Source organism: Knoellia sp. Soil729 (genome assembly GCF_001427985.1).
Classification (GTDB): domain Bacteria; phylum Actinomycetota; class Actinomycetes; order Actinomycetales; family Dermatophilaceae; genus Knoellia.
Map to the genome: position 1 here is coordinate 793,073 of NZ_LMSA01000002.1, position 113,289 is coordinate 906,361.

At 69.7% G+C, this 113,289-nt stretch carries 105 protein-coding genes and 4 tRNA genes (2 of these 109 only partly in view); 55 read left to right on the plus strand and 54 right to left on the minus strand.

All coding sequences use genetic code 11. From position 1 onward, the window contains the following. The 3 genes in view from ASG74_RS08780 to ASG74_RS08790 are tightly spaced (at most 27 nt apart) and all read left to right on the plus strand, a layout consistent with a single transcriptional unit that may run on beyond the window. Positions 1-443 carry the 3' portion of a CDP-alcohol phosphatidyltransferase family protein gene (locus ASG74_RS08780; protein WP_056141612.1) on the plus strand. The gene continues 214 nt to the left of window position 1, outside the view, so only the last 443 of its 657 coding nucleotides appear in the window; the start codon falls outside the window, past its left edge; the stop codon is at positions 441-443. Then, the gene (locus tag ASG74_RS08785) at positions 433-897 is read left to right on the plus strand and encodes a VTT domain-containing protein (RefSeq protein ID WP_056141615.1); all 465 of its coding nucleotides are present in this window, start codon (positions 433-435) and stop codon (positions 895-897) included. The genes ASG74_RS08780 and ASG74_RS08785 overlap by 11 nt, the downstream gene beginning before the upstream one ends. A 27-nt stretch (positions 898-924) precedes the next feature. Beyond that, entirely contained in the window at positions 925-1,320 is a 396-nt protein-coding gene (locus tag ASG74_RS08790) for a hypothetical protein (RefSeq protein ID WP_056141618.1), read from the plus strand. 9 nt (positions 1,321-1,329) lie between these two features. On the opposite strand, the gene ASG74_RS08795 is transcribed toward ASG74_RS08790, so the two are convergent. Together ASG74_RS08795 and ASG74_RS08800 are read right to left on the minus strand one after the other, a co-directional pair. After that, positions 1,330-3,003, minus strand: a complete 1,674-nt coding sequence (locus ASG74_RS08795) for a helicase HerA-like domain-containing protein (RefSeq protein ID WP_082569606.1) — start codon at positions 3,001-3,003, stop codon at positions 1,330-1,332. Positions 3,004-3,038: 35 nt separating this feature from the next. Next, on the minus strand, positions 3,039-4,094 hold the full coding sequence (locus tag ASG74_RS08800) for an SIS domain-containing protein (protein ID WP_056141621.1): 1,056 nt from the start codon (positions 4,092-4,094) through the stop codon (positions 3,039-3,041). Positions 4,095-4,304: 210 nt separating this feature from the next. Between ASG74_RS08800 and ASG74_RS08805 the strand changes: the two genes are divergently transcribed. The 6 genes from ASG74_RS08805 (at position 4,305) to ASG74_RS08830 (ending at position 8,118) form a co-directional block, all read left to right on the plus strand. Further along, positions 4,305-4,598, plus strand: a complete 294-nt coding sequence (locus ASG74_RS08805) for a type II toxin-antitoxin system VapB family antitoxin (protein ID WP_056143393.1) — start codon at positions 4,305-4,307, stop codon at positions 4,596-4,598. Positions 4,599-4,611: 13 nt separating this feature from the next. Beyond that, positions 4,612-5,205, plus strand: coding sequence for a LytR C-terminal domain-containing protein (locus ASG74_RS08810; RefSeq protein WP_056141625.1), 594 nt, complete (start codon positions 4,612-4,614; stop codon positions 5,203-5,205). Further along, positions 5,124-6,338, plus strand: coding sequence for a mannosyltransferase family protein (locus tag ASG74_RS08815; RefSeq protein WP_056141627.1), 1,215 nt, complete (start codon positions 5,124-5,126; stop codon positions 6,336-6,338). The genes ASG74_RS08810 and ASG74_RS08815 overlap by 82 nt, the downstream gene beginning before the upstream one ends. Before the next feature lie 147 nt (positions 6,339-6,485). Further along, positions 6,486-7,151: a DUF3105 domain-containing protein gene (locus tag ASG74_RS08820; protein ID WP_056143396.1), complete on the plus strand. Its 666-nt coding sequence runs from the start codon at positions 6,486-6,488 to the stop codon at positions 7,149-7,151. A 10-nt stretch (positions 7,152-7,161) separates the two neighbouring features. Continuing rightward, a complete protein-coding gene (locus ASG74_RS08825) occupies positions 7,162-7,833 on the plus strand; it encodes a DUF305 domain-containing protein (RefSeq protein WP_235498868.1) in 672 nt (223 codons plus the stop codon). 195 nt (positions 7,834-8,028) lie between these two features. Further along, positions 8,029-8,118: transfer RNA gene (locus ASG74_RS08830), tRNA-Ser, on the plus strand. 65 nt (positions 8,119-8,183) lie between these two features. On the opposite strand, the gene ASG74_RS08835 is transcribed toward ASG74_RS08830, so the two are convergent. After that, positions 8,184-8,789 carry a CueP family metal-binding protein gene (locus tag ASG74_RS08835; RefSeq protein WP_082569610.1) on the minus strand — a complete coding sequence of 202 codons (606 nt, stop codon included), beginning with the start codon at positions 8,787-8,789 and terminating at the stop codon, positions 8,184-8,186. A 343-nt stretch (positions 8,790-9,132) separates the two neighbouring features. Then, entirely contained in the window at positions 9,133-10,038 is a 906-nt protein-coding gene (locus ASG74_RS08840; protein WP_056141629.1) for a cation diffusion facilitator family transporter, read from the minus strand. A 171-nt stretch (positions 10,039-10,209) separates the two neighbouring features. Between ASG74_RS08840 and ASG74_RS08845 the strand changes: the two genes are divergently transcribed. Further along, positions 10,210-11,919 carry an alpha-amylase family protein gene (locus ASG74_RS08845; RefSeq protein ID WP_056141632.1) on the plus strand — a complete coding sequence of 570 codons (1,710 nt, stop codon included), beginning with the start codon at positions 10,210-10,212 and terminating at the stop codon, positions 11,917-11,919. 34 nt (positions 11,920-11,953) lie between these two features. Here ASG74_RS08845 and ASG74_RS08850 read toward each other — a convergent pair whose 3' ends face one another. Genes ASG74_RS08850 through tadA form a run of 3 tightly spaced genes read right to left on the minus strand, consistent with a single transcriptional unit; the run spans position 11,954 to position 13,491 of the window. Further along, positions 11,954-12,397: a hypothetical protein gene (locus ASG74_RS08850; RefSeq protein ID WP_156465336.1), complete on the minus strand. Its 444-nt coding sequence runs from the start codon at positions 12,395-12,397 to the stop codon at positions 11,954-11,956. A gap of 12 nt (positions 12,398-12,409) precedes the next feature. Then, complete coding sequence (locus ASG74_RS08855) at positions 12,410-13,063, minus strand: DedA family protein (RefSeq protein ID WP_056141634.1); 654 nt, start codon at positions 13,061-13,063, stop codon at positions 12,410-12,412. Next, positions 13,060-13,491, minus strand: coding sequence for a tRNA adenosine(34) deaminase TadA (gene tadA, locus ASG74_RS08860; RefSeq protein WP_056143404.1), 432 nt, complete (start codon positions 13,489-13,491; stop codon positions 13,060-13,062). The genes ASG74_RS08855 and tadA overlap by 4 nt, the downstream gene beginning before the upstream one ends. Before the next feature lie 97 nt (positions 13,492-13,588). Between tadA and upp the strand changes: the two genes are divergently transcribed. The 4 genes from upp to ASG74_RS08875 all read left to right on the plus strand — a co-directional run bounded on the left by upp (position 13,589) and on the right by ASG74_RS08875 (position 16,981). After that, positions 13,589-14,227 carry a uracil phosphoribosyltransferase gene (gene upp, locus ASG74_RS08865; RefSeq protein ID WP_056141637.1) on the plus strand — a complete coding sequence of 213 codons (639 nt, stop codon included), beginning with the start codon at positions 13,589-13,591 and terminating at the stop codon, positions 14,225-14,227. 122 nt (positions 14,228-14,349) lie between these two features. Continuing rightward, positions 14,350-14,526, plus strand: a complete 177-nt coding sequence (locus tag ASG74_RS17430) for a hypothetical protein (protein ID WP_200942555.1) — start codon at positions 14,350-14,352, stop codon at positions 14,524-14,526. A gap of 2 nt (positions 14,527-14,528) precedes the next feature. Next, positions 14,529-15,467: a PH domain-containing protein gene (locus ASG74_RS08870; protein WP_056141640.1), complete on the plus strand. Its 939-nt coding sequence runs from the start codon at positions 14,529-14,531 to the stop codon at positions 15,465-15,467. Next, positions 15,464-16,981 (plus strand): APC family permease, encoded by a 1,518-nt coding sequence (locus ASG74_RS08875; RefSeq protein ID WP_056141643.1) that lies wholly within the window; start codon positions 15,464-15,466, stop codon positions 16,979-16,981. Before ASG74_RS08870 ends, ASG74_RS08875 begins: the two co-directional genes overlap by 4 nt. 109 nt (positions 16,982-17,090) lie before the next feature. Here ASG74_RS08875 and ASG74_RS08880 read toward each other — a convergent pair whose 3' ends face one another. The 3 genes from ASG74_RS08880 to ASG74_RS08890 all read right to left on the minus strand — a co-directional run bounded on the left by ASG74_RS08880 (position 17,091) and on the right by ASG74_RS08890 (position 21,134). Continuing rightward, positions 17,091-18,011: a type IV toxin-antitoxin system AbiEi family antitoxin domain-containing protein gene (locus tag ASG74_RS08880; protein WP_056141651.1), complete on the minus strand. Its 921-nt coding sequence runs from the start codon at positions 18,009-18,011 to the stop codon at positions 17,091-17,093. 185 nt (positions 18,012-18,196) lie between these two features. Further along, positions 18,197-19,576 (minus strand): Re/Si-specific NAD(P)(+) transhydrogenase subunit beta, encoded by a 1,380-nt coding sequence (gene pntB / locus ASG74_RS08885; protein WP_056141654.1) that lies wholly within the window; start codon positions 19,574-19,576, stop codon positions 18,197-18,199. Positions 19,577-19,583: 7 nt separating this feature from the next. Beyond that, entirely contained in the window at positions 19,584-21,134 is a 1,551-nt protein-coding gene (locus ASG74_RS08890; protein ID WP_056141657.1) for a Re/Si-specific NAD(P)(+) transhydrogenase subunit alpha, read from the minus strand. Positions 21,135-21,284: 150 nt separating this feature from the next. Between ASG74_RS08890 and ASG74_RS08895 the strand changes: the two genes are divergently transcribed. Next, positions 21,285-21,719 carry a hypothetical protein gene (locus ASG74_RS08895; RefSeq protein ID WP_056141660.1) on the plus strand — a complete coding sequence of 145 codons (435 nt, stop codon included), beginning with the start codon at positions 21,285-21,287 and terminating at the stop codon, positions 21,717-21,719. Positions 21,720-21,742: 23 nt separating this feature from the next. On the opposite strand, the gene ASG74_RS08900 is transcribed toward ASG74_RS08895, so the two are convergent. Both ASG74_RS08900 and ASG74_RS08905 read right to left on the minus strand, forming a co-directional pair. After that, positions 21,743-23,806 (minus strand): sunset domain-containing protein, encoded by a 2,064-nt coding sequence (locus ASG74_RS08900; RefSeq protein WP_056141663.1) that lies wholly within the window; start codon positions 23,804-23,806, stop codon positions 21,743-21,745. 118 nt (positions 23,807-23,924) lie between these two features. Next, positions 23,925-25,565, minus strand: a complete 1,641-nt coding sequence (locus tag ASG74_RS08905; RefSeq protein ID WP_056141666.1) for an AMP-binding protein — start codon at positions 25,563-25,565, stop codon at positions 23,925-23,927. A gap of 76 nt (positions 25,566-25,641) precedes the next feature. Between ASG74_RS08905 and ASG74_RS08910 the strand changes: the two genes are divergently transcribed. The 6 genes from ASG74_RS08910 (at position 25,642) to ASG74_RS08935 (ending at position 30,867) form a co-directional block, all read left to right on the plus strand. Continuing rightward, a complete protein-coding gene (locus tag ASG74_RS08910) occupies positions 25,642-26,556 on the plus strand; it encodes a universal stress protein (RefSeq protein ID WP_235498869.1) in 915 nt (304 codons plus the stop codon). Between the two features lie 7 nt (positions 26,557-26,563). Continuing rightward, entirely contained in the window at positions 26,564-27,193 is a 630-nt protein-coding gene (locus ASG74_RS08915; protein WP_056141671.1) for a hypothetical protein, read from the plus strand. A gap of 58 nt (positions 27,194-27,251) precedes the next feature. Beyond that, on the plus strand, positions 27,252-28,751 hold the full coding sequence (locus ASG74_RS08920; RefSeq protein WP_056143406.1) for a glycoside hydrolase family 3 protein: 1,500 nt from the start codon (positions 27,252-27,254) through the stop codon (positions 28,749-28,751). Positions 28,752-28,895: 144 nt separating this feature from the next. Then, entirely contained in the window at positions 28,896-30,125 is a 1,230-nt protein-coding gene (locus ASG74_RS08925) for a pyridoxal phosphate-dependent aminotransferase (protein ID WP_056141674.1), read from the plus strand. Between the two features lie 2 nt (positions 30,126-30,127). Continuing rightward, on the plus strand, positions 30,128-30,520 hold the full coding sequence (locus ASG74_RS08930; protein WP_200942556.1) for a fluoride efflux transporter FluC: 393 nt from the start codon (positions 30,128-30,130) through the stop codon (positions 30,518-30,520). Further along, complete coding sequence (locus ASG74_RS08935) at positions 30,517-30,867, plus strand: fluoride efflux transporter FluC (RefSeq protein WP_056141678.1); 351 nt, start codon at positions 30,517-30,519, stop codon at positions 30,865-30,867. Before ASG74_RS08930 ends, ASG74_RS08935 begins: the two co-directional genes overlap by 4 nt. 11 nt (positions 30,868-30,878) lie before the next feature. Here the strand turns inward: ASG74_RS08935 and ASG74_RS08940 are convergent, their stop codons facing one another. The 3 genes from ASG74_RS08940 to ASG74_RS08950 form a co-directional block, all read right to left on the minus strand. Next, positions 30,879-31,229: a hypothetical protein gene (locus tag ASG74_RS08940; RefSeq protein ID WP_056141681.1), complete on the minus strand. Its 351-nt coding sequence runs from the start codon at positions 31,227-31,229 to the stop codon at positions 30,879-30,881. A gap of 74 nt (positions 31,230-31,303) precedes the next feature. Continuing rightward, positions 31,304-31,678: an MmcQ/YjbR family DNA-binding protein gene (locus tag ASG74_RS08945; protein ID WP_056141685.1), complete on the minus strand. Its 375-nt coding sequence runs from the start codon at positions 31,676-31,678 to the stop codon at positions 31,304-31,306. A gap of 33 nt (positions 31,679-31,711) precedes the next feature. Beyond that, a complete protein-coding gene (locus ASG74_RS08950) occupies positions 31,712-33,424 on the minus strand; it encodes a hypothetical protein (RefSeq protein WP_156465337.1) in 1,713 nt (570 codons plus the stop codon). Between the two features lie 110 nt (positions 33,425-33,534). Here ASG74_RS08950 and ASG74_RS08955 point away from each other — a divergent pair, with 110 nt between their 5' ends. Then, on the plus strand, positions 33,535-33,885 hold the full coding sequence (locus ASG74_RS08955) for a hypothetical protein (RefSeq protein ID WP_156465338.1): 351 nt from the start codon (positions 33,535-33,537) through the stop codon (positions 33,883-33,885). Between the two features lie 108 nt (positions 33,886-33,993). Here the strand turns inward: ASG74_RS08955 and ASG74_RS08960 are convergent, their stop codons facing one another. The 3 genes from ASG74_RS08960 to ASG74_RS08970 form a co-directional block, all read right to left on the minus strand. After that, positions 33,994-35,250, minus strand: coding sequence for an acyl-CoA dehydrogenase family protein (locus ASG74_RS08960; protein ID WP_056141695.1), 1,257 nt, complete (start codon positions 35,248-35,250; stop codon positions 33,994-33,996). A 24-nt stretch (positions 35,251-35,274) separates the two neighbouring features. Further along, positions 35,275-36,600 carry an acyl-CoA dehydrogenase family protein gene (locus tag ASG74_RS08965; RefSeq protein ID WP_056141697.1) on the minus strand — a complete coding sequence of 442 codons (1,326 nt, stop codon included), beginning with the start codon at positions 36,598-36,600 and terminating at the stop codon, positions 35,275-35,277. 142 nt (positions 36,601-36,742) lie between these two features. Beyond that, the gene (locus ASG74_RS08970) at positions 36,743-37,399 is read right to left on the minus strand and encodes a hypothetical protein (RefSeq protein ID WP_056143413.1); all 657 of its coding nucleotides are present in this window, start codon (positions 37,397-37,399) and stop codon (positions 36,743-36,745) included. 40 nt (positions 37,400-37,439) lie between these two features. Here ASG74_RS08970 and ASG74_RS17435 point away from each other — a divergent pair, with 40 nt between their 5' ends. Further along, entirely contained in the window at positions 37,440-37,601 is a 162-nt protein-coding gene (locus ASG74_RS17435) for a hypothetical protein (protein WP_200942557.1), read from the plus strand. Positions 37,602-37,620: 19 nt separating this feature from the next. On the opposite strand, the gene ASG74_RS08975 is transcribed toward ASG74_RS17435, so the two are convergent. The 10 genes from ASG74_RS08975 to uxaC all read right to left on the minus strand — a co-directional run bounded on the left by ASG74_RS08975 (position 37,621) and on the right by uxaC (position 48,541). Further along, entirely contained in the window at positions 37,621-38,490 is an 870-nt protein-coding gene (locus ASG74_RS08975) for a dimethylarginine dimethylaminohydrolase family protein (RefSeq protein ID WP_056141700.1), read from the minus strand. 72 nt (positions 38,491-38,562) lie between these two features. Continuing rightward, the gene (gene larB, locus ASG74_RS08980) at positions 38,563-39,249 is read right to left on the minus strand and encodes a nickel pincer cofactor biosynthesis protein LarB (RefSeq protein WP_056141703.1); all 687 of its coding nucleotides are present in this window, start codon (positions 39,247-39,249) and stop codon (positions 38,563-38,565) included. Then, complete coding sequence (gene larE / locus ASG74_RS08985) at positions 39,242-40,099, minus strand: ATP-dependent sacrificial sulfur transferase LarE (protein ID WP_082569613.1); 858 nt, start codon at positions 40,097-40,099, stop codon at positions 39,242-39,244. The genes larB and larE overlap by 8 nt, the downstream gene beginning before the upstream one ends. Positions 40,100-40,148: 49 nt before the next feature. Next, on the minus strand, positions 40,149-41,618 hold the full coding sequence (locus ASG74_RS08990; RefSeq protein WP_056141713.1) for a glycoside-pentoside-hexuronide (GPH):cation symporter: 1,470 nt from the start codon (positions 41,616-41,618) through the stop codon (positions 40,149-40,151). 162 nt (positions 41,619-41,780) lie between these two features. Further along, complete coding sequence (locus ASG74_RS08995) at positions 41,781-42,749, minus strand: Gfo/Idh/MocA family protein (protein WP_327034989.1); 969 nt, start codon at positions 42,747-42,749, stop codon at positions 41,781-41,783. Between the two features lie 35 nt (positions 42,750-42,784). Then, positions 42,785-43,630: a sugar phosphate isomerase/epimerase family protein gene (locus tag ASG74_RS09000; RefSeq protein WP_056143418.1), complete on the minus strand. Its 846-nt coding sequence runs from the start codon at positions 43,628-43,630 to the stop codon at positions 42,785-42,787. An 8-nt stretch (positions 43,631-43,638) separates the two neighbouring features. Continuing rightward, positions 43,639-44,805, minus strand: a complete 1,167-nt coding sequence (locus ASG74_RS09005; protein ID WP_056141715.1) for a Gfo/Idh/MocA family protein — start codon at positions 44,803-44,805, stop codon at positions 43,639-43,641. Between the two features lie 57 nt (positions 44,806-44,862). Further along, complete coding sequence (locus tag ASG74_RS09010; RefSeq protein WP_235498871.1) at positions 44,863-45,720, minus strand: sugar phosphate isomerase/epimerase family protein; 858 nt, start codon at positions 45,718-45,720, stop codon at positions 44,863-44,865. Next, positions 45,717-47,132, minus strand: coding sequence for a mannitol dehydrogenase family protein (locus tag ASG74_RS09015; protein WP_156465340.1), 1,416 nt, complete (start codon positions 47,130-47,132; stop codon positions 45,717-45,719). The genes ASG74_RS09010 and ASG74_RS09015 overlap by 4 nt, the downstream gene beginning before the upstream one ends. Next, positions 47,129-48,541, minus strand: coding sequence for a glucuronate isomerase (uxaC, locus tag ASG74_RS09020; RefSeq protein ID WP_056141719.1), 1,413 nt, complete (start codon positions 48,539-48,541; stop codon positions 47,129-47,131). The genes ASG74_RS09015 and uxaC overlap by 4 nt, the downstream gene beginning before the upstream one ends. Positions 48,542-48,631: 90 nt before the next feature. Between uxaC and ASG74_RS09025 the strand changes: the two genes are divergently transcribed. After that, entirely contained in the window at positions 48,632-49,924 is a 1,293-nt protein-coding gene (locus ASG74_RS09025; RefSeq protein ID WP_056141722.1) for a lactate racemase domain-containing protein, read from the plus strand. On the opposite strand, the gene ASG74_RS09030 is transcribed toward ASG74_RS09025, so the two are convergent. Further along, positions 49,828-50,901 carry a LacI family DNA-binding transcriptional regulator gene (locus ASG74_RS09030; protein ID WP_056141725.1) on the minus strand — a complete coding sequence of 358 codons (1,074 nt, stop codon included), beginning with the start codon at positions 50,899-50,901 and terminating at the stop codon, positions 49,828-49,830. The genes ASG74_RS09025 and ASG74_RS09030 overlap by 97 nt on opposite strands. Positions 50,902-51,013: 112 nt before the next feature. On the opposite strand from ASG74_RS09030, the gene uidA reads away from it, so the two are divergent. Genes uidA through larC form a run of 4 tightly spaced genes read left to right on the plus strand, consistent with a single transcriptional unit; the run spans position 51,014 to position 57,015 of the window. Continuing rightward, positions 51,014-52,798 carry a beta-glucuronidase gene (gene uidA, locus ASG74_RS09035; protein WP_056141728.1) on the plus strand — a complete coding sequence of 595 codons (1,785 nt, stop codon included), beginning with the start codon at positions 51,014-51,016 and terminating at the stop codon, positions 52,796-52,798. Beyond that, positions 52,795-54,252, plus strand: a complete 1,458-nt coding sequence (gene gndA / locus ASG74_RS09040; RefSeq protein WP_056141730.1) for an NADP-dependent phosphogluconate dehydrogenase — start codon at positions 52,795-52,797, stop codon at positions 54,250-54,252. The genes uidA and gndA overlap by 4 nt, the downstream gene beginning before the upstream one ends. Position 54,253: 1 nt before the next feature. Further along, complete coding sequence (locus ASG74_RS09045; protein ID WP_056141734.1) at positions 54,254-55,786, plus strand: gluconokinase; 1,533 nt, start codon at positions 54,254-54,256, stop codon at positions 55,784-55,786. Beyond that, a complete protein-coding gene (gene larC / locus ASG74_RS09050; RefSeq protein ID WP_056141737.1) occupies positions 55,786-57,015 on the plus strand; it encodes a nickel pincer cofactor biosynthesis protein LarC in 1,230 nt (409 codons plus the stop codon). The genes ASG74_RS09045 and larC overlap by 1 nt, the downstream gene beginning before the upstream one ends. Here larC and ASG74_RS17175 read toward each other — a convergent pair. Then, a complete protein-coding gene (locus ASG74_RS17175; protein ID WP_200942559.1) occupies positions 56,964-57,119 on the minus strand; it encodes a hypothetical protein in 156 nt (51 codons plus the stop codon). The genes larC and ASG74_RS17175 overlap by 52 nt on opposite strands. 112 nt (positions 57,120-57,231) lie before the next feature. Here ASG74_RS17175 and ASG74_RS09055 point away from each other — a divergent pair, with 112 nt between their 5' ends. From ASG74_RS09055 to ASG74_RS09065, 3 genes are all read left to right on the plus strand, one after another. After that, complete coding sequence (locus ASG74_RS09055) at positions 57,232-58,059, plus strand: sugar phosphate isomerase/epimerase family protein (protein ID WP_056141741.1); 828 nt, start codon at positions 57,232-57,234, stop codon at positions 58,057-58,059. A gap of 35 nt (positions 58,060-58,094) precedes the next feature. Next, positions 58,095-59,141, plus strand: a complete 1,047-nt coding sequence (locus ASG74_RS09060) for a lysozyme (RefSeq protein ID WP_056141744.1) — start codon at positions 58,095-58,097, stop codon at positions 59,139-59,141. Positions 59,142-59,313: 172 nt separating this feature from the next. After that, complete coding sequence (locus ASG74_RS09065) at positions 59,314-61,155, plus strand: phosphoenolpyruvate carboxykinase (GTP) (protein WP_056141746.1); 1,842 nt, start codon at positions 59,314-59,316, stop codon at positions 61,153-61,155. Between the two features lie 111 nt (positions 61,156-61,266). On the opposite strand, the gene ASG74_RS09070 is transcribed toward ASG74_RS09065, so the two are convergent. Together ASG74_RS09070 and ASG74_RS09075 are read right to left on the minus strand one after the other, a co-directional pair. Then, entirely contained in the window at positions 61,267-62,064 is a 798-nt protein-coding gene (locus tag ASG74_RS09070; protein ID WP_056141749.1) for a 2-oxo acid dehydrogenase subunit E2, read from the minus strand. Next, positions 62,061-62,903: an SDR family NAD(P)-dependent oxidoreductase gene (locus ASG74_RS09075; RefSeq protein WP_235498872.1), complete on the minus strand. Its 843-nt coding sequence runs from the start codon at positions 62,901-62,903 to the stop codon at positions 62,061-62,063. The genes ASG74_RS09070 and ASG74_RS09075 overlap by 4 nt, the downstream gene beginning before the upstream one ends. 217 nt (positions 62,904-63,120) lie before the next feature. Between ASG74_RS09075 and ASG74_RS17630 the strand changes: the two genes are divergently transcribed. Continuing rightward, positions 63,121-63,339, plus strand: coding sequence for a PA2169 family four-helix-bundle protein (locus tag ASG74_RS17630; RefSeq protein ID WP_235498914.1), 219 nt, complete (start codon positions 63,121-63,123; stop codon positions 63,337-63,339). 91 nt (positions 63,340-63,430) lie between these two features. Here the strand turns inward: ASG74_RS17630 and ASG74_RS09080 are convergent. Then, positions 63,431-63,503: transfer RNA gene (locus ASG74_RS09080), tRNA-Arg, on the minus strand. A gap of 206 nt (positions 63,504-63,709) precedes the next feature. On the opposite strand from ASG74_RS09080, the gene ASG74_RS09085 reads away from it, so the two are divergent. After that, on the plus strand, positions 63,710-64,966 hold the full coding sequence (locus ASG74_RS09085) for an SGNH/GDSL hydrolase family protein (protein ID WP_056141754.1): 1,257 nt from the start codon (positions 63,710-63,712) through the stop codon (positions 64,964-64,966). A gap of 152 nt (positions 64,967-65,118) precedes the next feature. On the opposite strand, the gene ASG74_RS17440 is transcribed toward ASG74_RS09085, so the two are convergent. After that, a complete protein-coding gene (locus ASG74_RS17440; protein ID WP_056141758.1) occupies positions 65,119-65,703 on the minus strand; it encodes a TetR/AcrR family transcriptional regulator in 585 nt (194 codons plus the stop codon). A gap of 111 nt (positions 65,704-65,814) precedes the next feature. Here ASG74_RS17440 and ASG74_RS09095 point away from each other — a divergent pair, with 111 nt between their 5' ends. From ASG74_RS09095 to ASG74_RS09135, 9 genes are all read left to right on the plus strand, one after another. Then, entirely contained in the window at positions 65,815-67,035 is a 1,221-nt protein-coding gene (locus ASG74_RS09095; RefSeq protein ID WP_056141760.1) for an acetyl-CoA C-acetyltransferase, read from the plus strand. 46 nt (positions 67,036-67,081) lie between these two features. Beyond that, positions 67,082-69,271, plus strand: a complete 2,190-nt coding sequence (locus ASG74_RS09100; protein WP_056141762.1) for a 3-hydroxyacyl-CoA dehydrogenase NAD-binding domain-containing protein — start codon at positions 67,082-67,084, stop codon at positions 69,269-69,271. Further along, on the plus strand, positions 69,271-70,113 hold the full coding sequence (locus ASG74_RS09105) for a CoA transferase (RefSeq protein ID WP_056141766.1): 843 nt from the start codon (positions 69,271-69,273) through the stop codon (positions 70,111-70,113). The genes ASG74_RS09100 and ASG74_RS09105 overlap by 1 nt, the downstream gene beginning before the upstream one ends. Positions 70,114-70,133: 20 nt before the next feature. Beyond that, entirely contained in the window at positions 70,134-71,300 is a 1,167-nt protein-coding gene (locus tag ASG74_RS09110; RefSeq protein ID WP_082569615.1) for an acyl-CoA dehydrogenase family protein, read from the plus strand. A 110-nt stretch (positions 71,301-71,410) separates the two neighbouring features. Beyond that, positions 71,411-72,364, plus strand: coding sequence for a cold-shock protein (locus tag ASG74_RS17865; RefSeq protein ID WP_056141769.1), 954 nt, complete (start codon positions 71,411-71,413; stop codon positions 72,362-72,364). Between the two features lie 245 nt (positions 72,365-72,609). Next, complete coding sequence (locus ASG74_RS09120; protein ID WP_056141772.1) at positions 72,610-73,344, plus strand: response regulator transcription factor; 735 nt, start codon at positions 72,610-72,612, stop codon at positions 73,342-73,344. Then, entirely contained in the window at positions 73,341-74,789 is a 1,449-nt protein-coding gene (locus ASG74_RS09125; RefSeq protein WP_056141775.1) for a sensor histidine kinase, read from the plus strand. Before ASG74_RS09120 ends, ASG74_RS09125 begins: the two co-directional genes overlap by 4 nt. A gap of 187 nt (positions 74,790-74,976) precedes the next feature. Continuing rightward, positions 74,977-75,066 (plus strand) — tRNA-Ser (locus ASG74_RS09130). A 101-nt stretch (positions 75,067-75,167) separates the two neighbouring features. Next, a complete protein-coding gene (locus tag ASG74_RS09135; protein WP_056143430.1) occupies positions 75,168-75,731 on the plus strand; it encodes a methylated-DNA--[protein]-cysteine S-methyltransferase in 564 nt (187 codons plus the stop codon). A 7-nt stretch (positions 75,732-75,738) separates the two neighbouring features. Here ASG74_RS09135 and ASG74_RS09140 read toward each other — a convergent pair whose 3' ends face one another. The 6 genes from ASG74_RS09140 to ASG74_RS09165 form a co-directional block, all read right to left on the minus strand. After that, positions 75,739-77,274: an LCP family protein gene (locus ASG74_RS09140; protein ID WP_235498874.1), complete on the minus strand. Its 1,536-nt coding sequence runs from the start codon at positions 77,272-77,274 to the stop codon at positions 75,739-75,741. Between the two features lie 206 nt (positions 77,275-77,480). Beyond that, on the minus strand, positions 77,481-77,684 hold the full coding sequence (locus tag ASG74_RS09145; RefSeq protein WP_009776543.1) for a cold-shock protein: 204 nt from the start codon (positions 77,682-77,684) through the stop codon (positions 77,481-77,483). 312 nt (positions 77,685-77,996) lie between these two features. Then, positions 77,997-78,386, minus strand: a complete 390-nt coding sequence (locus ASG74_RS09150) for a universal stress protein (protein ID WP_056141781.1) — start codon at positions 78,384-78,386, stop codon at positions 77,997-77,999. Further along, a complete protein-coding gene (locus tag ASG74_RS09155; protein WP_082569617.1) occupies positions 78,383-79,222 on the minus strand; it encodes an ATP-binding cassette domain-containing protein in 840 nt (279 codons plus the stop codon). Before ASG74_RS09155 ends, ASG74_RS09150 begins: the two co-directional genes overlap by 4 nt. After that, positions 79,219-80,244 carry an ABC transporter permease gene (locus ASG74_RS09160; RefSeq protein ID WP_056141784.1) on the minus strand — a complete coding sequence of 342 codons (1,026 nt, stop codon included), beginning with the start codon at positions 80,242-80,244 and terminating at the stop codon, positions 79,219-79,221. Before ASG74_RS09160 ends, ASG74_RS09155 begins: the two co-directional genes overlap by 4 nt. A gap of 2 nt (positions 80,245-80,246) precedes the next feature. Then, positions 80,247-81,344, minus strand: a complete 1,098-nt coding sequence (locus tag ASG74_RS09165; RefSeq protein ID WP_056141787.1) for a substrate-binding domain-containing protein — start codon at positions 81,342-81,344, stop codon at positions 80,247-80,249. A gap of 137 nt (positions 81,345-81,481) precedes the next feature. On the opposite strand from ASG74_RS09165, the gene ASG74_RS09170 reads away from it, so the two are divergent. Next, positions 81,482-82,504 carry a LacI family DNA-binding transcriptional regulator gene (locus tag ASG74_RS09170; protein ID WP_056141790.1) on the plus strand — a complete coding sequence of 341 codons (1,023 nt, stop codon included), beginning with the start codon at positions 81,482-81,484 and terminating at the stop codon, positions 82,502-82,504. Positions 82,505-82,596: 92 nt separating this feature from the next. On the opposite strand, the gene ASG74_RS17870 is transcribed toward ASG74_RS09170, so the two are convergent. Continuing rightward, the gene (locus ASG74_RS17870) at positions 82,597-85,128 is read right to left on the minus strand and encodes a glycoside hydrolase family 32 protein (protein ID WP_082569618.1); all 2,532 of its coding nucleotides are present in this window, start codon (positions 85,126-85,128) and stop codon (positions 82,597-82,599) included. Positions 85,129-85,252: 124 nt separating this feature from the next. Further along, positions 85,253-85,337 (minus strand) — tRNA-Ser (locus ASG74_RS09180). Between the two features lie 118 nt (positions 85,338-85,455). Between ASG74_RS09180 and ASG74_RS09185 the strand changes: the two genes are divergently transcribed. Next, positions 85,456-85,806, plus strand: a complete 351-nt coding sequence (locus ASG74_RS09185; RefSeq protein ID WP_056141792.1) for a hypothetical protein — start codon at positions 85,456-85,458, stop codon at positions 85,804-85,806. A 94-nt stretch (positions 85,807-85,900) separates the two neighbouring features. Here ASG74_RS09185 and ASG74_RS09190 read toward each other — a convergent pair whose 3' ends face one another. From ASG74_RS09190 to ASG74_RS09205, 4 genes are read right to left on the minus strand one after another with little or no spacing between them, the layout of a single operon-like run. Further along, a complete protein-coding gene (locus ASG74_RS09190; protein ID WP_082569619.1) occupies positions 85,901-87,139 on the minus strand; it encodes a lanthionine synthetase LanC family protein in 1,239 nt (412 codons plus the stop codon). Further along, positions 87,136-88,038 (minus strand): T3SS effector HopA1 family protein, encoded by a 903-nt coding sequence (locus tag ASG74_RS09195; protein ID WP_056141798.1) that lies wholly within the window; start codon positions 88,036-88,038, stop codon positions 87,136-87,138. The genes ASG74_RS09190 and ASG74_RS09195 overlap by 4 nt, the downstream gene beginning before the upstream one ends. Continuing rightward, positions 88,035-88,958: a phosphotransferase family protein gene (locus tag ASG74_RS09200; protein ID WP_056141801.1), complete on the minus strand. Its 924-nt coding sequence runs from the start codon at positions 88,956-88,958 to the stop codon at positions 88,035-88,037. The genes ASG74_RS09195 and ASG74_RS09200 overlap by 4 nt, the downstream gene beginning before the upstream one ends. 3 nt (positions 88,959-88,961) lie before the next feature. Then, positions 88,962-90,449 carry a hypothetical protein gene (locus tag ASG74_RS09205; RefSeq protein WP_056141804.1) on the minus strand — a complete coding sequence of 496 codons (1,488 nt, stop codon included), beginning with the start codon at positions 90,447-90,449 and terminating at the stop codon, positions 88,962-88,964. Between the two features lie 234 nt (positions 90,450-90,683). Between ASG74_RS09205 and ASG74_RS09210 the strand changes: the two genes are divergently transcribed. The 4 genes from ASG74_RS09210 to ASG74_RS09225 all read left to right on the plus strand — a co-directional run bounded on the left by ASG74_RS09210 (position 90,684) and on the right by ASG74_RS09225 (position 95,893). Further along, positions 90,684-92,240 (plus strand): S8/S53 family peptidase, encoded by a 1,557-nt coding sequence (locus ASG74_RS09210; protein ID WP_056141807.1) that lies wholly within the window; start codon positions 90,684-90,686, stop codon positions 92,238-92,240. Next, a complete protein-coding gene (locus tag ASG74_RS09215; RefSeq protein ID WP_056141809.1) occupies positions 92,237-92,869 on the plus strand; it encodes an RNA polymerase sigma factor in 633 nt (210 codons plus the stop codon). Before ASG74_RS09210 ends, ASG74_RS09215 begins: the two co-directional genes overlap by 4 nt. Next, positions 92,866-93,369 (plus strand): hypothetical protein, encoded by a 504-nt coding sequence (locus ASG74_RS09220; RefSeq protein ID WP_056141812.1) that lies wholly within the window; start codon positions 92,866-92,868, stop codon positions 93,367-93,369. Before ASG74_RS09215 ends, ASG74_RS09220 begins: the two co-directional genes overlap by 4 nt. A gap of 115 nt (positions 93,370-93,484) precedes the next feature. After that, positions 93,485-95,893: a CHAT domain-containing protein gene (locus ASG74_RS09225; protein WP_056141815.1), complete on the plus strand. Its 2,409-nt coding sequence runs from the start codon at positions 93,485-93,487 to the stop codon at positions 95,891-95,893. 16 nt (positions 95,894-95,909) lie between these two features. On the opposite strand, the gene cysE is transcribed toward ASG74_RS09225, so the two are convergent. Together cysE and cysK are read right to left on the minus strand one after the other, a co-directional pair. After that, positions 95,910-96,542: a serine O-acetyltransferase gene (cysE, locus tag ASG74_RS09230; RefSeq protein ID WP_442910082.1), complete on the minus strand. Its 633-nt coding sequence runs from the start codon at positions 96,540-96,542 to the stop codon at positions 95,910-95,912. A gap of 3 nt (positions 96,543-96,545) precedes the next feature. After that, positions 96,546-97,481, minus strand: a complete 936-nt coding sequence (gene cysK, locus ASG74_RS09235; RefSeq protein WP_056141818.1) for a cysteine synthase A — start codon at positions 97,479-97,481, stop codon at positions 96,546-96,548. Positions 97,482-97,724: 243 nt separating this feature from the next. Here cysK and ASG74_RS09240 point away from each other — a divergent pair, with 243 nt between their 5' ends. The 3 genes from ASG74_RS09240 (at position 97,725) to ASG74_RS09250 (ending at position 103,903) form a co-directional block, all read left to right on the plus strand. Further along, positions 97,725-98,702 carry an LLM class F420-dependent oxidoreductase gene (locus tag ASG74_RS09240; protein ID WP_056141822.1) on the plus strand — a complete coding sequence of 326 codons (978 nt, stop codon included), beginning with the start codon at positions 97,725-97,727 and terminating at the stop codon, positions 98,700-98,702. Between the two features lie 80 nt (positions 98,703-98,782). Beyond that, complete coding sequence (locus tag ASG74_RS09245; RefSeq protein WP_056141825.1) at positions 98,783-102,304, plus strand: heterodisulfide reductase-related iron-sulfur binding cluster; 3,522 nt, start codon at positions 98,783-98,785, stop codon at positions 102,302-102,304. A 213-nt stretch (positions 102,305-102,517) separates the two neighbouring features. After that, on the plus strand, positions 102,518-103,903 hold the full coding sequence (locus ASG74_RS09250; protein ID WP_082569622.1) for an HNH endonuclease signature motif containing protein: 1,386 nt from the start codon (positions 102,518-102,520) through the stop codon (positions 103,901-103,903). Between the two features lie 128 nt (positions 103,904-104,031). On the opposite strand, the gene ASG74_RS09255 is transcribed toward ASG74_RS09250, so the two are convergent. From ASG74_RS09255 to ASG74_RS09270, 4 genes are read right to left on the minus strand one after another with little or no spacing between them, the layout of a single operon-like run. Beyond that, positions 104,032-104,952 carry an ABC transporter substrate-binding protein gene (locus tag ASG74_RS09255; RefSeq protein ID WP_056141830.1) on the minus strand — a complete coding sequence of 307 codons (921 nt, stop codon included), beginning with the start codon at positions 104,950-104,952 and terminating at the stop codon, positions 104,032-104,034. Positions 104,953-104,976: 24 nt separating this feature from the next. Beyond that, complete coding sequence (locus ASG74_RS09260) at positions 104,977-105,783, minus strand: ABC transporter permease (protein ID WP_056141833.1); 807 nt, start codon at positions 105,781-105,783, stop codon at positions 104,977-104,979. Then, positions 105,780-106,427 carry an ABC transporter permease gene (locus tag ASG74_RS09265; protein ID WP_056141836.1) on the minus strand — a complete coding sequence of 216 codons (648 nt, stop codon included), beginning with the start codon at positions 106,425-106,427 and terminating at the stop codon, positions 105,780-105,782. Before ASG74_RS09265 ends, ASG74_RS09260 begins: the two co-directional genes overlap by 4 nt. Next, the gene (locus tag ASG74_RS09270) at positions 106,424-107,554 is read right to left on the minus strand and encodes an ABC transporter ATP-binding protein (RefSeq protein WP_056141839.1); all 1,131 of its coding nucleotides are present in this window, start codon (positions 107,552-107,554) and stop codon (positions 106,424-106,426) included. The genes ASG74_RS09265 and ASG74_RS09270 overlap by 4 nt, the downstream gene beginning before the upstream one ends. Positions 107,555-107,770: 216 nt before the next feature. Between ASG74_RS09270 and ASG74_RS09275 the strand changes: the two genes are divergently transcribed. The 4 genes from ASG74_RS09275 to ASG74_RS09290 all read left to right on the plus strand — a co-directional run bounded on the left by ASG74_RS09275 (position 107,771) and on the right by ASG74_RS09290 (position 112,608). Beyond that, positions 107,771-108,682 (plus strand): carbohydrate ABC transporter permease, encoded by a 912-nt coding sequence (locus ASG74_RS09275; protein ID WP_056141842.1) that lies wholly within the window; start codon positions 107,771-107,773, stop codon positions 108,680-108,682. Then, positions 108,679-109,605 carry a carbohydrate ABC transporter permease gene (locus tag ASG74_RS09280; RefSeq protein ID WP_235498875.1) on the plus strand — a complete coding sequence of 309 codons (927 nt, stop codon included), beginning with the start codon at positions 108,679-108,681 and terminating at the stop codon, positions 109,603-109,605. Before ASG74_RS09275 ends, ASG74_RS09280 begins: the two co-directional genes overlap by 4 nt. Before the next feature lie 20 nt (positions 109,606-109,625). Continuing rightward, a complete protein-coding gene (locus tag ASG74_RS09285; protein WP_235498876.1) occupies positions 109,626-111,059 on the plus strand; it encodes an ABC transporter substrate-binding protein in 1,434 nt (477 codons plus the stop codon). Positions 111,060-111,180: 121 nt separating this feature from the next. Next, the gene (locus tag ASG74_RS09290) at positions 111,181-112,608 is read left to right on the plus strand and encodes an MFS transporter (protein ID WP_056141848.1); all 1,428 of its coding nucleotides are present in this window, start codon (positions 111,181-111,183) and stop codon (positions 112,606-112,608) included. Here ASG74_RS09290 and ASG74_RS09295 read toward each other — a convergent pair. Both ASG74_RS09295 and dcd read right to left on the minus strand, forming a co-directional pair. Further along, positions 112,593-113,261 (minus strand): alpha/beta hydrolase, encoded by a 669-nt coding sequence (locus tag ASG74_RS09295; RefSeq protein ID WP_056141851.1) that lies wholly within the window; start codon positions 113,259-113,261, stop codon positions 112,593-112,595. The two genes, ASG74_RS09290 and ASG74_RS09295, sit on opposite strands and share 16 nt — an antisense overlap. A gap of 9 nt (positions 113,262-113,270) precedes the next feature. Next, positions 113,271-113,289 carry the final stretch of a dCTP deaminase gene (gene dcd, locus ASG74_RS09300; RefSeq protein ID WP_056143444.1) on the minus strand. 557 nt of this gene lie beyond the right edge of the window, so 19 of the gene's 576 nt are visible here — the last part of the coding sequence; the start codon falls outside the window, past its right edge; the stop codon is at positions 113,271-113,273.

The window sequence follows — 113,289 nt, forward strand, 5'->3', positions numbered from 1 at the left end:
TTCGCCACTGCGAGACCCGGATCGGGGCCGTCCTCGACATCTTCTCGGACCGCTTCAACGCCGGCGCGTTCTACCTCGGGCTCGCCTGGCTTCAGCCCGACCTCGCCCCGGCCGTCTTCGTCTACCTGGCGGAGTTCATGGTCGTCGACACCTTCCTGTCGATCGCGTTCCTCGCCTGGCCGATCCGCAGCCCCAACTACTTCCACGTCGTCGACCGGACGATCTGGTTGTGGAACTGGTCCAAGCCGGCCAAGGCCGTCAACAGCGCCCTCTTCGCGATCCTGCTGCTGGTCACCGGCTGGATGTGGGTGGGGCTGGCCATCGCGTGCGGGCTGCTCGTGCTCAAGTGCTGGTCCCTGGCACGCCTGCTGCGGATCGGCCTGCCGGTCCCGACGGCCCAGGCCGCGATCGCCCCCGCGCTGGGCCTTCCGCGTGTGGGCTGAAGCCCTCGCAGTCGCCGGCCTCGGCGTGGCCTCGGCACTCATCCCGCTCATCAACATCGAGGCCATCATCGTGCTCGCCGCGACGCAGGACAGAGCACCCGCCTGGCTCCTCATCCTCGGCGCCACCGTCGGGCAGATGCTGGGCAAGCTGCTCTGGTACTACGGCGGCCGCGAGCTCGAGCGCTTCCCGTTCGTCGCCCGCAGGATGCAGCGGCCCAGGGCGAGGGCCTCGATGGAGCGATGGCAAGGACGCAGCGCGGGGCGACCGTGGTTCACGGCGGGGCTGCTGTTCCTCTCGGCCTCGGTCGGTGTCCCTCCGTATGCCGTGCTGGCCGTGGTCGCCGGCGCCCTGCGGGTGCCACTGTGGACCTTCCTGCTCACCGGAGTGCTCGGCCGAGCGCTGCGGTTCTGGGCCATCATCGGAGGCACCGCCGCGATCGTGTCCCGCTGGTGACGGCAAACCACGGGTCATGATGGACCGATGATCAGCCTCGAGCTCGCCCGCGCTCTTGCCCACGAGTCAGGGGTGCTGTGGCAGCCGACGGCGGGTGACCGCTTCGTCATCGACACCGAGCTGCTCACCAGCGAGGTCTTCTGGATCAGCGACCTCACGGTCGAACCGCAGCACTTCGCCGACCAGACGGTGCTCGGCTTCAACGGCACGACCGAGTGGGCCCTGGACTCCGTCGGCCTCGACCAGGCGCTGTGGCTGCCCCGCGAGGACCAGCTGCGCAGCCTGCTCGGCGATCGGCTCGAGCTGCTGCGTCGCACGCCCGACGGCTGGGAGGTGACGTATGCCGGGGTCGACGGTACCCGGCATACGGTCAGTGATCCCGACGTCGAGTCCGCCTACGCGAGAGCCCTGCTCGCGCTCTGAGTCCTGCGCTCAACGCTTCCGCGTGCCGAACAGGGACCGGGTGATCTCACGGCCGATGACGGTGCCGGCCGACCGCAACGCCGACTTGAACGCGCTCGACTTCACGACCTGCTCGACCAGGCCCGGGTCCTCCTTGGGCGCCGCCGTCTTCTTGGCAGGCGTCGGAGCCGGGACGGCCGGGGGTGCGTCGGCGGCTGGTGCCGCCTGGACGCGCGCCGCGAGCTTCTCGTAGGCGGACTCGCGGTCGGCCACCTCGGCATACTTCGCAGCGATCGGGGACGCGGCGATGGTCCGGTCGAGCAGCGCGTCGGGCGAGGGGGCCATGAGCGACTGCGGAGCGCGCATCCGGGTCCAGGCCACCGGTGTCGGCGCGCCCTTCTCGGAGAGGACGGTGACGACGGCCTCGCCCGTGCCGAGCGAGGTGAGGAGCTTCTCGAGGTCGTACTCGCTGTGCGGGTAGGTGCGTACGGCCGACTTGAGCGCCCTGGCGTCGTCGGGCGTGAAGGCGCGCAGCGCGTGCTGGACCCGGTTGCCGAGCTGGCCGAGGACTCCGGACGGCACGTCCTTGGGCGACTGGGTGACGAAGAAGACGCCGACGCCCTTGGAGCGGATGAGGCGCACGGTCTGCTCGATGGCCTCCTGGAACGCCTTGCTCGCATCGGCGAAGAGCAGGTGCGCCTCGTCGAAGAAGAAGACGAGCTTGGGCTTGTCGACGTCGCCGACCTCCGGCAGGTCGTGGAAGAGGTCGGCGAGCATCCACATGAGGAAGGTCGAGAAGAGCGCCGGCCGGTCCTGCACGCCGGGCAGCTCGAGGCACGTCACGAGGCCCTTGCCGTCGGGGGCGGTGCGCAGCAGGTCCTGGGTGTCGAACATCGGCTCGCCGAAGAAGGCCTCGGCACCCTGGTCCTCGAAGGCGATGAGCTCGCGCAGGATGACCCCGGCGGTGGCCGACGACAGACCGCCCAGGGACTTGAGCTCGGGCTTGCCCTCGTCGCTCACGAGGTGGCTGATGACAGCCCGCAGGTCCTTGAGGTCGAGCAGTGCCAGGCCGTTCTTGTCGGCGTAGTGGAAGACGAGGCCGAGGCTCGACTCCTGTGTCTCGTTGAGACCGAGGACCTTGGAGAGCAGCGTGGGTCCGAAGTCGGTGATGGTCGCCCGGATCGGGACGCCCTTTCCCTGTCCACCGAGGGACAGGAACTCCGTCGGGTAGGCCGTGGCCTGCCAGTCCTGGCCCACGTCCTTGGCGCGGGAGGTGATCCTGTCGTTGGCCTCACCGGGGCTGGCCATGCCCGACAGGTCACCCTTGATGTCGGCGAGGAAGACCGGCACGCCCTGACCGGAGAGCTGCTCGGCCATGAGCTGGAGCGTCTTGGTCTTGCCCGTGCCGGTCGCACCCGCGACGAGTCCGTGACGGTTGAGCACCGCGAGCGGGATCTTCACCGGGGTGTCGGGGTGCGCCGTGTCGTCGATGACCGCCGCGCCGAACTCGAGGGCGGGCCCGTCGAAGGCATAGCCGGCGCGGATCTCGTCGAGGTGGGCGTTCCCTTCGGCGGGCGGGGCGGGCGCGGCGGGCGGGGCAACCCCCGTGGCGTCGGTGGCGTCGGTGGCGGGCTGCTCGGGCGTCGCGTTGTCGGTCACCTTCGGCACTCTAGTGCGAGCCGTTGGTGAGCAGCCGGCGGACATCGCGTCCTGATCCCGAGCCGGCCGACCCGGTCGGGTCAGGTCGTGCGCGTCACCTTGGACAGGCCTCGAGGTGCGTCCGGGTCCTCGTGCCGGGCGATGGCCATGGTGTGGGCGAGCCGCTGCATCGGGATGATCTCGATGAGCGGGCTGAGCTCCTCGGCGACGCGCGGCAGGACGATCGCCGGCACCTGACCGGCGGACTCGGCGTCCCCGACGACGGTGAGGTCGGCACCCCTGTCACGCAGGCGTTCGAGGACGGCGCCCATTGCGTGTCCGGCCACTCCGTGGGGGACCACGGCGAGCACCGGCCGATCCGAGTCGACCATGGCCAGCGGGCCGTGCAGGAGGTCGGCGCCGGAGAAGGCGTGCGCGGCGAGGTAGGAGGTCTCCATGAGCTTGAGGGCAGCCTCACGTGCGGTCGGGTAGGCGTAGCCACGGCCCGTGACGACGAGCTTGTCGACGAAGCGGTAGTGCCCGGCCACCTGCGTGACGCCGGCGACGTGGACGGCCTGCTCCGCTGCGTCCACGAGCGCGGGTCCGTCGAGCCGGTGACGTCCGCTCCACTCGTCGACGAGGAGCCACAGGGTGAGCAGCGTGGCCGTGTAGGTCTTGGTCGCCGCCACGGCCCGCTCGAGCCCGGCACGCACGTCCAGGTGCAGCTCGGCGGCGGCTGCCAGTGCCGACTGGGGGTTGTTGGTCACGGCAAGGGTGAGGGCCCCCGCACGACCGGCAGCCCGGGTCGACTCGAGCAGGTCGGGTGACCCGCCGGACTGGCTCACGGCGACCCACAGCACGTCGCGCAGGTCGGGATCGGCGCCGTAGGCAGTCGTCGTCGATGGTGAGGCAAGTCCACCCGGGAGGCCGAGGACGATCTCGACGAGGTACTTGAAGTACAGCGCCGCGTGGTCGCTGGTCCCTCGCCCCGCCACCACCACGAAGCGGGGCTTCGCGTCGCGGATGCGCGTCGCCACACCACGCACGTCAGTGAGGCTCTCCGCGAGGATGCGGTCGAAGACTGCGGGCTGCTCGGCGATCTCCGCGGCCATGAGCCGGCCCGGAGTGTCTGCTGCGGTGGGCTGTCCGTCGGTCATGAGTTCTCCTGCTCGGGCGTGGCGATGCGCGGGACCTGCACGAGACGATGTCGACCAAGGATGGCAGCACCTCCAGGCGCACCTCCCAGCGCACCGCACTCCGGAGCCGCCCACCACCGACCACCCCGCCGTCGGCCGGTCAGGTCACAGTGCGCTCACGACGCGAGAGGTGACGCGCAGACGCAAACTTCTCCCCATACAGTGGCGGGCGTGATCTTCAAGGCCGTCGGCGACACACGTCCGTACCCCGAGCACGGGTACAGCACGCGCCAGTGGTCCAACGTGCCACCACGCCTGGTCCGGCTCGACGACCTCGTCACGACCAAGCGCACCCTCGACCTGGGGATGCTCCTCTCCGAGGACTCGACGTTCTATGGCGACCTGTTCGCCCATGTCGTCGAGTTCGAGGGGACCCTCTATCTCGAGGACGGACTCCACCGCGCCCTGCGCGCGGCCCTGCACCAACGGCCGACGCTGCACGCGCGCGTCCTGGTTCTCGACTAGGCGGGGAGCACCGATGGCAGACCGCGAACTCACCTCCGAGCTGCGCCACCGGCAGCAGCAGCGCCGCACCACGACGACGATCCTCGTGGTCCTCCTCGCGCTGTTCTTCGCGTTCTGGTACGCCTACTCCTACTACCGCGACTCGACCCGTGTGGCGGCGCCGAGCTCGACCGAAGTCACGTGCACGCCCTTCGACCCCAAGGCGCCCGCGCCCGGCAACACGACGGTCAACGTCTACAACGCCACGAGCAAGAACGGTCTCGCCGGGCGGACGGCGGCCGACGTCGAGCGCCGTGGGTTCAAGGTGGGCACCGTGGCCAACGACCCCTTGAACCGCAAGGTCACCGGCCCGGCGGAGGTCAGGTTCGGGCCCAGGGGCAAGTCCCGTGCTCCGCTGGTGGTGCCGCTCGGCGGCAAGGGCACGAAGCAGGTCGCCGACAAGCGCAAGGACGCCACGGTGGACCTCGTGCTGGGCGAGACGTTCAGCAAGCTGGGGCCGGCGCCGACCCCCACCGGCACCCCGATGTGCCCCTCCCCCAGCACCGAGCCCACCGCATCGTCCTCCGGCGCACCGTCCTCCAGCGCGTCGTCATCGTCCGCGGGGTGACCGTGGCGGGGCCGGTGCGGGCCGCGGCCGCCTTCCTCGTCTCGCGAGTCCTGCTCGGGGCCACGGTCCTCGCCATGGCGGCCTTCGCCGGCCAGGGCGCCGTGGACCACCCCTGGGCCACGGGGAGCTGGTGGCTCGACCACTTCTCGGCGTGGGACAGCTACCACTACGTGCGCATCGCCACGCTGGGCTACCTCCCACCCGGTCTCGACTGCTGCGACCAGGCCTACTTTCCCGGCTACCCCCTGCTCATGGCCGCGCTGGCCCCGCTGACCGGCGGCAACGTGACGGCGGCCGGCCTGCTCATCAGCCTCGTGGCCGGAGCCGCTGCAGCCGGGCTCCTCTGGCTGCTCGTGGCCCGGGATGCCCGTGGCGGCACCGCCGCGGCACGGCGCGCCGTCACCCTGCTGGCTCTCGCACCCAGCGGCTTCTTCTTCGTCGCGGTCTACACGGAGGCCCTCTTCCTCGCCCTCGCCCTCGGTGCCTGGGTGCTCGCCACCCGGCGCCACTGGTGGCTCGCCGGACTCGTCGCGGCGCTGGCCACCGGCGTGCGCGTCAACGGCCTCTTCCTGGCTGCAGCCCTGGTCGTGCTCTATGCCGTGCAGTGGCACTCCGACGGGCGCGCCCGGCCACGTCCCGACGTGCTGGCACTCGGCCTGCCCGCGGTGAGCGTCGCGGCGTTCGTGACCTACCTCCACTCCCGCACGGGATCCTGGGACGCGTGGCGAGAGGCGGAGCACCGGGGCTGGGACCGCGCGACCGCCTGGCCGTGGGAGGGCCTCGCCACCGCGTGGCGCTCCCTGCTGGACAGCCCGAACGTGTGGCTGGCAGCGAGCCGCGCAGCCGACATCGCCGCCGTCCTGTTCGGGGTGGCCGTGTGCGTTCTCCTTGCGAGACAACGTCGTTGGCCCGAGCTCACCTACCTCGGCCTCACGGTCGGCATCGTCGTGTGCTCCACGCTCTGGGTCTCGACGCCGCGCTACGCACTGACCTGGTTCCCCGCCTACCTGGCGATCGCCACGCTGCGGGACACACCGGCATACCGGCGCACGTATGCCGTGGGGCTGGCTCTGTCGGCTGCCCTCCTCCTCGCCGCGGCCTGGGCGACAGCAACCCGGCACTGGCTGGCCTGAGACGGACACTGCCAGCCGGCATACAGGTGCATGGGTCACAATCTCTCGACACCGATCGACCTTCAGGAGAGTTTCGTGGCCCCGTCCGGGAGTGGCAGCAAGAAGGCACGCGCCGACAGGCGCACCGCGTCAGACCGCGTTTCGCAGATGCGCAGGGAGCAGCAGAAGAAGGACCGGCGTCGCGTCCTCGCGATCTGGGGGGCGGCTGCTGTGGTCATCGCGATCATCGTCGGGGCGGTGACCTTCGCGGTCCTGCACAGCAACGCCAACAAGCCCGACCTGTCGGCGGTGAAGTCCTTCGAGTACGCCTCTGGAGCCCACACCCAGGCCCCCGTGAAGTACAAGGAGAACCCGCCCGTCGGTGGGGAGCACAACCCCGTGTGGCTCAACTGCGGCGTCTACGACACGCCGGTGCCAAACGAGAACGCCGTGCACTCGCTCGAGCACGGCGCGGTCTGGATCACCTACAAGCCGGACCTGCCCAAGGCCGATGTCGACAAGCTCAAGGACCTCACGCCCGACACGTATGCCGTGCTCTCCCCCTACGAGGGCCTGCCGGCTCCCGTGGTCGTCTCGGCGTGGGGCAAGCAGCTGCTGCTGACCGGTGCCGACGACCCGCGTCTCGAGCCCTTCATCAAGGAGTACCGCCAGGGTCCACAGACGCCGGAGCCGGGCGCGCTGTGCACCGGTGGCACCGACGGCACTGACGCGAACGCCACGCCGCAGGTCCCGATGGATGGGACCGCCAGTCCCTCGGCCACGCCCTCCACCCCGGCGTCGCCCTCCGCAACACCTTCACCGTCGGCATCGTGACCGAGGCATCGTGACCGACGTCTCGCCGCAGGAACCCACGGCCTCTCCCCGCTCGCGGGGGGAGGTCGTCGGGCTGGCGGTCCTGCTCGCCGTCGCGTCGGTCCTCGCCGGCCTCGTGCTCGGCTGGGCCCTCTTCGGTCGCGGTGGCTTCCCGCTGGACGGCTCGGCCGAGGCCGGGTTCGCGCGCGACATGCAGACCCACCACGGGCAGGCGGTCGAGATGTCGCTGCTCATCGACGACCGGTCCTCCGACCCCGTCATCCGGATCCTGGCCAAGGACATCGCCACGAGCCAGCAGCACCAGGCGGGCCAGATGTTCGCCTGGCTGCGGGTGTGGGGCCTGTCGCCGACCGGCTCGCAGCCACCAATGGCGTGGATGGGCTCGGAGCACCACGGCAGGGGCACGGCCTCCTCAGCCACTTCGGCCAGCGGCGACAAGGTCCCGATGCCGGGCATGGCGTCGCCGGCCGACCTGGCCCGCCTCAAGGCCGCGACCGGCGTCGAGGCCGAGAAGATCTACCTCACGCTGATGATCGCCCACCACAAGGGCGGCGTGGAGATGGCCGACGCCGTCCTCGCGCGCTCGGACGAGGATGTCGTCGTCACGCTCGCGCGCTCGATGAAGGTCTCGCAGACCGCCGAGATCACGGCGATGCAGCAGCTGCTGGCGGCCCGCTCCTGACCGCCGGACTCATGGGGCCTCGCCTCCCCCCACCCGCCCCAACTTTTGCTCCCCGTGCGGGAACGTTGACCTACCGGAGGCTAATGAGCCCTCCTGTCGCCAACCTTCCCTCCGTATGCCGTCCACCCCGTTGCGAGGCGTCCTCCAGTCGCGCTCAATTTCGCTCCTGCGTGCCCGTTGCGTATCCTGCTTCGCGGTGGTGTGTCCGAGCGGCCTAAGGAGCACGCCTCGAAAGCGTGTGTGGGTGCAAGCCCACCGTGGGTTCAAATCCCACCGCCACCGCCAGATGATGTCCCAGGACATCGGCAAGGCCCCGAACCCCAGGGTTCGGGGCTTCTTGCTGTGTGCCGTCAGGTGAGCTGCATCGTGGTGGCGCAGGTCGGGTCGCTGGCGCCAGTGGACACCTTCGCCTCGGCAGCCTTGCCCTCGTATCGAATCCGCAGGGTCGCCGTGACGTTCCGAGGAAGCCAGAACCCCACGAACCCGTTGTCGAACAGGGTGCGCGGGCCGGTGGCGAGCATGGCTCCGGTGCCGGCCTCGACGAGGTCGACCTCCACCTTCTTGCCACCCAGCTCGCCCTTGCACCCGGTGAGGGCGTGGTTGAAGCAGTCATGCGTCTGGCTCACATAGGGGGCCACGGACAGGTAGAACGTGTCGGCGGGCACAGGCAGGGAAACCTCGACGCCATCACCGCTCAAGAGCAGGGTGTCGGGCCGCACCGAGGCTCGCAGGTCAGCTGGACGGTCCTTCACCGGCATCCTGTCGAGCGTGTCGATGACCTGGATGGCGTTCTTGCCAGCGAGGCCGTGCCTGGCCAGGAGCGCCTGTCCGGCGGGCGACACCGGACCTGAGACCTGCGCGGCGCTCGTCCGCCCCGGAGCGGCAGCTCCGGCCGCACATCCGGACAGCATGGCGGTGGCCAGACACAGGGCAAGGACGAGGCGCGGGGTTGTCATGCCTGCATCCTCGGTGACCCCAGGCGTCTGCAGCTGGGACCTTGGTCCCTCGTTCATCCCGGACAGGGAACAGCCCGCGTGCCTGTCGACCGAGGGGGCTCGGCGCGACGAGTGCAGGGGACGACCTGCACGGCTCGCGGGCTGCGGTGAGCTGCTGGGGATTGCGCCGGGATGACGCACCTCGAGCAGTCGAGATGCGCTAGCGCGCAGTCACCTCACGCGTCCAATGAGAAATCAATTCCTGGACCACCTCCCTTCAGTGTCCTTCGACGCTAGATCGGAACCGGCGTCCGCGCAATGCCTTTTTTCCAGAGCGGCCCGACCCGGTCCGGAACACCTGGCGTCACCACGTGACGTCGTGACAGCCCGTGTGCGACTCGGGCTCGACCTGCAGGGTCGCGTGCTCGACGCCGAACTCGTCACGCATGACGGCACGCGCGCCGTCGAGCACCTCGTGCGGGTCTGCTCCCTCGACCGTCATGAGGTGGGCGGTCGCCACGTTCATGCCAGAGGTCAGCGTCCACACGTGCAGGTCGTGCACGTTGGACACCCCCTCGACCGCCGCGAGCGCAGTGGTCACCTCGTCCGGGCTCATGCCCACGGGTGCGTGTTGCCCCAGGACGGCGGCCACCTCACGCCCGAGCATCACCGCCCTCACCGCCACGAAGGCCGCGATCGCGAGCGCGATGACGGTGTCCCAGAAGGTTTCGCCGGTGGAGGCGACGAGCAGGCCGGCCACGATGACACCGACCGAGCCGAGGGTGTCGGCGACGACCTCGAGGTAGGCCCCCTTGACGTTGAGCGACTCTGACGCCCCACCCCGCAGCAGGACCAACGCGATGACGTTGACGACCAGACCGAGGGCACCGACGACGAGCATCGGCCCGGTCGAGACCTCCGCTGGTTCGCCGATGCGTCGCACGGCTTCCACGGCGATGTATGCCGCGACGCCCAGCATGAGGAGCACCGCCAGTCCCGACGCGAAGACCTCCGCACGGAACGACCCGTAGGTCCGGCGCCCCGTCGAGTCCGGCCGTGCGGCGATCCGGGTCGCGACGACCGCGGCCCCCAGTGCCACCACGTCCGCGGCCATGTGGCCGGCGTCCGACAGCAGGGCCAGCGAACCGGAGGTCAGTGCCGTGACGAGCTCGACGACGAAGAAGGCCGCCACCAGGCCGAAGGCCACCTGCAGGCGCCACCGATGCCTCGCACCGGCAGAGCCCTGACCGTGGTGATGCCCCGTTCCCATGGGGCCAACGCTAGCGAGCGCGGCCACCGACCCCCAGGCCGCCAACCCGTGGTGCGGCAGGACCGGATGTGGTCAAGTGAGGCATGACCGTCACGCCACGCTGCATCGCACGAGCACGTGCCAGCGCGCCCCGCGGCGGCAGCTCACGCCACGACTGCCTGAGGAGTGCGAATGCGCATCACTGACACAAGCGACCAGTGGTGGAAGACCGCCGTCATCTACTGCCTCGACGTCGAGACCTTCTACGACTCCGACGGGGACGGGATCGGTGACCTCCAGGGTCTCGCCCAGCGCCTCGACTACGTCGCCGAGCTGGGGGCGACGTGCATCTGGCTCATGCCCTTCTACCCCAGCCCGCAGCGCGACGACGGCTACGACGTCAGCGACTTCTACGGCATCGACCCGCGGTTCGGCACGGCGGGCGACCTCGTCGAGGTGGTCCGAACGGCTCACGACCGTGGGATGCGCGTCATCGTGGACCTGCTCGTCAACCACACCTCGGACGCACACGCGTGGTTCAAGGACTCCCGCCGCAGCACCGCCTCGGCCAAGCGCGACTGGTACGTCTGGCGAGCCGACGCCCCGCCGGACACCAGCGCCCAGGTGGTCTTCCCCGACAAGGAGGACTCCATCTGGGCCCTGGACGAGCGCACCGGCCAGTGGTACCTCCACCACTTCTACTCGCACCAGCCGGACCTCAACGTCGCGAACCCCGCCGTGCGTGACGAGATCGCCCGGGTCGCCGGCTACTGGCTCGAGCTCGGCGTCGACGGTTTCCGCGTCGACGCGGTCCCGTTCTTCGTCGAGGACGTCGAGACCGTCAGGGAGAAGGCGTCAGGCACGCAGAAGAACGACGACGTCACCGAGTCGCTGAACCCGCACCAGCACCTCAAGGACCTCCGGGCCTTCGTCAACCGGCGCAACGGTGCGGCGATGATGCTCGGCGAGGTCAACCTTCCCCACGCACAGCAGCGCCAGTACTTCGGCGGCCGGGCCGGCGACGAGCTGCACATGATGTTCGACTTCATCGGGATGCAGAACCTCTACCTGTCCCTGGCCCGTCAGGACGCCCGTCCGCTCGCCAAGGCACTCCTCGGCCGACCCGCGATCCACCCCAGCTGCCAGTGGGCGACCTTCGTGCGCAACCACGATGAACTGACGCTCGACAAGCTCACGGACAAGGAGCGTCAGGAGGTGTTCGCGGCCTTCGGACCCGAACCCGAGATGCAGATCTACGACCGGGGCCTCAAGCGACGGCTGCCACCGATGCTCGACGGGGACCCTCGACGGGTCCGCATGGCCTACAGCTTGCTCTTCTCGCTGCCCGGAACTCCTGCCCTGTTCTACGGCGAGGAGATCGGCATGGGCGAGGACCTCGCCGGCGAGGGCCGGCACGCGGTGCGGACCCCGATGCAGTGGTCCGACGGAGTGAATGGTGGGTTCTCGACGGCGCCATCCCGCAAGCTCATCCGCCGGCTCACGCCCGACGGCTTCGGGCCCGAGCACGTCAACGTCGTCTCGCAACGGACCGACCCGGACTCCCTGTGGAGCTTCATGCGCCACCTCGTCCAGACCTACCGGTCCTGCCCGGAGCTCGGGTGGGGCGACTTCAGCATCCTCGACCAGCCGAACCCCCAGGTCCTCGCCCACGAGTGCTCCACGGGCGAGGCAGCTGTCGTCGCCGTCCACAACTTCGGGCCCGAACCCCAGACGGTGACGCTCGATCTCTCGCACCGGGTCGAGGAGGGCGACATCGAGCTCGCCGACCTCCTGAGCGGTGATGACGTGCGCACGGACAACGGGTCGCTCGACGTGGTCCTTGAGGGGTACGGCTACCGCTGGTTGAGGATCCACCCCGTCGGGGACCTGCGCATCCCGTGAGCCGCCGAGCCAACGAGGCGAGTGCGAGCCACCATCAGGGCAGCACCTCGTCAGGCAGCCCCGCGAGGCGCGACTGCAGCCCGTCCAGCCCACGCCGGACCATCGCCCCGTAGCCGTCATCGTCCAGAGAGGCCACTGCCGCGCGGGCCAGAGCCAGCTCACGAGCCGCGTCCTCCCGGCGCCCCTGCCTCAGGTAGCCGTCCCCGAGGTTGAGGTGCAGGCTCGGCGCGAACCCGGCCGCTCCCGGGACCCCGATCGGCTCCAGATCTGCATCGCTCACGCGCTGGAAGGCCGCCCAAGCCGCCTCGTCCCACGCCACCTCCGAGTCGAGTGACTCCTGGACGTCGGCGAGGAAGTGCGCGATGACGCAGCGCTGGGCCGGCAGGTCGGTTAGCTCCCACAGGGCACTGAGGCGTGCCCCGCCACCGCGCGATCCGTCGCCTGCGCGTCCTCGACCGCCGCGAGCACCTCCGGCCACTCGACCACTGGGTCAGGCGCCCGCGTCCGCGGACGCATCACTCGCCACCTCCACGGCGGTGGACCGGGACGCGGACCGGCGTCGCCACAGGTAGGTCGCCACGACCCCGAGCACCACCACGCCCAGCAGCACGGCGCCCGCGGTGCCGAACCACGACACCACCTGCTCGTAGGACTTGCCGGCGGCGAATCCCGCCGAGACGCTGCCGACGGCCCAGGACCCGGCACCCAACAGGTCCCAAGCGACGAACTTGGCATACGGCATACCCGAGATCCCGGCGAGCGACGGCATGATCGAACGCACGAAAGGCGTCCACCGACCCACGAAGACTGCCGGCCCACCGCGCAGGCGCAACCGCGCCTCGGCCTTCGCGAGCCGTCTGCGGCGGGCAGGGTTGGTCACGCGCCGGTGCAGCCGGGGACCGACGCGACGCCCCACGGCATACCCCACGTTGTCCCCGACCACGGCCGCGACGAGCACGACGATGAGCACCGAGATGATCGACGTGCGGCCCAGGGCTGCCGCGGCGCCGGCGAGCACCGCCACGGTCTCGCCGGGCATCACCATGCCGACGAGGAGGGCGCACTCGCCGAAGACGACCAGGCCCGCCACCGTGAGGATGATCCATGGGTCCTGGTCGAGCAGCGACGCCAGGAACTCGATCACCGGCGGTCCCCGAAGAAGTCGAGGAGCAGCCGGGACGCCTCGTCCTCGAGGACTCCCCCGACGACCTCGATGCGATGCGTCGCGCGCCGGTCACGCACGACGTCCCAGACCGAGCCGGTCGCCCCGAGCTTGGGGTCCCAGGCGCCAAGGACGATGCGCGAGACCCGGGCGAGCATCGCCGCCCCCGCGCACATCGGGCACGGTTCGAGGGTCACGACGAGGGTGCAGTCCTCGAGTCGCCAGGAGCCGGTATGCCGTGCTGCCGCCCGAAGTGCCACCACCTCGGCATGCGCCGTGGGGTCGGCGTCGACCTCGCGCAGGTTCCAGCCCTCGCCGATGACGGCGCCGCCGGGGTCGAGCACCACGGCGCCGACCGGCACGTCGCCCGCGCTCGCGGCACGGGAGGCGAGCTCGAGTGCGCGTCGCATCGGCCCGGCATACTCCGCACGCACGGGTGCGGGGAGCGGGACCGGGGGGAGGCCGGACACTGGTCCGGGGCGGGAGCTCACACGCTAAGTTTCACCCATGCGCGTACACGTTGCCGACCATCCGCTCATCGCACACAAGCTGACCTACCTGCGGGACAAGCGGACCGACTCCCCGACCTTCCGTCGGTTGGCAGAGGAGCTCATGACGCTGCTCGCCTACGAGGCGACGCGTGAGGTGCGGGTCGAGCCGTTCGAGATCGAGACGCCGGTGGCCCCCACGACGGGCATCAAGCTGTCCAACCCCAAGCCGCTCATCGTGCCCATCCTGCGCGCCGGTCTCGGCATGCTCGAGGGCATGGTGCGGCTCCTGCCCAGCGCCGAGGTCGGGTTCCTCGGCATGCAGCGCAACGAGGAGACGCTCGAGGCGATCACCTACGCGAACCGCCTCCCCGAGGACCTCTCCGGCCGCCAGGTCTATGTCCTCGACCCCATGCTGGCGACCGGTGGCTCGATGATCGACGCCATCCGCTTCCTGCTCGAGCGGGGCGCCGACGACATCACCGCGGTCACCCTGCTCGCGGCCCCCGAGGGCATCGCGGCGCTGGAGAAGTCACTCGCCGACGCGGGCGTGCCCGTCTCGCTCGTCACGGGGTCGATCGACGAGAAGCTCAACGAGCTGGGCTACATCGTGCCGGGGCTCGGTGACGCGGGAGACCGGCTCTACGGCGTCGTCTGAGAAGTCGGCACCGACACGCCGCCCAACCTCACGAGTCACACCAGTCACATCCGCCATCATGGGTGCTGCACTGTGCTTCCCCTTGCGCCTGCCCGCGTGAGCCCTTCCATCAGAGAGCGGACGTGTCCATGCCCCCGGTCAAGAAGATCGTCATGTGGCTAGTCGTGATCTTCCTGCTCTACGCCATCTTCACCTCTCCCACTGAAGCGGCGAACATCTTCGGCAGTGCGTGGGACGTCATCGCCAACGGCGTCAAGAACATCGGTCGGTTCTTCGACTCCTTGATCTCCCGGAGCTGACCTTGGCGGCCGGGCGCCTCGACCGCGAGCTGGAGCGCTACCTCGTGCCCGGCGAGCGCGTGGTCGCCGTCGTCCGTCAGCACTGGTTCTCGCAGCTGCGCCCGGGTGCCCTCTTCGTCGGGCTGCTCTTCCTCGCGACCTTCGTCGAGGCCGAGGCACCGCGCACCCGCTCGGGCGCCGCCCTGGCCAACTTCTTCTGGTATGCCGCGTTCGCCGGCGCTCTGTACCTCCTGTGGCGCTACCTCAACTGGCGCCACGACTGGTTCATCGCCACCGACAAGCGCTTCCTGCTCTTCTACGGGTTCATCCGCCGCAAGGTCGCGATGATGCCGCTCACCAAGGTCACGGACATGACCTTCGACCGCTCGGTCATGGGCCGCATCATCGGCTACGGCGCCTTCCTGCTGGAGTCGGCCGGGCAGGACCAGGCCCTCTCCCACATCGACTACGTCCCCAACGCCCAACGCCACTACCGCGCCATCTGCACGGTGCTCTTCGGCTCCGACGCCCCCCGTGACCCCGACGACGGCTGGACGGATGACGACGGCTGGACCGATGGCGACGGCTGGACCGATGACGACGGGGACGACGGCGGATGGGACGCCGGCGGAGGGCGGCCCGCGCCGCGCGGCCGCCGTGACCCGGGCCCCTCGGCCGATGCCCTCGGCGACGGTTGGCAGGACCACCGGGAGGACCAGCAGGCTGTGCAGGACCACCTCTGGCCCGACGGCGACGGAACGCAGGCTGACGGCATACAGACTCCCGTTCGAGAACGCACGGACCTCGCCCCGACTCACGAGACGCTCTACCAGAGCTCGGACCTCATCCGGGCCACCCGCTTGGAGGACACCGGCGAGATTCCGGTCATAAGGTCAGGACCACCAAGGCGAAATGGCCGACCGGGGCAACCAGGCCGACCCCGACGAAGGGATTCGCGATGAGCGTGTGGAGGACGAAGACGATCGAGCAGTCGATCGCCGAGGGTGACGAACCCGAGTACCAGCTCAAGAAACGCCTCAGCGCCCTCGACCTGACCGTCTTCGGTGTCGGTGTAGTCATCGGTGCCGGCATCTTCACCGTCGCCGGGCGCGCGGCCCACACGCTGGCCGGTCCGGCCATCCTCATCTCGTTCATCGTCGCCGCCACCTGCTGCGGGTTGGCGGCGCTCTGCTATGCCGAGTTCGCCTCTGCCATACCGGTATCGGGCTCGGCCTACACCTTCTCCTACGCCACGCTCGGCGAGCTCGTCGCCTGGATCATCGGCTGGGACCTCCTGCTCGAGCTCATGCTCGGCGCCGCCGTGGTCGCGCAGGGCTGGTCCGCCTACCTCGGCGTGCTGCTGGACCGGCTCGGGTTCACCATCCCCGAGGCAGTCGCCTACGGGTCGCACTTCGACCTCCCCGCCTTCGTGCTGGTCGCGGTGCTCACGCTCCTGGTGTCCATCGGCATCCAGGAGTCGATGCGGGTCAACCTGGTGCTCGTGGCGCTGAAGATCTTCATCGTCCTGTTCGTCATCTTCGCGGGCATCGGGTTCATCAAGACCGCGAACTACACCCCGTTCATCCCTGACGCGGTGCCGACCGAGGGCCCCTCGTCCACCCTGCAGGCCCCGCTCATCCAGACGATCTTCGGGCTCTCACCGTCGGCGTTCGGCATCGGCGGCATCCTCGCGGGCGCGTCGCTGGTCTTCTTCGCCTACATCGGCTTCGACGTCGTCGCCACCACGGCCGAGGAGGCGCGCAACCCCGCCAAGGACCTGCCCCGGGGCATCCTCGGCTCGCTGGTCATCTGCACGATCCTCTACTGCGCCGTCGCCATCGTCATGACCGGCATGGTGCGCTACGACAAGCTCTCGTCCGAGGCCTCGCTCGCCCAGGTCTTCGAGGACGTGGGGAAGCCGGCCTACGCGACCCTCATCGCCGCTGGTGCCGTGGCAGGCCTCACCACCGTCGTCATGACACTGCTCATCGGAAGCTCCCGCGTCGTCTTCGCGATGTCGCGCGACTGGCTGCTGCCCGCCGGCCTGGGCAAGACCAACCCCCGCACCGGCACCCCGGTCAGGATCACCGTCGGCATCGGCCTCATCGTCGCCCTGGTCGCCGCGCTCACGCCGGTCGGCAAGCTCGAGTACATGATCAACATCGGCACGCTCACGGCGTTCCTGCTCGTCTCGCTCGCCGTGCCGATCCTGCGCCGGCGCCGTCCCGACTTCCACCGCCCGTTCCGGGTGCCGTTCTCGCCGTGGCTGCCCTGGCTCTCGGCCGCGATCTGCACCTACCTCATGCTCACCCTGCCTCTGGAGACGTGGATCCGCTTCGCCATCTGGATGGCGCTCGGCTTCGCGATCTACTTCTTCTACGGCTACAAGCGCTCCCGGCTGGCCGTCGGCGCGCACGACGACGTGGCCACCGGCTCGGGCACGCCGCCGACCACGAGCAAACCCACCTCCCCCTGACGCCCCACCTTGTGCTCCCCATGCGGGAAGCTCGAGGGTCCGGCGGGCTTCTTTCCCTCCGGACCCTCACCTTTGCCTCCGGTCACCGCGACACCCCTGCCGTATGCCGTCACGCCGCGGCGATCGCTGAGCGCACCTTGGCCACCGCTGCCCCGCCACGCTCCAGATCGGCCCAGGTGAGCCGCACCACGACGTAGCCGAGTCGGCGCAAGGCGTCCTCGCGCTTCTTCTCCGCCCACAGCACCGCAGGATCGCCGGAGTCGTACTTCATCCGCCCGTCGAACTCGACGATGACGTTCGTGCCACGGACCAGGAAGTCGACCCTGCCCACGAGGTGGCCGGAGCGGTCACGGATCTCCACCTGGGGGTCGAGGACCAGCCCGGCGACACCCAGCACCACGGCGCAGCGAGACTCCCCGACGGACTCACGGCGCCCGTCGACGAAGCCCACCATCGCGAGCGCTCGGCTCCCGTGCCGCCACTGGGCCACGACCTCGGCCGCAGCCCTGAGCTCCTCCATGGTCACCGTGCCCTCGCGCAGCGCCTGGTCGGCACTCACGACGCCCTGGACGATCCCGTGGTCGACGGCGTGCTGCACCAGCGCGTCCCCCAGTGGCACGGCGGGTCCGAGCCCGGTGTCGACCGCCGGTTGACCTCTCCACCGGCGAACCCGGTAGGACGACAGCCCGATCGACCGGTCGATGGTGCGCAGCACCTGGACCTTGCCCAGGTCCGTGCCCCACACCGTCCCGCCATGGGCAAGTACCGCCGTGACGCTCGTGAGCGTCGCATCGTCCCAGAGAAGCGCCGTGCCTGTGGCCAAGGTCTTGTGCCAGGACTCGGGTGAGTCGGCGTCGACGAGCGACTGCACGGCATACAGGCCCCTGGCGGGATGGAGAAGCGACGCATCCTTCACCGCGTCCACCAGACCACACGGAGTCAGCCCGGCACGCAGGGCCTGACGCGTCGTGAACAGGCCGTGCTGCGAGGCGGCGAGGTCGATCAGGGCCGGTTCGAGAGGTGTCGTCATGCGTGCAGGATCGACGCCAGTTCTGGAGCCGCGCCAGAGTGACCTTGGGGTTCTGTGGACAACTCCGGCGGCAGGCCAGCCCTGTGGACAGCGGCGACCGGAGGGAACCTGGGGGACCGGAGGGTAATCAACCATCCGGTCGCCCAAGTTCCCGCATGGGGAGCAAAAGTTGGGACTCGGGCGGGTCAGAGGGCGGAGAGGATGTCGCTGACCCGCTCCTTGGCGTCCCCGAAGAGCATCTGCGAGTTGTCGCGGAAGAACAGCGGGTTCTGCACGCCCGCATAGCCCGTCGCCATCGACCTCTTGAAGACGATCACGTCCTTGGCGTTCCAGACCTCCAGCACCGGCATTCCGGCGATGGGCGACGTCGGGTCCTCGGCCGCAGCCGGGTTGACGGTGTCATTGGCGCCGATGACCAGGACGACGTCCGTGGACGCGAAGTCGTCGTTGACCTCGTCCATTTCGAGCACGATGTCGTAGGGCACCTTGGCCTCGGCCAGCAGCACGTTCATGTGCCCGGGCAGTCGACCTGCGACGGGGTGGATGCCGAAGCGCACGTCGACGCCCCTGTCTCGCAGCTGTTTGGTGAGCTCGGCAACGGGATACTGGGCCTGCGCGACGGCCATGCCGTAGCCGGGGGTGATCACGACCGACGACGCCTCGCGCAACAGGTCGGCCACACCCTCGGCGGTGATCTCGCGGTGCTCGCCGTAGTCCTTGTCCTCGCCGATCACGACCTCCTGGCCGAACCCGCCAGCAATGACCGACACGAACGAGCGGTTCATCGCCTTGCACATGATGTAGCTGAGGATCGCACCCGAGGCACCCACGAGCGCACCGGTGACGATGAGCAGGTCGTTGCCGAGCATGAAGCCGGCAGCGGCCGCGGCCCAGCCGGAGTACGAGTTGAGCATCGACACCACGACCGGCATGTCGCCGCCGCCGATGGAGGCGACGAGGTGCCAGCCGAAGACCAGCGCGATCACCGTCATGAGGAGCAGCGGCACGATCGAGTGCGACTGGATGAACCAGCCGAGCAGCAGCGCCGAGACCACCAGGGCCGCGAGGTTGAGCCAGTGCCGTGCGGGCAGCATCAGCGGCGTCGACTTCATCCGGGCCGACAGCTTGAGGAACGCCACGATCGAGCCGGTCAGGGTCACCGCACCGATGAACACCCCGAGGAAGACCTCGACGCTGTGGATCGTGTCGGACGAGTCGCCCACCGTGAGGTGGCTGTTGATGCCGACGAGCACCGCCGCGAGCCCGACGAAGCTGTGCAGCATCGCGACCAGCTCGGGCATCTGGGTCATCTCGACCTTGCGCGCCCGCCACAGCCCGATGGCCGCGCCGATCGCCATGGCCACCGCGATGAGCAGCAGCGTCGAGAGGGCGTGCGAGGACCGCGACAGGACGAGCCAGACGGTCGCGCCCAGGGCGATCACCATTCCGGTGACGCCGAAGGCGTTGCCCTCCTTGGCGCTCTCGTGCTTCGAGAGCCCAGCCAGGGACAGGACGAAAAGAACTGCAGAGACGATGTATGCCGCTGCCACCACGTTCGTTGTCATCGTCGCCTCAGTCCTTCCGGAACATCTCGAGCATGCGGCCGGTCACAGCGAAGCCTCCGAAGATGTTGATGCTGGCGACGAGGATCGCGAGGAACGCGATGGTCTTGACGACGAGGTCGTCGGAGTCGATCTGCAGCAGGCCGCCGACGACGATGATGCCGCTGATGGCGTTGGTCTCTGCCATGAGCGGCGTGTGCAGGGCGTGGGAGACGTTGGAGATGACGTAGAAGCCGACGATCACCGCGAGCGCGAACACCGTGAAGTGGCCGAGGAAGACCGCCGGGGACGCTGACGCGACGAGGGCGAAGACGAGCGCGCCGATGGCCATCCAGAGGTACTTCAGGCGGGGGTCGCGCGGCTTCTTCGGCTCCTTGGCCTGTGCCGTGGCGAGCGCTGCACTGGCCCCTGCGGCGCCACCAGGGGCCACAGCGGCAGACACCTGCACCGGGGGCGGCGGCCACATCACCTCCCCGTCGTGGACGACGGTCATGCCGCGCTGCACCTGGTCCTCGAGGTCGAGGGTGAACGTGCCGTCCTTCTCGGGGGTGACGAGCTTGAGCAGGTTGACGAGGTTGGTGCCGAAGAGCTGCGACGCCTGGGTGGGCAGCCGTCCCGGCAGGTCGGTGTAGCCCAGGATCGTCACCCCACCGGCGGTGACGACCTTCTGGTCGGGGACGGACCCGGCGACGTTGCCACCGTTGGCTGCGGCCATGTCGACGATGACCGAGCCCGGCTTCATCGACGCGACCATCTCCTCGTCGAGCAGCCTCGGGGCCGGCCTGCCGGGGATGAGGGCGGTGGTGATGACGATGTCGACGTCCTTGGCCTGCGCGGCATACAGCTCGACGGCCTTGGCGTTGAAGTCCTCCCCCGTCTCCTTGGCGTAGCCGTCGGCGGAGGGGCCGGTGTCCTCGACCTCGATCCGCAGGAACTGCGCGCCCATCGACTCGACCTGCTCGGCGACCTCGCTGCGCGCGTCGAAGGCCCGCACCACGGCGCCGAGCGAGCCCGCTGTGCCGATCGCAGAGAGCCCCGCCACGCCGGCGCCGATGACGAGCACCTTGGCCGGGGGCACCTTGCCCGCCGCCGTCACCTGCCCGGTGAAGAACGAGCCGAACTCGTGGGCCGCCTCGATGACGGCGCGGTAGCCGCCGATGTTGGCCATCGACGACAGCACGTCGAGGGACTGGGCCCGTGAGATGCGGGGCACCGCATCCATCGCGAGCGCCGTCACCCCACGCTCGGCGAGGGCCGACACCAGCTCCGGCTTGAGCGCGGGTGACAGCAGGCTGACGAGAGTCTGGCCCGGACGCAGCCGGTCCAGCTCCTCGGGCGAGGGCGCGTTGATCTTGAGGATGACATCGGTGTTCCACACCTCGCCCCCCACGACGTCGGCCCCGGCCGCGGCATAGGCCCCGTCCTCGAAGGTCGCGCGATGACCGGCGCCGGACTGGACGAACACGGCATACCCGAGTCCGATGAGCTGCTCGACAGTCTTGGGCGTGGCGGCCACGCGGGTCTCGCCGGCCAATGACTCCTGTGGCACACCGATGCGCACGGAGGACCTCCTCGTGGGGGACAGACGTTCGCCCGTGAACCTACTAGGGCGACCCCCTCTGCCGTGGAGGATGTGACTGCGACAACGGCCGCGTCGCGTTGCCCGCTCGCCCATCGGCACGGAAGTGGCGGCCTTGACTACGGTCAGGGGATGAATGAGGCGAAGCTGTGGATCGTCGGGGCGGCCGCGCTCGTGCTCGTCGTGTCGGCCCTGGTCTGGGTGCTGCGCCAGCGTGGAGACACCGAGGATCCAGCGCCGCTCACTGGTTACCGCCCACCGGAGGTTCTGGACGCCCAGGTGTCGCGAGGCAGCGGTGTGACGTTCGGAAGCGACTCCGCGCAGGACGCGGCCGTCGTCGACCAGACCATCCCCCTGAGCCGCCTCGGTGGCGCCGGATGGCGAGATGGCACCGACGTGCCCACCGAACCGACGACCGATGGGTATGCCGGCCCGTCACCGACCTGGGCCGAGGACGAGTCGGCAGACCGTCCGAACACGGACGAACCGCACGTCGAGGTCGACCAGACCATCCCCCGGTCCGCCCTGCGCGATGAGGTGGACCGGGAGCGCGGTGGTCACTGGTGAGGCCGCGGAGCCGCCTCGGCGGATCAGCTCTCTGAGGGGTTGAAGCCCGCGCGGCGGGCCGACTCCTCGTCGTAGAACCACACGTCGGGCTCGGCCGAGTCGTAGCCCTGCGAACCGGGGACACGGAACGTGTTGGTGTCGCGGTAGGCCTGGATCGGGTGGTCGGCCGGCTGCCCACGGTCCTCGAGGGGTGCCGCCGAGCCCACACCGTAGCCACCGTCGCGGATCTCGTCGACCCCGGAGATGCGCCGGCTCCAGCCACCGCCGACGGAGTCGCCTGACGGCTGCTCGTCACCCGCCATGCCGGCCCCCGGCTGCTCGTCGGCGCCGGACTGCTCGCCGGAGTCGGAGTCGGAGTCGACCGGATTGATCCGGTCGGTCCCATCGGGCCAGTGGGTGGCGTCACCGCGGTCGCCGTGGGTCTCGTCGTCGGTGCCGTCCGCGCGACCGGCGTCAGTGCCTTCCGCGCCACCGGCGTCGTCGCCCGCTGCAGCGTAACCTTCCGTGCCGGAGCCGGTTGCCGTCTCCCGGTCCTCCCACGTCTCCTCGGTGGTCGGCTCCTCACGACGGTCAGAGTCGGACGTCAACTCGTCGACGTCCTCGCCGCCCCGCTCCTCACTTCGGAACGCCTCGTGGGCACCGGTGCCGGTGGAGCCGTCACGGGCCGACGTGGAGTCCTCCTGAGCCAGGTCGTCGCGCGAGCCCTCGTAGGCCGACGCGCGTCCCTCGTCGTCGGACGTGTCGTGAGCCGAGGACTCGCCCATCCCCGCTGACTCAGCGGGAAGCGGCTCCGTCGAGGCGTAGTCCTCGACGTCGGTGATCATGACGGCCTCGCCGTCGGACGCCCCTCTGTCAGAGGCCAGGTCATGGGTGCCGCGGTCGTCCGCGTCTGCTCGCCCGGCGTCCGTTCGCTCGTCATCTGTCGTGGCGCCGGCCGTCGTCCGCTCGTCGCTGACGAAGCGATCGTCCTCGGAGGCGGCGTCCTGCCGACCGAGGTCGTCGCGCGACCCCTCGTCGGTCGCTCTCCGGGCCTCGTCGTCGGACCGGTCGAGGGAGTCCGACTTTTCCGCCCGGCCAGACTCGGCGGGCAGCGGCTCCGTCGAGGCGTAGTCCTCGACGTCGGTGATCATGACGGCCTCGCCGTCCGAGGCTGCGCCCCGGGTGCCGCGCTCGTCGCTGTTGAGGGTCGCGTCGTTGGCGGAGGCGTCGTCATCCGACCTCACGTCGTCCCGCGTCGTGTCGTCCTGGGTCATGTCGTCACGCATCCCTTCGTCGTCCGAGCTGGCGCGCCCGGTGTCGTTGGTGCTCTCATTCCTGTCGTAGTCCCACTCGGTGGAGCCGCCGGACTCGCTCCGCGATGCAGAGCGCTCGACGTCAACCTCATGGGCGTGGTCGCTGAAGTCGGCGCCGGATGCCAGGCGCGAGGCCGCCTCCTCGTCGGTCACGTTGCCGCGTGTTGCGGCATACGCGCTTCCGACAGCCGCAGCTCCGGCAGCGGTGGCCGCAGCTCCGCTCCCCCCCGAACCCTCCTCATCGTCGCGCGCGCGGTCACGGTTCGAGTCGCGGGCCAGCTCCGGGTCGGTCTGTGTCCCGGGAGCGCTCTCGATGCGAGAAGCGTTGTCCGACAGGGCAGCCGGGACGGGCCTGTGTGTCCGCGTCTCGTCGAGGGGACGCACGTCGTCGTCGAGGTCCTCCGGCAGAGGGCGGGGGTCGTCCTTGGCGACCTCAACGTCCGGGTCAAGCTCGTCGGCGCGGCGCAGCTCGGCCTCGTGGGCCCGGCGCGAGCGCTCCAGCTCATCCCGGTGCTGACGAGCCTCCTCCTCGGCGCGCTGAGCCTCGCGAGCGCTGAGCTCGGCCTGACGGGCGCGTTCCTCGGCCTCCTGCCGTGCGGTCGACGCACGCTCGTCCGCCTGCTGGGCGAAGTTCTCCTGACCGCGAAGCACGCCTCCACGCTGCTCGGCCTCGGCCCGGATGGTGGCGGCCTCAGCGCGCTGCTCGTCGAGCTTGCGCTGCTTGTTCCTCGAGAAGAGCCACCACAGCAGGAAGAGCACGGCGAGGATGACGAGGACTCCGATGACGTACTTCATTGCGTGCGCTCCTGAGGATCGACATCGGGTGCTGCAGGCACCCTCGTGACCCCAAACTACCGTTCGACCTGCGCAATGTGGGCGGAGTTGCGGCGTTGCTTGAGGCCGCCGTCGGGCGTCAGTCCGAGCTGCTCAGACCCAGCTCGTTCACGGTGATCTCGCGCATCTCGACCTTGCGCACCTTGCCCGTCACGGTCATGGGGAAGTCCTCGACGATGCGCACGTAGCGGGGCACCTTGTAGTGGGCGAGCTTGCCCGTGGCGAACGCTCGCACGGTCTCGGCAGTGAGGGGCTCGGCGCCCTCGCGCATGCGGATCCACGCCGCGAGCTCCTCGCCGTACTTCGGGTCCGGCACACCGATCACCTGGGCGTCGAGAATGTCCGGATGGGTGTAGAGGAACTCCTCGATCTCACGGGGGTAGATGTTCTCGCCGCCGCGGATCACCATGTCCTTGATCCGCCCGGTGATCTGCAGGAAGCCCTCGTCGTCCATGACGGCGAGGTCACCCGTGCGCATCCACCCGTCGACCAGTGCCTCGGCGGTCTTGTCGTCCTGACCCCAGTAGCCCAGCATCACCGAGTAGCCCTTGGTCCAGAACTCACCGGCCTCGCCGTGAGGCAGCGTCTCGAGTGTCACCGGGTCGACGACCTTGACCTCGAGGTGCGGAGTCACCTGACCGACGGTGCCGACCTTGCGGTCGAACGGGTCGTCGGTGCGCGTCTGTGTCGAGACCGGCGACGTCTCGGTCATGCCGTAGGCGATCGTCATCTCGTCGATGCCGGATGCGATGAGCTTCTTCATCACCTCTGCGGGACAGGGCGAACCGGCCATGATCCCGGTGCGGACGGAGCTGAGGTCGTAGTCGCCGAAGTCGGGCAGCGCCCACTCGGCGATGAACATCGTGGGGACGCCGTAGAGGCTCGTGCACCTCTCGTCGGCGGTCGCAGCGAGGGTCAGCCGCGGGTCGAACCCCGGTGCAGGGATGACCATGCACGCACCGTGGCTGGTCGCCGCGAGGTTGCCCATGACCATGCCGAAGCAGTGGTAGAACGGCACCGGGATGCAGATCCGGTCCTCCTGCGTGTAGCGGCACATCTCGCCCACGAGGTAGCCGTTGTTGAGGATGTTGCGGTGGCTGAGCGTGGCGCCCTTGGGGAATCCCGTTGTCCCCGAGGTGTACTGGATGTTGATCGGGTCCTCCGGAGCCAGCTCCGCCCCGACGAGCGCCAGCCGTTCCTCGCTCACGCCGCCAGCGAGGGCGACGAGGTCGTCCCAGCTGTGCTGCCCGATGACCCAGACGTCCTCCAGGTCGGGGCACTCGTGCCGGACCTCCTCGATCATCGAGACGTAGTTCGACGCCTTGAACGATGCTGCGGTGAACAGGCCGCGAATGCCCGCCTGCCCGAGGACGTAGCGCAGCTCGTGGGAGCGGTATGCCGGGTTGATGTTGACGAGGATGACGCCCACCTTGGCCGTCGCGAACTGCACCACCGTCCACTGGGCACAGTTGGGCGCCCAGATGCCGACGCGGTCACCCTTGTCGTAGCCCGCAGCCAGCAGCGCTCTGGCGAGCCGGTCCACCTCCGCACCGAACGCGGCATACGACCACCGAAGTCCCTGGGCACAGTCGACCAGCGCCTCGCGGTCGCCGTGCACGGCAATCGTCGCGTCGAGGTTGGCGCCGATCGTCTGCTCGAGCAGCGGTGGCTCGTGGGGGCCGGCCGAGTGCGACAGGGTCTCGTGCAGCGTGCTGGTCATGAGTGGTGGCGATCCTTCTTCCCGGTGACGGTCCGAACGTACCCCGCGATCGTGCCTCGTGGGTATGGTCGCTGCCATGGATGAACGCGAAGGTGACGCCATCCCCGACGGTGCTGTGGTCGTCGGGATCGGGAACAGCGACCGCGACGCCGAGTGCCTCGCCTGGGCCGGCCACTCCGCCCAGCGCTCGGGCAGCCCACTGCACATCCTGCACGCCCACGACCTCAGCGCCGAGCTCGCCGCCATCGACCCCGTCGCGGGCAACGCCATCTCCCTCGGTCCGGACGGCGACCTCGGCAACACCCGGCTGCTCGACGACACCGTCGCCGCCGCGCGTGAGCGCTGGCCCGATGTCCGGGTGACCGGCAGCCAGCCGTTCGTGCGCCCCGAACAGGCTCTCATCGACGCCTCGCGCAGCGCGCGGCTCGTCGTGGTCGGCGCGGCGCGAGAGAGCGTCCTGCAGCGCTTCGGTCTCGGTCGTCCGGCGCTGTCCGCTGCCATGCACGCGAAGTGCCCGGTCGTCATCGTTCCCCAGGGCTCGCGCGCCGACGCCGAGGGTCCGGTCGTCGTGGGGATCGACGGCTCGACGCACAGCCAGGCCGCCGCCGAACGCGCCTTCTGGATCGCAGACCTGCGCCGCGTCCCACTCATCGCCATCACCACGTGGAACGTCGAGGTGGTCGACGGCGTGGTCGTCACGACGCCAGGCACGGATGCGTGGAACGCCGTCGAGGCGAAGTACCGCGCAGTCGCCGACAAGGTGGTCGAGCCGCTGAGGACGCGCTACCCCGAGGTCGACTGCACGGTCGAGGTCCTGCGCTCCTCGCCTGCCAAGGCCATCGTGGAGCGCTCGGCGGATGCTGGGCTGATCGTCATGGGCACACGTGGCCGCGGCGGCTTCAGGGGCATGTTGCTGGGCTCGGTGAGCCAGCAGGTCCTCGAGACGGCGACCTGTCCCATGATGGTCGTCCACGCACCGTCGGTGAGCTGATCCCGGCGTGCCCCACCGCAGCGATCGCGACCGCTTCCTCGGGCGCATCGCCGGCGTCGGCTCGACGTCCGGGACCCGGGTCGTGGTCGGGGCCTGGTCGTCCTCCCCACTGGGCACCTTCGCCGACGCCATGGTCGAGACCCGCTCCGGTCACCGGGTGCTGCTCGCCCCGCGCGACGCGGTGGTCGACTATGTCAGCGCCACCTACACCTTCGACGAGGTGCGTGTGGAACCGTTGTCCTGCACGGCTGGTGAGCGCGGCTGGACGTTGCGGTCCGACTCGCTCTCGCTCGACCTGACGGTCGGATCCCGTATGCCGTTGGGCTGGTTGCTGCACTCCCTTCCCCGTCCGCTGAGCGCCAGCCCCTCGTGGGCGCGCGTCGTGGACCCTGTCGCCCGCGTCGTGCTCCCCGGGGTGCGCACCGTCGGGACCGCACGCGAGGGCCGGCGTGAGTTCTATGGTGCCTCCGACCTGCACCGGGTGACGGCGGTCCGGGGTCGCTTCGACGGGCAGGAGCTCGGAGACCTCGCTGCGATCGACCCGCCCGCTTGCTTCGGCTTCTCGTCGACCCCGAGGACCCCGTCGGTGACCGAGGTCGTGACCACGGTGGTCCGGTCCGCAGCGTTGCCCCGCTGAGGTCCGTGACCACTTCACCTGCGGCCGGCGCCCTGTTAACTTCACGGAGATGACCCGCATGACCACACGCTCGGACCGCTCGTCCCACCGTTCCCCCGACCTGCGTGCCCTGGCGCTCTCGCTGATCCAGCCGGGTTTCGTCGGGCTGACGCCACCGGACTGGCTGCTGCGCGAGCTCGACCTCGGGCTGGGAGGGGTCGCCCTGTTCGCCCGCAACATCGACACCCTCGACCAGGTGGCGGAGCTGACGGCCGGCATCCACGCTGCGAACCCACGCACGCTCGTCGCCATGGACGAGGAGGCCGGTGACGTCACCCGCATGGAGCACTCGACCGGTTCGTCGTGGCCGGGCAACCTTGCCCTGGGGATGCTGGACGACGTGGTGCTCACCGAGGCGGTGGCGCGCGAGATCGGGGTGATGCTCGACGGGGTGGGTGTCGACCTCGACTACGCGCCCGTGGCGGACGTCAACAACAACCCGGACAACCCCGTCATCGGCGTTCGCAGCTTCGGGTCCGATCCGGCCGTCGTGGCCCGGCACACCGGAGCGTGGGTGCGAGGGCTGCAGTCCGCCGGGGTCCTGGCGTGCACCAAGCACTTCCCCGGACACGGCGACACCTCGGTGGACAGCCACCTGGGCCTGCCGGAGGTGGACTTCATCTCGCCGGAGGACGCTGTGCTGCACCCGTTCCGGGCGGCGATCGACGCCGGGACGGCGTCCGTGATGACGGCGCACATCGTCGTCCGAGGACTCGACGACCGACCCTCCACGCTGTCGCGCAAGGTCCTCGTGGACCTCCTGCGGGGCTCGCTCGGGTTCCGCGGCCTCGTCGTCTCCGACGGCATGGAGATGGGCGGCATCACACGTGCGATGAGCATCCCCGAGGGATGCGTCCTCGCCGTGGGTGCCGGGGTCGACCTGCTCTGCATCGGTGGAGACCTCGCCGACGAGGATGCGGTTCTCGACGTCGCCGACGCGCTCGTCCAGGCCGTTCACGACGGCCGGCTCGAGGAGTCGCGCCTCGCCGAGGCGTCCGCGCAGGTCGGGGGCGCCGCGGACGAGCGCACTCGGCTGCGCAGGTCAGCCGCCTCCGCTGTCGCCCCCGAGGGTCACAACCCTGCGGGTGTCGAGGCAGCGCGGCGAGCAGTCGTCGTCAACGGCCCGATCCACAGGGCCGCCTCCACGCAGGCACCCACGGTCGTCGAGCTCGCCGCACCGAGCAACATCGCCGTCGGTGACGACACCCAGAGCGGCATTGCGGCAGCAGTGGCCCGCCGCTGGCCCGGGACGGGCACCACCAGGGTGATCACGGAACGCGAGCTGCTCGGCGCCCTGCCACCGGTCGGCAGTGAGGGGCCCGTGTGGGTCTGCGTGCGCGACCCGCACCGCCACGACTGGATGGTGCCGGCGCTGGCCGCGCTGCTCTCCGCCCGGCCCGACGCAGTCGTGATCGAGACGGGCTGGCCCGGGTGGACGGCACCCGAGGGCACGACGCACGTCGTCACGTTCGGCGCGGCCCGGGTCACGGCGGAGCACGTCGTCGACCTCCTCGCCTGAGCACGACTTCGCCGGACAAGTTCTCACCTCGCGGCACGGCGGACGTCAGGCGAGGTGAGAGGAACCCACTTCAGGCGGGAAAGGTGAGGTGCGGGGGGCGAAACAGGTGAGCGGACGGCATACGCCGTCTGACAGCATGCGTGCATGCGCCCGATCGTCCAGAGCAAGAAGCTGCAGCACGTCCGCTACGACGTGAGGGGACCGATCCTCGTCGAGGCTCAGCGGCTCGAGGCCGAGGGGCACAAGATCCTCAAGCTCAACATCGGCAACACGGCGCCGTTCGGGTTCGAGGCTCCCGAGGCCATCGTCGCCGACATGATCCACAACCTGCCGGACGCACAGGGCTACAGCGACTCGCGCGGTATCTACAGCGCGCGGACCGCAGTGGCGCAGTACTACCAGTCGCGAGGCCTCACCGACACGGTCGTCGACGACGTCTACATCGGCAACGGTGTCTCCGAGCTCATCTCGATGGTGCTGCAGGCGTTCGTCGACGACGGCAACGAGATTCTCATCCCGGCTCCGGACTATCCCTTGTGGACGGGCGCGGTGTCGTTGTCCGGCGGCACGCCCGTGCACTACCGATGCGACGAGGAGAACGGGTGGAACCCGGACCTCGACGACATCGAGTCCAAGATCACGCCGAACACGCACGCCCTCGTCGTCATCAACCCCAACAACCCGACGGGCGCGGTCTACTCCGAGGAGACGGTGCGGGGGCTCGTCGACATCGCGCGGCGGCACGACCTCGTCCTCATGGCCGACGAGATCTACGAGAAGATCCTCTACCCGACCGAGGCGGTCACGCCGCTCCACCACCACGTCGCGACCTTCGCCGCCGACGACGTCCTCTGCCTCACGTTCAGCGGCCTGTCGAAGGCGTACCGGGTCTGTGGCTATCGCGCCGGCTGGGTCATGGTGTCGGGTCCGAAGCACCTGGCTGAGGACTTTCTCGAGGGCCTGACGTTGCTCGCCAACATGCGCATGTGCGCCAATGTGCCTGCGCAGCACGCGATCCAGACGGCTCTCGGTGGCTACCAGTCGATCACCGAGCTCATCGTCCCGGGCGGTCGGTTCTTCGAGCAGATCAAGCTCGCCAACCGCCTCCTCAACGAGATCCCGGGCGTCTCGTGCGTCGAGCCTCAGGGTGCGCTCTACTGCTTTCCGCGCCTGGACCCGGAGATGTACCCCATCGAGGACGACGAGAAGTTCGTCATCGACCTGCTGCGTGCCAAGAAGATCCTCGTCACGCACGGCACCGGCTTCAACTGGTTCGAGCCGGACCACTTCCGGTTGGTCACGTTGCCGGACACCGAGGTCCTCACGGAGGCGATCGGCCGCATCGCCGAGTACCTCGAGACGATCCGCCGCTGACCGTGGCGCTTCGGTCGAGTGACCTGGCCCTTGTCGCCCTGGGCGGCGCCCTCGGGGCGATGAGCCGGTATGCCGTGGGCACCGCGGTTCCGCACCCGGGTGGCACGTGGCCGTGGGCGACCTTCTCGGTCAACGTCACTGCCTCGCTGGCGATCGGGGTGCTGGCCGGCTGGGCCTACTGGCGACACACCGCGCACTGGGTCCGACCCCTCCTCATGACCGGCTTCCTCGGCGGGTTCAGCACCTACTCCACGTTCGCCGTCGACACGGTCTCCCTGGCCGCCGCCGGGAGCGGTGGTCTCGCCGCGGCATACGTGATCGTCACGTTGTTGGTCTGCGTCATTGCGGTGGGACTGGGCACCGTTGTGGCACAGGCGGTCTGGCGGGACGCATGACGACCTTGCTCCTCGTCGCCGTCGGTGCCGCGGTCGGTGCTCCTGTGCGGTATGCCGTGACGCAGCTGCTACGTGAGCGTGGCGCGACCACGCACCTGGGGACGCTGGTCGTCAACGTGCTGGGCTCCTTCGTCCTGGGGCTGCTGGTGGCAGCAGCAGTGGGCGGCAACGCCCTGGCCCTGGTGGGGACGGGGTTCTGCGGTGCCCTCACGACGATGTCGACGCTGGCCCTCGAGCTGTGGGACGGGATCTTCGAGCTGCGGATCCGTCATGCGGTGGCCCAGCTCGTGCTGCACCTCGTGCTGGGGCTCGGCGCGGCGTGGCTCGGCTGGGCGATCGCCAGCTGACCACGAGCGGCTCACAGGACGGTGAGCTGGAGTGCGCCGTAGCCGGCGCCCACCCCGACCACTGCCGAGAGCAGGCCGAGAACCCACGGCGCGACGGTGGTGTGGGGTGAGCGGGCGACCAGCCAAGCGAGGGCGCCGGACACGACGACGCAGGTGAGCGGACCGATCGCCGTGTGCAACGCCAGGTCCCCGTAGCCCAGGTCGTCCACGGGTGTGCCGAAGACCTCCGAGGTCATCCTCACCATCGCGCCGAGGATCGTGAAGGCGGCCAGGACCAGCGCGCCCAGAGCGAGCCCGCCCACCACGCCGAAGCCCAGTCCCCACTGCAGCGCGCGCGTCGCTCGGTCGCCCCTGTTGGCCATGGCCCAGCATGGACCGCTGGCGGGCGAGAGGGCGGGGAAACGGCGACAGACGCGGACATCGTGGCTCGACGGGGTCAGCCGGGGCGCGGGACCTGCTCGGCGAGGGCGGCGGGCGCCTGGATGCAGTAGCTGTCGGTGAGCAGCTCGGCCAGCTCGTCCCAGTCGGTGTCGTCATCGAGCAGGACCCCGACGACGTTGCTACCCCACTCGGCCCTGAAGTAGGGCTCGCCCATGTGCTGGAAGGCCATCACCTCGTCGGCGTCGGTCCGGAACGTGACCCGGAAGCGCTGGTCCTCCCCGCCGAAGACGTGCGCGACGGTCGCCGACCGCACCTTCCACGCCATCCCGACCCAGGCGTCGTGCTCTCGCACCTCGGGGAACGCCGCGAGCATCGCGCCAATGCGGTGGATCCACTCGGCCGGCACACTCGGCCGCTTGGCAGAAGCCATGGTCGCGAGCCTAGGGCTCCGGCCCGACAGCGGTCACGCGAGCCAGTGGGTCAGCCACGTGGCGACCAGGGTGACTGCGCCGACAGCGAAGACGAACGCGCTCCACGACAGGCGGTCCTGCGTCCCGGACCCCTCCAGGGGGCGCGGCATGGACTCGACCGCTCGCTCAATCGCTGCCGCCAGACCGCGGCCGTCACCACCCGGTGGGGACACCTCGAGGACACTCTCGTCGTCGAAGATCACCATGGCCGTGTCGTCGTCGACGCGCACCTCGCGCACGGCGCTCATCGGGCTCTGTGTCGCGCGGAAGACCGACGTCATCGTGAACTCGCTGGCCGTGACACGGACGCGGTGGACAGCCTGGTCGAGGCCCCAGTGCAGAGCCGATCCCGCAGCGAACACGATGCCGGCGCCGGACAGCCCGACCTCGTCGTCCCAGAGCAGCCAGGTGCCGAAGCAGATGGCGGCAAGGGTGGCGCCGAGGCCCGCAGCCCTGAGCCAGGGGGGTGCCTCGACCACCACCGGGAGCGGCACCGGGATGGTGCCCATCGGGACGGGCTCCGACCAGTCGCGCGGGTCCTCCGGGTCACGCTCGAAGGTGTCCATGTCGACCTCGGCGTCGGCCGGTAACGCAGCGAGTGGACCCAGCGGCAGGCGCATTCCGCCAGGTCCCACGAGAGCCGCCCAACCACCGTCGCGGACGTCACCGACGAGGAAGCCCTCTGTCGGTGCAGCCACGCGTCGCGCCTGCGGGGTGTCCGTGCGCAGGACCTCGTCGACGGGGAACTCCGCCAGCCCGCGGGTCGAGTCCGTCGCGAGGAGCCCGAGGAAGTCGAGACCGTCGGTGAAGACCCGCACCGGAACCCCCGTCGTGTGGTGGGACTCCTCGAGGAGGCGCCGGCGCACCCTCACCGCGGTGAGCCTCTCGGCGAGCAGGCCGGCGACGAGCAACGCGCCCAGGCTGACCGTGACCCACCACGTCCGATCGGGCGGCTCCGCCACCGGGTGCGTCCACGAGGAGTCCCGCGGGTCGATCCGCAGCGCGACGGTGTCGCCGACGTCGGGGACCTCGATGAACAGCACGTCGGCCTCGGCCGGGAACCCCTCGGGGCGCCCGTCGATGCGCACCCTCTGGTTGCCGTCCTCGTCCTCCTCCGACAGCACCGTGGCCTCGACCACCTGGGCACGAGAGGCATGCACGTCGTCGAGCGCGACCGCGCGCTCGTAGGCATAGAAGGCCCCACCTGCCACGAGCACCAGGCCCACTGCGCCCGCGGCCATGAGTCGATGCGGTCCGTCGAGGTGGAGTGGGCGACGGGGGGCCGACGGCCACGGCGGCAGCGAGACGCTTGCGGAACGTGCAATCGCGCGTTGGCGAGACAGACGCGCACGCAGGTGCACGGCATACGCGGCAAAGAGGACGGCCACGACGCTCCAGGCGACGTTCGCCTGCCACACCGAGTCCCAGAGCAGGTCCGCGACCGCGAAGACCACGGCACAGGCCACGGCGACGAAGGGGCGCCACCACAGCAGCACCACGGACGCGAAGCACGCGACGATCGACACCGAGAACGTCAGGTCCGGACCGCACACGGTGAGGTCGGCCGTCGTGCACGGCTCGGTGTCACCCAGGACGGACGTCGCGAAGGCCGCCACCCAGGCGGCCACCAGAACCCAACGCAGCCGCCCCGGCGGGGTCGCCGCGACCCAGTCGCGCACCCGCTCGTCAGTCATTCCACTGGTCACCGGCGCAACCTACAGTTCCGCGGTCGTCACCGCGGCCCGAAACGACGGTATGCCGGTCGCTCCCGCCTCCGTTCCGGGAGGCCGGCCGTCTCGGGCCTATGCTTCGCGGCATGCCCCCACGCCGACGAACCGGACCGATGCCGGACGTCTTCGAGACGTTCGCCCACCGGGTGGACGAGGTCGAGGCGTCGGGCCCGCCGATCGAGGCCAGCCGGGTCGCCAAGGGTGCCGGTCTCTCGCTCGGACTGATGGTCCTGGCCGCGCTCGGCTTCGTCCTCGGCTTCTGGACGGGCTCGCAGAACGAACCCGACCTCGCCTACAACCACCTCGTGTGGGAGGGGATCATCAAGATCGGCTTCGCGGTGCTGTGCGGGCTGCTCGCAGCCGCGGTCGTGCTGGCCCTGGCTGCGCTCGCCATCGGAGTGCCCTGGGTGCAACGCCAGCGTGGACGCCGCCGCTGACCCCTCGCCACCACGTGGCGCGGGAACCTCTCACCTCGCCTGACCGCGGCGGCGACGCGAGGTGAGAGAAACCCACTTCAGGCGGGAAAGGTGGGGGAGGTGGGGCGGCTACTTGAGCTCGCTCGAGCTCATCCCCAGCAGGCGCCGGGCGATGACGAGCAGCTGGATCTGCTGGGTGCCCTCGAAGATGTCGAGGATCTTGGAGTCGCGCGCCCACTTCTCGAGCAGCTCCCGCTCGCTGTAGCCGGTCGCGCCCGCGAGCTCGACGCACGCCAGCGCGACGTTGACGCAGGTGCGCCCCGCCTTGGCCTTGGCCATCGAGGCCTCCATCGAGTTCGGCCTGCCGTTGTCGGCCATCCACGCGGCGCGCAGCGTCAGCAGGTGGGCCGACTCGTAGTCGGCCTCCATCTGCAGCAGCCGTGCCGCTGCCGCCGACTGTGCGTATGCCGGCCTGTCCCAGTCGACCGTGACGCCCGCGCCGGCGAGCAGCTCGGTCGCCGTGTCGAGGCATGCGCGGGTCAGGCCGAGCGCCATCGCGGCGACGAGCGGGCGTGTGTTGTCGAAGGTCTGCATGGCTCCGCCGAAGCCACCGGCCGTGGTGATCTCGGGGTCGCCGAGGAGGTCCTGCGCCGGCACCCGGCAGTCGTCCAGGTGGAAGGCCGCCGTGTCGGACGCGCGGATGCCGAGCTTGTGCTCGAGCCGGACGAGCCTGAGCCCGGGGTTGTCACGGCGCACGACGAAGGACTTGATGGCCTGCTTGCCGAGCGACCTGTCGAGTGTGGCCCACACGACGACCAGCTCGGCCCGCTCGCCGGAGGTGACGAAGATCTTCTCCCCGTTGAGGACGTACTCGTCGCCGTCCCGGACGGCGGTGGTGCGGATGGCGCCGGAGTCGGAGCCGGTGTCGGGCTCGGTGATCGCCATGGCGGCCCACTTGCCGCGGTAGCGCGCCTTCTGCTCCTCGTTGGCGACGGCCGCGATCGCTGCGTTGCCCAGCCCCTGACGCGGGATCGAGAGGGTCAGGCCCACGTCGCCCCGGCAGGTCTCGAGGATCGACAGGACCGAGGACATGTTGGAGCCGTTGCGGACCTCCGCGCCGGCGGCGTGCCTGCGCCCGGAGCCGACGGCCGCGACCCCACCCTCGTGCTCATCCTTGGCGCGGGTCGAGCTCGAGGCACCCGCTCCCTGCCCGGCACCCGCCGAGCCCATGCCGTCGATGAGCGCCGACAGGAGGTCGAGCTCCTGCGGGTACTCATGCTCGGCCAGGTCGTACTTGCGCGAGATCGGCCGGAAGACCTCCTCGGCCATGCCGCGCGCCTGCTCGACGAGCGGTCGGAACTTCCTGGGAACCTCGAGATCGATCATGGTCCTTGTCCTTCGGTATGCCGGTCAGACGAGCAGGGTGCCCTCGAGGACACCCGCTCCACGCAGGTCGCGGTACCACCGCTCGTTGTCGAACTCCTTGACGAAGCCGTGCCCGCCGAGCATCTGCACGGCGTGCGAGCCGATCTGCACGGCATGGGTGGCCGTGAGGGCCCTCACCTCGCCGACGACCTGGGCGGCGTCGGTGGCGGCGTCGAGGCGGGAGGCGGCCTTGAGCGTGGCGAGTCGGAGCCCGTCGAGCTCGACGGCGATGTCGGCGATCATGAACGCCACGGCCTGGCGCTGCCCGATGGGCTCGCCGAAGGCCTTGCGCTCCCGGGCGTATGCCGTCACCTGGTCCAGCACCGCCCTGGCCGTGCCACAGGCGGCCGCCGCCCAGGCGACGCGGCCTCGGCGCACGGCATCGCGGTGGTCGTCGGTGGTTCCCAGCACGTTCGTCGTCGGGACCGTCACGTCGGTGAGGACGACTCGGCCGGTGTGTGCGGCGCGCACCCCCATCGCGGGGTCGTCCTCGATGGTGACCCCCTCTGTGGCAGCCTCGACCACGACGAGCCGGGCCTCACCGTCGACCATGGCGGACACGACGAAGATCTCGGCGCGGTCGGCGTTGGCCACGAGGGCCTTGGTGCCGTTGAGGACGAGCGAGTCGCCCTGTGCCACCGCCGTGGTCACGAGGTCGAAGGGGTCGAACAGCGGCTGCGGCTCCTGTAGTGCGAGGGCCGCCGCGGTCACCGGCTCGTCACCGGTGAAGTGCGGGAGGTAGGTCGCCTGCTGGTCCGAGTCGCCATAGAGCGCGAGGGCGGTGGCGACGGCGGCCGTGGCCATCTGCGAGACGGCGATGCCCATGTCTCCCCGGGCCAGCTGCTCGAGGACGAGGACACCGGCAACGGCGGAGCGCTCCTCGGCGATGCCGCCGAGCTCTACGGGAACCCCGACGAGCGCGAGACCCATTTGCTGCATGGCGTCACGGACCTCGTCGGGCACGGCCCGCTCCGCGTCGGCACGCGACCCCGCAGGCCGGATCACCTCGTCGGCCAGGTCGCTCGCAGCCTGCTGGAGCATCTGCTGGTCCTCGGTGGGCGTGAGGTCGAACCGGCCGCTGCGTCGAGTCGTGGCAGGACGGGTCGCGGCGCCGGAGCCCGCAGACTTCGTGAAGGCCCGGCCGACGGCCACCTGGGCCTTGAACCCGCCGTGGGCGCCACGGTTGAGGATCCTCTCGGCCCGTCCCCGGACCTTGGGGTCGGCCATGACAGGAAGTCCGCCGACCTTGGAGATGAGGCGCAGGCCGAGGCGCTGGCTGCGCTCGGCGAGGGAGGGCGACGTGATCGCCATGGTGGGCTTCCCTTCGGAACGGTGCATGGAACTCACACTGGGTGGGGCGAGAAACTACCCGGTACTGCTGGTGCCTGATACCGAGGGTACCGCACACTTGTCGGCCGGTAACCAGGTGGGGTCCATGGTCGCGGCGAGGCCCCTAGCCCCGGCCCACCGCGATCTCGGTCCCCAGCTCCCAGCCGGGGACGAGCGGCAGCGCGTCGCCACTCCAGAACCGTCCCGGGTCGTACCAGTTCATCGGCGCGTCGGGCGTGAGCAGCCCCATCTCCTCGTAGGTCAGCGCCACGACCTCTGCGCAGTAGGCCACCTCGGGCCGCACCGCCCTCAGGTCGAGGTCGCGCCGCGACAGGTGCGCGTCGCGACCCGACAGCCACCGCCAGGCCAGCCGTCCCGTGGACGGGAACGAGACGCCGTCGAGCCGGGCGACGCACCGGAGGACCGCGTCCTCCTGCTCTTCCCCCACCTTCGGGCTGAGCTGTCGCAGCCAGGCTCGCTGGTTGTAGGTCTCCTGCCAGCGCCCCACCGCCGTGCGCAGGTCGTGCAGCTGCACGCCACGATGGAAGTCCCCGGTCCACAGGTCCTGCAAGGACTTCCCGAGCTCGGCATGCCAGAGCAGCGGCGGCAGGTCCTCGAGCACGACGGCCATCCCGACGTGGTTGACCGGTGCGTTCGTCGCCGTCTGGATGGCGCGGTCCGCGACCGAGCGCCCCCGGAAGATCCACACGTCGCCCGTGCGGGTCAGCTCGACGGCGTCGTCGAGCGAGAGGCCGGCGGACGTCTCGTCAGCGGAGGGCATGCCGAGAGCGTATGCCGGGTGCGCGGCATACGCTGCCGTCATGCAGTCGAACTGGTGGAAGGTTCTCGGGCTGGCCGGCGTCGCCTCGGTCGTCGCCACCGGCGCCGTCATCGCGCGCAACGAGCGGCAGCGGCGTGCCTACACGCCGGAGGAGATACGCGAGCGCCTCCACGCCCGGCACGCCCGCGCGCAACGCCCCTGAGAGGCCCAGCGTTCGCGCGTCAGATCCAGAGGCTGGTGCAGCGGATGTAGCCACCGCCCTTGGCGAGCTCGTCGACGTGCGGGGTGATGACGGCGAGGCCAGCGCTCTCGACGTCCGCCCGCAGCTGGGGGGCGCTGTCACTCATGACGACGGTCGTCCCGGTCGACACGAGGTTGCACGCGAAGGACTGACGCGCCTCGGACTCGGCGATCTCGATGGTGTCGACCGAGTCCAGCTCCGCGAGCCGCTCCCGCGACTGCGGCGTGAACGCCTCGGGGCAGTAGGCGATGAGTCCCTTGCCCAGTGAGTCCGGTTCGCGCAGAACCGAAAGCGTGAGGTCGATGTCGTACCAGTAGCTGTCGGGCCACCCGCTCGCCGCGTTGATGTGCGGGGTGCCGTCGTCGTTGAGCAGCGGCAACGTCTGGAGCTGGATGCGCTCGAGGCCGAAGTGCTGCGCGGCATACTCCAGGGCTGACTCGTCCGAGCGGTATCCGGCACCGCAGAACACGAGGTCACCACAGACCAAGGCGTCGCCCTGGCCGCTGAAGCGCCACGGCAGCGGCAGGTGGTCGATCTGGTAGCCGAGCTCGGCGAGCCGGTCGCGCGCCCAGGCCTCCTCGGACTGGCGCGACGGCGGCAGGGTCGCCATGAGCGCGCGACCACCACGCACGAGGGCCCAGTTGGCGGTGTAGACACCGTCCTGGCTCGTGGGTGGCGCGTCGACCGTGACGATCTCGGCTCCGGCCGCACGCAGCGCCTCGCGGATGCCCGCGTGCTCTGCCTCGGCCTTGGCCGTGTCGACGGTGGCACCGTCCTCGTAGTAGGGGTTGAGCTTGTGGTCGTTGCCGAAGTAGTGGGCGGACGACATGAGCAGCGTCGAGTTCAACACCGTCAGACTCCCGTGCGGTCGAGGGCGCGCCTCACGGAAACGGAGACTCGGGGGCACGTTACCGCTTGGGAGTCACTCGTCCCACGGTGCGGCGATCTGGGCAGCCATGTGGCCGGCGCCGTAGCCGTTGTCGATGTTGACGACCGCCACCCCCGGCGCGCAGCTGTTGAGCATGGTGAGGAGCGGGGCCAAGCCCTCGAACGCGGCGCCGTAGCCCACGGAGGTCGGGACAGCGATGACGGGGGCGGCCACCAGTCCGGCGACGACGCCCGGGAGGGCCCCGTCCATCCCCGCGACCACGACGATGGCGCGCGCCTCCCTCAGCTGGTCGAGCCGGGACAGGATCCGGTGCAGCCCGGCCACGCCCACGTCGACGACGAGCTCCGCCGACCGTCCGAGGTGTTGCGCGACGAGCAGGGCCTCGCGGGCGACGGGCAGGTCCGATGTGCCGGCGGCCACGACGAGGACCTGGCCGCCGGTGGGCTCGGGCGGATGGGGTGGCCACGCGACCAGCCGGGCGGTCTCGTCGTGAGAGGCCCCGGGCAGCGCCGCGAGGATCGCGTCGACGTGGCCCTGTGCGGCCCGGGTGAAGAGCGTACGCGCACCCCGCTCCCCCACGGCGGCGGCGATGACCGCGACCTGCTCGGGGGTCTTGCCCTCGCAGTAGACCGCCTCCGGATAGCCCCGCCGCTGCTCCCGGTCGAGGTCGAGCTCGGCGATGTCACGCAGCGCCTCGCTCGGCTCCCAGTCGTCAGCCACGGGTCGTGGAGACGAGCGGCAGGGTGAAGGCTCCGGACTGGATGCCAGCCAGGTCAACAGTCACGAAACGGAACCCGGCAGAGCGCACCGCGGCGTTGACCTCGTCGCGCAGCCCCGGCTCGGTCGCTCGGGCGATGTCGTCGGGGAGCAGCTCGACCCGGGCGACCTCGCCGTGGTGGCGCACGCGGCAGTCGGCGAACCCCATTGCCCTCAGGGCCGCCTCGGCAGCCTCGACCTGGACGAGCTTCTCGGGAGACACGGTCTCGAAGTGCGGGATCCGCGAGGCGAGGCAGGGGGCGGCCGGCTTGTCGGCACACGGCAGCTCGAGGACACGGGCGATCCGTCGCACCGCCGCCTTGTCGAGCGCTGCGTCGGCGAGCGGTCGCAGCACCTCGTGGTCGGTCGCCGCGCGCGACCCCGGCCGATCGGGCCGGCGCGCGTCGTCGGCGTTCTCGCCGTAGGCCACCACGTCGATGCGGTGCGCCGCGACGACGGTGTCGTCGATGCGCGTGAAGAGCTCGTCCTTGCAGTGGAAGCAGCGGTCCGGTCCGTTGCGCTGGTATGCCGGGTTGTCACCTTCGTGGGTCCGCACCTCGACGACCGGGACACCGATGAAGGCGGCGACGTCGTGGGCCCCCGTGCGCTCATCGGCCGCCAGGCTCGGCGAGACACCGAGGATCGCGACGACGCGGTCGGCACCGACGGCTCGGGCTGCCAGCGCGAGAAGGGTGGCGGAGTCGACGCCACCGGAGTAGGCGACGCCGATCCGTCCGTGCGGTCCACACGAGTGGAAGGCACGAAGGACGTGGTCCACCCCGGACTGGTCCGGGCCGAACGTCACGTCCTTCATGCCTTCCACCTTCTCATTGATCTGCGGGGCTCAGGTCCCCTCCGGCGGGTCAGTCGATGACGTGACCGTCGGGGGCGATGAGGTGGCCCTGCTGCTGCTTGCGGTGCTCGGTCTCGTTGCGGATCTCACGGAAGCGATCGTCGGTGAGCGGGTACTTCCAGAAGATGAGCATCGCGATGACCGCGGCGACGGCCGGGATGAGGCCCATCGTCGCCCGGATCGCCGTGATCGCGCTCTCGGGCTGGACCGGGTTGGCCACCGCAGCCGTCGCGGACAGGTAGCCACCCCAGGCGAGCGCCGCGGCGCCGAGTGCGCCACCGATGGACTGGGTGACCTTGCGGGTGAAGGAGAACAACGCGTAGGTCGTGCCCTCGGTACGCTTGCCGGACTTCCATTCGCCGTACTCGACCGTGTCGGCCTCGAGGCCGAACATGAGCGTGTTGATGAGGGCGGCGCCGATGCCCTTGATGCCCAGGAAGAGCAGCGCAGGGACGATCGCACCCACAGGGGTGAAGAACAGTGCAACGCCGCCGACGATGGTGAAGACGCCGCAGTACTGGAAGAGGGCGGTCTTGCCGAAACGGTCGACCATCTTCGGGATGAACGGCGCCGCGACGATCGACATGCCGGCGTTGACGAGGGTGATGTGGACCATGTACTTGACGTCGCCCAGGACGTACTGCGCGTAGTAGACCGAGGCACCACCAACGGCGAACAGCCCGATGAGGTAGAAGAAGCTCGACGCACACAGGTAGGCCAGCGGCTTGTTGCCCTTGAGCGTGTCCCAGGTGTCGCGCAGGCTGACGCGGGGCTGACTGCGCACGACCTTCTCGCGGCAGAAGTACCACGTGATCAGGTAGGAGAGGGTGCCGATGACCATGAAGAGGAGCGTCGTCTGGGTGAAGATGCTCTGCACCTTCTCCTGGTAGTCAGCGGAGCTGAGCGTCTTCTTCTCTCCCTTCAGGCTGGAGATCTGCGGGGAGATGATGAACGCCAGGACGAGGCCACCGGCGGCGCCACCGAAGAAGCGCGACGCGACGAGCTTGGCCCGCTCGTTGACCGACTGCGTCATCGCCGAGGCGAGGGACCCATACGGGATGTTGACGAGCGAGTAGACGAGGCCGAGGCCGGCATACGTCACGTAGGCGTAGAGGAGCTTCGCGCCGTGGTCAAGAGAGGCCGGGACGTGGAAGGTCAGGAAGCTGAGGAAGAGCAGCGGCACCGCGCCGAACAGGATGAACGGCCGGAACTTGCCCATCCGAGTCATGGTCCGGTCGACGAGCCGTCCGGCGAACATGTCGGCAAAGGCGTCCCACAGGCGCACGACGAAGAACATCGTCGCGACCGAAGCGGCGGAGAGGCCGGCGACGTCGGTGTAGTAGTAGAGCAGGAAGGCTGTGCCGAGGCTGAACGCGAGGTTGTTGGCAAAGTCGCCGAACCCGTAACCGATGATCGAGCGCTTGGGCAAGCGCTCGTTCACGAACTGCTGAGCGATCTCCTCCTTCGACAGGATGGACATCCGAATCTCCTTTGACTCATGCGTTGTTGGCTTCTCCGAGCGGATGCTGGGGCCACGTTGCTGGACCGCGTTTTCGTTGTGCGTCTTCCTTCAACGTAGGGGCGGCTCCGGGTGCCTGGCGATGGGTTGTCACTAGTTGCCGTGGCCTTGGGAGCGCCCTCCTCAGATGACTTCAGCAACCCGCTCCGGGTAGCTCTGGCCGTAGATGTCCTTGACGATGCGCAGAGACTTCTCGGCCTCAGCAGGGTTGAGCCAGAAGGGTTCTGGCACATCCAGCTGCGCATAGAAGTCCTTGATGAGGAGCTCGTGGGACACGCCCCAGTAGGCGCGGCCCGCCGAGGCCACGGCGCGCTCGGGAACGACCTCGACCGTGCCGTCCTCGTGGGTCACCGTGAGGTCGCCACGCAGGCTCAGCGTGGCTTTCTGCGTGAGGACGTCGAGCGTCACCGGGGCATTGGTGACGTGGGCCAAGGTCGCATAGAAGACGCTCCTGACCCCACCCTCGTGGTCGGCGACGAACTCCGCCGTGTCCTCGACCTCGATGACGTCCCCGAGGGCTCGTGTCGACGCGTGCCCCACGACACTCGTCACGTCACCGACGAGCCACTGGAGCAGGTCGACGGTATGGATGGCCTGGTTCATGAGGAGCCCACCGCCACCCCCGGCCCACGTCCCACGCCAGGGTCGGTCGCGGTAGTAGTCGCCGGTGCGGTGCCAGACGACCGTGGCCGAGGCACCCAGCACCGGACCGAGCGTCCCGGAGGTGAGCAGGCGGTGCATCTCCTGCGCCGTGGCGTTGTAGCGGTTCTGGTAGCAGACGCCGATCTTCGCGCTGCTGCGCTCGGCGGCCTCCACGAGACGTCGGCCCTCGTCGAGGGTGTGCGCCAACGGCTTCTCGACGATGGCGTTCACGCCTGCGTCGAGACAGTCCACGGCGACCGACGCGTGTTGGTCGTGCGGGGTGCAGATGTGCACGACGTCGGGTGCGGCCTCGGCGATCATGGTCAGGTGGTCGGCGAAGCCAGGGACACCGTGGGCCGCCTCAGCGGCCGCGAGACGACCCGGGTCGGTGTCGCACACCGCCACCAGCTCGACGTCGTCCATCGTGGCCAGCGCCTCGAAGTGGATGATCGAGACGTCACCTCAACCGATGACCGCTGCCCGAGTCATACGAGGGTGACGTCGTTCTTGGCGGCGAGCCCGGCGAAGGCCCGGGCTGCACGACCGAAGGCCACGGGCCCGGAGAAGCCGCCCAGCTCGTGGGCACTGGCGAGGTGCGGCTCCAGGGAGGCGTAGCCGGCATACCCGTCGGCCTTGAGGGCCGCGATGGTGGCGTCGAGCTCACCGTCACCCTCGCCGGAGGGCACGACCTCGCCGGTGGCGGCGATGGCGTCCTTGACCTGGAAGTACTCGAGCCAGGGGCGCAGCATGGCGTAGCCGTCGGTGTGCGGTTTCACCCCGACCTGGACGAAGTTGGCGTTGTCCCACGCGATCCGCAGGGCCGGCGAGTCGACCGACTGCATGATGTCGAGCACCCGCTCGGGGATGTCGCCGTAGATGCCCTTCTCGTTCTCGTGCAGCAGCACCACCCCCTCGGCTGCGGCGAGCTCGGCCAGCGCCGAGAGGCGCTCGATGACGGCGTCGCGGATCTCGTCCTGGCTCTGACCCTCGCCGCGGTAGAAGGAGAAGATCCGGATGTAGGTCGTGTCGAGCCCCTTGGCCACGGAGATGATCTGCCGCAACCGCTCGACCTCGTGCTCGACAGGCAGGCTCACGTCGACCTTGCCGATGGGGCTGGCGACGGCCGAGACCTTGAGGCCTTGGGCGTCGAGGACGTCCTTGAGCTCGCCGACCTGCTCGGGCGTGAGCTCCGAGACGTTGGTGCCCCAGGCGCTGCGCACCTCGATGTGGCTGGCGCCGAGGGCGAGCAGCACGGCGGCCTGCACCGCAGGATCGGGGTCGACCTCGTCGCCGAAGCCCGACAGCTGCCACGTGGTGGTGGGTCCCGCCACGTCGGCGCTCACAGCTCCACGCTCCACTTGCCCTCGTCCTTGATGCGTCTGTCCAGCTCGGCCAGGTAGTCCGCCTCGTCGAAGTCGAGGGGAACCTCGGTGCCCTTCCAGCTCGAGAGGTGGATGGCGTTCGCAAGGCGCACCCCCTGTATGCCGTCCGACCCGGGTGCGAGGAGGGGCGTGCCGTCGAGGATGTTGGCCGCGAAGTTCTCGAGGACACCGGAGTGCTGCTCGCCCCAGGCCGACTCGAACTCGATGACCTCGGTCACGGCCAGCTCGGCCATGTCGAGCTCACCCATGAAGAGCTTGCGCACGTCCTCGACATCCATGCCCTCGCTCAGCTCGCGCTCGGGCTTGGTGAGGCGGGTGATCGTGGCCGTCTTGCTGTTCTCGACGACGATCTTGCCCTGCTCGCCGAGGATCTCGAAGCGGTCGGTGCCGACGAGGTCGTGGGTCGCGGTGACGAAGACACCCGTGGCGCCGTCGCCGTAGTCGAGGACCGCGGTCACCTCGTCCTCCACCGCGATGTCGCGCCGGAAGCCGTAGGCCACCTTGGAGTAGACCGACTTGGGGACGCCACAGATCCACTGCAGCAGGTCCAGCTGGTGCGGTGCCTGGTTGACGAGAACCCCTCCACCCTCGCCACCCCAGGTGGCGCGCCACTCGCTGGAGTCGTAGTAGCCCTGCGGGCGCCACCAGTTCGTGATGATCCAGTTGGTGCGCCGGATGCCGCCGATCTCGCCGTTGTCGACGATCTCCTTGAGCCGCTGGTAGAGCGGGTTGTTGCGCTGGTTGAACATGATCGCGAAGGTCAGCTCGGGCTTGGTCGCCGCGAACTCGTTGAGGGCCCTGACCTGCTTGGTGTAGACCCCGGCCGGCTTCTCCACGAGGACGTGGAGGTTGCGCTCGAGGGCCTCGATGCCCATCTGCGGGTGGAGGAAGTGCGGCACGCAGGTGACCACGGCATCGACCTCACCGCTGTCCATCATCGCCAGGTAGTCGTCGAAGAACGGCACGTCCGGGTACGCCTCGGCGGCGAGGGCCTTCTTGTCGGGGTTGGGGTCGCTGATGGCCCCGATCACCATGTTGGGCACCATGCCCTTGCTGATGAACGTGGCATAGGCGCCACCCTGCTGGCCCAGGCCGATGATGCCGAGGCGAACCTGCTTGCTCATGTCGTGACTCTCCGTCGAGGGGATGTGGCGGTGGATGTGGGGCGGTCAGAGGTGTGGTCAGAAGAGGTCCGCGTGGCCCAGGGCCACGAGGTTGTCGTGCGAGGTCTGGAGTGCCTCCCAGACGGTGCGGCCATAGAGCTCGTCCTGCTCCACGAGGAGGTACCGCGCGCCGGCGCCGAGTGCGGCCGGGACGATCGAGGCGAAGTCGAGGTTGCCCTCACCCACCTCGGCGAACTGGACGACGTTCTTGAACTCCGTCATGAAGCCGGGGAAGTCACCCGCATCCAAGAGCCCGAAGGCGGAGTCGGCCAGCATCCCGACGCGGTAGTCCTTGAGGTGGACCATCGCCGTGCGGCCGGCATACTTCTCGATCGTCCGGACCGGGTCGAAGCCGCCGCGCTGGACCCAGTGCACGTCGATCTCAAGACCCATGGCGGGCGAGTTCTCGGCGATGGTGTCGAGGAGGAGGGTGCCGTCGACCTTGGCAAACTCGATGTGGTGGTTGTGGTAGTAGAGGCCAAGACCGTTCTCCTGCAATCGTTCTGCATACTCGTTGGCTTGCTTTGCGAAGTCGACGACAGCCTCGGCCGACTTCATGGCGGGCAGCGGCAGCATGCCGATGCGCAGGAGCGAGGTGCCGAGACGCTTGGCGTCGTCGACGACCTTGGCGAAGTGGTCCTTGAGCGAGTCGCCCGGCATGCCCTTGGGCGTCTCCATCGCCACGGACAGCGCAGCGATGTCCATGCCGAGCTCGTCACGCGCCCGTTCCAGCTCGGCGACGTTCTCGGGCGTCATCGCGATCTGCGAGATCTCGACGGCGTGATAGCCGATCTCGCTCACCTTGCGGAGCGTCTCGAACGCCCCCACCTCGGCGACGCTCTCCTTGAGCATCATGGCTTGGACACCAATGGTCACTGGACTTCCTTCCCTTGCGCTTCGAGTGATTCGACCTGTTGCACGATGGTTGCGGCGAGGCCCTTGTCGCCAAGCCCGAGCCACTCGAGAACTCGATCGACGCCGTTGTCGACCGAGCCGTCCACGAGCCCCCTCAGCAGGTCCGACTGCGTGTCCGTCACCGGTGCGCCGGCACCTCGCAAGTGCGCCACCCACGCGGAGACGAGGCGGAGTGCACCGGGGCTGGCCGGTCCCTGCTCCAGCTCGGCCGAGATGACCGGCGTTGCGCGGATCGGGATCTTCTGCGACCCGTCGGCGGCGATCTGGGCCAGTAGATGACGGATGTTGGCGTTGGAGTAGCGCTCCAGCAGGGCCTCGCGGTAGGCCGTGACCTCCGCCTCCGGGAGGGGCAGGTGTCGCCCCGCGGCGTCCCACCACTCCTGCACCCACTGGCGGACCTGCGGGTCGGCGATCGCGTCGGCGACGGTCTCGTGGCCGAGGATCGATGCACCGTAGGCCATGAGGGAGTGCGAGCCGTTGAGCATCCACAGCTTGCGCTGCTCGAAGGGTGCCACCTCGTCGACGAAGCGGGCACCCACGGCGTCCCACGCGGGACGACCTCCGGGGAAGTCGCCGGCCAGGACCCACTCTGTGAACGGCTCCGTGGGAACGACCTCGGGGTCGTCGACTCCGGCGAGCGATCGGACGTCCGCGCAGTCGGTGTCGGTGGTGCGCGGGGTGATGCGGTCCACCATCGTCGTGACGAACGAGACGTGTTCGTCGATCCAGAGCTGCAGCGTCTGGTCCACCTCGGCCACGAGGTCGGCGACGACGTGCGACACCATCGCCCCGTTGTGGGGGACGTTGTCGTTGGGGACGATCGCGATCGCTCCGGCCCCGGCGGCGCGGCGGGCAAGGAGCCCTGCGACGAGCCGGCCGGGGGTCGTGGTCACGACACCCTGCCGTGGATCGGCTTTCAGGGCCGCGACGTCGGCGCGCACGGCTTCGTCCCGCAGGTCGAGGCCTCCGTCGGCGTCGCGCCGGTAGCCGGCCTCGGTCACGGTGAGGGTGACCACGGCGACCTCGGGCCGCGAGAAGTAGTCGCGCAGGGCGTCCAGGTCGGCGCCGGGGTGGACCGCGGAGAGGCTGGAGACGACCTCCGGCTGGGGTGCCTGCGGGCCTCGCACGAGGAGTGTGTAGAGCCCGTCCTGCTCGGCGAGGGACTCGGCCGCCGCCGGCGAGCGTCCCGTGAACGCCGCGATGCCCCACTCGGCAGCGTCGGGAGCGTGCTCGGTGTACCAGGCCGCGTGCGCCCGGAAGAAGTTGCCGAGGCCGAGGTGGATGATCCGCACCGGCGCAGCGGGGCGGCCGTGGGCAGTCCGCGAGAGGCGCGGGAGGTCGGCGCCGCTGGCAGTCAGCTCTGCGCCGCTCACAGCTTGAACGCCTTGCTCGGGATGCTCGTCACGAGATCGACGGCGGTCTCGTGCGCCTCCTCCTCGGTCAGCCGGTGCTCGGTGACGAGCTGGGCGAGGTATGCCGCGTCGAGACGACGCGACATGTCGTGCCGTGCCGGGATCGACAGGAACGCACGGGTGTCGTCGATGAAGCCCGAGGTGCGGTAGAAGCCGGCCGTCTCGGTGACGGCACCGCGATAGCGGCGCACCGCCTCGGGTGCGTCGAGGAACCACCAGGGCGCACCGGCATACACGCTGGGATAGAAGCCGGCGAGCGGCGCGATCTCGCGAGAGAAGACGGTCTCGTCGAGCGTGAAGAGCACCAGCTGGAAACCGTCGGTCGTGCCGAACCGGCCCAGAAGGTGATGCAGGCCGCGCGTGAACTCGACGCCGATGGGGATGTCGTGACCGGTGTCGGGACCGAAGCGGTCGAACGTCGGCGTGTGGTGGTTGCGCAGGGAGCCGGGGTGCAGCGTCATGACGAGGCCGTCCTCGGTCGCCATGCGCGCCATCTCGACGAGCATGTGGCGACGGAAGGCGGTGGCCTCGGCCTCGCTCGCGTCACCGGTCAGAGCTGCCCTGTAGATGCGGTCCGCCTCGTTGCGCTCGAGCGTGAGAGTCACGACGTCGGCGTGGCTGTGGTCGGTCGAGACGCCGCCGTTGGCCTTGAAGAAGCGGCGACGGTCCTCGAGCGCGGCGAGGTAGCCGGCATACGTGGAGGTGTCGATGTCGGCAGCCACACCAAGCGACTTGGCGAGCTCGGAGAAGTCGGGGCGAGCGGCCTCGAGGTAGCGGTCGGGGCGGAACGTGGGCGCGACGCGGGTCGCGACCGTCGGGTCGGCGGCCAGGGTGCGGTGGTGCTCGAGCGAGTCGACCGGATCGTCGGTCGTGGCGAGGACGGAGATGCCGAAGCGCTCTGTCAGGGCACGCGGCCGGAACTGCGGCGTGGTCAGGGCTGCGGCAATCTGGTCGTAGATGAGGTCGGCGGTCTCGGCGGACGGCTGCTGCTCGATGCCGAAGACCTCGGCGAGCACGCTCTCCATCCAGAACTTGCTGGCGGTGCCCCGGAACGCGGGCCAGTTCTGGCAGAAGAGCCGCCAGGCCGGGCGCGAGCCCGCCTCGTCGATCTGCGTGCCCCCGACGCCGAGGTCGGCCAGCGGCACACCTTGGGCATGGAGCAGCCGGAAGATGTAGTGGTCGGGCGAGAGGAGCAGGGACGTGGGGTCGGAGAACGGCGTGTCCTGGGCGAGCCACTCCGCCGGCACGTGGCCGTGCGGCGAGATGATCGGCAGCCCTGCGGTCGCGGCATACAGGCGGCGGGCGACGTCGCGGGTGCCGGGGTCTGCGGGCAGGAGCCGATCGGGCTGCAGTGAGGTCATGTCCAGCATCGTGGCCCTGCGCGCGGTGGCCCGTCCACGGGTTGCCACCAGTTGCCCGGCACCCTTGCCACAGGTTCGCGACGCAGCGAGAGTGAGGTCATGACATCGACCCTTGAGGAGTCCCCCGCCCAGGCCGCAACCCGCGCGGCGAGAATCGGCGACGAACACGGCGTCCTCACCACCGAGCAGGTGACGGCCTTCATCGCCGCACAGCTCGCGCAGGTCGACGTCGACGGCAGGAGCGTGTGCATCGTCGTCCCCGACGGCACCCGCACCTGCCCCCTGCCGATGCTCATGGGCGCCGTGCACACCGCGCTCGACGGCCGCGCCAGCCGGATGACCGCCCTCATCGCACTCGGCACCCACCAGCCGATGAGCGAGGAGGCCCTCGCCAAGCACCTGGGCTACGAGGTCGGGGTCATCGAGGAGACCTATCCCGGCCTGACGGTCCTCAACCACGAGTGGTGGAAGCCGGAGTCGTTCGCCGACCTCGGCACGATCCCGGCCTCACGCCTGGCCGAGCTGTCCGAGGGCCGGCTCACCATGGACGTGCCGGTCCACCTCAACAAGGCCGTCGTCGAGCACGACATCGCCCTCGTCGTCGGCCCCGTCCTGCCCCACGAGGTCGTCGGGATGTCCGGCGGCAACAAGTACTTCTTCCCGGGCGTGGCCGGTCAGGACATCATCGACGTCTCCCACTGGATCGGCGCCCTCATCACCTCCGCCGAGATCATCGGGACCACCGCGGTGACACCGGTGCGTGCGCTCATCAACGAGGGCGCGGCGCTCGTGCCCGCCGAGAAGCTCGCCCTGTGTGTCGTCGGTGAGGCCGGCAGCCTGGACCTTCACTCGGTCTCGTTCGGCGACCCGGTCGCCTCGTGGGCGAGCGCGTCGGAGGTCAGTGCGGCGACGCACGTGCACCACCTCGATGCGCCCGTGTCGCGGGTCATCTCGGTCATCCCCGAGATGTACGAGGACATCTGGACGGGCGCCAAGGGGTTCTACAAGCTCGAGCCGGTGGTCGCCGACGGTGGCGAGGTCATCCTCTATGCGCCGCACATCACCGAGATCTCCACGAGCCACCCCGAGATCCTCGAGATCGGCTACCACTGCCGCGACTACTTCGTGAAGCAGTGGGACCGCTTCAAGCACATCCACTGGGGCACGCTTGCCCACTCGACCCACCTGCGTGGCGCCGGGACCTTTGACGCCGAGACCGGTGAGGAGCGGCTGCGGGTCAAGGTCACCCTCGCCACCCGGATCCCCGAGGAGCAGTGCCGTCAGGCGAACCTGGGCTACGTGGACCTGGACTCGATCGACCTCGCGGCCGAGGCCGAGGCTGGCACGTTCGTGGTGCCCAACGCCGGCGAGGTGCTCTTCCGGCTCGGCTGAGCCGTCGAGCGACGGACGACGAGCTTGACGGGCATGACGAGCGGCTCGCGGGAGGTGGCCTGCGCACCCTGGGCCATGGCGACGAGGTTGCGCACCGCCGTCTCGCCCTGCTGGCGCAAGGGCGACGCCACGGTCGTGAGCTCGGGCTCGACCACCTCGGCGAGCAGGATGTTGTCGAACCCGATGACGCTCACGTCCTCGGGGACCGAGACCCCCATCCGGTGCAGCCCCTTGATGACGCCGATCGCGAGCACGTCGTTGTAGGCGATCACCGCCGTCGTCGACTGCGACATGATCTCGCGAACCCGCGCGAAGCCGGCGTCGATCGTCGGCTTCTGCGTCGGCCCCACCCGGCGGATCTTCATCTCGAGCTCGAAGCCCGCCTCTCGCAGCGCCTGCCAGCGGACGCCGTCGGTCCAGCTCGCCTCGGGCCCGCTGACATAGGTCACCGACGTGTGGCCGAGCTCGCCCAGGTGCTCGAGTGCCCGGCGGGCACCTCGCGCGTTGTCGACGAGCAGGCACGGCACCTCGGGGAGGCGCCGGTTGAGGACGACCACGGGCTTCTGCTTCGCCAAGGTGCGGATCGTGCTGTCCGACATCCGCGAGCTCGCAAGCACGACACCCTCGACGGTCGACAGCTCGTGCTCGATCCAGGCACGCTCGACGTCGGCATCCTCACGGGTGTGCGAGAGCCGCATCGTGTAGCCGAGGTCAGCCGCCGCCTCGTGGGCGCCGCGGATGATCTCCGCATAGAACGGGTTCGTGATGTCGGTGACCACCAGGGCCAGGGTTCGGGTGCGCGAGGTCGTGAGCCCGGGCAGCACCGAGGTCCGGTAGCCCAGCTCACGGGCCGCCTCGAAGATTCGCGCCGCCGTCTCTGCGTTGACCCGGCCGGGTCGGGCGAATGCCCTCGAGACTGTCGACGCGGCGACACCCGCGGCTTTCGCCACGTCGTAGATCGTCGGCCGCTGTGCCACGTGCCCAACCTAGGGACCGTGGCAACTCGTGGCAATCACTGGGCGCCGACGCGCGCACCTGACTCAATGGGTGGCAACCCCTCCGTCACCGTCGAACGCGAAAGGCAACACCATGCTGCGACCCCAGGACACGAGCACCCGCGAGCGCAAGAACCTCGATGGGATCTGGTCGTTCCGTCTCGATGCCGAGTCCGCCGGTCGCGACAAGCGGTGGTATGCCGGCCCACTCACCGATGCGGGCGACATGGCCGTACCGGCCAGCTTCAACGACGTCTCCGCCGACGCCGCCGTCAAGGACTACTTCGGCGACATCTGGTACCAGCGCACGGTCCGCGTGCCGCGCGGCTGGGACGGCCAGCGCATCGTCCTGCACTTCGAGTCGGCGACGCACCGGGCCACGGTGTGGGTCGGCGAGCACGAGGTCATGAGCCACGAGGGCGGCTACACCCCGTTCGAGGCCGACATCACCGAGTTCGTCACCGCGGGCGAGGAGGTCCTCGTCACGGCACTCATCAACAACACCCTGAGCTTCCAGAGCATCCCGCCCGGCGTCATCGAGCAGCGCCCCGGCGGCCCGGCCCAGGTCTACTGGCACGACTTCTTCAACTACGCCGGCATCCACCGCTCCGTGTGGCTGTCCGCGACGCCGCAGGCGCGCATCGAGGACCTCACCGTCGTCACCGGCTTCGAGGCAACCACCGGCTCCGTCGAGTGGACCGTCGAAGCCGTCGACCAGGACGGACTCGACGTCCACGTCGTCCTGCGCGACGCCAGCGGCACCGAGGTCGCCAACGGAACCGGGAACAACGGAACCCTCTCGGTCGCGGACGTGACCCTGTGGGCCCCCGGCGCGGCATACCTCTATGACCTCGAGGTGCAGCTCGTTGACGACGCCGGCACCGTGCGCGACTCGATCCACCAGAACGTGGGCATCCGCACGGTCGAGGTCCGCGGCATCGAGTTCCTCATCAACGGTGAGCCGTTCCAGTTCACCGGCTTCGGCATGCACGAGGACCACTCGGTCATCGGCAAGGCGCACAACAACGCCCACCTCGTCAACGACTTCGCGCTGCTCGACTGGATCGGCGCCAACTCCTTCCGCACGTCGCACTACCCCTACAGCGAGGACGTCCTCGACTACGCCGACAAGCACGGCATCGTCGTCATCGACGAGACCGCCGCCGTCGGCCTCAACATGGGCCTCGGCGGTGGCATCTTCGGCGGCCAGGGCTACAAGACCTTCTCGCCCGAGACGATCAACGACGACTCGCGCGAGGTCCACGCCCAGGCCATCCGTGAGCTCATCGCCCGCGACAAGAACCACCCGAGCGTCGTCATCTGGTCGATCGCGAACGAGCCCGAGTCCGACACCGAGGGCGCCGAGGACTACTTCCGCCCGTTGTTCGACGTCGCCCGCGAGGCCGACCCGACGCGCCCGGTCGGCTTCGTCAACGTCATGCTCGCGCCGCACGGGAAGTGCCGGGTGTCGCAGTTCGCCGACGTCCTCATGCTCAACCGCTACTACGGCTGGTACGTCAACACCGGGGACCTCGCCGGTGCGGAGATCGCCTGGACCGAGGAGCTCGAGGCGTGGGCCGGTGACGGCAAGCCCATCATCATCACCGAGTACGGCGCCGACACCCTGCCCGGCAACCACTCGCTCACGCCTCAGCCGTGGAGCGAGGAGTACCAGGTCGACTACCTCGACATGAACCACCGCGTCTTCGACTCCATCGACGCCGTCGTCGGTGAGCACGTCTGGAACTTCGCCGACTTCGCCACGACCTCCGGGATCATGCGCGTCGACGGCAACAAGAAGGGCGCGTTCACCCGCGACCGCCGCCCCAAGTCCGCAGCCTTCGCGCTGCGCCGCCGCTGGAAGAAGGACGCGAGATGACCGCCCCCACCACTGAGACCGCTCCGGGAACCGCCAACGTCGGCGTCATCGGTCTGGCCGTCATGGGCAGCAACCTGGCCCGCAACCTCGCTCGCCACGGCCACACGGTGGCGGTCTTCAACCGCACCCATGCGCGCACGCTCGAGCACCTCGAGTCGTATGCCGTCGACGGCGCCTTCGTGGGTTCCGAGACGGTCGCGGAGTTCGTCGCCTCCCTGGAGCGACCGCGCCGCATCATCATCATGGTCAAGGCGGGCGCGGGCACCGATGCCGTCATCGACGAGCTCATCCCCCATCTCGAGGAGGGCGACATCGTCGTGGACGGCGGCAACGCCCAGTTCACCCACACCCGCCGCCGCGAGGCCAGGCTGCGCGAGCTGGGGCTGCACTTCGTCGGCACCGGCATCTCCGGTGGCGAGGTCGGAGCGCTCAACGGCCCGTCGATCATGCCGGGCGGCTCGAAGGAGTCGTATGCCGCGCTGGGACCGATCCTCGAGTCGATCGCCGCGCGCGTCGACGGTGAGCCGTGCTGCGCCTGGATGGGACCCGACGGCGCGGGCCACTTCGTCAAGATGGTCCACAACGGCATCGAGTACGCCGACATGCAGTTCATCGCCGAGGCCTACGACGTGCTCTCCGCTGCAGGGATGAGCGCCCCAGAGGTCGCCGACGTCTTCCGGGAGTGGAACACGGGCGAGCTCGACTCCTTCCTCATCGAGATCACCGCCGGGGTCCTCGACCAGGTCGACCCCGTCACCGGCAAGGCCTTGGTCGAGGTCATCGTGGATGCCGCCGAGCAGAAGGGCACGGGCCGCTGGACGGTCCAGTCCGGACTCGAGCTCGGTGTCCCGGTCTCGACGATCGCCGAGTCGGTCTTCGCGCGCGCTGCCAGTGGCGACGCGACCATCCGCGAGGCTGCCCAGGGCGTCCTCACCGGCCCGTCGCGCGCGCTCGGGGATGTCGACCGCGAACGCCTCGTCGACGACGTCCGTCAGGCGCTGTGGGCGAGCAAGGTCGTCGCCTACGCCCAGGGGCTGGAGCAGATCCGCGCCGCCAGCGAGGAGTACGGCTGGGACGTCGACGTCGCGACCGTCGCCCGCATCTGGCGCGGCGGCTGCATCATCCGGGCCCGCCTGCTCAGCCAGATCAGTGACGAGTATGCCGCGGGCGGACTTGCGACGTTGCTCGTCGCCCCGAGCATCGTGGCCGGGTTGACCGAGCGCCAGGACGGGTGGCGGCGCGTCGTCGGGCTCGCCACCACTTCGGGTGTCCCGGTGCCCGGCTTCTCCAGCGCTCTCGCCTACTACGACACCGTGCGCGCCGAGCGCCTGCCGGCAGCCCTGGTCCAGGGTCTGCGTGACAACTTCGGCGCCCACACCTACGGTCGCACCGACCGGCCCGGCGCCTTCCACACCCTGTGGTCGCAGGGCGGCGCAGAGGTCCAGGTGTCCTGACATGACCATCCCCAGCCCCTATCCGCCGGCCGAGGTCGTCATCGGCCTCGACGTCGGCACGACCGGCACGAAGGCCGTCGCGTTCGGGCTGGGGTCGAGCTGGCGCCACACAGTCGTGCGGGAGTACCCGCTCCTCGCACCCCGCCCCGGGTGGCAGGTGCAGGACCCTGCAACCGTCGTCGCCGCCGTGATGGGTGCGCTGGCCGAGGTCGTCACGGCAGCCAAGGGCGCCCGGGTCTCGGGCATCTCGGTGAGCACGGCCATGCACGGCCTCATCGGCCTTGATGAGTCCCTGCGACCCCTCACCCCGCTCATCACCTGGGCCGACTCCCGTGCGGTGGCGGAGGCCGCCGAGCTGCGCGCCTCCGACGAGGCCGAGTCGCTGCACACCGCCTCCGGCACACCGATCCACCCCATGAGCCCGCTGACCAAGCTCATCTGGTTCAGCCGCCACGAGCCGCAGCTCGCAGCCAAGGTCCGCGCATGGGTCGGCCTCAAGGACTACATCCTCCAGGCCCTCACCGGCACCTCGGCCACCGAGCTGTCCACGGCCTCGGCCACCGGCCTCCTGGACGCCTCCACACGCTCGTGGAACCCGCGGGCGATCGAGCTGGCCGGCATACGGGAGGACCAGCTCCCACCGATCCTGCCCACGACCGCCGTGCTCGGACTCACCAAGTCCGTGGCGTCGCGCCTCGGACTCGCGACGGCGACCCCTGTCATCGTCGGCGCAGGCGACGGACCGCTCGGCAACCTCGGGACCGGTGCCCTCGACCCGGGTGTCGTCGGGCTTTCGGTGGGAACCAGCGGTGCCGCCCGGATGGTCGTGCCCGGCCCCCGCACGGACCCCTCGGGCCGACTCTTCTGCTACGCCCTCACCGACTCCGAGTGGGTCGTGGGTGGCGCCATCAGCAACGGCGGCATCTCGATCCGGTGGGCCCGCGACATCCTCGGTGACGGCGGTGGTGACGACGCTGCCCTCCTCGAGCTGGCTGCCACCGTGCCTGCGGGCAGCGACGGTCTCGTGATGCTGCCCTACCTGCTCGCCGAGCGTGCTCCCCTGTGGGACCCCTCGCTCACCGGTGCCATCATCGGAGTCCAGCACTCGCACACCCGAGGCCACTTCGTGCGGGCCGTCGTCGAGGGCGTCGCCCTGCAGCTGTGGACGATCGTCGACGGACTCGACGCCGTGAGTCCGGTGACCTCGGTACGCGCGACCGGTGGCGTCTTCCGATCCCGGGTGTGGCGTGAGGTCACCGCCGGCGTCCTCGGCCACCCGGTGACGGTCACCGGCGGCGCCGAAGGATCAGCGCTCGGGGCAGCAGCCCTGGGCCTGCTCGCCGTCGGGCGCGCCACCTCGCTGCGTGACGGGCTCGACCGCCTCGCACCCGGGTTGCGCGAGTCCGGCGAGGTCGTGGCCGTCGGCGAGGGCGACCGGATGGCCTATGAGCTGACGCGCCAACGCATCCCCGCACTGATCGACTCGTATGCCGCGGTGAGAGACCTCTTCCGCGTCCCCACTACCGTGGGCTGATGACGTCCCACCTGTGGATCGACGCCAGTGCCGGCGTCGCCGGTGACATGCTGCTCGGCGCCCTCGTCGACGCCGGCGCGCCCCTGGACGCCGTTCAGGCCACGGTCGACGCCGTGCTGCCAGACACGGTGCGACTCACGCGCACCGACGTGGTGCGGGCAGGACTGCGGGCGTGCAAGGTCGACGTCGAGGTGCTCGTCGACGACCAGCCGCATCGACGGTGGTCGGACATCCGCGGCATGATCGCCCACGCTGCACTGCCGGATCCGGTGCGCGACAGGGCACTTCGAGCCTTCACCCTGCTCGCCCAGGCGGAGGCACGGGTGCACGGGGTGGACGTGGACGACGTGCACTTCCACGAGGTGGGGTCCTGGGACTCCATCGCCGACATCGTCGGGGTGGCGTCGGGGGTTCACCTGCTCGGCGTCACCACGACCTCGGCCGGCCCAGTGGCCCTCGGCTCGGGAACGGCGCGGACGGCTCACGGCCTCATGTCGGTCCCGGCACCGGCGACCCTCGAGCTCGCCAAGGGCTGGCAGGTCACGTCGACCGGCGACGGGGAGCTCGCAACCCCGACAGGGATGGCGCTGGTCCGCGCCCTGGCGACGTCGTGCGAGGCGATGCCCCCGGTGCGCATCACGGGGTCCGGAAGTGGTGCGGGGACAAAGGACTTCCCCGGACGTGCCAACGTCGTGCGCGTCATCCTCGGCGAACAGGTGACCGGGGGCTCCGGCGCGGACAGCGTTGCGGCAGAGGCGATGTGGGTCCTCGAGGCCAACATCGACGACCTCGACCCGCGGCTGTGGCCCGGCGTGCTCGCCTCACTCCTGGAGGCGGGGGCGGCCGATGCGTGGCTCACGCCGATCGTCATGAAGAAGGGGCGCCCGGCCCACACGCTGTCGGTTCTGTGCACCGACGCCAACCGCACCCCGCTGCGAGAGATCGTCCTCACCCACACCACGAGCCTGGGAGTGCGCGAGCACTCAGTCGAGCGGCACGCCCTCGGCAGGTCGTGGCGCACCGTGACCGTCCGTGGTCACGCGGTGCGGATCAAGGTCTCCACCGACTTCGACGGCACAGTCGTTCACGCAACCCCCGAGTTCGAGGACGTGCGAGCGGCAGCCGCGGCGGCCGGCATACCGGAGCGTGTTGTCCTGACCGAAGCGGTCGGTGCGGCTCAGGCGGACGAGTCGAGCGGGGCGGCATCGACCGGCGACACGAACGACTGACCGGCGGCCCACCACTCGAGCTCCTCGAGGGCGTGGTCGACCAGACGGGCCAGCTCGCCGCCCAGCGAACCCGCGACGTGCGGGGATCGGCTGCGTGTCGTCACCGGGCCGCGACGATGGGTGGACAACCCCGACGGCAGGCGACATGGCGAGGAGGGCCCCTGGACGCCGCACGCCAGCCTCCCTTCGTGGGTGCTGGTGACATCATTCGGTGCCATGGAGCTCTCCGTCGACCCCGGTGACGACTGGACCCATCGTCCCGGAGTCTGCTCGGTCACGTTGCGACACCTCCCTCCCGCAGCCGTCGTCGAGGCGACGTGCACGGCTGGGCTCCGGCGCATCGAGTGGGGTGCCGACGTCCACGCGCCCTCGAACGAGGCTGCGCGTCTGGCCGTGGTGCGTGAGCTGACCGAGGCCGCGGGGTTGACCGTGGCGTCCTACGGCAGCTACTGGCGCGCGGGGGTCTCGCCGGCCGACGAGATGACGTCGCTGGTCCGGGCGGCCACGGCCCTCGGTGCTCCGCGCATCCGGGTGTGGGCCGGCGAGGTCGGCACGGCGGAGGCAGATGCGTCGACGTGGGACGTGGTCGTGGCGGCACTGCGTGAGGCGTGCGTCGTGGCCCGCGACCAAGGCACCGGGCTGGCTCTGGAGTTCCACCCCAACACCTTGACCGACAGTGCTGACTCGACCCTCGAGCTGCTCGAACGCGTGGCTGACAACACGCTGCGCACCTACTGGCAGCCGCGCCTCGACGAGCCGACGGACCTCGCTGTGGCCGGTCTGCGCCGGCTCGTCCCGCATCTCGCCGGGGTCCATGTCTTCTCGTGGTGGCCGGGCGCGCATCGGCTGCGGTTGGGGGAGCGCTCGGATCTCTGGTCGGCGGTGACGCGACTGCTCGTCCATGAGGCCGAGCCGTGCGATCTCCTGCTCGAGTTCGTCCAGGATGACGACCCGAAGGTTCTGGCGGGCGACGCCGCGACCCTGCGTGAACTCGTCGCTGCGTCCATTCGCGAATCGCCTGCCGGGACCCAGCGGCGCGAGTAGCGTTGAGGGGCTGGATCAGCCCACGGGAGCGCGTCATGAAGGCATCGAAGTCAGCAGTCGACCTGATCATCAGTTTCGAGGGACTGAGGCTGGACGCCTATCGCGACCCCGGCCCCGGGACACCCACGATCGGCTACGGCACGACGGTCTATCCCAACGGCACCAAGGTCAAGGTCGGTGACGGCATCTCGGCCAACGAGGCGAGCGAGTTCCTGGCGTTCGACGTCGACAAGTTCGCTGCCGGTGTCTCCGCCCACGTCGCCGGCCGAACCCTCACCCAGAACCAGTTCGACGCCCTGGTCTCACTCGCCTACAACATCGGACTCGGCGCCTTCGCCGGGAGCACTCTGCTCAAGAAGCTCAAGGGCGGGGACACCGCCGGCGCTGGCGCGCAGATCCTCGTGTGGAACAAGGCCGTGGTCCACGGCGTCAAGCAGGTCGTGCCCGGCCTGAAGCGACGGCGAGAGGCAGAGCGCGCGCTCTTCCTGAAGAAGTCGGCGCCTCCCGCCACGACCGCGGCCACGCTCATCGGTCCGTCGGCCCAGCCCGGTGCGGCGGCAGGAGCCACCCACGCACCCGGCGCCGTGGCCGTCCCCGGGAAGAACTACCTACTCCTCACCCGCACCGCCGGCACCGACAAGGGCTTGACCCTTCTCCAGCTCACCTACGTCAAGGACGGCAGGTCCAAGGCGCACATCCTCGTGTACTCCGGGACGTCGCGGCACCAGGTCTTCCGCAAGGGCGCGAACAGCCAGATGGGTTCACTCGAGCCGCTGCCCGAGGGCCGTTGGTTCGTCCACGACATCCGGTGGAAGGACGGGCGAGACAACTACACGGGCACGTTCTTCAACCCCGGCATCGGGCCGGTGACCATCCCCCTCGACTTCAAGGGGCCAGGGGCGACGGCGCGGGCCGCGATCGAGATGCACATCGACGCCAACAGGGCCTCCAATCCCGGCACCGCGGGGTGCGTCGGTGTCCGCAGCGTCGCCGACTTCACAACGTTGGTGACGTGGCTGAGGGACACCGACCCTCGAGGCCTCTTCGTCGACTACGGCCTGGGGTCCTGCCCGAATCCGTGACAGGGAAGCGCCTGCCGAATGCACCATTTCGCGAAAACCCCAGTGCGCAAACGTTTTCGCCGCCATCGGAGGCTCTGGCGGTGACCCTTCACACAGACGGATTGGCGGTTGGCCCTCGAGATCGCCGATAGCCTGCTGGACACCTGAACGTAACTGAAAGGGAATCAGCAGCATGGTCGACGTCGATGGCGCGCTGGATGCCGCAGGGCTGAAAAACCAGGCGGTGCGGGACTACGTGAAGCAGTGGGCGGAGATCACGCAGCCTGACCGGATCGAGGTGATCGGCGCCGAGGACGACGACCGACTCATCCAGGAGGCGCTGGAGGCCGGTGAGCTGCTACCCGCGGGCGAGGGTCGCTACTACTCCCGTTCCTACAGCAAGGACACGGCACGCTCCGAGGAGCGGACGATCGTCGCCACCAACGACGAAAAGGACCGCGGGGTCTACAACAACTGGCGTCCCGCCGCGGAGATGAAGGAGAAGCTGACCGGGCTCATGCGCGGCCAGTCGGCAGGCAAGACGATGTACGTCCTGCCCTACCTCATGTCCCCCAAGGGCAACGAGCTCGCCCAGTGGGCCACCGGGGTCGAGCTCACGGACAGCCGCCCGGTCGTGCTGCACATGATCCGCATGTCCCGTGTCGGCGTCGAGCATGTCAACGACCTGCCGGACCAGGACGACTTCGTGCGCGCGGTGCACGTGACCGGCGACCTCGAGAACCTCGGTCAGGGCACCCCGGACGACAAGCGCTACTTCGTCACGGTCGCCGACGAGCGCACCATCCTGCACTTCGGCTCCTCCTACGGTGGCAACGCGCTCCTGGGCAAGATCGCCCACGGCCTGCGCCAAGGCGCCTACGACGGCTGGGCGACCAAGAAGTTCCTCGCCGAGCAGTACATGCTCATCGGCATCACCGACAACGAGACCGGCAAGCGGTGGCACATCAGCGGTGGCTTCCCGAGCGCCTCCGGCAAGACCAACCTCGCGATGATGCTCCCGCCCGACGCTCTCGGCGACCGCTACACCGTCGACTTCTACGGCGACGACATCGCCTGGCTGTGGGTCGACGAGAAGACCGGCAAGCTCATGGGCATGAACCCGGAGTTCGGGGTCTTCGGTGTCGCCAAGGACACCAACGAGCAGACCAACCCGACCGCCCTGCACTCGACGGACCCGGGCACCAAGGTCATCTTCACCAACATCGCCTACAACCCCAAGACCGAGGAGGTCTGGTGGGAGGGCCGCACCCCCGAGCCCCCCGCCGACGTCGACGGCTGGTTGGACTGGAAGGGCGACGCGATCGCCGACCGCGCCGAGGGCGACACCTCGCCGTGGGCACACCCCAACAGCCGCTTCACGACGACCCTCGCCAACGTGCCGAACGCCGCACCCGACTTCGACGAGGCCGCCGGTGTCCCGATCGACGCGATCATCTTCGGTGGCCGCACCCGTGACCGCGAGCCGCTGATCCGCGCGATCGACGACCTGGCCGAGGGCGTCTACGACGGTCTCACGCTGGGCGCCGAGGCCACCGCTGCCGCGGAGGGCGTCGAGGGCCAGCTGCGCTACGACCCCATGTCGAACCGGCCGTTCATGGCCTACGGCGAGGGCGACTACGCGCGTCACTACCTCGACATCGTCGGGGCCGCCAAGGACCAGCCGCTGTTCGCCCACGTCAACTGGTTCCAGCGGGACGCCGAGGACGGTCACTTCCTGTGGCCCGGCTACCGCGAGAACCTCCGCCCGCTCCTGTGGCTCATGCGCCTCAAGGACGGCGAGGTCAAGGGTCGCCAGACCGCCGTGGGGATCATCCCCACGCAGGAGGAGCTCGGCCTCGAGGGCCTCGACCTGCCGCAGGCCGACCTCGACCGCATCCTGTCCATCGACGTGCCGCGCTGGCAGCAGGAGATGGGCTTCCGCGAGGAGCACCTCAAGCAGTTCGACCGCCTCCCCGAGGAGATCTGGGAAGCCCACCGGCGCGTCACCAAGGCCCTGGACGAAGAGCAGGCCTGACCACCGCCACCGCCACCTCCATCGAAGCGACCCTCGCCCGGCTCCGGGCCGGGGTCGCTTCGTCACGGGGGCGAACTCGGCGTCGCGGGAGCTGCTGACGTCGATGACGGGTCAGGCGCTGGTGTCGAGCCGCTCGGGATGCAGCAGGAGATCGCGCACGATGCCAGCCATCTGCCCGGCGTGGGCGCCATCGACGATGCGGTGGTCGGCCGTCGCAACGAGCACGAAGACCGGTCGCACGACGACCGCCCCGTCGACAACGACCGCCTTGTCCTGGATCGCGCCGATCGCGAGGTAGACCGGGGTGCGCGCGAACGGCAGCGGAGCGAGGAACGCCTCGTCGAGCCCGAGCGAGCCGACGTTGGACACGAACGCGGTGCCGAGAGGGAAGCCCGGCTGCCCGAGCGCCCGCCTGCCCAGGCCACCGGCGACGAGGCTGGCGAATGACAGGGCCGGGCGCATCGCCCAACCGGGCGCGAGGCGCACCAGCGTGGACGTACGGCGGTACGACACGTCCTCGCGAGCACGCAGCCGCGCGGCTCCTTCGCCCACGGCTCGGGCCACGCCCAGCGGGCTCAGTCGGTCGGCGTCATGCACCTTGACGGGCGCGAGGTCGGACCCGCCCTCGATGTCGACCGCGAAGCCGACGTCACACGTGTCGAGGTCGATGAGACGGCCCATCACGATGCGGGCCCGGATCTCGGGCACCTGCCGCAGGGCACGGCCCAGGGCCGCGCCGACGACGTGGGTGACGGTCACCGACTCTCCCGACTCGGCGCGCACCCGTTCGAGGTAGGCCAGGGCCGCCGTGGCATCGACCTCCATGCGTGCATAGATGCGCCCGTCACGAGACGGGCGCCACGTGGCCACCGCGATCTTACGGCGGGTCGACGTGCGGCGGCTGCTCATGCAGGGTCCTTTGCCTGGTCGCGCTGGGTGGAGACACGCGTCGGTATGCCGGAGAGGGCGATCCGCGCCAGCGCACGTGGGGTGCCGGTCAACGCCGCAACCGGCGCGGCGCGCCTTGGCAGACGCAGGTGCGGCCGGCCAGCCTCGATGGCGGTCACGATGGCCCTGGCCACCTCGTCAGGGTCGAGCAGGGTCAGCAGCCGGGCCCGCAGGACCCTGGCAAAGGCAGCCTCGCTGGGCCCGTGCAGGCCGATGCGGTCCATCATCGTCGAGGCGACCGGACCGATCTCGACGGCCAAGGTGCCGATCGGGTCCTGGCGCAGGTCAGCCCGCAGCCCCGACGTGGCATGGGTGAGACCGGCCTTGGAGGCGCCATAGACCGCCAGCCCGGGGAACGTGGCCACCCCTGCCATCGACGAGACGTTGACGAGGTGACCACGGCCACGGGCGAGCATGCCGGGCAGGACCTGGCGGCACAGCTCCAGCGGAGCCGTGAGGTTGAGGTCGATGGTGCGGCGAAGGTCCCCGGCCGTGAGATCGGTGAGGAGACCGGTGGTCTCGGCCGCGGCGTTGTTGACGAGCACGTCGACGGGCCCCTGCCCCACCTCCACTCGCTCGACCAGCCCGCGCAGGGTGTCCTCGTCGCACAGGTCGGCCTCGAAGGCCGTCCCGCCGGTCAAGGCGGCGAGGTCCGCCAGCGGCTCGGCGCTGCGGGCGAGCAGGGTGACCCGGGCCCCGCGCTCGGACAACCGGTGCGCGAGCGCGCGGCCGATCGTGCCGGTCGCGCCGGTGAGGAGGACGTGCGCGCCCATGGTCCGCATCCGCACAGTGTCACCCACGTCGGTCACGGCAGCGACGGCAAGGCCTGGCCGATCATGGGCGCGGGCCCGCGGAGGGCAGCTCGAAGCTCCCGCTGTAGGACGGCTGCCTTCCTCCGGCCCGTATGCCGTGACGCTCCCGTAACGTCGAGCAGCGCGAGCTTCCGCCAGGAGATCGTCGCCCTCGGCCACGAGTACGGCGAACGACGTCGATGAGAGTGGAACCGCCGCAGCGGCTCTGCACCGTGGATGGATCTCCCTCAAGGACGCCCTGACGGGGGCCGATGCCGCTGGCGTCCTCGGCGCGGCCGTGACCGGCGAGGACCACGCGGTGTCCGAGTACGAGACGGCGCTCGAGCAGGAGCTCAGCGCCGGGTTCCGTGAGGTCGTCGCACGTCAGCACCAAGCCGTGGTCTCTGCCCGTGACGCGGTCAAGGCACTGCCAGCCGCCGACTGATAGTGACGACAAGCGCTTCGCCTCAGGCGTGAACGAGTAAGGCCCCGGATCGCTGACGCATCCGGGGCCCATCGTCTGTCTCAACACAGAGTGCGCCCGAAGGGATTCGAACCCCTAACCTTCTGATCCGTAGTCAGATGCTCTATCCGTTGAGCTACGGGCGCGCATTGCGCACGTGGCGCAACGATCAGGAAGACTACCCGAGCACTGCCCCGCACGAGAAATCCGCCGGTATGCCGTCCGCCCACCACCCGCTCGAGCCGCCCGGCGGTCCCGGTGAACGGTCCCCGGCCAGCCAGAACCCGCCCCGGGGAGGCGAGTTGGCGCGAAAGGCCACGCGACGGCATACGCAAGGGTTTGACTTGGAGACGTGCCCCCGCGCCGACCGGCTTCCACCGCACTGGCCGCGACTGCCGTTGCCCTCGCCGCCACGGCGGCCTTTGCGTTCGTGCCGGGCACGGCGACGACAGCCATCGCCACGACGAGTGGGCCCGTCGCGACCTCGGCGGACGCGGGAGTGCACCAGGCCGGGACGTGGGGCACGGCCACCGACAGGACGACGCTGAAGCTGGTCGACCAGACCGTGCGCAACGTGATCCACACGAGCATCGGTGGGTCCGGGCTGCGCATCTCCCTGACCAACGCCCTCGGGTCGGCTCCGGTGACGTTCGACTCGGTGTGGGTGGGTCGCGCGTGGCAGGGCGCCTCGGTGGTCCAGGGCACCAACCGCCAGCTGACCTTCAGCGCCAGCACGTCGGTGACGGTTCCGATGGGCGCCGAGGTGCTGAGCGATCCGCTGCCTGGCGACGTCCCCGAGCAGTCGACGCTGGCTGTGAGCCTCCACGTCGTCGGTGATGCCGGCACGGTGAGCGGCCACAGGCTCGCCCACCAGACGAGCTGGATCTCGACCACGGGCGACTTCGCGGCCGACGAGTGGGGTGCGACCTTCACCACGCCGACCACGAGCTCTGCCTGGGTCGAGTCCGCCGGCGTCGAGGTGCCGCATCAGGTCGGCACGGTCGTCGCGCTGGGCGACTCGATCACCGACGGCGACAGGTCGACGGCGGGCGCGAACCGCCGCTGGCCCGACGTGCTCGCCCGGCACCTCCTGGCCCAGCCAGCAGCCCAGCAGCTCGGTGTCATGAACGCCGGCATCTCCGGCAACAGGGTCCTCGCCGACGGGTCCGGGGTCAGCGCCCAGGCCCGCTTCGACCGCGACGTCCTCGCCCAGCCGGACGTGCGCACGGCCATCGTCCTGGAGGGCGTCAACGACCTGCGCGGGGGTCTTGCGACCGAGCCCGACGACCTGATCGTCGCCTACCGCCAGCTCATCGCCCGGGCCCACGCACGCGGCGTGTGCGTGGTCGGCGGCACGATCACCCCGTGGCAGGGCGGCGGCCGGTGGTCCTCGTCGAGGGAGGCGATCCGGGGTCAGGTCAACGAGTGGATCCGCAGCAGCGGCGAGTTCGACGGCGTCGTCGACTTCGACGCGGCCGTCCGCGACCCGCAGCACCCGGCGCGGATGCTCCCGGCCTACGACAGCGGCGACCACCTGCACCCCGGTGACGCGGGCTACGAGGCGATGGGCAACGCCGTCCCCCTCACGGCACTGGACTGCCGGCGTTGAGCTCGTGAGCTTGGAACTCGTGGGCCGCTGAGCCTGTGGCGCCGCCGCCCATGACGGGGAAATCGTCAGATGTCCCGGTTATTGCCGGGACGTTCCCCGATTTCCGCGTCATGGTCCAGCCAGGCCAGACCCCGGGCCCATTGCGCGAGACGTCAGGCGTCAGGTCGCTGGAGGCTGACCTTGACCGTCGGCACGGGCGCGGGCGCGTCGGCCAGGCTCCAGAGCCGCCCCAGCGCCGGCTGCAGCAAGAGGCTGCCGAGCTGCCGGACGAGGACGGCAACCGCCTGCTCCTCCACCGGGATCCGACTGCGCGCGATCCCGTGGTCGCGCAGGATCTGCGTCCGCCGGACGGTCTCGTCCATGAGCATGCGCGTGAGCTGTTCCGACCCGGGATCGGGCGTGACGACCGCTCGGCGCAGGTAGTCGACCGCGTCGGGGTTGTCCGCGAACATCTGCTCGGCCGCGCGGTCACGCGCTGCGACGACCTGGGCGGCCGGGCCGTCGAGAGGGACCGAGTCGACGGCCTGGCGGAAGAGGTCCACGACGAAGTCGTCGACCGCGGCGCACAGCCCGTCCTTGCCGCCGAAGTGGTGGACGACCAGGCCAGGGGCGACGCCCGCCTCCCGGGCCACCTCACGCAGACTCGTGGCAGCAGCGCCCCTCGCCGCGAACAAGCGCAGAGCGGTCTCCCGGATGCGGGTTCGCGAGTCCGTGCTGGACGCGGGCGTGGCGCTCATGGTGGGTGACAGTCAACACGTGGCCCCGCCATTGCACAAGTGTTCAATGGCTGCGTATCGTGAAGTGGAAAGCACCTCACGCAGTCGTGAACCCTCGAGAAGGAGCCGGTCATGCCCGAGCAGCCCCAGGCCGTCATCTATGACGCCATCCGCACCCCCCGAGGCAAGGGCAAGGCCAACGGCGCCCTCCACGAGGTCAAGCCGATCGACCTCGTGGTCGGCCTGATCGACGCGGTCCGCGAGCGCAACCCCGGCCTCGACACCGCGCAGATCGACGACATCGTCCTGGGCATCGTCAGCCCGGTCGGCGACCAAGGTGCGGTCCTCCCGCGCGTCGCGGCCATGTATGCCGGCCTGCCCGAGGCCGTTGCCGGCGTCCAGGTCAACCGTTTCTGCGCCTCCGGACTCGAGGCGGTCAACCAGGCCGCGGCCCGCGTGCGCTCCGGCTTCGAGGACCTCATCCTCGCTGGTGGCGTCGAGTCGATGTCCCGCGTGCCCATGGGCAGTGACGGCGGCGCCTGGGCCATGGACCCCGCCACCTCGCTCGCCACCTCCTTCGTGCCGCAGGGCATCGGCGCCGACCTCATCGCGACCCTCGAGGGCTACGACCGCGCCGAGGTGGACCGGTTCGCCGCGCAGTCCCACGCCCGCGCCGCGGCCGCATGGGAGGCAGGCCACTTCGAGAAGTCCGTCATCCCTGTCAAGGACAGGAGCGGCCTGACGATCCTCGACCGCGACGAGACCATCCGTCCCGGCACGAGTGTCGAGTCGCTCTCGTCCCTCAAGCCGTCGTTCGCGGCGATGGGCGAGCAGGGCGGGTTCGACTTCGTCGCGCTGGAGAAGTACACCCAGGTCGACCAGATCAACCACCTCCACCACGCCGGCAACTCCTCGGGCATCGTCGACGGGGCGGCCCTGCTGCTCATCGGCAACGAGCAGACCGGCAAGGAGATGGGCCTCACCCCTCGTGCCCGGATCATCTCGACCGCCGTCATCGGCTCCGAGCCGACGATCATGCTCACCGGCCCCGCGCCGGCCTGCCGCAAGGCCCTGGACCGGGTCGGCATGTCCGCCTCGGACATCGACCTCGTCGAGATCAACGAGGCCTTCGCGGCCGTCGCCCTCAAGCTCATGCGCGACATGGGTTGGAACGAGGACCAGACCAACGTCAATGGTGGTGCCATTGCCATGGGTCACCCGCTCGGCGCCACCGGCGCGATGATCCTCGGCACCCTGGTCGACGAGCTCGAGCGGCGTGACCTCGAGCGCGGCATCGCCACCCTCTGCATCGGCGCCGGCATGGGCATCGCCACCGTCGTCGAGCGCGTCTGACCGCGCCCCGAACGCACCTGAACCACGGACAAGGAACCCAGAAGCCATGAGCGAGAACATGATCCGTTATGAGCGCGACGACGAGGGCATCGTCACCCTGACGATGGACGACCCGGACGCCGGAGCCAACACCATGAACGCGGCATACAAGGCTGCGATGGGCGAGACCGTCGACCGCCTCGAGGCCGAGCGCGACGACATCACCGGCGTCGTCCTGACGTCGGGCAAGAAGACCTTCTTTGCCGGGGGCAACCTCGCGGACCTGCAGCAGGTCACCCCCGAGAACGTCGGCGAGTCCTTCACCGAGGTGGAGGCGATCAAGGCCCAGCTGCGGCGCCTCGAGCAGCTCGGCAAGCCGGTCGTCGCCGCCATCAACGGGGCCGCGCTCGGCGGCGGTCTCGAGATCGCCCTCGCGTGCCACCACCGGATCGCCGTCGACGACGACAAGGTCAAGCTCGGCCTGCCCGAGGTGACTCTCGGCCTGCTCCCCGGCGGAGGCGGAGTGACCCGCCTCGTGCGCATGCTCGGCATCGCGGACGCCCTCATGGGCTGGCTGCTCCAGGGCCAGCAGCGCACCCCCAAGGACGCGCAGGCCAATGGCGTCGTCGACGAGCTCGTCGCGAGCCGTGAGGAGCTGGTGCCCGCAGCCAAGGCCTGGATCCTCGCCCACAAGGACGACGAGTCCGCCGCCACCAAGCCGTGGGACGTCAAGGGCTACCGGATCCCGGGAGGGACACCGAGCAACCCGGCCTTCGCGGCCAACCTTCCGGCCTTCCCCGCCAACCTGCGCAAGCAGCTCAAGGGCAGCCCGGTGAAGTCGCCCCGCTCGATTCTGTCCGCCGCCGTGGAGGGCGCCCAGGTCGACTTCGACACCGCCAGCCGCATCGAGTCGCGCTACTTCGCCGAGCTGGCCGCGGGCCGCGAGTCCACGGCCATGATCCAGGCCTTCTTCTTCGACCTCCAGTCGATCAGCTCCGGCGCCCTGCGCCCGGCCGGGATCGAGCGCTCCACGGTGGCCAAGGTCGGTATCCTGGGCGCCGGGATGATGGGCGCCGGCATCGCCTACTCGGCCGCCATGTCCGGAATCGAGGTCATCCTCAAGGACGTCTCCGTCGAGGGTGCACACAAGGGCAAGTCCTACTCCGAGAAGCTGCTCGCCAAGCGCGTCGGTCGTGGCAAGAGCGACCAGGCCAAGGCCGACGAGGTGCTCGCCCGCATCACGCCGACGGCCGACTACGCCGACCTCGCCGGGTGCGACGTCGTCATCGAGGCCGTCTTCGAGGACTACGACCTCAAGAAGCAGGTCTTCGCCGAGGTCGAGGCGGTCGTGGGTCCGCAGACGCTGCTGTGCTCCAACACCTCGACGCTGCCGATCACGAGCCTGCAGGGCTTCTCGTCCCGCCCTGAGGACTTCATCGGCCTGCACTTCTTCTCACCCGTCGACAAGATGCAGCTCGTCGAGATCATTCGCGGCGAGAAGACCTCCGACGAGGCGACCGCCCGCGCCATCGACATCGTCCAGCAGATTCGCAAGATCCCGATCGTCGTCGCCGATGGTCGCGGCTTCTACACCAGCCGCGTCTTCGGCACGCTCATCGACGAGGGTGCCCGGCTCGTGGCCGAGGGCGTCGACCCGCAGGTCATCGAGCGCGCCGCGACGTCGGCCGGCTTCCCCGCCCCGCCGCTCGCCATGCTCGACGAGGTGTCGCTCACGCTGACCCAGCACATCCGCGGTGAGGCCCGCAAGGCCGCCGAGGCGGAGGGCACCGACCTCCCCACCAACCCGGGTGAGGAGCTCATCGACACCCTCGTCGGCCTCGGCCGCAAGGGCCGCGCTGCCGGCGCCGGTCTCTACGACTACCCCGAGGGCTCTCCCAAGGTCCTGTGGCCCGAGCTGCGCGAGCGCTGGACCAAGGGCACCGAGGTGCCCCAGCGCGACCTGCACGACCGCTACCTCTTCCGCATGGCCCTCGAGACCGCGGCCTGCTTCGAGAGCGGTGTCCTCAAGGACACGCAGTCGGCCAACGTCGGTGGCATCTTCGGCATCGGCTTCCCGCCGCACACCGGTGGCCCCGCGACGTTCATGACGAACTACAAGGGCGGGCTGTCCGGCTTCGTGGCTCGCGCGAACGAGCTGGCCGACACCTACGGTGCGCGGTTCCGTCCGTCGGCGTGGCTCACGGAGCGCGCCGCGACCGGCACCCTGGTCGACGCCGCCAAGGCACCGGCCGCCTGATGACCGGGCCACTCGATGGCATCCGGGTCCTCTCGATCGCCATCAACCTCCCGGGGCCGGCCGCCGTCGCGCGGCTGGCCTCGTGGGGGGCGAGGGTGACGACCGTCCTGCCGCCCACCGGTGACCCGATGGAGCGCTATGCCGGGGCCTACTTCGACGAGCTCCACGAGGGCCAGACCATCGAGCACGTCGACCTGAAGAGCGATGAGGGCCGCGCCCGGGTCGACGAGCTGCTGGCCGAGACCGACATCTTCCTCACGAGCTCGCGCCCGTCCGCCCTCACGCGACTGGGGCTCGACCACGCGACGGTGAGCGGACGGCATACCCGGGTCTGTCAGGTCGACATCGTCGGCCACCCCGGCGACGGCGCGGAGGTCGCCGGTCACGACCTCACCTACCAGGCCGGGACCGGTCTCGTGAGGGACGGGCGTATGCCGGCCACGACCGTCGTCGACCTGGCCGGCGCCGAACGAGCGGCGGCCGAGGCTGCCGCGGCTCTCGTGGAGCGTGCCCGCACGGGGCGTGGCTCCCGACGGGAGGTCGCCCTGTCCGACCTCGCCCACATGATGGCGCGACCGGTCGTTCACGGTCTGACTGTCCCGGGCGGGCTGCTCGGCGGCGGAGCTCCGGTCTACGACGTGTATGCCGTGTCCGACGGACACATCGCCCTTGCCGCCCTCGAGCCGCACTTCACCACCCGGTTGCTGACGGAGCTGGACATCGCGCCGGAGGAGCTCAGCCGCGAGCGTCTCGCTGAGGTCTTCACCACCCGCACGGCTGCCGAGTGGCAGCAGTGGGCCGACGAACGGGACATCCCACTCGCCGCCGTCCGCACCGCCTGACCCCCGACCCGAGGACCACCATGGCCCAGATGCTTCCGCCCGTGACCTACACCTCCCCCTGGATGGTGGACGGTGAGGTCCCCGATGTCCTGGCGCTCGCCCGCAACTTCTTCGAGCGCGAGGTGGTTCCCAACCTCGAACGATTCGCCGAGCAGCACCAGGTCGACAAGGAGACCTGGCTGGCCGCCGGGGAGGCCGGGCTGCTGTGCATCTCGATCCCGGAGGAGTACGGCGGCGGAGGCGGCACGTTCGCGCACGAGGCGGCGGTCATGTGGGAGCAGGGGCGCGCCGGCGACGACGCGCTCGGCTACTCGGTGCACTCGTCGATCGTGGCGCACTACCTCCTCAACTACGGCTCCGAGGAGCAGAAGCAGAAGTGGCTGCCACGGATGGCCTCGGGCGAGCTCGTCGGTGCCATCGCGATGACTGAGCCGTCGACCGGGTCGGACCTGCAGCGGATCCGCACGACGGCCAGGCGTGAGGGCGAGCACTACGTCATCAACGGCAGCAAGACCTTCATCACCAACTCCTCCCACGCGGGCCTCGTCGTCATCGTGGCGCGCACCGGCGGGGAGGGGGCACAGGGGGTTTCGCTCATCGTGGCCGAGGTGGACGGCCTCGAGGGCTTCGAGCGAGGTCGCGTGCTGCAGAAGATCGGGCAGCACGGGCAGGACACCCGCGAGCTGTCCTTCACCGACATGCGCGTGCCCGTCGGCAACCTCCTGGGTGACGAGGAGGGGCAGGGTTTCTACCAGCTCATGCTCCAGCTGCCGCAGGAGCGCCTGGCCATCGCCGTCGGCGCCGTCGCCACGGCCGACAAGGCCGTCGAGCTCGCCATCGCGTACTCGAAGGAGCGCGAGGCGTTCGGCAAGCCCATCGGCGACTTCCAGAACACGCGCTTCACCCTCGCCGAGGTGAGCACCGACGTGATGGCGGCACGCACCTTCCTCGACTACTGCATCGGGCTGCACCTGGAGGGCCAGCTGGACGCTGCCACGGCGTCCCGGGCGAAGTACTGGACCACCGACGTCCAGTGCGACGTCATCGACCGGTGCCTGCAGGTCTTCGGTGGGTACGGCTACATGATGGAGTACCCAATCGCCCGCATGTATGCCGGTGCCCGCGTCCAGAAGATCTATGGCGGCACGAACGAGATCATGAAGGAGCTCATCTCCCGCACCCTCTGAGGGTCCAGCCGGGTGTCAGTATCCGATGGCGAAGGTTGGCTTCGACTTCCTCTCATCCCGTCGGGGACACTGGGGGGAACATCGCCCGTAGCTTCAACAAGGAGTCAGCCGTGACCCAGGGAACCGTCCGCTGGTTCGATACCGACCGGGGTTTCGGCTTCATCTCCCTCGGGCAGGAGTCGGAGGACCTGTACGTGCACGCCTCCGAGATCGTCAGCGGCGACGCGGTGAAACTGCTCCGGGAGGGGCAGGTGGTCGAGTTCGAGATCGGCGAGGGGGACCGCGGCCCGCAGGCACGCCGCGTCCGGGTCACGGCCGACCAGGCCGTCGACACACCGCTGGGCGTGCTCGGGACCGTCGCCTGGTACGAGCCTGCCAAGGGGTACGGCTTCATCACGCCCGACGGCGGTGGTGCCGAGATCTTCGTGCACAGTTCGGCGATCGTGGGGGGCGGTGTGGTCTCGGAGGGACAGCGGGTGGCGTTCCTCGTCGTCGACGGGGACAAGGGACCGCAGGCTGACCACCTGCTCCCCTTGGGAGCACAGGCCACTCAGGCCGCACAGCAGGCCGTGGCATCCGACGGGGCGGACGGCACCGTGTCCTGGTACGACGGGGACAAGGGCTTCGGGTTCATCACCCCCGAGTCGGGTGGCCCCGATGTCTTCGTCCACGTCCGGGAGCTGGCAGACGGGCTCCCCGAGCTGGGTGAGGGGGACCGGGTGACGTACGACATCGTCGTGAGCGAGAAGGGCCCGCAGGGTCGCGACGTGCGCCTCGTGCGCAGCTCGACAACGCGGCGCGCACACGCGACGTCGACGACCCGCGCTCGGTCGGGACACCAGGAGGCATCCAACGTCCCGGCGCGGGGCGGCGAGGGAGTGGTCGCGCGCTTCGACGCGGAGCGGGGGTTCGGCTTCATCACCCCGGACGCGGGAGGCGCGGACCTGTTCGTGCACGTGTCGGTCCTCAGAGGCGCCGAGGCGCTGCACCAGGGCGACCGGGTCCGGTACCAGGTCCGACAGAGCGACCGAGGACCGCAGGCCGACCGCGTCGAACGGGCGTGAGCCGACGGTGGTCCGGCCGCCTTGACGTTGTCGATGAACGCATCGTCTCGTCGACGTGTTGTGCCGCAAGCCGCTCAACTGCGACAGCCACGACTCGGGACTTCCCCGGCCCGGCGCTGCTGGTCAGTGCGCCATGCGCGCACGGCGACCACGCGGCATACATCGTCGTCCGCCAAGGGAACCTCACAGGAAGCGCACAGGCAACACATGGGAAACACTGAGCGCGTGCAGGTGTACTTCACCTCATGAGCACAGCACCGACCTCGTCCGCCAGGCTGCAACGCCCTGACGGCAGCGCAGTCCGCGTGCTCGTCGTCGACGACGAGTCCAACCTGACCGAGCTCCTGTCCATGGCGCTGCGCTACGAGGGGTGGGAGGTCCGCGCGGCTGCCACCGGGCTCAAGGCGGTCAAGGTGGCACGCGAGTTCCAGCCGGACGCGGTCGTGCTCGACATGATGCTGCCCGACTTCGACGGGCTCGAGGTCCTGCGCCGGATGCGTGCGGACAACGACGCCGTCCCGGTCCTGTTCCTCACTGCCAAGGACGCCGTCGAGGACCGGGTCGCCGGGCTCACGGCCGGCGGTGACGACTACGTGACCAAGCCCTTCAGCCTCGAGGAGGTCGTGGCGCGGCTGCGCGCCCTCATGCGCCGGACCACCGTGGTCGCCGACGAGTCCTCGTCCGTCATCGCCGTCGGCGACCTCCTCATGGACGAGGACAGCCACGAGGTGACACGTGGGGGCGACGAGATCCACCTCACCGCAACCGAGTTCGAGCTGCTGCGCTATCTCATGCGCAACCCCAAGCGCGTTCTCTCAAAGGCCCAGATCCTCGACCGGGTCTGGAGCTACGACTTCGGTGGCCAGGCCAACGTCGTCGAGCTCTACATCTCCTACCTGCGCAAGAAGGTCGACGCCGGGCGACCACCGATGATCCACACGATGCGCGGCGTCGGCTACGTGCTCAAGCCGGCGGGATGAACAGCTCCGCCACGGCTGGGGCGCGCCCGTGGCTGAGGCCCGGCGGCTGGTCATTGACGACCAAGCTCGTCACCGCCGTCGTCGGCCTCTTCCTCGTCGTCACCGCGGCGACGTCGACGTTCACCGTCCTCGCCCTGCAGAACCACCTCGTCGACCAGATCGACCAGGACGTCACGTCGTCCCTGGTGCGCGCGGGCGGACCCCGCGGTCCCGGTGGGGTCGGTGGCCCGATCCCCGGCGGAGGTGGCGAGTCCCTCCTCGTGCTGCTGCGAGGCGATGGCGTGGCGGTCAGCCGCGTCGAGCACGGCCGGACCGTCGATGAGCTCACGGACGAGCAGATCGCCCATCTCCGCAGCGCCGGCATCGGCAGCACCCCCAGGACGGTCGAGGTCGAGGGCCTGGGGAACTACCGGGTGGCCAGTGCCCGCGAGGACGATGGCGACACGGTCATCTCCGGGCTGCCCATGAGCGGCATCCACCGCATCGTCGACGCCGTCCTCGGCCTCGTGGTGGGCACGACCATCGCCGGGCTGGCCCTCGTCGCCCTCGGTGGCCAGTGGCTCATCCGGCGCGGACTCGCTCCACTGCAGCGGGTGGCGCACACCGCCACCCAGGTCAGCCGTCTCGAGCTGGACTCCGGTGACGTCGCCCTGGCCCAGCGCGTCGCCGCCGCCGACACCGACCCCCGCACCGAGGTCGGACAGGTCGGCATCGCGCTCAACAACCTCCTCGACAACGTCGAGGGAGCCCTGCGGTCACGTCACGAGTCCGAGACGAGGGTGCGGCAGTTCGTCGCGGACGCCTCTCACGAGCTTCGGACGCCGTTGGCGTCCATTCGTGGGTATGCCGAGCTGTCCCGTCGCGAACCGGCTCCCGTGCCGCCGTCCGTCACCCACGCCTTGTCGAGGGTCGAGTCCGAGGCGCTGCGGATGCAGGGACTGGTCGAGGACCTCCTGCTGCTGGCCCGGCTCGATGCGGGACGACCCCTGGACCGCGACCCCGTCGACCTCAGTCTCCTGGCCATGGACGCCGTCTCCGACGCGCATGCCGCTGCCCCCGGTCACCGGTGGGAGCTCGACCTGCCGGAGGAGCCGGTCGAGGTGACGGGCGACCAGGCCCGACTGCACCAGGTCATCGCCAACCTGTTGGCCAACGCGCGCACGCACACCCCCGAGGGCACACGCGTCGTCACCTCGCTGCGTCGTGAGGGCGGGTGGGTGCGGCTCGCCGTCGTCGACGATGGGCCCGGGGTGCCAGAGGCCCTGCAGGAGAATGTGTTCGAGCGCTTCACCCGAGGCGATGAGTCCCGCAACCGGGCCGGCGGGTCCACCGGGCTCGGCCTGTCGATCGTCGACGCCGTGGCGAAGTCGCACGGTGGCCGGGTCGAGCTCGAGAGCCAGCCCGGGCGGACCGTCTTCACGGTCTTCCTCCCCGCCCCGAGCTGAGCCCGGCCCAAGCCCCCTTGCGTCTGCGGCGGCGCTCCGTGCGGGGCAGCCCGGTCGATGACGGAGGGACGGTCATGGCAGGGCTCGTGGGCGAGGGCTGCGGGGGCGGCCCCGGGTGTCGCGCCGACCACTTCGGGGTGGCCGCTTTGCTCGGCGCCGTGCCGGACGGTTACCCTGATGCGGCTGAGGAGGCGTCGCCTAGTCCGGTCTATGGCGCCGCACTGCTAATGCGGTTTGGGCTAACCGCCCATCGAGGGTTCAAATCCCTCCGCCTCCGCACACTGGAATGCCCCGGAATCGCCCAGCGATCCGGGGCATTTCCTGTGCCTCCGGACCCGCCACTCACACCTGTGGGCACCCCGCCGTTGAATGGACATCATGACCACGGACCGGTCGACACCCAGCCAGCCCCCGAGCGCAACCCACCAGCTCCCGCGGCGCCACACCACGCTGTCCACCGGCATGGGCGAGCTGCTCGCGGTGGCGCAGGCGGAGGCGCTCGTCGGGCTCTACTTCCCCGAGCACTGGCACCCGCCGACCCCGGACACGATCGGCACCCGGGTCTCCGCGACCGGCGACCCGGTCTTCGAGGCGACGCGGCGCGAGCTGGCGGAGTACTTCAGAGGGCAGAGGACGATGTTCACGGTCCCGACGGCCGCGCGCGGGGACGCCTTTTCGGAACGGGTCTGGGACCTGCTGGCTCTCATCCCCTATGGCACGACGACGACCTACGGAGCGATCGCCCGCGAGCTGGGCAACCCGGGCCTGGCCCAGCGCGTCGGCCAGGCCGTCGGGCACAACCCCGTGAGCATTCTCGTCCCGTGCCACCGCGTCATCGGTTCCGATGGTTCGCTGACCGGGTATGCCGGTGGGTTGGAGCGCAAGGCCGCTCTGCTCGCCCTCGAGGAGCCTCCAGAGGTCGCCGCGTCCCGCCTCTTCTGAGAGCGGCTCAGGAGCAGATGTCGGCGTCGGCCTTGCGGGCCTCGATGGTGCCCGCGACCGTCGGCGTCGACGTGATCGTCGGCTTGGGGAGCGGAGCCCTGCCAAGACGATTGGGCACCTCGACGACGTTGGGGGCGCCTGCGCCGAGGATGACGCGCACACGAGAGCCCAGGCCCTCGACCTCCTTGAGCTTGGCGCCGGGGAAGGCCGCGGCCACGGTCCGTGCCGCCTCCGCCTGGCTTGCCGAGTGCTGGACGGTCACCCCACTGGCCTCCTCGGTGCCGTTGCTCGACACCGCCTTGACGAACCCCTGAACGCGCATCGCCTCGAGAGCCTGCTTCGCGAGGCCGACGACACCCGAGTCGTTGACGAGCTCGACCTCGATCTTGTCCGGTGCCACGGTCAGCGGCTTGGTGGTGGCGGTGGGGCTGGGCGTGGGCTTGGGCGTCGACAGGTCCCGGTCGGTGCGGATCGCCTCCCACAGGTCCTTGGCGGCAGGCGTCCACTGCACGCGGTTGTGGTCCGGTGCGTACTGCTCGGTGGGGACGGTGATGAACTGGATCTTGTCGATGCCGATGCCCTTGACGCTCTCCGCGACGTCGCGCATCGCGCCCACGCCGAACTCCGGGTCGGTCGTGAGGGACCGGGTCGCTGCATCGAGGAACCTCAGCAGCTTGTCCGGCCGCAGGAGCAGCGAGGACTTCGTGGCCTCCTGCACCACCGAAGCCATGAACGCCTGCTGGCGCTTGATCCGTCCGATGTCGGAGCCGTCACCGAGGCTCTTGCGGGTGCGGACGTAGCCCAGGGCCTGTTCGCCATTGAGCTCGTGCCGCCCGGGAGCCAGCGTGAAGTCGGCCTGCGGGTCGTCGATGGCCTTCGTGGTGCACACGGGCACGCCACCGAGCGCATTGACCATGTTCTTGAAGCCGCCGAAGTCGACGACCGCGAAGTGGTTGACGAAGACGTTGGTGTTGCCCTCGAGGGTGCGGATGAGGCAGCCCGGTCCGCCCGTCGTGAAGTTCTGGTTCCACTGGTGGATCTTCCACTGGTCCTTGGGGGCGTTGGCGTCACACTTCACCGGCGCGGGAACCATCGAGTCGCGCGGGATCGACACCATCGTCACCGACTTCCGGTCCCCCGAGATGTGCATGAGGATGTTGGTGTCAGAGTGCTGCCCCGGCTCCCACGCGCCGTCGCCGTAGCCCTGGTTGCCGGCACCCTGGCGGACGTCCGAACCCACGAGCAGGATGTTGAGCGGACCGGTCGCGAGGTCACCCGACGGGGTGGGGCGGTCGGTGCCGACCATCTTGGAGACGTCCAGCCGGTGGATGTTGCCGTTGAGGCGGACGTAGGCGGCCACGATGGTGACCACGAGCAGAGACGCGACGATCCCGGCCACGATGAGACCGCGACGCCGACGTGACCGGCGCTGGTGGGCGCGGTGCTCAGCACGCTGCCCGACACGCGAGGCCGATTCCCCGTCGGCATCGTCGAGCTGAGCGGCGTCGTCCTCGACACCGCTCTCGCCTGGTTCGTGCTGCACGGAGACCTCTTCGACCGGGGGGTAACAGGGCGCTGCACGAACCCCCGTCCGATGCCGCGCCCGCACGAGTCTAGAGGTCAACCCTGAAAGAAATCTGGGACGACCCCCGCTGCCCGACGTCACCACGCGGCATGGCACGGACGTGCGACGAGGCCCCCTCCGCCGTGGCGGAGGGGGCCTCGCTCAAAGGCTGTGGAAGTCCTCGGTCAGAGCGGGCGAACCTGCTCGGCCTGGGGACCCTTCGGACCCTGGGTGACCTCGAACTCGACCTGCTGGTTCTCGTCGAGGCTGCGGTAGCCCTGGGTGTCGATGGCGGAGTAGTGGACGAAGACGTCCGGTCCACCGCCGTCCTGGGCAATGAAACCAAAGCCCTTCTCAGCGTTGAACCACTTCACGGTGCCCTGTGCCATTGGGGTAACTCTTTCCTGTGTGTAGCACGTCGACGCAGCAGAATCGCGGCGCCAGCGGCTGCACCCAGCCGGACCCCGTCGAAAGTCCGGGACAACCCGGCTCAGACACATCAACGCCCGCCTTGGCGTGGAAGCGAGACGGGCGCGTACTGCGACCTGCGAGGAACTGCTGCGTGTGCAACCGCGCAAGAATTTAGCAGCATTCCCTGCTCAGGTCCCGGCGGACACGGGACCCGACACCAACGACAGACGCAGGTATGCCGGGGACTGCGGTCCCCGGCATACCTGCGCCTGTGCGTGGTGGTTCCGGGGTCAGGGCTTGACCGCCAGGACGGCGCAGGTCGCGTCGAGCAGGACCTGCTGGGCGGTGCTGCCCGTGACCACCTTGCCCACCGGCGACCGCTTGCGGACACCGATGACGATGAGCTCGGCACCGACCTCGGCCGCGACCGAGAGGATCTCGTCGGCCGGTGCCAGTCCGCGCGTCATCTGCCTGACCTCGTGCTCGATCCCGCGCTCGGTGAGCTGCGAGTCGAGTGCATCGAGGTCCTTGGCATCCGCAAAGCTCGGTCCCGAGTAGTCGCCCATGACACCGGAGTTCACGACGACGAGCTTGGAACCCCGCCGCTCCGCCTCGGTGATGGCCGCGTCGACCGCAGCCAAGCCCTGAGGACTCGGGATGTAGCCGACGACGATGGTCACGGCGCGTCCTGGCTGAGCTTGGTCGCACCGGTCATGATCGCGACCCCTTCACCCATGTCGTGCGTCTCGGGGGTGATGACACCGGCCCGACCGCCGAGCCGCTGGATGTGGATGCGGTCGGCGACGTCCCACACCTGCGGCATGTTGTGCGAGATGAGAATGACCGAAAGCCCCTTGTCACGCAGCTGTTTCACCATGTCGAGGACCATGCCGGACTCCTTGACACCCAGGGCAGCAGTGGGCTCGTCGAGGACGATGACCTTGCTGCCGAACGCCGCAGCCCGGGCCACGGCCACCGCCTGGCGCTGGCCACCGGAGAGGGTCTCGACCGCCTGACCCATGTTCTGGATCGTCTGGATGCCGAGGTTCTGCACCGACTCACCGGCCCGCTGCTCCATGCCCTTCTTGTCGAGCATCCTGAGCACGGAGCCCAGTGGACCCTTGCGACGGTCCTCGCGGCCGAGGTAGAGGTTGCTCGCGATGTCGAGGGCCGGGATGACCGCCAGCTGCTGGTAGACCGTCTCGATCCCGGCGTCGCGGGCGTCCTGCGGCTTGCGGAAGGAGACCGGTTCGCCGTTGAGCCTGATGTCACCAGAGTCGGGGACGTAGGCCCCGGTGAGGCATTTGATGAGCGTCGACTTGCCGGCACCGTTGTCACCGATGACCGCGAGGACCTCGCCGGGGTAGAGGTCGAGGTCGACCCCGTCCAGGCCGACAACGCGACCGAAGGTGATGACGATGTCGCGTGCCGAGAGAACGGGCTCCTGGGAGTAGACGTCCTCCTTGCCGGAGGGGACACCGCCGTGGGCGACCTCGAGCTCCCTCGTGGTGTTCATGCCTTCACCTTTCGAATCCACTGGTCGATCGCGACGGCGACGATGACGAGGGCGCCGGTGGCCAGGTAGCGCCACTGCTGGTCGACGCCGAGCTGGGACAGACCAAACGCGAAGGTCTGCACGATGAGGGCACCAATGAGGGTGCCGATGAGCCGACCGCGTCCACCGAAGAGGCTGGTGCCCCCGATGACCACCGCGGTGATGCTCGCGAGGTTCGCGTCGGGAGCGGCGTTCGGCGTCGCCGCACCCGCCCGACCGATGAGGATCCAGGCCGCGATGCCGTAGATGAGTCCCGCCACGGTGTAGACGCCGAGGAGGATTCGCATGCTCGGCACACCCGAGAGGCGAGCCGACTCCGCGTCGTCACCCACGGCATACACATAACGTCCCCACGCTGTCTGGGACAGCACGAACCCGATGACGGCGTAGAGCAGGATGACGACGACGATGCCCCACGTGATCCTGAACTGACCGATGCCGAAGCCCTTACCCAGGAAGTTGAGGGTGTCAGGGAGCCGTGCGGCCTGGATGCTCGAGCCACCCGAGTAGAGCAGCGCGATCGCCGTGAAGATGCTCAGCGTGCCGAGCGTCACGATGAACGGCGGCAGGTTGATCCGGGTGACAAGGAGCCCGTTGAGCAGGCCGGCACCGGTGGCGAGCGCGACGCCGATGAGCAGGGCGAGGACTCCGGGCATCCCGTCGTCACGCGCCAGCGTGGCCATGACCATCATCGACAGCACCATGATGGCCCCGACCGAGAGGTCGATGCCGGCGGTGAGGATGACGAGGGTCTGCCCCACGGCGAGGGCAGCGACGATGGCGGTCTGTTGCAGCAGGATGCCCATCGAGCTCGGCGTGAGGAAGGTCGGCGTCGCGATGAAGAAGGCGAGGAACGCGACCAGCAACAGGAACAGTGGGCTCAGCCACGGCTTGCCGTGAAGCTGATGCTGCAGTCGCTGCAGGGGCGACTGCTTCCGCCGGGCGAACTCGGCGGAGGCGGAGGTGGCCTCGACCGTGCTCATGCTCACTTGCCCCAGCAGATCTTGGCGCCCTCGTCCGCAGTGATGCTCTTGACACCGTCGACGGGCTTGTCGGTCACCAATGCCACACCGGTGTTCTTGAAGTCGAGGCCCGCGTCGGGCTTGGGCTTCTCACCGCCGCGGGCGATGGAGGCGATGGCTGCCATGCCCTCGGTGGCCATCTTCAGCGGGTACTGCTGTGCCGTCGCCCCGATGACGCCGCTCTTCACTGCAGCAACGCCAGCGCATCCACCGTCGACCGAGACAATGGTGGCCGTCTTGCCCGCGGCCTGGAGAGCAGCATTGGCACCGACTGCCGTCGGCTCGTTGATCGTGTAGACGAGGTTGATGCTCGGGTTCTTGGCCAGGCACTTCTCCATCGCGGTCCGGCCGCCATCCTCGGCACCGTTGCCCGCCTCGTTGCAGACGATCGTGTACTCGCCACCACCACCGGCGGTGTACTTGCCCGTCTTTGCCTCGTCGCCGTTCTTCTTGGGGTCGGCGACGTCGATGCCCATGCCCTCGAGGAAGCCCTGGTCGCGGTTGTAGTCGACCGAGACGATCTTGTCGTCGAAGAGGTCGATCAGGGCGATGGTGGCGGGCTTGCCTGCCATCGTTCCGGCGGCCCACTGGCCGTCGAGCTTGCCGGCCTCGCGGTTGTCGGTGGCGAAGGTGATGTCGACGGTGTCCGGGGGGTCGGGCGGGGTGTCGAGCGCGATGACGTACAGACCGGCGTCACGCGCCTTCTTGATCGCCGCGTTGACGCCGGTGCTCATCGGCGTGATGAGGATGCCCTTGTCGCCGCGGGCGATCGCGTCCTCGATGGCGGTGATCTGGCCCTGGTCGTCGCCCTCCTGCTTGCCCGAGGCCACCGTGAGCTTGACGTTGTTCTTGCTCGCGTCGGCCTTGGCTCCCTTCTGCATGGCGACGAAGAACGGGTTGGTGGAGTCCTTGGTGATCAGCGAGACGCCCACGGGGGCCTCACCGCCGCTTCCTGATCCGGAATCGGCGCCGCTCGACCGGTTGCAGGCTCCTAGCCCGAGCGCCGTCGAGGCCGCCACCGCGCACACGAGTGCGCGGGATGCACGGGGGGAAAAGTGCATGTCATTCTCTCCTTGTCCGATGACAACGTTGTCACGACATGTATATGCCCGGGGTTGCTTTCCGGTCAAGGGATGGCGTACAACCTGAGACATGGTTGTGACATCGTTGTCAGTGCGGTGTGCCGCGCGTGCTTCCCATGGGTGAGCAGGGCGGGCGCGCCACGATGCGCGACGTGGCCGCTGTCGCCGGGGTGAGCATCAAGACCGTGTCACGAGTCGTCAACGCCGAGGCGGGGGTCGCCGACGCGGTGCGTGAACGCGTCCAGGATGCGGTGCTCCGGCTCGACTACCGGCACAACCTCGCGGCCAGCAACCTCCGCCGCGCGGGCGGGCGCAGCGGCCTCATCGGGGCCCTGCTCCAGGACGTGAGCAACAGCTTCTCCGCAGCCCTGCTGCGCTCCCTCGAGGACGCGGCCCGTGACCGGGGTACGGCGATCCTGTCGGCGAGCCTGGACGAGGAGCCCGAGCGCGAGCGCTCACTGGTGCACGACCTCGTCACCCGGCGCGTCGACGGACTCGTCCTCATGCCCTCGACCGACCGCCAGGACTACCTCTCGTCAGAGGTCCGCGCGGGTCTTCCCGTGGTCTTCGTCGACCGCGACCCGGTCGGGGTCGACGCCGACTCGGTGACGATCGACAACTTCGAGGGCGCCCGGATGGGAGTGGAACACCTTCTTGCACAGGGACATCGGCGCATCGCCTGCCTGACGGACCTCACCGAGATCTACACCGCGCGCAACCGCAGCGACGGTTACGTCGCGGCGTTCCGCGCACACGGTCTGCAGCCCGACCCGCTGCTCTCTGCGCAGGGACTGCGGGGGCCCGCGGCAGCCGAGGCCACCGTGCTCCGGCTGCTCGACCTCGCCGAGCCCCCCACGGCGATCTTCGCGGGACGCAACGACCTCGCGCAGGGCACCATCCGGGCCCTGAGAGCCCGTGGGCTCAGCGACTCGGTGGCCCTCGTGGGGTTCGACGACTTCCCCCTCGCCGACCTCATGACACCGGCCCTCACGGTGGTGCGCCAGGACGTGGCCCGTCTCGGTCGCATCACGGCCCACCTTGTCCTCGGCCGCATCGACGGAGACAGCTCACCGCCTCAGCGCATCGTCGTGGACCCCACGCTCGTGGTCCGCGGCTCGGGCGAGATTCCCCCACCCTGACCTCGATGTCGCGCCCCGCCGGGACCCTCGCTGATGCGAGTCGTCCCAGCGGGGCACGGCCGGGAGCCGACCATGGCGTGGCTCCGCCTGGGTCAGGGTCGGATCGGCGTGACCTTGATGTCGATCGCCTTTGCCGTCCCGCCCACCGCGTACGTTGCGACACCTGTCGCAGACGCCGGCGGGTAGATGAGGTCGGTGACCGAGCGCTGGCCACCCTCTGCGAGGACTTCCACGGAACTGCGGTCCAGGTATGCCGTGAAGGTCACTTCTCCGTCGCGGACGGTCACCGGCGCCTCCTCGACGCTGGCGAAGAGGGCGTTGAACCCGACGTCACCACTCTTGGTGCGGTCCACGACCAGCGTGCCGTCGCCACGGACGCCCACCTTGGTGCCAACCGCGCCGTCGGCAGTGCGCCGCAGCACGACACCTGCCTCGCTCGCCGAACCGAGAGCGACACGGACGTCCACCCTGGCCACCGACGCATCGAGCCCGGTGGCCTTCTCACCCGATGGAACCGGCCGCACCTTGGCCTGCTGCTTGTCGCGGTTGACCGCGACCTTGTCGACGCCCGTGACGGGGGTCTGGCGGAGCTGCGGCCCCTCCGAGGACGACACCAGAGACAGGGTTCGCGGCATGGTCATCTGGCCGCGCCACGGGTTGGTCGGCACGTCCTGCGCGTACTGCCAGTTGTTCATCCAGCCGATGGTGGTGCGCTGGTCGTCCGGCAGGCCGTTGAAGGTCACCCCGGCATAGTTGTCACGCCCGAAGTCGACCCAGCTGGCCCGGTCCGTACCATTCTTGGCTGGCGTCGAGGCGAGCATGAACTGGTCGGCAAGGATGTGCCCCCAGCCGCCTGAGCTGTGGTCGATGATCCGGATCTTCGCCTCGCGGCCCTGCAGGTCGCCGAGGTCCCACGAGGCCCAGTCGAGCGCCTCGCTGTCGGTGCCGGTGCTCGAGCGCACGACCTCCCCGTCGACGACCAGGTTGACCGTCGTCTGGGTGTCACGCGGTCCGGCGGCGGTGTCGGAGAACCGGATGTCGTCGACCATGAGGTGCCCCCAGTCGCCGCTGCTGTTCTCGTCACGGATGACGAGGTGCGCCTGTGCGCCGACCACCGAGCGGGCGTCGATGTGGCGCCAGTCCATGTCGCCGGAACTGTTGCCGGTCACGGATCCGACAACCTGCCCACCGGAGACGAGCTCGACCACCGTCGGGCCACTCGTTCCCAGAGGATGAGCGCCCCCCGCCGTGAGCAGGTTGACGTAGTCGCGGGTCACGGTGAACTCCGGCGAGACGAAGGTACCCGTGGCGGTGTCGCACTTGTCCGGGACGACGCAAGTGTCCAGCACCTTGTCGCCCTGGTGGTAGGGCAGGCCCGAGCTCGTCGCGCCGTAGCCCGAGAAGTCGCCGGTGGCGGTCCACCCCGCCGGCAGGTGGGTCGCCGAGTCGAGCGACTCGAAGTCCTCGAAGAGCTGGCCGCCCGGATCGCCCTGTGTGGCACCGGGAACCGCGGGATGGCGACCGCCGGCGACGAGGAAGTTGAGGTGCCGCTGGTTGACGGTGAAGCTCGGTGAGGTCAGCTCGCCCTGGGCGGCGTCGAAATCGATGAAGCTGTTGACAAGGTGCTTGCCGACGTAGCCGGTCACCGTCTGCTGCCCGGGAAGCGTCCCGGTCGCGGGCTCGGAACCGAAGGCGGTCCCCGTCGGGGTCCACCCGCTATACCCGTCCTCGAACCCTTGGAGAAGCGTGCCGGCGGGTGGCTCGTAGGACGCCGGTCCGTCAGCCGTGAAGGTCGTCCCGTCGAAGTCACCGACGAAGTACTGGGTGCCCGACCCACCGGCGATACCGCCGGGGTTGAGGCTCACGAGCATGACCCACTTGATGTTCGTCGGGTCACCGTCGACAGCGAGTGGGAAGAGGTCCGGGCACTCCCAGACCCCGCCGGTGGCGTTGCGGGGTCCGAACTCGGACAGGCGCGTCCACTGCTTGAGGTCGGTCGAGCGCCAGATGAGGACCTTGTGTTCGTTGGCAATGACCGTGACGAGGCGCCACTCCTTGGCCGGCGAGTACCAGAACACCTTGGGGTCACGGAACTCACGCGAGCCGATGTCGATGACGGGGTTTCCCGAGTACTTGGTCCAGGTCTGGCCGTCGTCGGTCGAGTAGGCGAGCGACTGGGCCTGGATTCCGTCGCGACCGCTGGCGGCGGTGTAGGCGCTGGTGTACATCGCCACGAGCGGCGGGTTCTGCGTCGTGCCGAAGCCCGAGCTGTTCGTCGTGTCGACGACCACCGAGCCGGAGAAGACCCCCTCGTTCGCGTCGAACGGGATGGCCACCGGCTGCTGCTGCCAGTGGACGAGGTTCTTGCTCGTCGCGTGCCCCCAGGACATGTTGCCCCAGCGGTCACCGAGCGGGTTGTACTGGAAGAAGAGGTGGTAGACGCCCTTGTGGAAGACGAGACCGTTGGGGTCGTTCATCCAGTTCTTGGCAGGGCTGAAGTGGTAGGCCGGACGGTGCTGCGAGGTGTCCGCGGCCGCCGTCCCGACGCCGACGGCGGCAAGCAGGGCGACGACGAGCAGGACGACGCCGTGGCGGTGAGCGCGGCGATGGTGAGTGAATGGCATGAAGGCCCCTCCGAATATGACAACGTTGTCATCAACCATGAGACGGGTGACCGACGGGTACGTCAAGAACGGGTTTCGCATCCTGAGACCCGGGGCCTTAGGACGCGGTCGAGGAAGAACTGGGCGGCGGGTGTGGGATTTGAACCCACGAGAGCTCTCACTCTGGTCGCTTTCAAGGCGACTGCACTAGGCCACTATGCGAACCCGCCAGCGCACCGGCATACCGATGGACGACAGACAGGGTATGCCGGGAGCGCCCTGGATGCGGAACCCGGACTTCCGCGTCGTGCCGGGTAAGGTCGCAGACCAGACGGAAGGGAGCCCCTCGTGCCCAGATTGAGTTTTCTCGCCGGCCTCGCCGCCGGCTACGTCCTCGGCGCGCGTGCCGGCAGGCAGCGCTACGCCCAGATCAAGAAGGTGTCCGGGAAGGTCTGGCAGAGCCAGCCCGTCCAGAACCAGGTTGCTGCGGTCAAGGAGAACGCCCGCACCAAGGCCGCGCCCGTCGTGGCCGACTTCGTGGCCGACGCCGCCAAGGCCACGGGCGAGAAGTTGCGCGCCTCGCGCACCATCCCGTCCCGGATCGCCGATGGCAGCGACCGCACGACACGCACTGACGCGTGGGTCGCCTCGGACTCCTCTCGCGGCGATGACCCCTGGGCGACGGCCACCAAGAACTGACCACGGGCCCCTCCGTCCGTCGTCCGCTCCTTTCACAGCGCCTGCGGATCCGGCTGCTCCAGCGACCGGATCCGCAAACGCTGTGCGCGTGGTGTCACCTGGTGCCGCCCAGACCCAGCAGGACGAGGGAGGGCACCGATCCCGGCAGCGCCAGGTCGGCGAGCACCATGGCCGTCCCCGCCACCCCGTTGAGCAACGACACGTCCCCGTCGGCTCCCTGAAGCCCGCAGGGCCAGTCCTCGGGGTCGACAGGGGCTGAGCGCACAAAGCTCGCCGCGGCTGAGAGCGCCCGCTCGCGATGCTCCGGCACCCCGAAGACGTCAGCCGCGAGCGCCACGGTCCCGCTGGTCCCCCCGGCGCCGTGGCACAGGGTCCATCCCCCGGGCACGGCGTCCACCCCCCGCTCTGCCGCGAGCCCACCCGCCCGGCTCATCGCCTGCCCACACCGCTGGACGGCCATCTCCGCCTCGGCCCGCGTGGTGTCCAGCGACCACGGGACCTCGAGGCCGCCGGCGGCGAGCTCCAGCAGACGCAGCCGCACGGCACCCGCACCGGCAGCGCCATGGCACCAGAGGTCGGGCCACGTCACGTCCCCCTCGCGCAGGTCGGGCCAGCCGCCGCGGGCCGGGTCCGACCACGAGGCCTCCCAGGCCAAGGCCTCACCGGCGAGGTCGAGCGCCGCGGCAGCCAGTCGCGGCCAGATCGCCGCGGCCTCCGCCAAGGCCCAGACCACACCGGAGGCACCGTGGGCCAGACCGCACAGCGGTCGCCCGGGGTCGCCCCCGAGCCGGGGGTCGGGCCAGCTGCGCCCCCACGCCTCGACCCGGGACCGGTGCCTCAGCTCGGCCACGATCGCCGCAGCGTGTTCCTCGTCACGACGCACGCGGGCCAGGCTGAGCAGGATGCCACCCAGCCCGTCGGTGAGGTCGCTGCCGTCGGCCCACCTCTGTGCCACCGACCCACCGACCCGCACCAGCAGGTCGACCCCCGCCTCCCCCACGAGCATCCCTTCCGGCGTCCCCTCGCCCGACGGTCGTGCTCGCAGGAGCGAGTCGCTTCCCGAGGCAGCCAGCTCGACCGCGTCCGGCCGGTTCAAGGCGGCGCCAAGATGGGTCAGGGCCCACACCACGCCGGCATCGCCGTCGTAGAGCGAGCGTCGACCGGCCACGACCCCGACCGGCCGACCATCCGCACCGAGCTGCCACGACGGCCACGTCGGCCCGGTCTCGTCGATGACGGCGGTCCTCACGAGCAGGTCGAGGCAGCGATGGGCAGCGTCGACCACGGCATCGCGTTCGTCATCGACCTCAGCGTCCGGCATCACGGCGCTCATCGTGACACCCGGTCAGCCACGGCGAGAGAACGGTGCGGTGCTGCCGGGTCGATCCCGCGAGAGCGGAACTCGTCCGCGACGCGGTGCAACCACGTGGGGTCCGACAGCCCATCCCTGCCCCATCTCTCGTATGCCGCCACGATCGCCGCACAGCGCACCTCACCGAAGCTTGCCCCCGTCCCGGGATCCTCGGCCCAGCCGATGCCCTCACCCAAGGGCTCCGTGAGCGGTGGAGGCGTGCCTGAGGTCAGGCCGGCCACTGCGCGCGCCACGGCATCACGGTCGTCCTCCCGGCCCGCTCCGGCGAGGTAGGCCACGACCGCGTCGCGCCGGGTCAGGCCGTCGACCGTGGGAGCCAGCTTGAGCATCCACGAGTCGGCCTGCACCAGCGCGGTCGTCACGGCATGGACGACCGGCGCCACGAGCCCGGGCGCCGGGTGGAGGTAGACGCGCAGGATCGGCCCGGGTTGCGCCTGCAGGTCCCAAAGTGGACCCCAGGTGCGCCACCACCCGTCCTGGACGACCGCTCCGAGCCTGCGCGAGGCACGCACCCGGTCCCCCACCCGCGGCGGGAAGCCCGGCCGACCGCTCGCCGTGACGTACTCGCCACGGCACAGCGCCCGGCGCCCCCGAGGAGTCGCGACGACGATGACACCGGCCACGCCCGTGCCCACCACCTCGGACTCTCCGTCGGCCCACTCGGAGCCACCCACGTGGGCGGCACGCGCAGAGGTCGCAACCGGCGGGTCCCAGAGACGTGACGCCGTCGGCGAAGGTGAGCAGCCGGCATACCACTGGCTGTAGAGCAGGTCTGCTGCCGCGAAGGCGCCCGACGTGCCCACGAGCAGGTCGCGTGCCGAGAGCACCTGCGCCGCGTGGTCCGCGCGCCAGCCGTTCATGGCACGACTTTCTCCGCCGCGTCGAGCGCGCCGGTGAGGAGCCGCGAGACGTCGTCCGCGCCGTCCTCCCCCAGCGTCAGGGCGACCTGCCACGCGGTGAGGAGTGCACGGACACAACGCCACCCGGGCGTGACCATCGCGGGACCGCAGGCGGCCCAGTAGGCCTGCAGGCAGAGGGCAGCGAGGTCGTTCCCGGGCATGGAGAGGTCGTCGAGCATGGAGGCGGCAGAGACCAGGTCGTGTTCGGGACAACCCCGTCCGCCGAGCTCGAAGTCGACGAGGCCCACCCTCACCTCGCTCGCCGCGGTGGTGCGCACGATGACGTTGCCCGGTGAGATGTCCCCGTGGATGAGGTGGCTCGGTCGCCAGTGATGCGCGGTGAGGTCCAGGGCCCGCCGGACCACGGGGTCCGTGAGGGCCTCGAGGATTGGCCGGGTGCCAGCCATCGTCGTGCCTCCGGCCATCGAGGGCGGCAGGTGCTCCCACAGCGGCCAGGGACGCGGGGCCTCTGGGACATCGCCCGACGTCACGTGCCGGTGCAGTCGGGCGAGGGCCCGACCGAGGTCGACGGCGGCGGGCCGCAGGGCCGCCGGGTCTCGCACCACCGACAGCTCCTCGCCCGGCAGCGCAGTCATCCACACCGACCCTGGTCCCCCCTGCAGGATCAGGGTCGGTGCGAGATCGAGGGGTGCGACGGAGCGCAGGACCGCCGACTCCGTGGCGACGGTGTCGTCACCGTCGAGCCGGGCTGCGGCTCCGGCCTGCTTGACGAACCCCTTGGCGGAGCCGTCGTGCTCGATGACGTGCACGGCGTTGCTGCGCGAGACCGCGCGCACCCGCACCCGTCCGGCGCGGACGTCCTGCACGGGGACGAGCCCGTGCCGGACGGCCGCGCCGAGCAGGCTGGGGGATGAGGCCACGGGTCAGGCACCGCCCGCCGCGCCGGAGGCCGAGCCCGAGCTCTGGGTGCCACCGGCATCGCCGGCCTCGACGGCGTCGACCTCCTCGAGGGCAGCGAGGTAGCCGCTCCAGTAGAGGTCGTCGGCGACCGCACCGATCTCGTCGGGAGACCCGCCATAGCCGCCGTCGCTTCCACTGAACCCACCGCCGCCTCCCCGGCTCCAGTCCTCGATCGGCGGTCGCTCGAACTCGCCACCGCAAGCCCGGGTCGGGAGGGGACAGGAGTACCGGGTGACCTTGAGGTCGCAGATGACGGGCCGGGTCACCTCGCAGGTGACGCTCCGGGTGACGACGTCGCAGATCTGCGGCCGGGTCACGGTCGGGCACAGCGCCACCACACGGGTCTTCACCGTCGGGCAGCTCGCGTCGTAGCGCGTGCGAAGGCACACGGCCAGCCTCGTGTTGAGACAGGTCAGAAGTGGGCGCGTGGCCGGCACGACCGCCGGGAGGAGCAGGTCCACCCCGAGCTCGTCGAGCACCGCCTGCACCGGGTTGGCGAAGGTCATCGACCCGTCGTTGCTACCGGCGAAGAGCAGGCCGACGACGTTGCGCGACATGTCCTGGACGACCGACCCGGAGTCACCGTGGTCGGAGAAGCGCGGGTTGCGCGTCGTGTCGGTGTTGATGCGGATCTGGTGGTGCAGCGTGTGCGAGCCCACGTCGCTGCCGTAGTTGATGCTCACGGTGAAGTCGGTCGAGGCCACCGTCCCGAAGGTGTGCTCGGTGGTGCGGCCGCGCTTCTGCACGGCCATGCCGACCGTGGCCGCGGTGCTGCCGGCGACGTCGCCCACGCCGGTCACCGAGGCCGACCACGGCTGGGACGCGTCGACGGTGATGACTGCGCCGTCCACGCCGTCGGAGAGCGTGGCCCGGGTGAGCGAGCCGAACTCACCGGTGGGCGAGCCTCCGTCGACGAGCGAGGGCTGCACCTGGCGGTCGCCCACGCTCCAGGTGTTGTTGACGCAGGCGACGTGGAAGTTCGTCAGTGCCATCGTCGCGCCACTCGCGCGGTCACGCACCATGGCTCCGAGGGTGCCGACGAAGACGTAGTTGCCGGCCGACGGGACGTCGGGCGGGCTCAGGTATACGGAGCGTCGCGGCCCGATGCCGATTCCACCGGCGAGCGTGGGGTAGTCGGCCGTGTCGACGAGCAGCTCCACGTCGTCGAGCTGGCGGTAGGCCGGCTGCAGCTCGATGACGAGCTCCTGGACGTCGGTCTTGATGCCGTCGATCTCCGTGGGGATGGCGGCGCCCTTGGCGAGCTTGGAGGTCGGCTTCTTCTGCTCCACGAAGACGACGATGCTCAGCTCGCCGGTCTTCTTGCCGTCGGTCTCCTTCTCGGCGATGTCGACGGCGACGACTCCCGGCTTGGCGATCAGCTCGTCCTCGACGGATTCCTTCACCGGCCTGATGGCGGCGCGCTGCGCGGCCTGTTCGTGCTGTGTTGCCATGGCGTGCTCCTGGGGTTGGGGTCGGGACCGCCCCTGCGCGGCCCCGACAGTGGACAAGGAGTCGGCCGGCCCGCGCCAGATACATCCGGCAACGAAGAAGTTTCTCGGACAACTCGCGCCTGCCATGTATCTGGCCGGCTGTGCCCGCCTCCTTCCCCTGTGAACGCCTAGTCCCTACGCTGAACCAACGGCACCAGCCGCCGGGGTTCGGTCCAGAGCTCACGGAAGGCCCAGATGAACCACAACGAGCGGCCCGAGCGGCCCACCCGACAGCTTCCTGCGACAGTTCTCCCGGCCACTGCCGTGCGTCGACTTCGCGCCCGGCTCCTCGACCCGAGCACCGCGGTCCGCAGCGGCGGGCAGGAGCTCGAGCCCACGGCATACGTGGGTGACGTCCTTCTCGTCCCCGGAATCCCGGGGCGGTCCGCAGACCGCACCGTCGACACGCTCGAGCGTGCTGCACGCGATCTCGGGTATGCCGTGGTGCCGGAACCCGACGAGTCTCTCGTCGGTCTCGCCACGGAGAACGAGCTGCTGGACAGTCTGGACAAGGTCGGGCACACGGCGGTCCGGCTCGTGCCGTCGGGCGAGCGCGGGGAGCGGTTCCCCGTGGCACCGGCAGACGCCTGGGAGGTGCTGCAGACCGCTCGCGCCCTCGATGGACGGGCCGTCGCCGGTGTGGGGCTCGCCCACGTCATGACCGCCAGCGGCTGGGGGCAGGGCATCGGCTGGGGCCAGGGCATCGGCTGGGGCCAAGGCATCGGCTGGGGCCAAGGCATCGGCTGGGGGCAGGGCATCGGCTGGGGCCCGAGCGACCGCTTCCCCGTCGTCTGGTCGGCACCACCGCCGGTTCGCGAGGAGGGCGGCCCCGTGGTCGCCACGCTCGACACCGGCCTGGGTCAGCACGACTGGTTCCTCGAGGGCGACAGCGCCGAGCGACTCCCGGAGCCCGCAGGCATGCCCCGCGAGGTCGACGGTGTGACGATCGACCTCGTCAACGGCCAGCTCGACCCACTGGCGGGCCACGGGACCTTCATCGCCGGTGTCGTCCGCCAGCACTGCCCCGACGCACGGATCCTCTCGGTCCCCGTGATGTGGGGTGATGGCACCGCCGACGAGCGCGACGTGGTGCAGGCGCTCGCCGGGCTCTACGTGCGGCAGTCGCTCGCGATGCGCTCGGGGGGCGACCCGGCCCAGTCCATCGACGTCATCACCCTGTCGCTGGGCTACCGCCATGAGACCCCGGGCGCCTTCGACGACGAGGAGGCGCTGTTCCGCGTCCTGCGCGGGCTGGCCGAGCTGGGCGTGACGATCGTGGCGGCCGTGGGCAACGACGCCAGCGACGTCGAGTTCTTCCCGGCGGCCTACGCCTCCCATGTCACGACGGGTGCTCCCATGGTGAGCGTCGGGGCACTCAACCCCGACCGCCGCACGGTGTCGGTCTACTCGAACACCGGCCCCTGGGTGCAGACCTATGCGGCCGCGACCTCCATCGTGAGCACCATGCCGACGACCTTCAACGCCTCTCGCCGCAGCGAGCTGCTCCACCAGGCGAACCCCGGAGCCCTTCCCGCAGTGCCCACGCGCGGCGCAGCCGACTCCGACGACTACACCGGAGGCTTCGGGCTGTGGAGCGGCACATCCTTCGCTGCACCCGCCCTCGCCGGCGACATCGCTCGAGGTCTCGGCCGGGAGCGACCCGGCGACGTCGACAAGCGCAGCGAACAGGCCCGTGAGATCGTGACAGCAACGCTCGCGGCCACCGCCACGTCCCTCAGGGAGGAGAAGTGAACGCCGACCGGGTCGAACGCACCGGCCAGACGGAGCACACCGCGCCCGGCCTTGCGCTGTCCGCCGCCAGGGCCTTCTCGCTCCACCGTGCCGGCGACTCCAGCGCCATGGGGCAGCTGGTCGACGACGTCACGCCGCTGCTGTGGCACACCGCCCGGTCGCAGGGCGCCGACCCCACCACGGCGCAGGACGTCGTGCAGACCACCTGGCTTCGCCTCGTCGAGCACACCAACGACATCAACGACCCGCAGGCCGTGCTCCAGTGGCTGCTCATGACCACCAAGCGAGAGGCCTGGAGCGCGGTCAGGCGCGGCCGGCGCACCGTCCCGAAGGAGCCCTGGGATGAGCCTTCCTCGATCGACCCCACCGGTCCCTCCCGCCCGGCCGACCCGGCGACCGCCACCGAGGATGCCGAGTCCGCCACCACCGTGTGGCGTCACGTCGAGAGCCTGCCCGAACGGTGCCAGCAGCTGCTGCGTCTCGTCGCGTTCGTCGAACGCCCCGACTACGGCGTGGTGAGTGCCGCACTCGGCATCCCCGTCGGCAGCATCGGACCCACCCGTGGCCGGTGCCTGGCCAAGCTCCGCGCCGCGCTCTTGGCCGACCCGACCTGGGAGGTGACGGCATGAGCTCCCCGCAGAGCTCCGAGGAGGCGCTCGCTGCGCAGCCCCTGGACTCCACCGACGAGCGAACTCTCAGGTTGATCCGCACCCACCTCGAGCGCGTGGACCCCGTACCGGTCGACCTCACCGAGCGCGTGAAGTTCGCGATGTCGGTGGCCAGCCTCGAGGCCGAGATCGCCCATCTCATGAGCGACAGCGCGTCCGTGGGTGCCACCCGCACGACCGAGTACGACCGCGTGTCGACTGTCACCTTCGAGAGCGAAGGGTTGAGCATCATGGTGAGCCTCGAGCCTGTGAAGGGCGGCTCCACCCTGATCCGTGGGTGGGTGACCTCACCGGGAGCCGACGTGGAGCTGCGCGAGCACTCCCGCAGCCAGGAGGTGACGGCCGACGAGGACGGCCGGTTCGTCTTCGACCGGGTCGCGCGCGGCACCGTGCACCTCGTCATCCGGCGCAACGACGAGCCGGGCACCCGCCCGGTGATCACGCCGGGGATCGAGATCTGAGAGGACGCCCTCGACGCCACTGGACACAGCCCGCGAGCTGCACGCGCGAGGCCGGTCGGAGAACTCCGCCGGCCACTACCGGCGTGCCGACTCAGCGCTGAGCCGCGCGCTCAAGGTGCTGGACGGGCCCGACGTCCACGACCTCGACCCCATGGAGGTCCTGCGTCTGCGCGCCAGGATCCACATCACCCGGGCGGTCGCGCGCTTCGGCATCGACGGCCCCGAGGCAGGCCTGAGCGTCCTCGACGAGGTCCACCGGATGGTCGAAGGACAGGCACCTGCCCTCCTCGGCGCCCAGGCGCACCTCCAGGCCGGAGCGATCAACGTCATGGCCTCGAACTGGCGGCAGGCGCTCGTGGAGCTCGAGCAGGTCGAGCCGCACCTCGACGAGCTCGTCGTCCCGGAGAGGTGCGCGGCGCTCATCAACCGAGGGCTCGCGCACCTGTCCCTGTTCCACCTCGACCTCGGCCGCGCGGACCTCGAGGCGGTGGTCGCCTTGGCCGTGGAGCACTCCCTGCCCCTCGAGGAGTTCAAGGCGCGGCACAACCTCGGCTGCCTCGCCTACCTCGCCGGTGACATCCCGGGCGCTCTGCGACTCCTGGGTGAAGCCGCCGAGATGGACGTCGACATCACCACGGCACGCGGCCACCTCGACCACGGCAAGGTCCTCCTCGACGCCGGGCTCGTCGACGAGGCCGAGGAGGTCCTGCAGCGTGGCCTCGACGCGGCGCGACTGGACCGACAGCCCTTCGAGCGGGGCGAGATCCACCTCGACCTCGCGCGAGCAGCCCTGCTCCGGGGAGACATGGCACAGGCCCGGATCCGGGCAGGCAACGCGGTGCGGACCTTCCGCGCCATCCATGCAGCCGGTCCGGCCGAGGAGGTGGAGCTGCTGGGGGCCGTCATCGACCTCGGTGTGGGGCGCCGCCTGACCCGGGCGGCCCAGGTCGCCTCGCGCTGGGACACCCCCACGCCGACCCTCCCCGCCGAACGCCTCGCCACCCGCATCCAGGTCGAGGTCGCCCTGGCGCGACACGACCTCGGCACCGCCCGCGCCCAGCTCACCCGTCTCGGGAGCGGCCATCCCGTCGCGCTGGGCGTCCTGCTCCACGAACACCTGCTCGCCGCGATGCTGGCCGAAGCGGAGGGCGACCACACGCGCGCGACCGGGATCATGCGCGAGGCCGCCGCACGGCTCGCCCACGACCAGGGCGACGTGCACAGCCTCGAGGTCCGCGCAGGCCTCGCGTTCCACGCTGCCCGCATCCGCGACGCCGACGTCGCCGCGGCCACCGACTCGGGGTCGACGGCCGAGCTCTTCGAGAGCGTCGAGAGGTGGCGGGCGGCCTCGCACCGCACTCCCCCGCTGCGACCCTCCGACGACGCGGAGACTGCCGCCCTGGTGGGGCGCCTGCGCCAGATCCGGCAGGCCGGGCCCCACGAGGCGTCCGGGCCCGTCGATGACGAGGTGACGACCCTGCAGGCCGCGATCACGGCACGCCTGCGTGCGGTCCGTGGGGACCGGGTAGGCGAGGACCTCCATCCCGCGACCGCCCAGCTGGCCCTGGAGACGGCAGCCGAGCGGGGCGTGACGCTCGTGACGTTCCACGAGATCCGGGGCACCGTGGTGCGCCTCGTCCTCGACGGGTCACGCATCCTCCAGAGCGTGCTGGGTCCCGCAGGTGACATCGCGGCGGCGGCCGTGAGGGCCCACGCCGACGTCCGGGCCACGGCGCTGGCGCCTCCGTCCATGGCGGCCTTCCTCGGGCAGGCACGAGAGCGATCGCTGCTCGAGGTCGACCGGGCGCTGTTCGGCGGGGTGCAGGTGGAAGGCACGGTGGTGGTCGTCCCGACGACGGCGCTGGCGTCGCTGCCCTGGCGCACCCTGCCGTCCCTCGCCCCACACCCGGTGGTCGCTGCGCCGTCAGTGACGGCGTGGGTCCGGCGACCCACCCTCGCCACCCGCAACCCGAGCGTCGTGGCGCTCGCCGGACCGGGTCTGCCGCGAGCACACGAGGAGGTGAGCGGAGTCTCGAAGGCCTGGGGCCGGCATACCGGATCTGCCGGTGGCACAACGCACGGCGGGTATGCCGTGACGTCCGACGTGCGTGATGCGCTCGCCTCCTCGAGTGTCGTGCACCTTGCGGCGCACGGGCACCACGTCGACCAGAGCCCTCTCTTCTCGAGCCTGGACCTGGCCGACGGACCGGTGTTCGCCCACGAGCTGCGCGCACCCCTCGCGGCAGAGCTCGTCATCCTGTCGGCCTGCGACGTGGGACGGACCCGGGGGCAGGCCGGGGACGAACCCCTCGGGCTGGCCGCGGCCCTGCTCAGCCTCGGGGTGCAGTGCGTCGTCGCGGCGACGAACCCCGTTCGCGACGACGTGGCAGCGGCGGCGATGGTCGACCTGCACCAACGACTCGCCGCTGGCACCGATGTCGCAACGGCCCTGCGCGACACCGCTGCCCACGTCCCGGGCGCGGAGGCGTTCTGCGCCTACGGCAGCACCTGGCAGACCGGCTGACTGCCCGTCCGGACAGTCAGATGAAGAGCGCCGGCTCGCTGAAGAGCGCCTCGTAGGGGTCCTCGCCGGGATGCCCCGGGAAGCGGACGATGGCGGGCACACCGGTCGCGATCGCCCCCGCCGGGACGTCCTTGACGACGACGGAGTTGGCGCCGATCTGGACGTCGTCGCCCACCTCGACAGCGCCGAGGATCCGCGCCCCCGCACCGATGGTCACGCGGTCGCCGACCGTGGGGTGGCGCTTGACCCTGGCCAGGGTGCGGCCGCCGAGCGTGACCCCGTGGTAGAGCATGACGTCGTCGCCGACCTCTGCCGTCTCACCGATGACGACCCCCATGCCGTGGTCGATGAAGAAGCGCTTGCCGATCGTCGCGCCGGGGTGGATCTCGACGCCCGTGGCGGCACGGGTCAGCGTCGACAGGGTGCGGGCGACGGGCTTGAGGTGCGGGCGCTGCCACAGCTTGTGGGCGACCCGGTGGGACCAGATCGCATGCAGCCCGGGCGAGTTCAGCACGAGGTCGGCGCGCGACGCCGCTGCCGGGTCGCGGGCGATCGCCGCGTCGACGTCACCGCGAACGCTCGCCGCGGCCCGCTGGACGCGGGACCGCAGGCGAGCGAACGGCATACCCTTCTTGCCCGAAGTCAGCATGAGCTAGTCGACAAGTCCCTCGAAGAGGATCGTCGAGAGGTAGCGCTCGCCGAAGCTCGGGATGACGACGACGATGGTCTTGCCGGCGTTCTCGGGGCGCGTCGCGACCTGGTTGGCGGCGGCGAGGGCGGCACCGGAGGAGATGCCGACGAGCAGGCCCTCCTGGGTGGCGGCCTTGCGGGCCCACTCCACCGAGGTCGCCGCGTCGATGTCGATGACCTCGTCGTAGATCTCGGTGTCGAGGATCTCCGGGACGAAGTTGGCGCCCAGGCCCTGGATCTTGTGCGGGCCGGGAGCGCCGCCGTTGAGGATCGCCGACTCCTGGGGCTCCACGGCGATGATCGTGACCTCGGGCTTGCGCTCCTTGAGGACCTGACCGACGCCGGTGATGGTGCCGCCGGTGCCGATGCCGGCCACGACGATGTCGACCTTGCCGTCGGTGTCGCGCCAGATCTCCTCGGCCGTGGTCTTGCGGTGGATCTCCGGATTGGCCTCGTTGGCGAACTGGCGGGCGAGGATCGCACCCTCGCGCTCGGCGGCGATCTCCTCGGCCTTGGCGACCGCACCCTTCATGCCCGTGGACGGCTCGGTGAGGACGAGCTCGGCGCCATAGCCACGCAGCAGCGCGCGGCGCTCCTTGGACATGGACTCCGGCATCGCGAGGACGACCTTGTAGCCGCGGGCCGCGCCGACCATGGCGAGCGCGATGCCGGTGTTGCCGGACGTGGCCTCGACGATCGTGCCGCCGGGGGGAAGCTGACCGGAGGCCTCGGCAGCGTCGACGATGGCGACACCGATGCGGTCCTTGACCGAGCTGGCGGGGCTGTAGAACTCGAGCTTCGCAGCGACGGTCGTGCCCTCGGGCGCCTCGATGATGCGGTTGATCCGCACGAGCGGGGTGTTGCCGACTGCTTGGGTGACGTCATCGAGGATGGGCATGCAGGTCTCCGTTGCTTCGTGTCACGGGCGCGGTGCGCCGCTGGGCGGTACTGGTGATGGTTCGGGGGTGCAAAAACAGCCGTGCTGCTTATATGCGGTCCAACGTCACGTTATCGCAGCGTGTTCCCGCGGACGAAGAGTCCGTATGCCGTCACCTCCCACCGGGCGCGCACCTCCCTTGGGAGGGTGCGGGCGCTGGGGTGAACGACCTACGGTCGGAAGACACGACGACGAGGAGCGGATATGCGCATCGGATACACGTTGATGACAGAACAGAGCGGCCCCAAGGACCTCGTCCGGTGGGCGGTGGGTGCCGAGGAGGCGGGCTTCGACTTCGAGGTCATGAGCGACCACTACTCCCCCTGGCTGTCGGCGCAGGGGCACGCGCCCTACGCGTGGAGCGTCCTCGGCGCGGTCGCGCACGCGACAGAGCGGGTCGACCTCATGACCTACGTGACCTGTCCGACGCTGCGCTACCACCCGGCCGTCATCGCCCAGAAGGCCGCGACCATCCAGCTGCTCGCCGACGGGCGCTTCACCCTGGGCCTGGGCAGCGGCGAGAACCTCAACGAGCATGTCGTCGGGGAGCGGTGGCCCGCAGTCGCCACCAGACAGGACATGCTCGAGGAGGCGATCGAGGTCATCCGGTCGCTGCACACCGGCGAGCTGGTCGACCACCACGGAGAGCACTTCCGGGTGGAGTCGGCGCGGATCTGGGACCTGCCCGACGGGGGCGTGCCCATCGGTGTGGCGGTGAGCGGCGAGGAGTCGATCGCCCGGTTCGGCCCCCTGGCCGACCACCTCGTTGCCGTCGAGCCCAAGGCCGAGCTCGTCAAGGGGTGGAACGAGACCGAGGGCGCACCGCGGATCGGGGACGGCGCGCGCGCCATCGGCCAGATCCCCATCTGCTGGGATCCCGACGAGAAGGCGGCCGTCGAGCGGGCCCACGAGCAGTTCCGCTGGTTCGCCGGCGGTTGGGCCGTCAACGCCGACCTGCCGACCACGGCTGGCTTCCACGGGGCGACGCAGTTCGTCCGGCCCGAGGACGTCGCCGAGTCCATCCCCTGCGGGCCCGACCTCGACGCCATAGCCGAGGCGGTCGCCGAGTTCGACACGGCGGGGTTCACGGACCTGGCGCTCGTGCAGGTCGGTGGCGAGCACCAAGAGCGCTTCCTCGCCGAGGCCGCCGAGCCCCTGCTCGCGAAGCTGCGTGCCTCCTAGCCCGTGAGTCCCGCCACAACGGGTGCGAGCGGCGTCACTGAGCACTATGCGCGTGCTTAGCGCTCAGTAGACTCCCCGGCATGTCCGCGCTCCAGATCGTCGCCTCCGCCATCTGTTTCCCGCTGATGCTCGTCGGATGGGCGCTCCTCTTCCGGCAGATCGGTCGCTTCGTCGCGCTCTACCGTGTGGGACAGGCGGACCCGCGCCGCACGGACACCCCGCTGGCCCGCACCTGGACCCTGGTCAAGGAGTTCCTCGGCCACACCCGCATGTCACGACTGCCCCTCGTGGCGGTCGCGCACTGGTTCACCGCGCTGTCCTTCCTGCTGCTCGTCGGAACCCTGGCCACCGCCTTCGGCCAGCTCATCAAGCCCGAGTGGCAGCTGCCGGTCATCGGGCACTTCCCGCCCTACGAGTGGCTGACCGAGTTCTTCGCATGGACCGGATTCATCGGCATCGTCGTGCTCATGGTGATCCGCCAGGTCAAGCACCCACGCTCGGCCCCCGGCGAGAAGGGCCGCTATTCGCGCTTCTTCGGGTCGACGTGGTGGCAGGCCTACTACGTCGAGCTCACGATCCTCGGCGTCACCATCTGCATCGTGACCCTGCGCTTCCTCGAGGCGGCGCTGACCAAGATCGAGCAGCCCTCCGAGAGCCTCGCGCTGCACTTCCCGCTCACGGGCTGGGGTGCCGGGATGTTCACCGGACTGTCGGTCGACGCGATCAAGAACCTCATCGTCATCGTCGCCGCCATCAAGATCATCATCTCGTTCGCGTGGATGGTCACCATCGCGCTCACGCCCACGATGGGCGTCGCCTGGCACCGCTTCCTCGCCTTCCCCAACATCTGGTTCAAGCGTGAGTCCTCCGGACGCACCGCCCTGGGCAACCTCAAGCCGATGACGATGGGCGACGGCCAGCCGTTCTCGATGGAGGCCATGGAGGCCCTCTCCGAGAACGAGGACGATGAAGCCGACGCCGCTGAGCCGGTGCTCGGCGTCGGCAAGGTCGAGGACTTCACCTGGAAGGGCCTGCTGGACTTCTCCACCTGCACCGAGTGCGGCCGCTGCCAGTCGCAGTGTCCTGCCTGGAACACCGAGAAGCCGCTCTCCCCCAAGCTGCTCATGATGACCCTGCGCGACCACGCCAACGCGAAGTCGCCGTGGCTCACCGCCTCCGAGGAGGCGCGCGCGTCCCTCCCGGCGGCCACGACGGCACTCGCGGAGCTCCCCCTCGTCGGCGACACGGGCTATGACATCACCAACCCGCTCGCGGCATACAACCCTCATGGTCCGGATGCCGTCATCGACCAGGACGTCCTGTGGTCCTGCACCACCTGTGGCGCCTGCGTCGAGCAGTGCCCGGTCGACATCGAACACGTCGACCACATCGTCGACATGCGCCGCTACCAGACGCTCATCGAGTCGGCCTTCCCGTCCGAGCTCGGTGGCCTCTTCAAGAACCTCGAGTCGAAGGGCAACCCGTGGGGCATGGGCGCGCGGGCCCGCCTCGACTGGGCCAAGGACCTGCCGTTCGACGTGAAGGTTCTCGGCAAGGACCTCGAGTCCGCCGAGGAGGTCGACTACTTGTTCTGGGTCGGCTGCGCCGGTGCCTACGAGGACCGCGCCAAGAAGACCTCCCGCGCTGTCGCCGAGCTGCTCAACACCGCGGGCGTCTCCTTCGCCGTCCTCGGCGACGGCGAGACCTGCACGGGCGACTCCGCCCGCCGTGCGGGCAACGAGATCCTCTTCTCGATGCTCGCCCAGCAGAACATCGAGACGTTCGGCGAGATGGGCGTGCAGAAGATCGTCGTCACCTGCGCCCACTGCTTCAACACGATCAAGAACGAGTACCCCGACCTCGGCGGCAAGTACGAGGTCGTCCACCACACGCAGCTGCTCAACCGGCTCGTGCGCGACAAGCAGCTCGTCCCCGTCGCCCGCCCGGCCGATGCGCCGGGGATGTCCTCGGCGAAGAACGCGGCCTCGACGGCGGCCACTGTGACCTACCACGACCCCTGCTACCTCGGACGTCACAACAACGTCTACGCCCCGCCGCGTGAGCTCCTCGGCGCCCTTCCCGGCGTCGAGCTGCGCGAGATGGAGCGCTCCAAGGAGAAGTCGTTCTGCTGCGGCGCCGGTGGCGCGAGGATGTGGATGGAGGAGAAGCTCGGCGGTCGGATCAACATGAACCGCACCGAGGAGGCCCTGGCCACCGGAGCGGAGCGCATCGCCATCGGCTGCCCGTTCTGCCGCGTCATGATGTCGGACGGGCTGACCGCGAAGCAGGCCGAAGGCGTCGGTGAGGACGTCGAGGTCGTCGACGTCGCGCAGATGCTCCTGGCGGCGGTTCGCCGTGGTCAGGACGAGGACGAGGCGTCCGGTTTGATGGACGAAGCGGCTGCCGCTTCGGTCGCCTCCGAATCTGACTCGTATGCCGGCCAGCCCAGGTCCGCTTCCGCTTCCCCTGCCGCCGCGGCTGGTGCGGCTGGTGGCGCGGCCGCGACGGCCAAGGCACCGACGACCGCGGAGCCCACCGCGGCTGAGTCCAGCGGCGCCGACCCGTGGGACGAGCCCGCCGCACCCGCCGCAGCAGCACCCGCGCCGGAGAGTGTCTCTGCTGCACGTGCTGACGCAAAGGCACCCGCCGACATCGACGAGGAAGCAGACCCGTGGGACAGCCCCGCGCCCGCGTCGACGGAAGCCAAGGCATCAGCCTCGGAGGGTGAGCCCACCCCCGAGAAGCTCGAGGACGCCGCCGAGGCATCGAGTGACGACGTCGATCCCTGGGACGAGCCGGTAGCGGCCGCCACCCAGACGGCACCTGCCACATCCGAGGCCGAGCCGGACAGCAAGGACGAGACGTCCGCAGCGGCTCCCGCAGCGAGCGATGATGTCGACCCGTGGGACGAGCCAGCAACACCCGCCGCTGAGTCCACCGCGACGACGGCGGAGGCCGACACCAAGGTCGAGACACCCGCACCCTCCGACGCGAGCGACGACGTCGACCCCTGGGACAATCCCGCAACCCCGGCCGCAGAGCCCACGGCCACGACGGTGGCGCCCGAAGCGAAGGAGGAGAGGCCCGCCGCCCCTGCGGCGAGCGACGACGTCGACCCCTGGGACGAGCCGGCAGCACCCGCCGCTGAGTCCACCGCGACGACGGCGGAGGCCGACACCAAGGTCGAAACACCCGCAGCCAGCGAGGAGCTCAAGGAAGACTCCCCTGCCCCTGCCCCTGCCCCCGCCTCGAACGATGAGCTCTTGTCATCGCCCGACCCGTGGGACGACGCGGAGGACCTCACGGATCGAGCGGTCGCGACATCCGATGCCGCGACGGGTGCAGCGCACTCGGACGACGACCCGCTGACGGCCAAGGAGGTGGGCACCGACGAAGCAGACTCTGCCACCTCCGCTGGCTCGGACAGCGCGCCGGGACCGGACGTCCCAGCCGCAGCAGAGGCGCAGCCCCAGACAGACGCGGTGGGCGACTCCACGGAGGCCGCCGATGCGGGGACCTCGCCGTCCGGCGTGGAGACTTCAACCGCGCAGAAGCCCGACAACGCGGAAGACCTCCTCAATGCTCCCGACCCCTGGGACTGATCCATCCACTGGCAGGGAGCCCCGTCGACGCATGCGTCGGCGGGGCTCAATGAATATCCATCCAACTTTCTGGCTCCCTTTCCCGGCTGAAGCACAACCCTTGGGGCCCCTGTTACTGCGGGTGCGAATCACATGCGTCACCGCGAATAGCGTTGCGCTCCAGGACGATTCGACTGACGAGCACTGTCAGTGGCCGTCGATAGGTTGATTTTCATGACACCGGCGCCCCAGCTGACCTACGCGCAATGCGTGAACCGGTTGCGTGCCGCCCAAGAGGCCGCGAAGGCGTTGCCCGGGGTCCTGTTCCAGGCCACCGGTGCCGAACTGGCAGGGGGGCTCGAGGTGCTGGGCGAACTGTCCGCGGTGGCCGAAGGTGCCGAAGCGGCCATCGTCATCGACGCCTTCGAACGCGGCGAACCCGCTGCGTCCGACCCCCCGATGACCGGCAAGGAGTGGGTGGGCGCCCACCACCGCCGCTATGCCCTGGCCGGCGCCACCAGAGTCGCGACGGTCGCCCAAGCCTGCAGGGACTCGCGCCACCACGTCCTCAAGCAGGCCGTCATCTCGGGGCGGGTCAGCATCGCGACGGCCCTGATCGCGCTCAAGGAGATGCGGCTGCTCAGCCCTCACCTCCATCCCGATGCGCTCGACACCGTCTGGGACGCCTACATGACCCTCGGTGAACGGTGCGACGCCCGAACGGTACGCCGCCTGCGCGAGGAGCTGCTGGCTCGGCATCGCCTCGACGGCGACTTCGAGGACACCGAGGACCGGGCCCGCAACGGGCAGTCACTCAGCCTGGGCAAGGAGATCGCGCCCGGCCTCTGGGAGTTCGCCCTGCGCCTGACCCGCGAGAACAGGGCCGCTCTCGAAGCAGCCATCGGGCCCGGGTCCGCTCCCAGCCCCTCCCCGGCCGATGACCACGGCCCTGCTGAACCGGACACTCGCCCCCACGACCAACGTCGCGCCGAAGCCCTCGTGGCGGTCATCGCACGCGCGCACAAGGCCGGCAACAGCTCCTGGTCCTCGACGAAGGCCCAGATCTTCGTCGGGATCTCCCTCGAGGACCTTCAACGGCGGGCCGGAGCTGGAACTCTGCTCGGCGGCCTCTCCACCGGGGACCTCGTCACCGCCGAGACTGTGCGACGGTGGGCCTGCGACGCAACCATCATCCCCGCCGTCCTCAACACGTGCGGTGAGGTCGTCGACCTCGGCCGGGCCGAGCGCCTCTTCACCCCCGCCCAGATCAAACGCCTCTGGCTCCGCGACCGGCACTGCACCTACCCCGGCTGCGACGCCCCCGCCTCCTGGTGCGACGCCCACCACCTCATCCACTGGCTCGATGACGGCACCACCGACCTGACCAACGCCGCCCTTTTGTGTCAGCGTCACCACACCGTCGTGCACGCCCAGCGCTACCACGGGTGGGTCGAGATCGATGAGCACGGCCGACAACGCGTCGTCTGGGACCGCACGAGCGGCGCCTACGACACCGCCTTGACCACACTCGCCTCAGGCGGACGCGCCGGCTCCACGGCCGCAGGCGGCCCACCACATCGTCGAGCCTCGGGTGATGACACCAGCCACCACCGACCATGACACCGCCCCACACCGACGCCCCAGCCGGCGCCGGGTCAGCGGCATGCCTGCAGACGAAGGCGCCCCTCCCGACGAGTCGGAAGGGGCGCCACGCCTTGGGGAGAAGCTCCCGCAGGCTGACCCGTCGGTCAGCCGAGGTTCTGCGACTTGAGGAACTCCGCCGCCACGTCCTTGGCGTCCTTCTTGTCGATCACCGTCTGCTTGAGAAGACCCGAGATGACCTCGGTGGTGAGGGCCTTGGAGACCGGGTTCAGGGCGGCCGCGAACTGGTCGGCCTTGTCCTTGACCACGAGCGGCACGATGTTCTGCGAGCCGAACAGCTTCTCGGTGTCCTCGAGCGAGACGAACCCGTTCTCGGCGATCGAGGGGTCGGTCGTGAAGATGTTGGCCGCGTCGACCTGACCGTTCTTCAGCGCTTGGACGAGCGCCTGACCGGTGAGCGGGCGGAACGACTTGAAGGTGACGCCGTAGGTCGCCTTGAGACCCGGGATGCCCTGCGGTCGCTTCTGGAACTCGGGTGGCGCGCCCAGCGTCATGTCACCGGCGACCGACTTGAGGTCGCCGATCGACGTGAGCTTCTTCGAGTCGGCCGTCTCCTTGGTGACGACGATCGAGTCGTTGTCCTCGGCGGAGGACTTGTCCAGCATGGCGAACTTGTCGGGCAGCAGTCCCTCGACGGCCGTGTAGACCTTCTCGGGGTCCGTCTCCTTGAAGTTCTTGTCGTAGAAGAAGCCGAGCGCACCGGTGTACTCGGGCACCGCCTGGATGGAGCCATCCTCGAGTGCCTTGAGGTACAGCTCACGAGCGCCGATACGCGGCTTGGTCGTGGCGTTGATCCCCTTGGCCTTGAGCGCTCCGGCATAGATCTCGGCGAGCAGCTCGGACTCGGGGAAGTCGGCCGAGCCGATGACGACGTCGCCACCACCGGCCGAGGCTCCACCCGTGGAGCTCGACGACGGGGAGGCCAGTGGGTCGCTCCCCCCGCCACAGGCAGACAGCCCGAGGATCGCAGCGGTGGTCAGGGCGAGGACGGACGTCATGCGCTTCATGTGGGAATCCTTTGGTTGAGTGATTCAGTGAGCGGCACTTCGGGCGGCGGGCTGGGATGGACGGTCGGGCTGACCCGCGAGCAAAGACTCGGACTCCGGTGCAACTGCCTCACCGGTCCCGGACATTCCGCGCCGCGAGGACCGAGTTCCTCCACTGCGCCCGGTCAACCCCGGCGAGACGACGAGGCGCTGCACCACGGCCAGGACTCCGTCGACGATCAGAGCGAGCACCGAGACCACGATCGCGCCGCCCGCGGCAGAGACGTAGTCGTTCGTCGCGATGCCGTCCTGCAGGTAGCGACCCAAGCCGCCCAGACCCACGTAGGCGGCGACCGTGGCAGTGGCGATGACCTGCAGGAACGCCGAGCGCAGGCCCGACAGCATCAGTGGCAGGGCGTTGGGGATCTCGACCTGGCGCACGATCTCCATGCCACGCATCCCCATCCCACGCGCCGCGTCACGGGAGGCAGGATCGACAGCCTCGACGCCGGCATACACGCCGGAGAGGATCGGCGGGATGACGAGGATGACGAGAACGACGATGCTGGGAACGAGGAAGGCCAGGTTGCCCTCGATCTTCGGGCCCAGATAGAGGGCGACCGCGAAGAGCAGGCCGAGAGTGGGCACGGCGCGCAGGGAGTTCGCCACGGACACAAGGGACTTGGCTCGACCCGTGTGGCCGATCCACAGACCCAAGGGGACGGCGATGACGGCGGCGATGGCGACGGCCAGCAACGAGTACCAGAGGTGCTGGACGATCCGCGCGCCCAGGCCCGTGTCGCCCGCCCACGTGGCAGACGACGTGAGCCAGTCGAGGACGCTGGCGATCATGCGCGGCCTCCCTGCGCCGGCAGCCAGGGCGTGAGCAGCCGCTGGGCCAGGAGGATGAGCCCGTCGAAGACGAGCGCCAGCACCACGCACGCCACGAGCCCGGCGATGATCTCGGAGTAGATGAGGCGGGCATATCCGTCCGTCATGAGGTTGCCCAGCTGCGAGATCCCCACCAGCGAGGCGACCGAGACGATGCTGACGTTGCTCACGGCAGCAACGCGCAGCCCCGCCGCGATGACAGGCACGGCCAGCGGCAGCTCGACCCCCACGAACCGCCGCAGTCCTCCATAACCCATCGCCCGAGCGGCCTGCAGGACGTGGTCCGGCACGGACCCCAGCCCATCGGCCACCGTGCGCACGAGCAGCGCGACGGTGTAGATCGTCATGGCGACGACGACGTTGACGGGATCGAGAACCTGGGTTCCGAGGATGATCGGCATGATGATGAAGAGCGCGAGACTGGGGATCGTGTAGAGCAGCCCCGAGGTCGAGATGAGCACGGGATAGATCCGGGACCACCGACGCGCCGCCCACCCCAGCGGCAACGCGATGACCAGGCCGAGGATGAGGGGCAGACCCGAGAGCCACACGTGGCTGCGGGCCAGTGTGAAGATCTCGTTCCAGTGGTCGCTGACCCACGTCATCGAGACGTCTCCGGCTCCGATTCCGCGAACGCGTCGGCAAGATCCTCGTCGGGACGGTCGACGGACTCGATGAGGGAGAGCACCTCGTGCGCACGAACGGTCCCGACGAGCGAACCCGAGTCGTCGACGATGACTCCCCGCCGAGCAGGTGAGGACAGGGCCGCGTCGAGCACCCCGCGCAACGATCCCGATGCCCGAGCCACGGTCCCTCCGCGGTGCAGCATCTCCGTGGTGACCGGCCCCTCGACGCGGGAGGGCTCGACCCAGCCGAGCGGACGGCGCTCGTTGTCGACGACGAGCGCCCAGGCCGACGACATGCCGTCGGTCGACTCACCGACGAGAAGGGTGCGCTCGTGAGCCAGCGGCAGCTTCGGCGAGGGCTGGAACTGCAGCGAGCGGTAGCCGCGGTCGCGACCGACGAAGTCGGCCACGAAGTCGTCGCTCGGGTGTGCCAGCAGGTATGCCGGGTCAGAAATCTGCGCCAGCTTGCCTCCCACACGCAGCACCGCCACCTGGTCACCGAGCTTGATCGCCTCGTCGATGTCGTGGGTGACGAAGACGATCGTCTTGCCGAGCTCGCCCTGCAGGTCGAGGAAGACGTCCTGCAGCTGGTCGCGCACGACCGGGTCGACCGCGCTGAACGGCTCGTCCATGAGCATGACCGGCGGGTCGGCCGCGAGCGCCCGGGCGACGCCGACCCGTTGCTGCTGGCCGCCGGAGAGCTGCGACGGGTAGCGGTCGGCGAGCTCCGGCGCGAGCCCGACCCGGTCGAGCAGCTCGCGGGAGCGTTCGCGAATCTCCTTCTTGTCCCAGCCGAGCAGCCGGGGGACCGTGCCGACGTTGTCGAGGACCGTGCGGTGCGGGAAGAGGCCTGCGTGCTGGATGACGTAGCCGATGCCGCGACGCATCTCGGCCTCATTCATGCGGGCGGTGTCCTGACCGTCGAGGCTGATCGTCCCGCGCGTGGGCTCGATCATCCGGTTGATCATGCGCAGCGACGTCGTCTTGCCGCAGCCCGAGGGGCCGACCAGCACCGTGATCTTGCCCGTGGGAGCAGTCAGGGTGAGGTCGTCGACGGCGACCGTGCCATCGGGGTACTGCTTGGTCACACCGTCGAACCGGATCATGCTGCGCCCCTCGCCAAGCGGTTGGTGAGTCCAAACGTAACGGGCGCGGACGGCATACGGGCAGATCAGCGGCCCACAATCGCTCTGGGAGAAAAGCCGCGCAAGGCCCTGTCAGGTGGACAGAAATTGCGATGACGGGCCTAGCATTCGACAGGTGGCCCCAATGATGAGACCAGACCTGACAGCGAACGCCTCGCACCCACCGGGCGGCGAACGGTGAGCACGCCCGTCAACAGCACCGTCGGCGCCGAAGGGCGTCGCGAGCGGTGGATCGCCGTCGGGTACCTCCTGCCGGCCCTCATCGTCTTCGGCATCTTCATCTTCTGGCCCCTCGTGAAGTCGATCCTGCTGTCCGTGCAGGGCACCGACATCCTCGGCAACCCGAGTGGCTTCGTCGGCGGAGTGAACTACACCCGGATGTTCCACGACCCGGAGTTCCTCACCGTGCTCTGGGTGACGTTCGCGTTCACCCTCCTCACGGTCATCCCGAGCATCGCCATCGCGCTGGCGATCGCACTGCTCCTGCAGTCGCGCATTCGCGGAGTCCGGTTCTTCCGCACCGCTTTTGCGCTCCCGTTCGCCTTCTCCGTGGCCACTGCCTCGGTGATCTTCGGAGTCCTCTTCAACCCGGCTTCCGGTGTCCTCAACGGCATCCTCAGCCACCTCGGCGTGGACAAGGTGCAGTGGCTGACCAACCCCGACCTCGCGCTGTGGTCGGTCTCCGGTGCGACAGTCTGGATGCAGGTCGGCTACAACCTGCTCGTGCTCTCGGCCGGGCTGGGGGCGCTGCCCGAGGACGTCCTCGAAGCGGCGCGGCTCGACGGCGCGTCGGGCCTGCGGCTCCAGCGCAGCATCATCATGCCGCTGCTCACCCCGCAGCTGTTCTTCCTCATCGTCGTCGGCACGATCCACTCGTTGCAGAGCTTCGGCCAGATCAAGATCCTCACCGTCGGCGGGCCGGAGAACCGCACCACCACGCTCGTCTACTCGATCTATGAGCAGGCGTTCGCCAACAACAACAGCAACTACGGCTACGCGTCGGCGCAGGCGATGGTCCTGCTCCTCATCGTGCTGATCATCACCGCCTTGCAATTCGGTGTCCTCGAGAGGCGGGTGTTCTACCGATGAGCACGCTCACCGAACCCACGGAGCCCACGGGACCCGCCAAGGACGCCAGGGCCACGAAGCCCGCCAGAGCCGCCAAGCCGCCCAAGGCGACCAAGGCGACCAAGATCCGCGGCACGAGCAACGTCCTCACGTATCTCTTCCTCGGCGTGCTGTTCCTCATCGTGCTCTTCCCGGTCTACTACGGGCTGGTGGGCTCGCTCATGGGCGAGCGCGACACCAACAGCTTCCCGCCCGCGTTGTGGCCCAAGAACGGCCTCTACCCGGACAACTACTCCAAGGCGCTCGACATCATCCCGCTGGGCAACCAGTACCTCACGAGCGTCCTGCAGACCTTGGCCATCACGGTGGGCCAGATGGTCACGAGCGCGCTCGCGGCCTACGCGTTCGTCTTCCTCAACCTCAGGTGGCGCGGGTTCTGGTTCGCCGTCTTCCTGTCCACGATGATGATCCCGTTCGAGTCGATCATCATCCCGAACTACCTGCTCATCTCGCAGTGGGGCCTCAAGGACACCATCGCCGGTCTTGCGCTGCCGTTCCTGGCGACCGGCTTCGGGACCTTCCTGCTGCGCCAGTCGTTCCTGTCGTTCCCGATGGAGCTGCGTGACGCCGCCCGGGTCGACGGGGCCGGGCACTTCCGGTTCCTCTACTCGATCCTGTTGCCGCTCAGCCGTCCGAGCCTGGCTGCGCTGGGGATCTGGTCGGCCCTGTCGGCCTGGAACATGTACTTCTGGCCGTTGCTCGCCACCGAGGACCCAAAGCACCAGACCATCCAGATCGGTATCAGCCAGCTGCAGAGCTCGGACTCCGACTCCCCCGGCATGGTCCTCGCCGGCGTCATGCTGGCACTCTTCCCGACCCTGCTGCTCGTGATCTTTGGGCAGCGCTTCATCGTTCGTGGACTCACCACGGGCGCCGTCAAGTAGGAAAACCAGAGGAGATCCACGTGAAGACCACGACAACGCGCGCCCCCGGTGGGCGACGACTGAGGTATGCCGTGCCTGCGGTTGTGGCATCGGCGTCCCTCTTCCTTGCCGCCTGCGGCGGGGGAAGCGACAACGGGTCCGACGGAGGGGACGGGGGCAGCTCTGGGGGTGCACCCGCCGCCGACGCGCTGGACAAGGCGAAGGGCGTGACGACCGTGGCGTTCTGGCACGCCATGGACGGCACCAACGCCGAACAGCTCACCAAGCTCGTGGACGAGTTCAACTCGGCCAACAGCGGCAAGATCCAGGTCAAGGCGACCTACGCCGGCAAGTACGACGACGCCATCACCAAGTACAAGGCGGCGATCCAGAGCAAGTCGACCCCGGACCTCATCCAGGTCTACGACATCGGCACCCGCTTCATGATCGACGCGAAGCAGACGATCCCGATGCAGAAGTTCATCGACCGCGACAAGCTCGACGTCTCCGACCTCCAGCCCAACATCGCCGGCTACTACAGCATCAACGACAAGCTGAACTCGATGCCGTTCAACACCTCGATGCCGGTGCTGTACTACAACAAGTCGCTCTTCAAGAAGGCCGGGCTCGACCCCGAGAAGCCGCCGCAGGACCTTGCCGCCATCCGTGCGGCTGCCGAGAAGCTGTCGAAGACGAAGGGGGGCCCGGCCGACTACGGCTTCGGCGCCGCGATCTATGGCTGGCTGCTCGAGCAGTTCATCGCCACCGACGGCAAGGAGTACTGCGACCAGGGCAACGGGCGTGACGGCAAGGCGACCAAGGTGCTGTTCGACCAGCCCGAGAGCGTCGAGGTCGTCAAGTGGTGGCAGCAGATGGTCAAGGACGGTCTCGCCGCCAACACCGGTCGTGACACGAAGGCGGCCCAGGCGGCCTTCAAGTCTGGTCAGCTCGCCATCAACCTGGAGTCCACCGGGCAGCTCGGCGGCTACTCCAAGGCCGCCAAGGACGGCGGCTGGGAGCTCGGTGCCGCCAACTACCCGCACATCAAGGCGGGCACCGACGGTGGCCCGATCATCGGTGGCGCCTCGCTGTGGATCAACAGCGCCAACCACGAGGACGTCAACCAGGAAGCCGCCTGGCAGTTCGTGAAGTTCCTCGCGTCCCCCAAGAGCCAGGCCGCCTGGCACATCGGCACGGGCTACTTCCCGATCAGCAAGGGAGCGCTCAACGAGCCGGCCGACGTCTCCTACCGCAAGGAGAACCCGCTGTTCGACGTCGCCGTCAAGCAGCTCGAGGGCACCAAGCTGAGCAAGGCCACGCAGGGCTGCCTCCTCGGTGTCATGCCCCAGGCCCGCAAGGCGTCCGAGGACGGTCTCGAGTCCGCGATCAACGGCACGGACGCCCAGGAGGCCATGACCAAGGCCGCCGACTCGCTCAAGGGCCAGATCAGCCAGTACAACAGCTCGGTCGGCTGACCCGGGTCAGTCCAGCCGCGCGAGAGTTGCGAACGGTGACGCCTCCTCGAGATCCACGGCGATCTCGAGGAGGCGTCTCTCATTGCGTGACTGCGGTGCGCGGGCGAGCCTGGCAGCCACAATGGGCGATGTGACCGAACTCCTCGCCCGGGACACGACGCGCGGTCGCGTCACTCTCACCGCCGTCACCCTCGGCTCCGGCATCGCCATCCTCGACGGGTCGGTCGTCAACGTCGCGCTGCGCACGATCGGGACCGAGCTCGACGCCTCGCTGCAGCAGCTGCAGTGGGTCATCAACGGCTACATGCTGGCGCTCGCCTCGCTCGTGCTCGTCGGTGGCGCACTCGGGGACCGGTTCGGTCGTCGCCGCATCTATCTCCTGGGGATGGGCTGGTTCCTCGTCGCGAGCGCGCTGTGCGCCGTCGCGCAGTCCCCGTCGCAGCTCATCGCCACCCGCGTCCTGCAGGGGGTGGGCGCGGCCCTGCTGACCCCGGGCGGGCTCGCGATCATCCAGTCGGTGTTCCGGCGTGAGGACCGGGCGGCCGCCATCGGCACCTGGGCCGGCCTGTCCGGGATCGCTGCCGCCATCGGCCCGTTCGTCGGCGGCTGGCTCGTCGACAACGGCGGCTGGCGCTGGATCTTCGGGATCAACGTGCCGCTGTGCATCGCCGTCATCGCACTGACCCTGTGGGCGACTCCGGAGTCGAGGGACACGGAGGCGACGGAGCGCGGTTTCGACGTACCCGGCGGTGCGATGACGGTGGTGTCCCTGGGTGCCCTGACCTACGCGCTCACGGCGTCCTCGACGATGAGCCCGGGACTGCTGGTGGCCGTCGGTGCTCTCGCGGTGGCGGCAGCCGTGGGGTTTGTCGTCGTGGAGAAGCGTTCTCGCACACCGCTCGTGCACCTCTCGCTCTTCGGCGACCGGGTGTTCTCGGCGGCCAACGCCATGACGTTCGTCGTCTACGGCGCGCTCGGTGTCGTGTTCTTCATCCTCGTGCTGCAGCTGCAGGTCTCCGCGGGCTGGTCGGCACTGTCAGCCGGCCTCACTGGGCTCCCGGCGACGATCGCCCTCATGCTGTTGTCGTCACGAGCCTCACAGCTCTCCGAGCGGATCGGGCCGCGCATCCCCATGACCGTCGGGCCGCTCGTGTGCGCTGCCGGGGTGCTCCTCCTGCTCCCCGCGGGCCCGGGCGCGACCTGGTGGACGGTGCTGCCGGGGCTGGTCGTCTTCGCCCTCGGACTTGCGCTGCTCGTCTCGCCGCTCACCTCGACCGTGCTCGCTGCCGCGCCCGACCGGTATGCCGGCGTCGCCAGTGGCGTGAACAACGCCGTGGCCAGGGCCGGCTCACTCCTCGCCGTCGCGGCCCTGCCGGCCCTGGTGGGGCTGTCCGGCGACGACTACCTCGACCCGGACGCGATGACCTCGGGCTTCCGCGGGGCGATGGTCATCTGCGCGGTGCTGCTCACGACCGGCGGGGTGGTCAGCTGGTTCGGCCTGGCCAACACCCGCCACCCCGTGCCGGTGGCACCTCAGAGTGAGTCCTGACCCGCCTGAGGCGTCTCACCCGCCCCGAGGGAAGCCGTGACGAACTCGGCGACCTCGCGGTGCCACGTCGGGGCGTGCCGCAGCATCGAGTGCCACTCACCCTCGACCGGTCGCCACGTCACGTCGGCCCCTTGGGAGCGCAGCACCTCACCGAGACGTTGCGTGCGTGCCGGGTCGGTCGTCCTGTCCTGCAGACCGTGCATCAGCAGGACCTCGAGCCCGGGTCGCCCGAGGCGGGGGTCGCCGTCCTCGACCCATGGGGCGAGTGCGACCACCGTCGTCACCCCGGGCTCGGCCGCGAGGTGGGTGACGACCCGGCCACCCATGGAGTGACCGATGAGCGCAACGGGCAGGCCGGCATACCGGTCTCGAATGCGGTCGAGCGCCCAGCGGGCGTCGGTCAGCGGGGTCTGCTCGGTGCCGTTCCAGCCGAAGTAGCGGTTCTTCAGGCGCACCACGGCAAGGCGGTCCCCCGCCGCCTGCTCAAGGGCCTTGGCGAACGGACGCATCCGCAGGACGGCGCCCTCCCACCACGGCATGGGGCCGAAGCCCTTCTCACCGCCGCCGTGGATGACCAGGGCGACGCCGACAGGGTTCGGCGGCATCGTCCCGCGCAGGTCGTGCGAGACGAGGCGACCCAGGGGGTCCTTCACGGGCGGGCCTCAGACCTGGGTGCGGTGG

What these genes read in the sequence shown, in the direction of transcription:
- ASG74_RS17440 (WP_056141758.1), bottom strand. Translation starts at nt 65,703, where the DNA reads ATGAGCGCCACGCCCGCGTCCAGCACGGACTCGCGAACCCGCATCCGG.
- ASG74_RS08900 (WP_056141663.1), bottom strand. Translation starts at nt 23,806, where the DNA reads ATGAAGTACGTCATCGGAGTCCTCGTCATCCTCGCCGTGCTCTTCCTG.
- ASG74_RS09160 (WP_056141784.1), bottom strand. Translation starts at nt 80,244, where the DNA reads ATGAGCACGGTCGAGGCCACCTCCGCCTCCGCCGAGTTCGCCCGGCGG.
- ASG74_RS08790 (WP_056141618.1), top strand. Translation starts at nt 925, where the DNA reads ATGATCAGCCTCGAGCTCGCCCGCGCTCTTGCCCACGAGTCAGGGGTG.
- ASG74_RS09210 (WP_056141807.1), top strand. Translation starts at nt 90,684, where the DNA reads ATGAACCACAACGAGCGGCCCGAGCGGCCCACCCGACAGCTTCCTGCG.
- ASG74_RS09260 (WP_056141833.1), bottom strand. Translation starts at nt 105,783, where the DNA reads ATGATCGCCAGCGTCCTCGACTGGCTCACGTCGTCTGCCACGTGGGCG.
- ASG74_RS09095 (WP_056141760.1), top strand. Translation starts at nt 65,815, where the DNA reads ATGCCCGAGCAGCCCCAGGCCGTCATCTATGACGCCATCCGCACCCCC.
- ASG74_RS09105 (WP_056141766.1), top strand. Translation starts at nt 69,271, where the DNA reads ATGACCGGGCCACTCGATGGCATCCGGGTCCTCTCGATCGCCATCAAC.
- larE (WP_082569613.1), bottom strand. Translation starts at nt 40,099, where the DNA reads ATGAAGGACGTGACGTTCGGCCCGGACCAGTCCGGGGTGGACCACGTC.
- ASG74_RS09205 (WP_056141804.1), bottom strand. Translation starts at nt 90,449, where the DNA reads ATGGCAACACAGCACGAACAGGCCGCGCAGCGCGCCGCCATCAGGCCG.
- ASG74_RS08840 (WP_056141629.1), bottom strand. Translation starts at nt 10,038, where the DNA reads ATGGGAACGGGGCATCACCACGGTCAGGGCTCTGCCGGTGCGAGGCAT.
- ASG74_RS09120 (WP_056141772.1), top strand. Translation starts at nt 72,610, where the DNA reads ATGAGCACAGCACCGACCTCGTCCGCCAGGCTGCAACGCCCTGACGGC.
- tadA (WP_056143404.1), bottom strand. Translation starts at nt 13,491, where the DNA reads ATGCGACGCGCACTCGAGCTCGCCTCCCGTGCCGCGAGCGCGGGCGAC.
- pntB (WP_056141654.1), bottom strand. Translation starts at nt 19,576, where the DNA reads ATGACAACGAACGTGGTGGCAGCGGCATACATCGTCTCTGCAGTTCTT.
- ASG74_RS09155 (WP_082569617.1), bottom strand. Translation starts at nt 79,222, where the DNA reads ATGAACACCACGAGGGAGCTCGAGGTCGCCCACGGCGGTGTCCCCTCC.
- ASG74_RS09195 (WP_056141798.1), bottom strand. Translation starts at nt 88,038, where the DNA reads ATGAACGGCTGGCGCGCGGACCACGCGGCGCAGGTGCTCTCGGCACGC.
- ASG74_RS08895 (WP_056141660.1), top strand. Translation starts at nt 21,285, where the DNA reads ATGAATGAGGCGAAGCTGTGGATCGTCGGGGCGGCCGCGCTCGTGCTC.
- ASG74_RS08910 (WP_235498869.1), top strand. Translation starts at nt 25,642, where the DNA reads ATGGATGAACGCGAAGGTGACGCCATCCCCGACGGTGCTGTGGTCGTC.
- ASG74_RS08990 (WP_056141713.1), bottom strand. Translation starts at nt 41,618, where the DNA reads ATGTCCATCCTGTCGAAGGAGGAGATCGCTCAGCAGTTCGTGAACGAG.
- ASG74_RS08820 (WP_056143396.1), top strand. Translation starts at nt 6,486, where the DNA reads ATGCGCAGGGAGCAGCAGAAGAAGGACCGGCGTCGCGTCCTCGCGATC.
- ASG74_RS08800 (WP_056141621.1), bottom strand. Translation starts at nt 4,094, where the DNA reads ATGACCGACGGACAGCCCACCGCAGCAGACACTCCGGGCCGGCTCATG.
- ASG74_RS09055 (WP_056141741.1), top strand. Translation starts at nt 57,232, where the DNA reads ATGGAGCTCTCCGTCGACCCCGGTGACGACTGGACCCATCGTCCCGGA.
- ASG74_RS09125 (WP_056141775.1), top strand. Translation starts at nt 73,341, where the DNA reads ATGAACAGCTCCGCCACGGCTGGGGCGCGCCCGTGGCTGAGGCCCGGC.
- ASG74_RS09245 (WP_056141825.1), top strand. Translation starts at nt 98,783, where the DNA reads ATGTCCGCGCTCCAGATCGTCGCCTCCGCCATCTGTTTCCCGCTGATG.
- gndA (WP_056141730.1), top strand. Translation starts at nt 52,795, where the DNA reads ATGACCGCCCCCACCACTGAGACCGCTCCGGGAACCGCCAACGTCGGC.
- ASG74_RS08960 (WP_056141695.1), bottom strand. Translation starts at nt 35,250, where the DNA reads ATGATCGATCTCGAGGTTCCCAGGAAGTTCCGACCGCTCGTCGAGCAG.
- ASG74_RS08970 (WP_056143413.1), bottom strand. Translation starts at nt 37,399, where the DNA reads ATGCCCTCCGCTGACGAGACGTCCGCCGGCCTCTCGCTCGACGACGCC.
- ASG74_RS09265 (WP_056141836.1), bottom strand. Translation starts at nt 106,427, where the DNA reads ATGACGTGGGTCAGCGACCACTGGAACGAGATCTTCACACTGGCCCGC.
- ASG74_RS08905 (WP_056141666.1), bottom strand. Translation starts at nt 25,565, where the DNA reads ATGACCAGCACGCTGCACGAGACCCTGTCGCACTCGGCCGGCCCCCAC.
- ASG74_RS09255 (WP_056141830.1), bottom strand. Translation starts at nt 104,952, where the DNA reads ATGAAGCGCATGACGTCCGTCCTCGCCCTGACCACCGCTGCGATCCTC.
- ASG74_RS08925 (WP_056141674.1), top strand. Translation starts at nt 28,896, where the DNA reads ATGCGCCCGATCGTCCAGAGCAAGAAGCTGCAGCACGTCCGCTACGAC.
- ASG74_RS08935 (WP_056141678.1), top strand. Translation starts at nt 30,517, where the DNA reads ATGACGACCTTGCTCCTCGTCGCCGTCGGTGCCGCGGTCGGTGCTCCT.
- ASG74_RS09270 (WP_056141839.1), bottom strand. Translation starts at nt 107,554, where the DNA reads ATGATCCGGTTCGACGGTGTGACCAAGCAGTACCCCGATGGCACGGTC.
- ASG74_RS09250 (WP_082569622.1), top strand. Translation starts at nt 102,518, where the DNA reads ATGACACCGGCGCCCCAGCTGACCTACGCGCAATGCGTGAACCGGTTG.
- uidA (WP_056141728.1), top strand. Translation starts at nt 51,014, where the DNA reads ATGCTGCGACCCCAGGACACGAGCACCCGCGAGCGCAAGAACCTCGAT.
- upp (WP_056141637.1), top strand. Translation starts at nt 13,589, where the DNA reads ATGCGCGTACACGTTGCCGACCATCCGCTCATCGCACACAAGCTGACC.
- ASG74_RS09110 (WP_082569615.1), top strand. Translation starts at nt 70,134, where the DNA reads ATGGCCCAGATGCTTCCGCCCGTGACCTACACCTCCCCCTGGATGGTG.
- ASG74_RS08920 (WP_056143406.1), top strand. Translation starts at nt 27,252, where the DNA reads ATGACCACACGCTCGGACCGCTCGTCCCACCGTTCCCCCGACCTGCGT.
- ASG74_RS08835 (WP_082569610.1), bottom strand. Translation starts at nt 8,789, where the DNA reads ATGACAACCCCGCGCCTCGTCCTTGCCCTGTGTCTGGCCACCGCCATG.
- ASG74_RS09220 (WP_056141812.1), top strand. Translation starts at nt 92,866, where the DNA reads ATGAGCTCCCCGCAGAGCTCCGAGGAGGCGCTCGCTGCGCAGCCCCTG.
- ASG74_RS09165 (WP_056141787.1), bottom strand. Translation starts at nt 81,344, where the DNA reads ATGCACTTTTCCCCCCGTGCATCCCGCGCACTCGTGTGCGCGGTGGCG.
- ASG74_RS09145 (WP_009776543.1), bottom strand. Translation starts at nt 77,684, where the DNA reads ATGGCACAGGGCACCGTGAAGTGGTTCAACGCTGAGAAGGGCTTTGGT.
- ASG74_RS09100 (WP_056141762.1), top strand. Translation starts at nt 67,082, where the DNA reads ATGAGCGAGAACATGATCCGTTATGAGCGCGACGACGAGGGCATCGTC.
- ASG74_RS09045 (WP_056141734.1), top strand. Translation starts at nt 54,254, where the DNA reads ATGACCATCCCCAGCCCCTATCCGCCGGCCGAGGTCGTCATCGGCCTC.
- larC (WP_056141737.1), top strand. Translation starts at nt 55,786, where the DNA reads ATGACGTCCCACCTGTGGATCGACGCCAGTGCCGGCGTCGCCGGTGAC.
- ASG74_RS09005 (WP_056141715.1), bottom strand. Translation starts at nt 44,805, where the DNA reads ATGAGCAAGCAGGTTCGCCTCGGCATCATCGGCCTGGGCCAGCAGGGT.
- ASG74_RS09025 (WP_056141722.1), top strand. Translation starts at nt 48,632, where the DNA reads ATGACATCGACCCTTGAGGAGTCCCCCGCCCAGGCCGCAACCCGCGCG.
- ASG74_RS09170 (WP_056141790.1), top strand. Translation starts at nt 81,482, where the DNA reads ATGGGTGAGCAGGGCGGGCGCGCCACGATGCGCGACGTGGCCGCTGTC.
- cysK (WP_056141818.1), bottom strand. Translation starts at nt 97,481, where the DNA reads ATGCCCATCCTCGATGACGTCACCCAAGCAGTCGGCAACACCCCGCTC.
- ASG74_RS08810 (WP_056141625.1), top strand. Translation starts at nt 4,612, where the DNA reads ATGGCAGACCGCGAACTCACCTCCGAGCTGCGCCACCGGCAGCAGCAG.
- ASG74_RS17435 (WP_200942557.1), top strand. Translation starts at nt 37,440, where the DNA reads ATGCAGTCGAACTGGTGGAAGGTTCTCGGGCTGGCCGGCGTCGCCTCG.
- ASG74_RS08945 (WP_056141685.1), bottom strand. Translation starts at nt 31,678, where the DNA reads ATGGCTTCTGCCAAGCGGCCGAGTGTGCCGGCCGAGTGGATCCACCGC.
- ASG74_RS09070 (WP_056141749.1), bottom strand. Translation starts at nt 62,064, where the DNA reads ATGAGCAGCCGCCGCACGTCGACCCGCCGTAAGATCGCGGTGGCCACG.
- ASG74_RS09190 (WP_082569619.1), bottom strand. Translation starts at nt 87,139, where the DNA reads ATGAGCGCCGTGATGCCGGACGCTGAGGTCGATGACGAACGCGATGCC.
- cysE (WP_442910082.1), bottom strand. Translation starts at nt 96,542, where the DNA reads ATGCTGACTTCGGGCAAGAAGGGTATGCCGTTCGCTCGCCTGCGGTCC.
- ASG74_RS08845 (WP_056141632.1), top strand. Translation starts at nt 10,210, where the DNA reads ATGCGCATCACTGACACAAGCGACCAGTGGTGGAAGACCGCCGTCATC.
- ASG74_RS09135 (WP_056143430.1), top strand. Translation starts at nt 75,168, where the DNA reads ATGACCACGGACCGGTCGACACCCAGCCAGCCCCCGAGCGCAACCCAC.
- ASG74_RS09290 (WP_056141848.1), top strand. Translation starts at nt 111,181, where the DNA reads ATGGGCGATGTGACCGAACTCCTCGCCCGGGACACGACGCGCGGTCGC.
- ASG74_RS09065 (WP_056141746.1), top strand. Translation starts at nt 59,314, where the DNA reads ATGGTCGACGTCGATGGCGCGCTGGATGCCGCAGGGCTGAAAAACCAG.
- ASG74_RS08955 (WP_156465338.1), top strand. Translation starts at nt 33,535, where the DNA reads ATGCCCCCACGCCGACGAACCGGACCGATGCCGGACGTCTTCGAGACG.
- uxaC (WP_056141719.1), bottom strand. Translation starts at nt 48,541, where the DNA reads ATGCTGGACATGACCTCACTGCAGCCCGATCGGCTCCTGCCCGCAGAC.
- ASG74_RS08880 (WP_056141651.1), bottom strand. Translation starts at nt 18,011, where the DNA reads ATGACGACACCTCTCGAACCGGCCCTGATCGACCTCGCCGCCTCGCAG.
- ASG74_RS08940 (WP_056141681.1), bottom strand. Translation starts at nt 31,229, where the DNA reads ATGGCCAACAGGGGCGACCGAGCGACGCGCGCGCTGCAGTGGGGACTG.
- ASG74_RS09240 (WP_056141822.1), top strand. Translation starts at nt 97,725, where the DNA reads ATGCGCATCGGATACACGTTGATGACAGAACAGAGCGGCCCCAAGGAC.
- ASG74_RS17870 (WP_082569618.1), bottom strand. Translation starts at nt 85,128, where the DNA reads ATGCCATTCACTCACCATCGCCGCGCTCACCGCCACGGCGTCGTCCTG.
- ASG74_RS09280 (WP_235498875.1), top strand. Translation starts at nt 108,679, where the DNA reads ATGAGCACGCTCACCGAACCCACGGAGCCCACGGGACCCGCCAAGGAC.
- ASG74_RS08875 (WP_056141643.1), top strand. Translation starts at nt 15,464, where the DNA reads ATGAGCGTGTGGAGGACGAAGACGATCGAGCAGTCGATCGCCGAGGGT.
- ASG74_RS08795 (WP_082569606.1), bottom strand. Translation starts at nt 3,003, where the DNA reads ATGTCCGCCGGCTGCTCACCAACGGCTCGCACTAGAGTGCCGAAGGTG.
- ASG74_RS09060 (WP_056141744.1), top strand. Translation starts at nt 58,095, where the DNA reads ATGAAGGCATCGAAGTCAGCAGTCGACCTGATCATCAGTTTCGAGGGA.
- ASG74_RS08965 (WP_056141697.1), bottom strand. Translation starts at nt 36,600, where the DNA reads ATGGCGATCACGTCGCCCTCCCTCGCCGAGCGCAGCCAGCGCCTCGGC.